Origin of the sequence: Aquabacterium sp., from assembly GCF_016234775.1 — a bacterium.
Taxonomy (GTDB): Bacteria; Pseudomonadota; Gammaproteobacteria; order Burkholderiales; family Burkholderiaceae_C; genus Aquabacterium.
The window spans coordinates 1-91,046 of the sequence record NZ_JACRAH010000039.1 but is presented as its reverse complement, the minus strand read 5'-3'; the positions used below and the strand labels follow the sequence as shown (position 1 = coordinate 91,046).

Below are 91,046 nucleotides of genomic sequence, written 5' to 3'. Positions count from 1 at the left end.
CGCGCTCAGATCCTAGGGGGCGATGGGTGATGGATCCCTGTACTGCAATCCGCAGTGCAGTGCTCTTTGCAACTTGATCAAGGAGATCCGTATGGCAACTGCAAAAAAAGTGGCACCCAAGAAGGCTGCCCCGGCTAAGAAGGCCGCTGTGAAGAAGGCTGCGCCCGCTAAGAAGGCCGCCGTGAAGAAGGCCGCTCCTGCCAAGAAGGCAGCCGTGAAGAAGGCCGCTCCCGCCAAGAAGGCTGCTGTCAAGAAGGCTCCGGCCAAGAAGGCCGCAGTGAAGAAGGCTGCGCCCGCCAAGAAAGCTGCAGTCAAGAAGGCTGCTCCCGCCAAGAAGGCCGCAGTGAAGAAGGCGGCACCTGCCAAGAAGGCTGCAGTCAAGAAGGCTGCTCCCGCCAAGAAGGCTGCTGCCAAGAAGGCCCCCGCGAAGAAGGCTGCTGCGAAGAAGCCTGCTCCCGCCAAGCCTGCCCCTGCCCCCAAGAAGGCCGCTGCCCCAGCCGCGAAGACCACGCTGAGCCCTCAAGCTGCGTGGCCCTTCCCGACTGGCAACAAGCCCTGATTCAAGCAACTGAATCGGCATCAGCCTGATCCCAGGACAGGCAGATGTTTCCCAACCCGGCTTCGGCCGGGTTTTTCATTTTCAGTGCCCATGCGGCATCATGGCACCCGACATGACCACGCCTGCCCCTCCCTCATCTTCATGGCCCTGCATGCGCCTGGACGGCAAAGGCAAGGATCAACGCGTTGTACTCGACATCAGCGTCTCACCCAACGCCAAGAAAACGGAACTGGTCGGGTGGCACGATGGCGCCCTGCGCATACGCCTGTCTGCGCCACCAGTTGACGGTGCAGCTAATGACGCGTTGCGCAAATGGCTGTCCAAGGAACTTGGCATCCCGCAAAACCAGCTCGAACTCCTGCGCGGCGCATCCGGCCGGCGCAAACAATGGGCCCTGTGTATCGAGCCGCAAAGAGTCGCAGCCTGGCTGAATACGCAAACCACATTGCAAAACAGCTGACCCCTCGTTTCAGCAGTCCTCTTTCATCACCCCTTAATCAAGCGCTACCCCGACATGCAAGGCAGGGCTACAGTCCTTTCATGCCGTCAGCGCCTTGCCCTGCGCCCGGCCAGGAAGTTCCAAAGGGGCCGGAGAGCAAGGACATGTCCCACCACAACACCCCCGATTCCAACCAAAACCAGCTATTGGAAGTTCAGGCGGCCCTGTTCAGCCTGCGCGATGGCTTGATGAATCTGAAAATGTCCCTGCAGGAGCTGGCTTTCATGACCGATGAAACCGCCCAGCGCGAGGCCATGACCGAGGCCGAAAACCTGATCATGCGTTTGCGCGGCTGAATCCCCGCGGATAAAGGCATCAAAAAAACGTAAAGGGCCGCGGCTTGCCTTAAGCTACGCGGTTTGATCCAAGTTACTCGCTTCAAGCGAGCGCGCCATGGCCCAGTACGTTTTTACAATGAACCGCGTCGGGAAGATCGTCCCCCCGAAGCGTCAGATCCTCAAAGACATCACCCTGAGTTTCTTCCCGGGCGCCAAGATTGGCGTGCTGGGTGTGAACGGCTCAGGCAAGTCCACCTTCCTGAAGATCATGGCAGGCGTGGACAAGGACATCGAGGGCGAAGCCGTCCCGATGCCTGGCCTGAAAATTGGATATCTGCCTCAAGAGCCGGTCATGAACCCGGACCAAACCGTTCGCGAAGCGGTTGAAGAAGGCATCGGCGGTGTGCTCGCGGCCAAGAAGCGACTCGACGAGGTGTACGCAGCCTACGCCGAAGAAGATGCAGACTTCGACGCCCTGGCCGCTGAACAAGGTGAACTGGAAGCCATCATCGCCGCTGGCGGCTCCGAAAACACCGACCTGCAACTGGAACTGGCCGCCGACGCCCTGCGCCTGCCCGCATGGGATGCCATCATCGGCAACCTGTCCGGCGGTGAAAAGCGCCGTGTGGCCTTGTGCCGCCTGCTGCTGTCCAAGCCAGACATGCTGCTGCTTGACGAACCCACCAACCACTTGGACGCCGAGTCCGTGGACTGGCTGGAACAGTTCCTCAGCCGCTTCTCCGGCACTGTGGTGGCCATCACCCACGATCGCTACTTCCTGGACAACGCCGCCGAGTGGATCCTGGAACTCGACCGTGGCGCGGGCCACCCCTACAAGGGCAATTACTCCGACTGGCTGGACGCCAAGGGCAAGCGCCTGGAACAGGAGCAGAAGACCGAAGACGCACGCGCCAAGGCCCTGAAGGTCGAACTGGAATGGGTGCGCAAGAACGCCAAGGGCCGCCAGGCCAAGAGCAAGGCCCGTCTGGCCCGCTTCGAAGAACTGAGCGATGTCGACTACCAAAAGCGCAACGAGACGAACGAAATCTTCATCCCTGTGGCCGAACGCCTGGGCAATGAAGTCATCGAGTTCAAAAACGTCACCAAGTCCTTTGGCGACCGCTGCCTGATCGACAACCTGAGCTTCAAGGTACCCGCTGGCGCCATCGTCGGCATCATCGGACCCAACGGCGCAGGTAAATCCACGCTGTTCCGCATGATCCAGGGCGTCGAGACGCCTGACAGCGGAGAGGTCAGCATCGGCAAGACCGCACAACTGGCATTCGTGGACCAAAGCCGCGAAGGTCTGGCTGCCGACAACACCGTGTGGCAGGACGTCTCTGGCGGCCTCGACAACATCATCGTGGGCAAGTTCGTGATGCCCTCGCGCGCCTACCTGGGTCGCTTCAACTTCAAGGGCAACGATCAGCAAAAGCTGGTGGGCAGCTTGTCCGGCGGTGAGCGCGGTCGCCTGCACCTGGCCAAGACACTGGCTCAAGGCGGCAACGTGCTGATGCTGGACGAACCTTCCAACGACCTGGACGTCGAAACCCTGCGCGCACTGGAAGACGCCCTGCTGGAATTTGCCGGCAGCGCGATGATCATCTCCCACGATCGCTGGTTCCTCGATCGCATCTGTACGCACATCCTCGCGTGCGAAGGCGACTCGCAATGGTTCTTCTTCGACGGCAACTATCAGGAATATGAAGCCGACAAGAAAAAGCGCCTCGGTGAAGAAGGCGCACGCCCCAAGCGCGTGCGTTTCAAGCCAATTCGCTGAACCATTTGCTGAACGACTTCATGCACCACATCAAAGCCCGTCGCCGACGGGCTTTTTTTTCGTCACTTTCACTTGCCATTCGGGGGCTATCCCTAGGGTTTACGTCAGAGGGGGCACCCCCTGCGGGGGCTAGAATTTCGAGGAATTTTTGGCATTGGCAGATGCGCCCAAAGTGCCCAGTGGAAACTGGTGACACAAACGATTCAGGGACCCGGGTGAAGGTTTGCCAAGTGACAAATGAACAGAACCTTGCCCCATACCGGCCCTGGCCCCGAAGCCGGTAAATACTGACGATTCTTGCTGGAGACTTCTTGATGACCCCTCGGATTACCCGCCTGCTCGCATCAACCGCCGTGGCCGTTTCGGCGCTGACCATGGGTGGTTGCGCCCTGATCGAGTCCAATGTGAGCAGCACGACACTCAGCATTCTGGAAGACGGCTTCACGCCTCCCACACTGCAAGGTCGCGACGTTGAGATGGCCTGCAGCTTTGCGATGGTCAACGGCCCCTTGGTCGGCGCTGCGCGCAACTTTTACGGCGACCCATCCCTGATGGAGTCGGTGCTGATGTCCTCGGCTGGCGTGTGTTCGGAGAACCAGGCCATTGCCGAAGAAATGCGCTACATGCGCGCTTCCCGCGAGAAGCGCGCCGACGAGGCTCAGGACGCCCGCATCGCCCAGAAGCGTCTGCTGGCTGTCGCCGCCGAGCGCCAGTACACGGCCTTCTATCGCATGCGCAACAAGCTGGAGCAGAAGTACTTCTTCAAGTACGGCACCACCTGCCCAGCCTTCAAGCGTGACTTTGACGAACTGGCCTACCTGTTGGGCTCCGTCTCTGGCCTGCAAGCCATGCAAAACGACATCGCTGCACAGCAGACTGTTGGCGTACCCACCGACACCGCTCCGCTGGTTGAAAAGGCCATGAACTGCCTGGACAACAACAAGTGGTGGGGCGCACCTCAGGCCGCCCGCGCAGCCGTGTGGAGCATCCTCCCTGGCGGTTCTGATGGCAAGGACGTGAAGGGCACCTTCGAATCCTCCATGCAGCTTGGCGAAGCCGCTGGTGTGCGCCTGTCTCACGTCATGGCTGCCGTGGCCTACCAATCGCTGGACGACAAGGCCGCTGTGCGCCAGATCATCAAGCGCTTCACGGCCAATAAGGACTTTAAACCCAACACCGACTACCGCCTGATCGACGCCATCGCTCAATCCCAGCTGACCAATGTGTCTGACCGCATGTGGACACAAGGCAATGGCACCCGCACCCCGATCGCCAGCCTGGGCAAGTTCTGGGACGAAAAGGCCGGCGGCGACATCGATGCCGACAGCTTCCTCAAGTGATTGATGTCGATTAACGATAGATCGCGCCAAGGGAATTCCCTTCCCCCGTGTGTGTGGGAAGGGGTTTACCTCAAGAAACCGTTCACCAGATATAGTTACAAAGCTGACGATACAGATCACGGCAAGTGATCGATTTTGTGTGCCGGAAAAGCGGCAGAGTACAGGGGACCCCCAGCGGCCCCCTGGCTTTTTTTTGGTTCCGAGGAGACATGATGAAGTTGGTCAAGAAAATGGGCAAAACCAGCCTGGCCGTGCTGGTGGCAATGGGTGCCACCACGTCTGCCCAGGCTGCTCAAAAGGTTTGTGTTTACGACTTGCTGGGCACTGCCGGCGACCTCTTCAACATGGCCAAGGACTACGCCGTCGCCATGCAGAAGTACGGCGCCAGCATCGAACTCAAGGGTTACACCGACGAGCGCGTTGCCTCGGAGGACTTCCGCACAGGGCAATGTGACGGCGTGATCGCCACAGCCTTCCGTACGCGCCAGTTCAACGCGGTCGCCGGTTCCATCGACACTCTCGGTGCCACCACGATCGTCAAGGACGGCAAGATCGACATCGCTGCCAGCTACGACGTGGTCCGCAAGATCATCCAGACCTATGCTTCGCCCGCTGCGTCGAAGTACATGATCGACGGCAACTATGAAATTGGTGGGATCACACCACTGGGCGCCGCCTACCCGATCATGAATGATCGCAAGATCAACACGGTCGAAGCCCTGGCAGGCAAGCGCATCGCTTCGTTTGACTACGACAAGGCCCAGGCCGTGATGATCCAGCGCATCGGTGCGCAGCCGGTCTCCGCCGACATCACCAACTTCTCCACCAAGTTCAACAACGGCTCGGTGGACATGATTGCTGCACCAACCATGGCCTATAAGCCACTGGAGCTCTACAAGGGCATCGGCAAGACCGGCGGCATCACCCGCTTCCCGATCATGATCCTGACCTATCAGGTCGTGCTCAACAAAACCAAGTTCCCTGACGGTTTCGGCGAAAAATCGCGCGAGTACTGGTCCAGCCAGTTCGACCGCGCCTTGCAACTGATCAAGCAGGCCGATGCCAGCATCCCGCCAGCCACCTGGATGGAGCTGAGTTCCGAGAACTCGTACAAGTACACCTTGATGCTGCGTGAGTCGCGCATCGATATCGCGCAAAAGGGCCTCTACGACAAGGTGGGCCTGCGGATCATCAAGAAGATCCGTTGCAACGTGAACCCGGCTGACCCCGAGTGCTCAACCAAGTCAGAAGTAGAGTGGAAGTAATCCCGGCAGCGGCAACCTGTCCGGTTGCCATGCAGTACTGCTGATACCGCCGAAGGGCCACGAGGCCCTTCCCCTTTGGACGGCTGACACCTTGAGGTCAGCACAGTCGCGTGATTGCCAATGAACACCCCTGACTCCCGAAAGATCCTGGGTCGAACCTTCCTCGAATGGTTCTCCAGCCTCCCCGTCTTTGCCCTTCTGTTGTTGACGCTGATCGTCGGTACGGGTGAGATGGTTCACGGCCAGTTGTTGAAACTGGGCGAATCCATGTTTGGTGACTCCCAGGCCCAAGTGCAGTACTTCATGCTGCGCGCGGAACCCACCAAGCCCGATTGCGACGCCAACGTCAATATCGAAGCCGAACTGGCCAAACAGATGGCTGCCCCTGTCACCAAGGGCGACGACATCGACGATATCTTCGGCGAACAAGCGCCGGTCGATCCCACCGTGCTGCGCAAGTCGATCGAACAAGCGCTGGCCATCTGCAAGGCCAAGCACGACATCTACGCCAAGGTTCTGGACCACCAGACGCCTCAGGTAAAGGCCTACCGCACACTGGAGACCAGCTTCTTCGGGCTGTTCCAGGTTGGTACGGACAACCGCCCTCTGATCCTGCTGCTGATGGTGGCCATTGCTGCCGTCACCACCACACTGGGCTTTCACCACATTGGCATCCGCCCCGGCCACTACACCAAGGACTACCTGCTGCAATCTGTCTCGCAGGTGATCTCTTCGGCGCTGCTGCTGTTTTCGGCCATCCGCTACTACCAGATCCTGCAAGGTTCGGGCGTGCCCATCGAGCACCCCCTGATCCATTACATCTGGATGGCGCTGTTCACGATTTTGCTGCTGATCAACCTCAAGCGCGTGATCATGCCGGTCAAATCGCCCCACGGCGAGGGTGACTGGTCGGGTGCATTCCTGGCGATCCCTCTGTATGCACAGATGGCCACGGTCGCGGGTCTGTACTTCCTGATCAAGGGCCACCATGCGGGCCTGGCCATCTACATCAACCAGTTGATGGAATTGCCCAGCATCTTCATGAACCTGGGCCTGTTCATCTGGGCCGGCATGCTGCTCAAGCAAAGCCGTATCGTGGATTTGTTCATGAACGTCCTGCGTCCATGGAACCTGTCCCCGCAACTGCTGACCTACATCATCCTGATTGGTGCCTCGTTCGCTACCGCCTACACCGGTGCATCCGGTATCTTCGTGATTGCTGCCGGCGGCATCATCTATCACGAAGTGCGCGCGTCGGGCGGGTCACGCCAGTTTGCGCTGGCAGCCACAGCGATGTCCGGCTCCCTGGGCGTAGTGCTGCGCCCCTGCATTCTGGTGGTGTTCATCGCCGCACTGAACAAGCAGGTGACCACAGCTGGCCTCTACCACTGGGGCTTCTATGTGTTCCTGCTGACGTCCACGCTGTTCTTCCTGGCTTCGCAGATGCTGCGCACCCAGCGTGCCAACATCGAGTCGCCCATGGTGGCCATCCCGGCAACCATCCGACAGTTGATCCCACTGCTGCCCTACGGCCTGCTCGTGATCGCCATCGTGGCCCTCTATGAGTTCGTGCTGGACACCAAGCTCAACGAAATCACCGCACCGACCATCATGCCGGTGCTGTTGATTCTGATCCTGGTCTACGACAAGATGACCAACAAGGGCAAGGCAGAGATCACACCAGACTACGCCAGCCATCGCCAGGACGGCGTGGAAACCTCGATCCGTTTTGCCACCAACGAGACCATCGGTCACATCGGGGCTTTGCTGAGCCTGATGACCCTGTCTCTGGCTGTTGGCGGCGTGATCGAGCGTTCTGAAGTCATGGGCTTCTTCCCCAAAGTCTTCGAGAACCACTGGACGGCCATGGCCTTCCTGGTCGTGACCAAGGTGATCCTGGGCATGATCATGGACCCATTCGGCGCCGTGGTGCTGGTCTCCGGTACGCTGGCTCCGATCGCTTATGCCAACAACATCGATCCGCTGCACTTCTGGATGATGGTGCTGGTGGCCTTCGAGCTGGGCTATCTGCTGCCTCCTGTGGCCATCAATCAGTTGCTGACTCGCCAGGTGATTGGCGAAGACGAAGTGACCGAGGCCGATGCCGAAGTCAAGCAACTGGGCTTCTACCGGCGGTATGAGCGCTGGATCCTGCCTCTGGCGGTGATGTCTGTCGGCTTGGTCGTCGTGTCCTTTGGACCACTGCTGATTCACGACTACCCTGCCTTGGCATTCGTGAAGGACTGGTTCCCCATTCCTGCCCAGTAATGCGCTAAGCGCATACCCAAATATGAACCCGGCTGCATGCATCGCATCAGCCGGGTTTTTTCTTGGTCTGAGGCAGGCTGAGGGCCACCGGGTCAGTGGTATGGTCCCAAACCATGATGCCCACGACACCATTGGCTCGCCTCCCCTTACCCGCTCCAAAATTGCAGAACGCTGCGATCTTGCCTTCTCGCTCCAGGATCATGTGCGCGGTGCTCATGGCACTGGCACTGAGTGCGTGCAGCACACTCAGCGACGCTGGCAAACCGGCTCCCCCTGCGCCAGCCAACGCCAGCGCACCAGGCCAGGCAAGCTCAACAACGAGTCCGGCCGCCAGTGGCGCAACACCTGCCAGCGCGACACCCGCCGCACAGCAGCCCGCTTTCGATCTGGTCATCAAAGGTGCCGAACGCCAGGACGGGCTCATTCCGATCTGGAAACGCCAGGAAAAAATCTGGCTTGAATTGCGGCCCGATGCCTTCGGCAAACCCTACTTCCTGTCGCCCAAACTGGCATCAGGCATTGGTGAGGCAGGTGTCTTCGGCGGGCTGATGCAAAGCCGTTGGGCACAAGTCGGCAAGCCTCAATGGGTGGAGTTCCGCAAGGTTCAACAGCAGGTTCAACTGCTGGCCATCAACAGTGCTTACACCGCTCTAAAGGGCTCACCGCAATCACGGGCCGTGCAGGCTGCCTTCTCGCCCAGTCTGCTGGGCAGCGTCCCGCTGGCCAGCGCACCACACGCCAAGTCGGGCGCCGTGCTGGTGGAAGCCAACGCCTTGCTGCTGAGTGATCTGCTGGGTGTGGCGCAGCATCTCCAACGCACCTATCGCCAGAGCTATGGGCTGGATGTGCGCAACTCCTCTGTACAGGAGGCGCGCGCGCAGAGCACCTCACTGGTTTTCGAGGTGTCTCAGCATTTCGCAACGGCTGGCATTGCTGCAGGCCCCGGCTTGCCAGGCGTGCCATCGTCCACCGTGCCGCTGTCTCTGCCTGATCCGCGCAGCATGTTCATCACGGTGCACTACAGCCTGACGGCCCTGCCGGACAAGCCCATGCGCACACGAGCCGCGGATCCCCGCGTTGGCTACTTCACCACCACCGTGGCTGACTTCACGAATGACCTGGCGCGCACACCCCGTCAACGCTACATCAACCGATGGAGCCTGGAAAAGAAGGACCCGTCGGCAGCGCTGTCAGAACCCGTACGCCCCATCGTGTACTGGCTGGATCCCAATATTCCAGAGGCCTATCGCGCGACCATCACCGAAGGCGTCCTCGAATGGAACAAGGCCTTCGAAGCCATTGGCTTCAAGCATGCCATCGAGGTCAAGTCACCGCCAACCGACAAGCCGTTTGACACGCTTGAAACCGGCCACACCTCCATTCGATGGATGACCAACAGTGCGCCCGCGTTCGGCGCCATTGGCCCCACACATGTGGACCCCCGGACCGGCGAGATCCTGGATGCGGACATTGCACTGGAAAGCCTGTCCTCTCGGGCCATTCGCACGGTGCGCAGCCAGTTTGTCACCAACAGCAGCCTTGGCCTCAACACCCCCGCTCACGTGACGGAGCTCTCCTCGCCGATGGGCCTGCCCCCTGATACATGCCAGCATGGTCAGCATGCTTCCGAGCAACTGGGCCTCGCACTGGATGTACTGGAAGCACAAGGCGTGCTGGAACCAGACAGTCCTCAGGTCAAGGAGTTCGTGCTGGCGTATATCAAAGACACCACCATGCACGAGGTCGGGCACACGCTCGGCTTGCGCCACAACTTCAGGGGATCGCGCTGGCACACCGCGCAGGAGCTGACGGATCCTGAACTGACCGGAACCAAAGGCAACAGCGCCTCGGTGATGGACTACGCGCCGATCAACTTGCCCATACCTGGCCAACGTGCCGGAGCACCCTTCCAGACCACGCTGGGGCCCTACGATTACTGGGCCATCGAATACGGCTACAAGGCCCTGCCTGAAGATGCCGCCGCCGCGCACAAGGCCTTGCTGGATATCGCACAACGCAGCGCCGATCCTAAGCAGGCAGACACCCTCGCATTTGGCACGGATGAAGACAATGCGCTGGGCCTGGATCCGCAATCCCTGACATTCGATCTGGGTCAGGACCCGGTGGCCTTTGCACGTACCCGCCTGGCCATCGTGCAGGACCTCTTCCAGCGCCAGAGCACCCGCACCCTGACGCCGCAAGATGATGTCACTGTGTTGCGCCGCAGCGTGAGCTATGGCTTGCGGGACATGGCCAGAACGAGTCAGATCCTGCTGCGCCAAATAGGCGGGGTGGTCACACGCCGCGATGCCCCAGGAAGTGGCCGAGACTTGCTGGACCCGCTGCCCTCGTCGCAACAACGTGCCGCACTGGACTTGCTCACCGGCAACTTCCTGTCACCGCAGGCACTGAGCCTGCCGCCCGATCTGCAACGAAGACTCGCACCGGATTACCTCGATCGACAAGAAGGTGGCGATGGACGAAATCCGGTCCCGACGGATTTCTCTGTGGCGGAACAACGACTGGCCCTGCAAAGAGACATTCTGGGCTACCTGATGAGTGAGGCACTGGCGGAGCGCTTGCTCGACAACATCGACAAGACCCGCGACAAGGACACGCAACCCTTGACCGTGCGCGAACTGCATCGCACCCTGCTGGACACCGTCTGGCAGGTCGGCAACGTGCAGCCAGGCATGGAAAGCAGCCAGCGCAACCTGCAGCGGGACTACGTCAACAGACTGGCCGCGGCCATCGTGCGCAGCGGTACTGCTCGTGCCGACGTGCGGGCGATCATGCGGCAGCAGGCCTTGAAGCTGCTCCAACAACTCAAGGCAGCGCCACGCGGCGATCCCAACAGCACCGCCAGCGCGCATCGCCAGGATTGCATCGACACCCTGAGCAGTGCCCTGCAGGCCAACGTCATCCGCACCGCGCCCTGACCAACTGACAAGCCCCTGAAAAGGCCCGCCCATCAGAGGGGCCAACATGCTGGCGTGCCGCCCTGACAATAGCGGGACGCCAGCTTGAAGATCGATATGGACCTGCCCACCTTGTTTTCCGAATCAGGCCCGCTTGCGCGTGCCTTTGACGGCTACCGTGTGCGGACCGAGCAGATTGAAATGGCCCAGGCCATTCAGGAAGCGATCCGCCAGGCCAGCACGGTGGTGCTGGAGGCCGGCACCGGCGTGGGCAAGACGGCGGCCTATCTCGTACCCGCGCTGCTGGAAGGCGGCAAGGTCATCGTGTCCACCGGCACCAAGGCCCTGCAAGATCAGCTCTACCACCGCGATCTGCCGGCCGTGCGCGATGCCCTGGCCGTCCCCATCAAGACAGCCCTGCTCAAGGGCCGCAGCAACTACCTGTGCTGGCACCACCTGGACCGCGCCAATCAGGACGCCACCTTGCTGGGCAGCAAGCAGGAGGTGCGAGACCTCAGCCTGATCAACCGCTTCATCCACCTCAGCCCGACGGGCGACAAGGCCGAGTGCACGCAAGTGCCCGAGCACGCCGCGATCTGGGCGCGTGTCACCTCCACGCGTGAGAACTGCCTGGGTAGCGAGTGCAAGCACTACACCGACTGCTTCGTCATCAAGGCCCGCCGTGAAGCGCAGGACGCCGATGTGGTCGTGGTCAACCATCACCTCTTCTTTGCGGACCTGATGCTGCGCGAAGAGGGCGTGCCCGAACTGCTGCCCAACGCACAGACCATCGTGTTCGACGAGGCACATCAGTTGCCCGACACGGCCACCTTGTTCTTCGGTGACTCGGTTTCAAGCGCGCAATTGCTGGATCTCCTGCGCGACACGCTGGCCACAGGTCAATCGCAAGCGCGTGATGGTGCCAACTGGAACGATGTGCTCTCGCCGCTGGAGCGTTGCACACGTGATCTCCGCTTGTGCTTCGGCCCCCAGATGCAACGCATGGCCTTTGCCCAGTTGGGAGACGATCATCCCTTGCATGCGGCCCTGCTCAATCTGCGTGAGACCCTGATGCATGTGCGCGAGGTGCTCGACAGCCAGGCCGAACGCAGCCCGGACCTCGCCCAGTTGCACCGGCGCAGTGATGCGCTCATGCAGCGCCTGTGCGCCTGGGGTGCCCCTGAGCGCACCAGCGAGCCCGAGTTGTGCTGGGTCGACGTGGGCACGCATGGCGTGCAACTGCACCGCACGCCCATCTCGGTGGCCGATGTGTTCCGCCGGCAGCGCCTGGGACTGGGCCAGGAGGGGGTCGAGATCGCACCCGATGAAGAGCCGGATGAGGATGACATCGAAGGTGCACTGGCCCGCAATGCGGAGCTGGAAGAGTTGCCCTGGGATGACGATGCCGGCGATGACGACGAAGATGACCTGCAAGCCTTGATGGCCGGTGCGGACGATGTCGGGATGTCAGGCAAAGGCGCCACCACCAGCACACCGCCAACACCCGTTGCTGGCAAACCGGATCAAGCGGGCAGCAGCACGCCGGGTGTACCGCGCCGCGCCTGGATCTTCACCTCGGCCACGCTGGCCGTGCGCAAGGACTTCGGCCATTTCACGCATGCGCTGGGCCTGGACGATGCGGCTTGCCACTCGTGGTCCAGCCCCTATGACTACGCCAACCAGGCCATGCTGTATGTGCCGCAAGCCATGCCGCAACCATCGGACCCTGGCCACACGGACGCCGTCATCGATGCCGCCCTGCCCCTGATCCGCGCCAACCGTGGCCGCGCCTTCGTTCTATGCACCAGCCTGCGCGCGGTGGCCAAGGCGGCCGAGCGCCTCAAGAAGGTTTTCAGCGAGTCGGGCGACCCCTTCCCCGTGCTGCAGCAAGGCGATGCGCCGCGCCCCACCTTGCTGGAAGACTTCCGCCGTGCCGGCAATGCCGTGCTGGTGGGAAGCCACAGCTTCTGGGAAGGCATCGACGTGAAGGGCGATGCCCTGACCCTGGTCGTGATCGACAAACTGCCCTTTGCACCACCTGATGACCCGGTGCTGGCCAAACGGCTGGAGCTCTTGTCACAACAAGGCGGCAACCCTTTCATGGAACACCAGGTGCCGCAGGCCATCATCGCCTTGAAACAAGGTGCCGGCCGCCTGATTCGCGGTGAGACCGACCGCGGCGTGCTCATGATCTGTGACACCCGCCTGATTGATAAACCTTACGGTCGTCGGATATGGCAGAGCCTGCCGCCGATGAAACGCACACGCGTGGAAAATGAGGTCGTGGCATTTCTGGAGACGCTATGACCCGCACCTGTCTGGCCTTGCAGCATGTGAGCTTTGAAGACCTGGGCTCGCTCGAGCCCGTGTTGCGCGCATCGGGCTTTTCGATTCAATACAGGCAAGCCGGCGTCGACGACTTGAGCAGCCCGCAGGCTCAAGCGGAATGGGCCCAGGCCGATCTGGTGGTGGTGCTGGGCGGCCCCATCGGCGTGTATGAGTCGGACCGTTATCCCTTCATCGTGGACGAACTCGCCCGGGTGAAAGCGCGCCTGCAATCAGGCAAGCCTCTGGTGGGCATCTGCCTGGGCGCGCAGATGATTGCTGCGGCCAGCGGTCAACGCGTCTACCCCGGCCCGGCCAAGGAGATCGGCTGGGATGCCTTGCAACTCACACCGGAGGGCCTGAGCTCCTGCATGGCAGCCTTGTCTGCCTGTGAGCATCAGGTGCTGCACTGGCACGGCGACACCTTCGATCTGCCGGAAGGCGCCACCTTGCTGGCCTCGACACGCCTGGTGCGCCATCAAGTGTTCAGCATCGGCAACACGGTGCTGGGCCTGCAATGCCATCTGGAAGCACAAGGCCATCAGATCGAGCGCTGGCTCATCGGGCACACCGCAGAATTGACGGCTGCGGGCATCGACCTGGCGCAGTTGCGCGCCGACAGCTGCCAGTGGGGCGACAAGCTGGAGCAAGCGGCTCAGGCCGTCTTTCTCAACTGGCTGATGGGTGCCGGGCTGGCCTGATCACAGGCTCGTTCCAGCGCGGTATTCAACGCAAGGTACCGACGTAGCGCTTGCGGGCCACAGCTGGGTCAAAGCCCGACTGAGCAAAGCCTGACGATGCAGCAAAGCCAGACGAATCAGCACCTGGCTCGGTGGCGCCAAATCCGCTTGGCTGCGCGGGCCTTCCTGCTGCTGTGGCCGCCGCGGTTGTCGCCATTGAGGGACGCGCAGCAACCGGCGGCACAGCCCCGACAGCCGCCTCCAGCTTGTCGGCCAGCTTGTGCAGATCCGCATGCGTTTCAGTGCGCGCCACGCGGATGACCTCACGCGCATATTCCGGGCTCTTGATCATCCACTCCACATCGGTCACGCGCCCGTTCGTACGGCGCAGCAACACATGCAAATGAGCGGCGATGGCAAATTTTTCGCTCTCCAGCATCACGACCTCCTGCTAAATCAAGCAACCCACACTCATTCGACGCGCTCACCGTGCAGGCTGAGGTCGAGACCGTCCACCTCCTGCTGTCGGCTCACGCGCAGCCCCACCATGCGGTCCACCAGCCACAGGATCACCGTGGTCACGATGCCGCTGTAAGCCAGGGTTGCCACCACACCCATGGCCTGATTCTGCAAAGAGCCATGGACACCGCCGATCGCAGGGGATGCCAGCACACCGGTCAGCAAGGCCCCGATGACGCCGCCCACGCCGTGCACGCCGAATACGTCCAGCGAGTCATCGGCACCCAGCAGGCGCTTGAGGCCCGTGGCGCCCCAATAGCAACCCATGCCGGCGACCACGCCGATCAACACGGCTGACTTGGCATCCACAAAGCCGGAGGCCGGCGTGATGGCCACAAGCCCGGCCACGGCACCACTGCACAGGCCCAGCAAGGTTGGCGTGCCGCGCACGGCCCACTCCGCCGCCATCCAGGCCAATGCCGCCGATGCCGCGCCGATTTGCGTGACCAGCATGGCCATGCCGGCACGGCCATCTGCAGCACAGGCTGAACCGCCGTTGAAGCCCATCCAGCCCACCCACAACAGGGAAGCACCGATCATGGTGTAGCCCAGGTTGGAGGGCATGAGTGGCTCTTGCCCGAAGCCGATACGGCGGCCCAGCATCCACGCACATGCCAGCCCCGCGATGCCCGCGTTGATGTGCACCACCGTACCGCCGGCGAAATCGAGCACGCCTGCCTTGGCCAGCCAGCCCGTGGGCTCCCACACCCAGTGGGCCACCGGCACGTACACCAGTAAGGACCACAAGGCCATGAACAAGAGCAGCGCAGAGAACTTCATGCGCTCCGCAAACGCGCCCGTGATGAGCGCTGGCGTGATGATCGCAAACGTCATCTGGAACATGACGAACACGGACTCGGGCACCGTGGGCGCGAGGTGATGCACCGACACGAGGGCCGCGCTACGGTCGTAGAACAGGCTGTCGAGAAACACCGCTGAGGTGCTGCCCAACCAGTCCGAGCCGGGCATGAAGGCCAGGCTGTAGCCACAGACGAACCACAGCACCGCCACCAGGGCACACACGGCAAAGGTCTGCGCCATGGTGGCCAGGATGTTCTTCTTGCGGACCATGCCCGCATAGAACAAGGCCAGCCCCGGCACCGACATCAGCAGCACCAGCGCTGAAGCGGCCATCATCCAGGCGGTATCACCGGCACTGATCTGCTGAAAGGCCACGCGTTGCGGGCTGGTCGGCGCGGCCGCCGGTGTGGATGCAGCGGCAGCAGATGAGGCTGGCGCATCTGCTGCGATGGCCGATGATGCGGCTGTCCATGCAGGCGCCGGCTCCACGGCAGAAGCTGCGACGGGCTCCGACGCCACCGCATCCGAAGCACCAGCACCGACGGCATCAGTAGATGAAGACTGGGCCCATGCACCAAGGCAGGTCAGCGACAGGGCCAGACAGGCCACCAGGCCTGCACGTTTGAGGGACAGATTCATGGGGTACAGCACATCACCGGGAAAACCCGGAACATGCCGCAAGAATCAGACCCGCGTGCTCAGGCTCAGAGCTCGAGGTTGTCGATCAGGCGTGTCTTGCCCAGGCGGGAGGCCGACAGGCTGACCAGAGGCTCACCTTGTGCCAGTTCGGCATCGGTGGCGGGCAGCAGGTCACGTTGACGGCGCACCATCACGTAGTCGGTCTTCCAGCCGCGGGCATCCAATGCGGCCATGGTCTGCTTCTCGATGTCGGCCAGGCTCGCCTGGTTCAAGCCACCCGCCGCGCGCGCACCGTTGACCTGCGTCTTCACGGCGCGCAAGGTGGTGATCATCTGCACTGCTTCAGCACGCTCTGACTCGCTCAGATAACCATTGCGCGAAGACAAGGCCAGGCCATCGTCTGCACGCAAGGTCTCGCCGCCCTGGATCTCGATGGGCAAGCCCATCTGCGCGACCATGTTGCGGATGATCATGAGCTGTTGGTAGTCCTTCTTGCCAAACACACCGATGCGCGGTTGCACCAGGTTGAACAGCTTGTGGACCACGGTGCACACGCCCGTGAAGAAGCCCGGGCGGAAGGCGCCTTCCAGGATGTCGGCCAGCTCGGTCGGCGGCACGACCTTGTAGCCTTGTGGCTGGGGATACAGCTCGGCCTCGGAAGGCGCGAACAGGATGTCGCAACCGGCGGCATCCAGCAACTGGGCATCGCGCTCCAGGGTGCGCGGGTAGGTATCGAAATCTTCGTTGGGCCCGAATTGCAGGCGGTTGACGAAGATGCTGGCCACGACCGGGCTGCCACTGCCCGCCACCAACTGACGTGCCTGGGCGATCAGAGCCAGATGGCCCTCATGCAGATTGCCCATGGTGGGCACGAATGCGGGTGCAGAAGGATGCGCGGCCAGTTCGGCGCGCAAAGCGGCCACGGTGTGGATGATCTTCATAGACAACTCGGCGAAGAAATCGATCAGTAAGCGTGCACGGCTTCGTCAGGGAAGGAGCCATCCTTCACGGCGGCCACGTAGCGGCGCACGGCGTCTTCCACCGAGCCGCCTTCGGCCATGAAGTTGCGCACGAAGCGCGGCAGCTTGCCACGGGTCACGTGCAGCATGTCGTGCAGCACCAGGACCTGGCCGGCCGTGCCCTGCCCGGCGCCAATGCCGATGGTCATCACGCCAGGGTTGTCGGCCTGCACATCACGCGCCACGGCTGAGGGCATCAGCTCCAGCACCATCATGGCGGCACCGGCATCGGCCAGTTCCTTCGCGTGCTTGCGCAGGGTTTGCGCGCCAGCTTCATCACGCCCCTGGATGCGGTAGCCACCCAAGGCGTGCACGCTTTGCGGGGTCAGGCCCAGGTGGGCACAAACAGGAATGCCACGCTCGGTCAGGAAGTGCACGGTCTCGGCCGTCCAGCCGCCACCTTCAAGCTTGACCATGTGCGCACCGGCCTGCATCAGGGCCACGCTGGAGCGCAGGGCCTGTTCACGGCTTTCCTGGTAGCTGCCAAACGGCAGATCACCCACCACCCAGGCCGTGCGGTTGCCACGGGCCACACAACGGGTGTGATAGACCATGTCCTCGATGCTGACAGGCACCGTGCTGCTGTGGCCTTGCACCAGCATGCCCAGGGAGTCACCCACCAGGATGGTGTCCACGCCGGCATCGTCCACCAGGCGCGCGAAGGTCGCGTCGTACGCGGTCAGCATGGTGATTTTCTCGCCCTTGGCATGCATGTCGCGCAGACGATGCAGGGTCATGGGCTTGCGATCAGGTACAGCGGGGGTGCTCATCTTGTATGGTCCTCAGCGAAGCGGGAGCCTGAAGTGGCGCGATTCTAGGCTGTCCCCAGCGGCCGTGGGCAAAAAAGTGCTGGCAAACCCTCAAGAGGCGGGGCCACCGTGGCAGGGTGCTTGACGTGCTCAGGCTGGCTGGTAAGCCAGGCGCACGTAAATCGGGGCAAAGGCCTCCGCCTGGGTGATCTCCAGCAGGCGTTCGCGGGCCAGCTCCAGCATGGCGATGAAGGTCACCACGATGACCTGTGAACCACGGCTGGGATCAAACAGGTTCTCGAATTCGACAAAACGCTTGCCCTGCAAGGTGCGCAGCACGTTGCTCATGAACTCGCGCACGGACAGCTCTTCGCGGGTGATCGTGTGGTGCTTGTTGAGCCGTGCGCGCTGCAGGATGTCCATCCAGGCCTCGCGCAGGTCGGCCAGGCTCACATCCGGATGGCGCACATGCACGGACGGGTCGTTGTGGATTTCAACCCGCAGGAAATCCCGGCCCAGCAGGGGCAGCTGATCCAGCCCGGCTGCGGCCAGCTTCATCTGCTCGTACTCGATCAGACGGCGCACCAGCTCGGCACGAGGGTCTTCGGGCTCCTCGCCCTCTTCGGTCTTCTTGGGCGGCAGCAGCATCCTCGACTTGATCTCGATGAGCATGGCCGCCATCAGCAGATAGTCGGACGCCAGTTCGAGGTTGGTCTTGCGGATCTGATCGACGTAGGTCAGATACTGCCGGGTCACATCCGCCAGCGGGATGTCCATGATGTTGAAGTTCTGCTTGCGGATCAGGTAGAGCAGCAGATCCAAGGGGCCTTGAAAGGTCTCCAGGAAGACTTCCAGGGCGTCTGGCGGGATATACAGGTCGGTGGGCATGGCGAACAAAGGTTCGCCGTACAGACGTGCCAGCGCCACGCGGTCGACGATGTCGGGCAAGCCCTGCTCGTCAAGCTCCTTGGGTGGCAAGCCGCCTTCTTCAGCGGCCAGGACGTCCTGCGTCACCGGTCAACCTCGGGACTCAGGCCTTGGTCGAGTAGACGTAGGGCTTCTGATCGACCTTGGCTTCACGGTAGCCCTTCTGGTCGTCGCGGTTGAGTTCCTTGTCCCACAGCAGCGCGCGGCCCTGGCGCTGGCGCTCTTCGAGCTGCGGATCACGCGACTTCAGGCTGTCGATGAACTGCGTCACGTCGGACTTGTAAGGTTTCCAGAAAAGCGGCATGGCTTGGAGCTCGGTGAAGGAAATGCGAAAGCTGGCATTTTATCGGTCTGGGCGGCCCGCAACCATCTTTCGGTGGCCCGACAATGTCGCCCATGCAGGAAATTGAACTGAAATTCCAGATTCCGCAAGGCACTTTGGCGGCCGTGAAGGCCGAACTGGCGACCTTGACTGGTGGCCAGGCACCCGCTCAAAAGCTCCAGGCCGCCTATTTCGACACTGCCGACCGCAAGCTGGCCAAGGCCCGCGCGGCCCTGCGTGTGCGCCAGGAAGACGATGACTGGGTCCAGACGCTCAAGGCCGCCGGCCCCAATGCCATGACCCGACTGGAAGACAACCAGGCCAGCCAGGCATTTGCACCAGGCGAGGCCATTCACCCCGATCTGTCGCTGCACCAGCCCGAGGCCGTTCGCCAGGCCCTGATGCGCGACCTGGGCTGGCAGCCTGAGCGCGACCCCAAAGGCGAACACCTGGGCCTGATCCAGCTGTACCGGACGGACATGCAGCGCCTGCGCGCCCAGGCCAGCCACACCAACGCAGCACCCCAACGTGCCGGCCGAGTCGAAATCGCGCTGGACCTGGGGTTGATCGCGGCAGGCGACAAAAGCGTGCCCGTCCATGAACTGGAGATCGAATTGATCGATGGCCATGCACACGCCGTGCTGGATGTCGCCCGTGGCCTGATCACGCGACACGGCCTGTGGCTGGACAGCCAGACCAAGGCCCACCGGGGAGACCAGCTGGCACGTGAGGCGTCAACCGGGCAACCCAGCCCCCGCCCCCCTGTTCGCCCCTGTACATGCCTGCCGCAAGGTGCTACGCCAGCCCATGCATGGGTGGCAGCGCTGGACGCCGCACTGACACACATCAGCGACAACCTCAGCGAGGTGGCGCTGGAAACCAGCGATGCACGCGCAGACCTGAGCCCCTGGATCAAGGCCTGGGCGAGTGGCTTGCGCCGACTGGCCTGGGTGTGGCGACACGCTCCTGTCGGCTTGCTGGGCCCGGCTCAAGCCGCCAGCATCGCCGATCAGATCGCGGCGCTGTATGTGAAGGTTCGCCCGGCAGCTGGCCGCTATATCGTGTCGGCGCAGGCCATCCCGCTGGCGAGATCTGCCGCCCCCACCTTGCTCGCCCTGGATGTGCTTGATGTGATCGTGGCCGCCGGCTGAATCAGGTGAAGACCGATGCCGTGACCTCACAAAGCGCACGGGCCCTCGTCAGCGCGGCTGGCAGGTCCGGCAGTAAGTTGCGTTCGCCAAACAACTTTTCCTGACCGCTGCGGCGGATCAGGCTCAAGGGCTGATCGTTGACTTCGCACAGCAAAAGCGCCACATCCCGCCGCTCCAGCGTGCGTCGCAACTGCACCAGCGCATCCAGGCCTGAGGTGTCGATCGAGATCAGACGCTGCATCTCCAGCACGACCACCCTTGTGTCAGGCGGCAGTTGATCGGGCAACTCCTCCACCTTGCCCACCGCGCCGAAAAACAGCGAGCCATACAGCCGCAGCACCTGCACGCCGGCCGGCGCTTCCACGGCGGGCGCGCCCTGGGGTTCCATGCGAAACAAGGTGCTCATACGGTAGATGAAGAACACGCAAGCCATCACCAGCCCCACCTCTACCGCCACAGTCAGGTCGACCACCACAGTGAGCACGAAGGTGCCCACCAGGATCGTGCGGTAGGTGTAGTTGTACTGGCGCAGCTTGAAGAACTCGTGCCACTCGCCCATGTTCCAGGCAATGAACAACAGGATGCCCGCCAGCACAGCCAGCGGCACATGAGAGGCCAGCGGCGCGGCTACCAGCACCACCAGCAACAGCGCCAGGGCGTGCACCATACCTGCCACCGGGCTGCTGGCCCCGGCCCGCACATTCGTGACCGTGCGCGCAATGGTGCCGGTGGCCGGGATGCCGCCAAAGAAAGGCGTCACCATGTTGGCAATGCCCTGGGCCATCAACTCCTGATTGGGATCATGCCGACGGAAGTCCGTCATGTTGTCGGCCACGCGGGCGCACAACAGCGACTCGATCGCGCCCAGCAAGGCGATCGTGAAGGTCGGCATGAAGAGATGCCGGATGCCTTCCCACGAAAACTCGGGCCAGACGAAACCTGGCAGGCTTTGCGGAATGCCACCGAACTTGCTGCCTATGGTGGCCACAGGCAATTCGAGCAGCGCCGTGATCGCACCCATGCTGATCAGCACCATCATCGGACCAGGCATGCGGGCCGCCACCCGAAAACCTCTCGTGCTGTGCAGCGCCAAGGGCACGATGCCTGTGGGCGAGAACAGGCGCGGCCAGAAGAACAAGCCGGCCACGGTCGTCAGACCCAGCCCCAGCGCATAAGGATTGAACTGCTCGCGGCACGTCCACAAGGTACGAAGTTGCCCGACAAAATCGGCCGGCATGCTGACCGGGTTCAGCCCCAGCAAATCCTTGACCTGCGACAGCGCGATCAGCACGGCGATGCCATTGGTGAAGCCGATCACGATGCTCACCGGGATGTAGCGCACCAGCACACCCAGTCGGAACAGCCCCATCGCGAACAGGATGCCGCCTGCCAGCACGGTGGAGATCAGCAGATTGGCCAGCCCGTAGCGTTCGACAATCCCGTAGACGATGACGATGAAGGCACCTGCCGGGCCACCGATCTGGACCTGGGAGCCGCCTAAAGCCGAGATCAGAAAGCCCGCGATGATGGCCGTGAACAAGCCAGCTTCAGGCTTGACGCCCGAGGCGATGGCAAAGGCCATGGCCAGAGGCAAGGCCACGATGCCCACGGTGAGGCCGGCCCCCATGTCGCGCCAGAAGCGTTCGCGGTCATAGTCATGCAGCGAATCAAGGATGCGCGGCCTGAACGGCGCCAGGTTGAGCTTGGCCAGCCAGCGAGGCTGGTGCCAGGTTCGGCCTTGCTGGGCGCTGGGTCGATCGTCGGCTTCGGGGGTGGGCAACATGATGGCCCATTGCACAGCAAGGCTTGGGCCAGGTCAATTGGAAAAAGCAGGGCATGCGTGGCGCAATCGCCGGTATCCGGCAGGCATGCGCCAACACACCGCACCTCAGGTCAGCGGATCCGCATCCCAGGTTGCGCACCCGCCACCGGCTCCAGCACGTAGATGCCAGGCGTGCCCTTCTCATCGGCATGAGAAGCCGCCAGCACCATGCCTTCGCTCACGCCGAACTTCATCTTGCGCGGCGCCAGATTGGCCACCATGACGGTGTGCTTGCCGATCAGGTCTTCAGGCTTGTAAGCCTCCTTGATGCCGCTGAACACATTGCGCGTGCGGCCCTCGCCCACGTCCAGCGTGAGGCGCAGCAGCTTGGTGCTGCCTTCCACATGCTCGGCATTCACGATTTTGGCGATGCGCAGGTCCACCTTGACGAAGTCGTCGATGGTGATGGTGGGGGCGATCGCCTCGCCGCCGGGCCGCCCCAAGGCGGAGGCGTCCCCCTCGGGGGGCATGGGGGCATCAGCCTTGTCTCCGCCTGGCTTGGGTGCTTCCACAACTGGTGCAGGAGGCGGCTCGAACAGCGCTTCCAGCATCTTCGGATCCACACGCTGCATCAGGTGCTTGTATTCGCCAATCACGTGGGCGCCCAGCAGCTTGCCCGCATCGCCAAAGGTCATCGGCTCGATCTTCAGGAAGGCTTCCACATTGGCCGCCAGGGCGGGCAACACAGGCTTGAGGTACAGGCTCAACAGGCGGAACGTCTCGATGCACACAGTGCAGACTTCCTGCAGACGGGCATCCTGCCCTTCCTGCTTGGCCAGCTCCCAAGGCTTGTTGGCATCCACGTATTCATTGACACGGTCGGCCAGCAGCATGATCTCGCGCAGCACCTTGCCCATGTCGCGCTGCTCATACAGCTCGACGATGGCGGGCTGGCCTGCCTGCAGGGCCTTGAGCAAGGTCTGGCCGTCGTCACCGATGGCGGCGGTCAGCTGGCCGGCAAAGCGCTTGGCGATGAAACCGGCCGCACGGCTGGCGATGTTGATGTACTTGCCGATCAGGTCGCTGTTGACCCGGGCCATGAAGTCGTCCTTGTTGAAGTCGACGTCTTCCACGCGGGCGTTGAGCTTGGCGGCGATGTAGTAGCGCAGCCACTCGGCGTTCATGCCCAGGCTCAGGTACTTGAGCGGGTCCAGGCCGGTGCCACGGCTCTTGCTCATCTTCTCGCCGTTGTTCACGGTCATGAAGCCGTGCACATTGATCTGGTTGGGCAGCTTGCGGCCGCTGAACTGCAGCATCGCGGGCCAGAACAGGGTGTGGAAGTAGGTGATGTCCTTGCCAATGAAGTGCACCTGCTCGACGGCCGGGTCGGCGATGAACTGCTCGAAGCTTCGGGTTTCGCCATAGCGGGCCTTAGGGCCACCGGCTTCGAAATAGCTCTTGAGCGAGGCCAGATAGCCCACGGGCGCGTCCAGCCACACATAGAAGTACTTGCCCGGCGCATCGGGGATCTCGATGCCGAAATAAGGCGCATCACGGCTGATGTCCCAGTCACCCAGGCCACCCTTGCCGTCTTCGTCCTTGGTGAACCATTCCTTGATCTTGTTGGCCACTTCGGATTGCAGCTTGCCGTCCTGCGTCCAGTTCTCCAGGAAGTTGAAGCAACGCGGATCGGACAGCTTGAAGAAGTAGTGGTCGCTGGTCTTGAGCACCGGCGTGGCACCGCTCAAGGCCGAGTAAGGGTTCTTGACTTCGGTGGGCGAGTAGACGGCGCCACACACCTCGCAAGAATCGCCGTATTGGTCCTTGGCGCCACACTTTGGGCATTCACCCTTGATGAAGCGGTCCGGCAGGAACATGCTCTTTTCAGGATCGAAGAACTGCTCGATGGGGCGCACTTCGATCAGGCCCTGATCGCGCAGGGCACGGTAGATGTCCTGTGCCAGCGCGTGGTTCTCCGGGCTGTCCGTGGAAGACCAATGATCAAAACTGATGTGGAAACCGTCCAGATAGGGCTTGCGACCAGCGGCGATGTCGGCCACGAACTGCTGGGGCGTCTTGCCGGCCTTTTCGGCGGCGATCATGATGGGTGCGCCGTGCGCGTCGTCTGCCCCCACGAAGTGCACCTGATGGCCCTGCATGCGCTGAAACCGCACCCAGATATCGGCCTGGATGTACTCCATGATGTGGCCAATGTGGAAATGGCCATTGGCATAGGGCAGCGCGGTGGTGACAAAAAGCTGGCGTGGCATGGTGATGTTCTGGTGGGACGGTCCGATCATGGGGCATCGGACGTTTCAGGGGAATCTCAGATTTTAGGCTGCCTGCCATGCCACACTGCAAGCCCCCGTGCACTAGACTGCCCGGTTTGACCGTTCTTTGACCACTCGTTGACCGTTTTCCGCTTCCTCTTCACCGTGTTCCGGTCCCTTTTCAAGCTCCCTGCCAATCCCCGCTCACAGCCAGGTTCACCTGCTCAGTTGTTGTCCAGCATGACCGCCGCCCTGTCCCCCATCGAGTCCGCCGCCCAAACCGCCCTGGCCACCGTGGCCGATCCCTTGACCGGCCAGGATTGGGTCTCCACGCGCCACCTCAAAGCGCTCAAGGTGCAGGATGGCCGCGCCGTGGTCGATATCGCACTGGGCTACCCGGCCACCTCGCAATGGCCGGCCTACACCGAACTGGTCAAGGCCGCGCTGAGCCAGATCGATGGCATTCGGGACGTGCAGGTCAACTGGTCCACCCAGATCCAGACACATGCAGCGTCGCGTGGCCAGGCGCTGCTGCCGGGTGTGAAGAACGTGGTCGCCGTGGCCTCCGGCAAGGGCGGCGTGGGCAAAAGCACCACCGCCGTCAACCTGGCGCTGGCCCTGGCCGCCGAAGGCGCTCGCGTCGGCATGCTGGACGCCGACATCTACGGCCCCAGCCAGCCCTTGATGATGGGCATCAGCGGCAAGCCGCCCAGCCCGGACGGCAAGACCATCACGCCGCCTGTCAACTTCGGCATGCAGATGATGTCAATGGGCTTGCTGGTCGAAAACCAGGCGGCCACCATCTGGCGCGGCCCCATGGCCAGCCAGGCCTTTGATCAACTGCTGCGTCTGTCCAACTGGGGCCAGTCTGCGGATGAAGGCGGCCAGCCCCTGGACTATCTCATCGTCGACATGCCCCCCGGCACCGGCGACATCCACCTGAGCATCAGCCAGCGCTCGCCGCTGACCGCCGCCGTGATCGTCACGACACCCCAGGACATCGCCCTGCTGGACGCCCGCAAGGGCCTGCAGATGTTCGAGAAGGTCAGCGTGCCGGTACTGGGCATCGTCGAGAACATGGCCGTGTTCTGCTGCCCGAACTGCGGCCACGAAGAACACATCTTCGGCCAGGACGGCGGCAAGCGCATGGCGGCCGACTTCAACGTACCCCTGCTAGGCTCCATGCCCCTGGATCTCAAGATCCGCCAGCAAGCCGACAGCGGCCAGCCCACCCTGGTGGCCGAGCCCGACAGCAAAGTGGCCGGCCTCTATAAAGAGATGGCGCGCAAACTGGCGGCCGGCCTGTCGAAGCTGCCCAAGGATTACTCTGCCAAAATGCCTGGCGTGAGCGTTGTGCAACCCAAGGCCTGACACCTGAACCAACATGGCAGCCCCATCGCCCTTGCATGTAGAGGACGCCTGGTTCGATCTGGTGCCGCTGGCGCTGATCGAGTTCAACGAACATGGCCGCGTGCTGCGGGCCAACTCGGCCTTGAGCGCCTTGCTGGGCTACGCCATCCCGCCGGGCAGCGCCTTGTCGGACACACCCCAGGCCTTGCAAAGGCTGTGCGGCTGGGATTCCCCGCTGACCCTGCTGGCCCTCGGGCCTGAAGACGGCCCCATTCAGAACCAGGTGACGCAACCGCGCCAGGCCTCCACGCCTGTACACCTGCGCAGCCAGATCTGGACACAGGCCCAACCGAATCAGGATGCGCCGCGTCGATTCCTGTGCGCCATCAAGGACTCCGCGCCCACCACGGCTGCCCCCGCAGCGCCCGTGGCGATCAGCTCCATCACCTCGGATGCCGATGCCGCGCCGTTGCCCGATCAGGCCCAGTTGCTGCACGAACTCAGCACGATTCTGGAAAGCACGCCGGCCGGCATCGCCTATTTCCGCGACAACGTGCTGCTGCGCTGCAACCGCCGTTTCGAGCGCATGCTGGGCCTCACACCCGGCTCGATGGCGGGTCAGGGCCTGGAAATCCTGCTTGGCGCCGACCCGCGCATCGACCGCGTCGTCACGGAAACCGCCACCGAGCTGATGAAGTCCGAACAGTTCGAAAGCGAACTGGAAATCGTCATTCCTGGCAACACGACGCGCTGGTACACCTTGTCGGTGCGCCGCATCGGTCTGTCGAACAACCCGCTGGAAGTGATCGCGGTGCTGTCCGACATCAGCCGCATCCGCTCGCAGCAGGCCCAACTCGAATCGCTGGGCCGCGACCGCGATCTGATGTTCACGCTATCCGGTGTGGGCATCGCCTTCGTCAAGGAAGGCCTGATCCAGAGTGCCAACCCGGCCCTCTCGCACCTCATCGGCGAAGACGCAGCCAACCTCACCGGCCGCCCCCTGATCAGCGTGTACGCGCTGGACGTGGACAACGCCACCGACCCGGACATCACCGGCATGTTGCGCAGCCTGGGCCACTGGCAAGGCGAGCGGCCCCTGCGCAGCAAGAAAGGCCGCGTGCTCTGGGCCGATGTGTCGCTGCGCCTGGTCGACCCGCAGCGCCCCGAGGAAGGCTTCATCGCCTCCTTCGTCAATGTGGACGACCGTCATCGTGCCGAGCAGCGCCTCACCCTCCAGGCCGACCGCACCCGCGCGATCCTCGACTCCGTGTTCGTGGGCATCGTCACGCTCGACGAGCATGGCATCGCCTGGATGAACCGCTCGGCACGCCGCATGTTCGCCGGCGATCTGGCCGACTTCGTGGGCCAGCCACTGGCCACGGTGGCCACACCCGACTTGGATCACCCCTTCCGCCTGACCGACTACCTCGACGACCTGCTGGACGGCCAATCGCACACCTTCGAGTGCCAGGTGGTGGGCCGAGACGGTCGCATGTTCTGGGTCGTGGGCAACGCGGTGGTCACGCTGGGTGAAGGCAACCGCCGCCACATCACCTACGCCCTGCTCGACATCGACCGCCGCCGCCAGGCCGAGGCCCAATCTGCCGAAGCCCAGGCCCGCCTGCAACGCATCATCGAGATGGCGCCCATGGCCATCCACCTGATCGACGCCAGACAGCTCACCCTGGTGCAGGCCAACCAGGCCGCGTCCAGCTACATGAACATCGAGCCCGCCAAGGCCGTGGGCAAACCGCCCGAAGCCTTGTACGACGCCGACCGCGCCCGCTTGCTGCGCGCCGACATGCAACAGGCGCTCGACAGCGGCCAGGGCGTTCATCGCGAATACAGCCGCCCGCACAAAGGTGGCCAGCAGTTCTGGGACGTCAACTACCTGCCCTTGGCACGCGATGGTGAAGTGGCTGATCAGTTGCTGGTGGTCGCCTCCGACATCACCGAGCAGCGCGCGGCCGAACAGGCTCGCCTGGATGCCGCCATTGCCCAGCGCGAAATGCTGGTCAAGGAAGTGCACCACCGCATCAAGAACAACCTGCAGGGCGTGGCGGGGCTGCTGCAGCAGATCGCCATGCGCAAGCCGGAAGTCGCACCCGCCATCTCGGAAGTGGTCGGCCAGGTTCAGGCCATTGCCCAGGTTTACGGACTTCAGGTTGGCGCAGGCGGCCCCCTGCGACTCAAGTCGGTGGTTGAAGCGATTGCTGCTTCGGTTCAACGCACATTTGGTCGCACCATCACCCTCAATATGGAGGGCACACATGCCGGCGACTGGCAGTTGCCGGAGGCCGAATCCATCCCGATTGCGCTTTGCCTCAACGAACTGTTGACAAATGCCCACAAACACGGGCCTGGCACCTCGACCCTGACTTGCACCCTGCAATCAAGCGATCAAGGCGTCTCCATTCGCATTCGCAGCCCGGGCCAGTTACCGCCGGGATTCAATGTTGATCGCGTTCCTGGCGGGGTTTCAGGCCTGGGGTTGGTGCGGGCCTTGCTGCCCAGGCGCAGTGCCAAACTGGCTTTGCAACAGGAAGGAACAGACGTGTTGACTCAGGTGGATCTGACACCGCCGGGTATCAATTTGATACCACCCCCCCATGTATTGGGTGAGCCTACTGGTCAGCAGATCGCTCTTTGGCCACAATAGCCGCTCGCACTAAAAATGAGCACTGGGTGAGAGGTGCAGGCCACAAGCAGGTCTTACACAAGCTGGGCAGGTACCCTAAAAGGACATGGGCGTGAATCAAAAAGGCAAGATTCTGGTAGTGGACGACGACAGGCTGGTATTGGCCACGTTGACCCATGGCCTGGCCCAGGCAGGCTACGAAGTCATTGACGCCGACAACGGCGACGATGCCATCTTGCTGGCCCGCCAGCACAAGCCCGAACTGGCATTGCTCGATATCCGAATGGAAGGCAAGTCCGGTTTTGACGTGGCGGCCTATCTGCGCGAGTACCTCCAGATCCCCTTCATGTTCCTGTCGGCCTTTGCCGACGAAGCCACCATCAAGCAGGTGAAGGAACTGGGTGCGCTGACCTATCTGGTCAAGCCCCTGGACATCCAGCAGATCGTGCCTGCTGTCGAGGCGGCTTTTGCCAATCGGGCCAAGGCTCGCTCGCTGGCGGAGCAACCGGAAACGGCTGCCACCACCGCAGAGCCCCTACCCGCCGCACCAAGCGCCACGGAAACACCGCCACCAACCTCTGGTCAGGTAGAACTCGCTCCTCGGCCAACCCCGGCGCCCGCAGACCCGCTGATCCAGACCATCGCGCTGGCTGTCGGCATCGTGATGCACCGCAACTCGCTGGACCGCAAGGGTGCGATCGAGAAGCTGTCCCAACAGGCTCAGCAGGAAGGCCGCAGCCTGGAAGCTCAATGCGAGCGCCTGCTCGGCGCACAGGAAGTACTGGCCAGCCTGGGCTCAGCTTGAACGTGCGGCGCGCTGTTGCGCCTCAACCGTGTCCATCAAGGTGAAATAGAAGCAGGCGCCCTCGCCTTGTTTGGCCTCGGCCCAGATCCGTCCACCATGGCGACGCACGATGTTCTGCACGCCAGCCAACCCGACACCCGTTCCCGGAAACTCCTTGGCGCTGTGCAAGCGCTGGAACATGCCAAAGAGCTTGTCAGCGTGTTGCATGTCAAAACCTGCGCCGTTGTCACGCACGAAGAACACGGCAGGATTGGTCGCAGGCATGACCCCGACCTCCACGCGCGGCGCGGCCACCTTGCCGCTGTACTTGAGCGCATTGCTGATCAGGTTTTCCATCACGCGGTGCACCAGTTCCGGATCAGCGTCGATCGACAGGCCCTCCGCCACCACCAACTGTATGGGCGGGCGACCATGGGCTGATGCCGCACATTGCTCGGCACCGATCTCATGCGCCATGGCCGACAAATCGATCGCCACCCGCTGCAGGGGCTCAGCAGCCAATTGCGCCTGCGCCAGGATGGCGTCGATCATGCCGTTCATGCGTGCAGCGGCGGTCAGCACCCGCTCCAGGTGGTCATTGCCCAGCTTGTCAATGGCCGCACCGTAGTCTTCCTTGACGATGCGTGTGAACCCCTCGACCACGCGCAAGGGTGCGCGCAAGTCATGCGACAAGGCATATCGCAGGACCTCCTGCTCAGCCTCCCTCATCTGGGCATGCTGAGCCACCACCTCGGCCTCGACCTTGGACAAGGCCCTGGATACCGCTGCAGCGTCCTGACCGGTCGCAACTGGCGGCACAAACTGCAAGACCCCACGGAAGCCACGAAACTGCCCACTGACATCCCAAAGCGGCTCGCCCGACACCACGCTGCGCCATCCCTCACCGTCCGCGTGCAACCCTCTGAGGCCACCAGGCATGGGCAAATTCAGCGAGTTTCCCCAGGCCACTTTCTGATCCAGGCAATAAGCCAGACGCCCCAAATCGTCTTGCTCGCCACCTTGCGCTGACCACAAGGCCAGCAAAGCTGGCGATTCACCTACATATTCGGACAAATCCGACCAGTTGATGGAAATGCCTTGAGGCAAGTTGCCGCCTTGATTGAACAACTGCAAATGCCCGCTTGCATCGGTCTCCCAATACCAGCCAGCGATCCAGTTTTGCCAGGCATGACTTTCATTTGAGGCTCGCGAATTGACGCATGCGTCATCAAATTGACGCAAAACTGCCACCGCGTCGCTTTGAAACCACACCGCCCCCGCAATGCTCCAAGCCACCACGGCCAAGGCAAAAGCCCAGATCGGTGCACCGATGAGTGCCAACAGGCACACGGCGCCCACGCCACCCAGCGCCCAACGCCAAAACCAGGCCTTCGAATGCCGAAAACCGGAATCAAGCGGGGAGGAAGAATCTACGTCGCTGCGCATCCAAACCATTGTAAGGAGGCCTGCAAGGGGTTTCTTCTGCTGGTTGAAGTTTCCACGTAGCCTGTAAAGTTCGTGAAATATCTGACGAAGGTCACAGTATGCCCGTGTATTTTCTAGCGGCAACTGAGTGACTTTCCCAAGGAATTTCCAGGCAATGCCTCAAAAGCCGTATTCAAAGCGTAATCCGTGGACCGTGACGATGCTCCTTCTGGCCACGGCAGCCATTGCTGCCGCGACCTGGAACTGGGGCCTCAGCGGCCTGGGGTTGACGTTGACCGTGCTGGCCTCCACCGGCATTGGCGTGCTGGCGCGCAGGCCATTGCGCCCGGCCGGTGATCAACCCAGCAGCACGCAAGCGCCACAAGCCACCCAATTGCCTCAGGATACGGAGGCGGTTGCCACGATCCCCGTTCCCGCAGCTGCCACGCACGATGCTTTGGCCGACGCCGAGCGTCAACTCCAACTCAGCCAGAAGATCGCCGAGGCCGCGCACGGTGCGCCCAATCTGGCCCAGGCCTTGCGCAGAGTGGGCGAAGCCCTGCACGAGCACCTGGGCAGCCAGTCGTGGATCTGCCTGCGTGTGGAAGGCTGGAACGGCGAATCGGCGCTGTTGCGTCCCTGGACAGATACCGGCGCAGACGGCAACGACATGATCGACGTGTCGACGATTGCCGCCACGCACCGGGACGAGCGCCCCCTGGGTGAGGCGCTGAGCAAGCTGTCCCCGCAGATGTCGGATCTGCCTCCCGGCCCGGCTACCCATTACCCCTGGCGGCACACCGGCACACGCCGCGTGGTGGCCCTGCCCGTGTCCATCGAAGGCTGGCCACTGGCCTTGTTGGAGTTTGATGACCCCAAGGCCAACCGCACCGATTGCCAGGCCGTGCTCGAAATCGCTGCCATTCAGTTGGGTTTTGTGGCCCAGCGCGACGCCAACCTGGCCCACATGGCCACCAACGCCGAGCACCTGAGCCGACTCACGCTCGTGGCATCACGCATCAGCAGTGGCGTGGCCATCACAAACCGCAATGGCACCATCGAGTGGATCAACAGCGCTTTTGTGGCGCTGACCGGCTGGCCGGAAGACCGTGTCATTGGCCGCCGCCTGACCGACTTGCTGGCTCAGGAGGTCAGCGATGGCAACACGGTCGTGGAACTGGAAGACCACCTGTCGCGCGGCGTCCCGTTCCGCCTGTCCTACGAGGCTGGACGCCAAGGCACACAAAGCATCACCCGCTACTGGGGCGAAATCGACGCCATCCAGATGCTGGATGAGACGGGTGGCCGCAGTCAGTACGTCTGCCTGTTCAACGACATCACCAAGCGCAAGTCGCAAGAGCACATCCGCGATCAGGAGCGCGAGTTCCTGGAAGCCCTGTTGGGCAACCTGCCCGTCAGCCTGTTCGTGCTGGACCCGGTCAACCTGAACGTGGTGGCCATCAACCGCTACACCGAGATCGAGTTCAACCTGCAGCGCGACCGCGTCGTAGGCCGATCGATCGAACACGCGCTGGGCAAGTCCGTGCTGGGCATGACCAACCCGTACATGCAGCAGGCCATCGAGACCGGCCAGACCGTCGAGCACGACTTCACCTGGCTGGGCGAAGACGGCACACGCGTGGTCAACGCCCGGCACTTCGCGCTGCGTCACAGCAATGGCCGCCCTCGCCTGCTGATCTCGCTGGTGCGAGACATCACATCCTCCAGGCAGGCTCAGGCCGATCTGGAGGAATCTGAGCGCCGCTTCCGCGAGCTGGTCGAGTCCATGGACGACTCGGTCTATGTGGCCACGCAAGCCCGCGAGCACTACCTCTACCTCAGCCCCCGCACCCAGGACTTGCTGGGCATGAACGCCGAGGACATGCGCGCCAACCCCAACCGGGTGCGCGACATGATCGTGCCGGAAGACCGCCATCTGTTTGCCGCGCAGGAAGAACACGAAAAAGCCAACGAGGCCAGCGATGCGCTGCTGCGCCTGGACGTGCCCGGCAAGGGCCTGCGCTGGATCCGCCACCGCACCCGTGCCCGCCTGCTGCCAGACGGCCAGTCCCGCATCTACGGTCTGGTCTCCGACGTGACGGACGACCACAACCAGGCCCTGGAGTTGCAACGCGCCCGCGACCTGGCCGAAGCCGCCAGCCAGGCCAAGAGCCAGTTCATGGCCAATATGAGCCATGAGATCCGCACGCCCATGAACGGCATTCTGGGCATGACGGAGCTGCTGCTGGGCACGCCGCTCAACGACAAGCAGCGCCGCTTTGCCCAGGCCGTGTACCGCTCGGGCGAGAGCCTGCTGGAAATCATCAACGACATCCTGGACTTCGCCAAGATCGAAGCCGGCAAGCTCGAACTGGCCACCTGCGATTTCGTGCTGCGCACCCTGGTGGAGGACACCCTGGAGCTGATGGCACCACGCGCCCACGAGAAGGGCCTGGAGCTGAGCTTCCGCGAGCAACCCGGGCTGCCTGCCGTCATCCACGGCGACCCGCTGCGCCTGCGTCAGATCCTGACCAACCTCGTGGCCAATGCGATCAAGTTCACCGAACACGGTGAGGTCGTGGTGGACATCCGCCGCGGCATTGGTGGGGTGATGAGCGGGGCATCTGGTGGCGTCGACCTGGCCGAAGGCGCCTCTGCCATCGAGCTGGAATTCATGGTGCGCGACACCGGCATCGGTATCCCTTCGGATGTCATCCCCCGCCTGTTCAGTGCCTTCGTGCAGGCCAACGGCGGCATGGCCCGTCGCTATGGCGGCACCGGCCTGGGTCTGGCCATCTCCAAGCAACTGGTCGAACTCATGGGCGGCCAGATCGAGGCACACAGTGCACCTGGCGTGGGCTCGGAGTTCGTTTTCCGCGTCCCGGTTCGGGTGGGCGACACCCAGGTCGACATGGCCATGCTGGAAGAGCCCGAGATGCCTTCATTCAACGTGCTGGTCGTGGACGACAACGACACCAACCGCACGGTGATCGAAAACATGCTGAGCGCCTGGGGCATGAAGGTGACGCAAGCCAACAATGGCCGCGAAGCCCTCGACATCCTCATGGCCCACCGCACCCAGGACGCTGAGTTCGAGCTCGCCCTGGTCGACATGAACATGCCTGAGCTGGACGGCCTGGGACTGGCCGAAGCCCTGCGCACCAGCGGCCGCTACCCCAACCTCAAGATGATCCTGCTGTCGTCGGTGTCCTCACCGGACGACGTGCGCCGCGCCCAAGAAGCCGGCTTCCAGCGCTTTGTGGCCAAGCCCCTGCGCAAGGCCGAATTGCGTCAGGCCATTCTGGGCATCTCGGCCGAACTGGGCAGCGATGTGCAGCATGAGGCCATCCGCATCAGCAAGAGCGTGCTGGTGGTGGAAGACAACTCCGTCAACCAGGAAGTCTGCAGCCAGATGCTGCGCAGACTGGGATGCGACGTGAAGGTCGCCAGTTCGGCCCTGGAGGGGTTGCGCAAACTGGGTGAATTCAACTTCGATCTGGTCCTCATGGACATCCAGATGCCGGGCATGGATGGCGTGGAAGCCCTCACCTGGTTCCGCCGTGGCTCCACCTCTCGCTTCAAGTTCCAGACGCCACCGAGCACACCCGTGATCGCCGTCACGGCCAACGCGCTGGAGGGCGACGAGGAACGCTTCCTGGATCTGGGCTTTGACGACTACCTGTCCAAACCCTTCCGCCAAAGCCAGTTGCAGAAGATCCTGATCGAGCACACCCACCCTGAAGGCCTGCATGGTGAAGACCTCACACACGAGCCCGGTGATGACGAACCCGCGACCGTGCCCATGGCCCTGCGTGAGTTGCCCGATGACGTGGGCGCGACCACCGTCCCGGCGGCGCTGACACCGGCGCCAGCGGCCCAGGCCACAAGCGACTCATCGTCCAGCACCGCAGATTCCCTTGCACCCGAACCACACAGTGTTGCATCCGCGCCCGCCCCGCTGCTGACCGATACGCCCTCGGCCAACGACGAGATTTTTGACGCTGAAGCCCTGCGTCGCCTGCGTGAGCTCGATCCACGCGGCGACAACCGCCTGCTCGAACGTGTGGCCAAGGCCTTTGAAACATCGGTAGGACGCCTGTTGCCTCAACTCGACGAAGCGTTCAAGATGAACGATAGCGCGGCCATCATGCATGTTGCGCATACACTGAAGTCGTCCTCGGCCAGCATCGGCGCACTCAAGTTGTCACAAATGTGTGCCGAAATTGAAACCATGATCCGGCGCCAGACAGGAGAAGACTTGAGCTCACGCATCCACGAGGTACCCATTGAGGCTGACCGCGTGCTCCATGGCCTGCGCCAGTTGCTGGAGGCCTGAGCCATGAGCCCTGACGCCCTCATGGCCGCCCAGAACGCGGAAGATCAGCCCAAAGTCCTGCTGGTTGACGACGATGAGGTCAATCTCTTGCTGACCTCGATCGCCTTGCGCGAGCGAGGCTTCGCCATCACGGAGGCGAGTTCCGGCGAACAGGCCCTGCAACTGATGGCCGATTTGCTGCCCGACGTGGTGGTGCTGGATGCCGTGATGCCGGGGCTGGACGGTTTTGCGACCTGCCAGGAGCTGCGCCACCTGCCCGGCTTTGAGTCGCTGCCCGTCCTGATGCTGACCGGCCTGGACGACGAAGCCTCGATCACCCGCGCCTATGAAGTCGGCGCCACCGACTTTTTCGTGAAATGCACGCAATGGAGCCTGCTGGCGGGTCGTTTGCGCTATCTGCTGCGCGCTTCGCGCACCCGCTATGAACTGGAGCGCAGCAAGGCCAAGCTGGCACGCGCCCAGGACCTGGCCCGCATGGGCAGTTTCGATTGGCGCAAAGGCATTGGCGACATTGCCTTCTCGCTCGAAGGCCTGCGCGTGTTCGGCATGGGTGCCAATGACAGGTTGGGCCTGCGCCAGATCGTGCGCATGATGCCCGCAGAGGAGCGTCAGGCCTTTCAACGCGTTCTGCGTGAAGTTCTGCACCACGGCACTGTCTTGTGCAATGACGTCCAGGTCGCCCTGGCAGATGGCCGTCAGCGCATCCTGCACGTGGAAGCCGAGCCCGAGTTCAACGAGCAGGCCAATCTGATCGGCTACACCGGTATCGTGCAGGACGTCACGGATCGCCGCGTGGCAGAAGACAAGATCAAGCACCTGGCCAACTTTGACACGCTCACCGGCCTGCCCAACCGCCGTCAGCTGTTCTGGCGAAGCGAACGCGCCATCGAACATGCCAAGCGCCTGAACCACTGCGTAGCCATGCTGCAGGTCGGCCTGGACCGCTTCAAGATCATCAACGAGAACCTTGGCCACCATGCGGGTGACGAACTGCTGGTCGAAGTCTCGCGCCGCCTGCGCACCTGCGTGCGCCATTCCGAGCAGGTGATGGAAGGCAGCATGGACATTCCCGGCCAGCGCACGCATCGCACGCTGGAAGCCGTGGGGCGCCTGGGTGCGGATGAATTCGTCGTGCTGCTGCCTGAGGTGGCCAATGACCAGGAAGCCATGGAGACCGCCCGCCGCATCCTGGATGCGCTGCGTGAACCCATGATCGCCGCTGGTCAGGAGTGCTTCATCACAGCCTCCGTGGGCGTCGCCGTGTACCCAGCTCACGGCCTGAACGTGGCTGACCTGCTGCGCAACGCCGATGTGGCCATGGACCTGGCCAAGAGCCAGGGCCGCAACACCGCACAACTGTATGACCCGCTGCTGGCCAGCAAGGGCCGTGTGCGCCTGGATCTGGACACCGCTTTGCACAAGGCCTTGGAGCGCAAGGAACTGGTGCTGTACTACCAGCCCAAGATCGATGTGCGCACCAGCCGCATGGTGGGCGCCGAAGCGTTGATGCGCTGGCAACGTGGCGGCCAGCTCGTGCCGCCGGGTGACTTCATTCCGCTGGCGGAAGCCACCGGTCTGATCAACGAGATGAGCCTGTGGGCCATTGAAGAGGCCGCCCGCCAATCCAAGGAATGGGAAAAGAAGTTTGGCTTTGACGCCTCCATTGCCGTCAACCTGCCCAGCCGCCTGTTCGAACAAGGCGATCTGGTCGAAAAGATCGAATCCATTCTGTCGCGCCTGGGTGTCGAGCCGCGCGCCATCGAGCTGGAAATCACGGAAACCGGCCTGATGAAGGATCTGCAGGGTGTCGTGCCTTCGCTGCATCGCCTCAACCAGCTGGGAACCGAAATCTCCATCGACGATTTCGGCACTGGCTACTCCTCGCTGTCCTATCTGACCACGCTGCCCATCAGCGAACTCAAGATCGACCGATCCTTCGTGCAGGATCTGGGTGACACGCCACAAAGCGGCGCCGTGGTCTCGGCCATCATCGCCCTGGCTCGTGCACTGGGCCTGCGTGTGATCGCCGAAGGCGTCGAGAACGTGACGCAGATGGAAGTGCTCTACAACCTGGGCTGCCACATCTGCCAGGGCTTCCTGTTTGCGCGCCCGATGCCAGCGGCACAAGTTGAACAATGGCTGATCGACACGCAATCAGGCCAGACACTGCCTCGCATCGCCAGCGCCGCACTGGTCAGCGACCCGACAGCCCCCCGGATCAGCGGCTCACGTTGAACCATGGCCACGTCCAAAAGCACCTCCACGCCTTCTGCTGCCAAGTCCACCACGCCAGCCGAGCCCACACCAGCTCAACTGGCCAAGGCCGCGCTGAAACGCCTGGCCGAGCAGCGACTGGAACCCACCCCTGACAACTACCGCAAGGCCTATGAAGCCGAAGGTGGGGTGGTATTGGCACAGGCACCGGAGAAGCCCGCCGATAAGCCTGCAGCAAGCGATGAGGCCAATCAGAACAACGACGATGGGGAGCGCTGGTCCACCTTGATCACGCGCATCTTGCGCGGTGCAGAGCGAGGTGGCCGCCAATGGACATCGGCGCGCAAGAAGGACAGCCTCAAACGCGTGCTGGATGGCAGCAAAAGTTCGGCCAACCGCCTGCACCAGAGACTGAGCCAACTGGTCAGCAGTTGGGACAGCGACACGCTGGACAGCAGCTCGCTGGAAGGCGAGGACGTGCAGGCCTCCACAGGCGAGTCTTCCGCCCCGACCGAAACAGGATCATCGATCGAACCTGCCAAGGCTGGCCAGACGGCCGCACAGGCCGACGGCGGCGCGGAAACAAGCCCGCCTACAGCGACGGCAGAGCGGGCGCAGGCATCAGCGTGGCCACAACTGGCCTTGCACGCCATCGACCAGCTCGCCGACACCATTGAAGCAGCCCTGCCGCCCCAGCAAGCGCAATCCACCGAAGCCAATCAGGCCATGCGCTCGGCCCTGGCACCAAGCCGGGACACCGCCGTGCCCGAAGCGCAATACGAGCTGATCAAGACCGAGATCAGCCAGGCTTGTGATCAGGCCCGCCGCATCGTTGAACACCGCCATCACCTGATCGACCAGTTGATGGACCTGTGTCTGTCACTCACCGACAGCCTGACCGACCTGTCTGAAGATGACAGCTGGGTGCAAGGCCAATGTCAGGCCATGCGCCATCAATTGGACGAGGGACTCAACAGCAGAGGCGTGCGTCACATCCAGCAATTGCTGGAGCAGACACGCCAGAAGCAGCAGGAGCTCAAGAAAGAGCGCGAAGCAGCCCGCCAGGCGCTGAAGCAACTGATTCACCAGATGCTGCAGGAAATCGCCGAACTGGGCATGACCACAGACCGCTTCCAGAACAATTTGGGCCGCTACGCCGATACCATCGGCCAGGCAGACAGCCTGGAGAGCCTCACCAGTGTGGTGCGCGAACTGGTGGAAGAAAGCCGCGCGGTACAAGGTGTGGTGTCGCAAACGCAGGCGCGTTTGAACGACGAACACGCACGAGCCAGCGAACTCAGCGAACGTGTTCGCCACCTCGAAGACGAGATCCGCAAGCTGTCTGACGAGGTGTCGACTGACCCGCTCACGCAGATCGCCAACCGCCGCGGCATGATGCGCGCCTTCGAGATCGAACAGGCCAAGATGGAACGCGACGGCACCACGCTGGCCGTGGGCCTGCTGGACGTGGACAACTTCAAGAAGCTCAACGACACCCTGGGCCACCAGACCGGTGACGAGGCCTTGAAGTTCCTCTCACGGCGGGTGGGCGAATGCCTGCGCCCCATTGACGTGGTGGCCCGCTACGGTGGTGAGGAGTTTGTGGTCATGCTGCCGGCAACCGGCCTGGAAGAAGCCCAGCAGGTATTGACACGGCTGCAACGCACGCTGAGTGCGGAGTTCTTCGAGCACGAAGACAAGAAGGTGTTCATCACCTTCTCGGCGGGCGTCACACTCTACCGATCGGGTGAGCCCATCGAAGCCACGCTGGACCGCTCGGACGTGGCCTTGTACGAGGCCAAACGCACCGGCAAGAATCGCACCTGCATGAACTGAGGCACAGGCCTTGCCTGAGCTGTTCAGTGCGAGGCAGCCAGACGCTGGAGCGCGGCCGGGATCAGGTCAGGCAGGTCATCGGCGATCAAACCCAGGCCGAAGTGCTGCGCGGCATCGCCATGCAACCAGGATGCAGCGCAGGCAGCCTGCCAGGCCGGCATGCCTTGCGCCAGCAGCCCGACGATCATGCCGGCCAGCACGTCGCCTGCCCCGGCGGTCGCCAAGGTGGATGGCGCATGGCGGTTGATGGCTGCGCGCCCATCCGGCGCCGCGATGACCGTATCGGCCCCCTTGAACAGCACCACCGCCCCGCTGAGCCTGGCCGCCGCGCGAGTCTTGTCCAGCTTGCTGCTCGCCACAGACACCTCCGGCGCCTTGAACAGGCGCACGAACTCGCCACCATGCGGCGTCAGCACCACCGGGCGGCTGTGCCCCTTGATGGCGGCAAACAGCAAGGACGGGTCTTCATGAAAGGCCGAGATGGCGTCGGCGTCCAGCACCACCGGGCGACCACTGGCCAGCATGGTCAACACCACGCCGCGGATACCCGCTGCATTGGTGCCACCCATGGCGCCCGGCCCCATCAGCATGGCTGACAGGCGATCGTCATCCAGCAGGCCTTCCAGCCCCATCTGCCAGCTGGCGGCGGCCTCACCATCCAGCGGGTGGACCATGATGCACTCCAGCGCCGCGGCGTAAACAGGCCAGGCACGCCGAGGGGTGCACACGGTTGTCAGCCCGGAACCAATGCGTGCGCACGATCTCGCCGCCAGGCGAGCCGCGCCGGTCATCTCGGGCCCGCCCCAGATCAAGGCGTGGCCACGGTGGTATTTGTGGCCCGCTGCATCCATGTGCGGCCACACGTCACGCCACACCGCTGGCTGGTTGTCATAGGTCTGCACTTTCAGGGCGGGCAACACCGTGGGCTCGATGCCGATGTCGGCCAGCACCACCTCGCCGCACAAAGCTCGGCCGGGCATCAAGGCGTGAGCCGGTTTGAGTCTGAAAAAAGTCACGGTGAGCTGGCAAGGCACGGCGCCTGAGGCTTCGCCTGTATCGCCCCACACGCCACTGGGCACGTCCACTGCCACGATGGGCAGCGCCTTGCCGCTGGCACGCATGAGCACATCGGCGGCAGCGCCATCCAGGGGGCGCGTCAAGCCGGCGCCAAACAGCGCATCGACGATCAGTTGCGCGCCATCCAGACAAGCGGGCTGCAGCGCGCCGATGTCGGCCGCCCCTTCGCTGCCTTGCAACCACGCCTGGGCCGCCAGCGCGGCATCGCCTTTGAGCGCATCTGCGCCCCCGAGGCAGGCCACACGCACGGGCCACCCAAGTTCGCGCAAGCGCGCCGCCACGATGAAGCCATCGCCACCATTGTTGCCAGGGCCGCACAGCACCACCGTGTCGCGTGCGGACCAGCGTTGCGTGATGGCGCGCACCACGGCATCACCCGCGGCCTGCATCAAGGTGAAGCCGGGGGTACCGGCCTGGATGGTGGCGGCATCGGCTTGCGCCATCTGGCCGACCGTCAAAAGTTCACAAACCATATTGAAAGCGCCTTCGTCTGGCGCGGTGCCATCGCATGGGTACACAGTGTGCCGCCAACTTTCTCACGCCCAAGGCTCGAAAAGCGCTTTGCCTTTGATCTGCGTGCAAATTCACGCCACAAAAAGGGCGAGAAGCGAGATACTGAATCCCGTCGACACGTTGAGGTAATCAACGCCAGACAGGGTAGCCGGGTAACGGCGCCATCAATGGGTGCTCGGCCTGACTTTGATCAGGCAGGCAAGGCGATCTTGCTGCACCACGCCACCGATCTGGTGGCTCCCCTTCGCAGGGGTAGATCCGGGGATCGCCCCACTGGATCAGGTCTTCCGGTAGGGATGACCGACCACACAGCCCGTCGCTCCTAGGCCGATGGGCTGTTTTCTTTGGGGTACGCTATTTCCAGCCAAGCCACGAGGACTTCATTTCGTTGCCGCGCTCCGTCACGGAACTCTTCTGACCAGAATCCTCGTCCCAGATCTTGTAAAGCGTCTTGGCCCCAACGACCTTGTTGTTCTCGATCAGGACGTTCTGGCTGTCAATGACGCTGATCGCCGCGTCAGGCCTGTCGCCCCAACCTTCAATGATGATCGTGTTGTTGCGAATCACGCTGTTGTCGCCCACATGCAGCCTGATCGGGGCGTCTGCAGGGCTGCAACGTGCGCCACTGACCACGATGGTGTTGCCCTCGATCACCTGATTGCCACCAATCAGGTAGATGTTGACGCCGCACCCGGTCACCTTCAACTGGTTCTGGCGCACCACATTGCCACTGCCCTTGATCGCCACGGCAACACGCTCGGCAGACACATCCAACTGCTCCAGGCGATGCCCGGTACGGGGAACATTACGCTTCATGCGCTGAAGGACGCCCAGCTCATCTTCGTACCAATCTTTCACGCAAGCCTTCACGTAATCTGAAGACCTGCCGTCGGCACAGAAACGCTCAACCTCACTCTTCAAGCTCAGAAAGACATCACCAAATAAATCGTCCAGTACAACGCCGCTGGCGGTCGCGCTGATCAACTTGCCATTGCGAATCACCAGCCCAACGGGATAGTCGTCAGACGTCAATCGCTTTGCGGCGTCGTGCAAGGCGCTCACGCCTACCCTCTTCGCCAAGATGGTGTGCCCCCGCAGGTCCAGTTCAACCTTAGAGGCACCAAGGTAACCCACGGCACCACCGGCTGATGTTTCGCCACCATTCATCCAGGCAAAGATTTCGCCTGGCCGAGTGATGTCGTGACCGAGGCAAACAGGTCCGGAGTGCGCCACCTCGAATTGGGTGCGCTCGACAGAAACAGGTCCGCAAGCCGCCATGACCGCGTGAGCACATATGAGCGGCAGGAGCGCCAAAGAAATCCGAAGCCAATTGCGCATTTCATTCGCAGGTCAAAACAGAGCTACCCGCCTGGGGTGCCCGAGCCAGAGATCACCCTTTGCCAATGCACGGGTAACTTCTGAATCGCTTCGTTCCTCTCTTCCTGCGTTTGAGGACGTGTGAATTTGGGCGCTTGGAATTTTTGTCCTTCATACGTCAATGGGCGCCCCACAAAGCTCTGATCCACCATGACCCGCCCGATCTCAAAAATATAGGCATGTGGTGTCAGGACCGGAGCATCCCAGGTTTTTCCACCATCCCTGGAAATACTTTGGTAGACAGCGCTAACCACGTATTTGGCCTTTGCATCCCCAATGGGTTGCTCGCTGACCAACACATCGCCGACCGGCGCAACAAAATTACCGCCACGCGCCGGCCATCCATCGTATTTACGAAGATAAGCACTCACCCAGCCAGGCATATCTTCGAAATGCAGTGGCAATCGGCGAGCCGAGAATGCCATGTCCTGCCACCCCCCCTCATCGGCTAAAAAAGCGCCATTGACCAAGGGCCGGCCACGCCACACGGCCACCTCCGAGCACAAGCGCACACCGATCGACTGGACCAACTTGCCCTGATCGATTGGAATGCCAAACATGGCGCCGCGCGGCGCCTTGCTTGACTTGCCATTACCCGCTTGGAAGTAAGCGGTGTACCCGCTTTGATTTCTTCTACTCGACACATCCCCAATGAGGCCCGCCAAGGCCCCCACAGGGGACCAATCATGCGTTGCTTTCAGTGTGGCCTCACTGCCATCTTCGAAACCACAAACCATCACGTCTGATCGTTCAATGGCGCATGCACAGGAGGCAAACGTCAACATGGCGGCGCTCACACCAAAACGCTGCGGAATCCTCGTGGACTTGAAAATCGAGCTCACCATTTTCAACATAGATACCCTCAGTTATTCTTTGCCGGATATCTGTCGTACTCTACCTTCTCTTTATCCAGCCTAGCTTTTTCCATCTTGAAAACATCCGTCAAAAGCAGACTACCCACTTTAACTCCCGCGGCCGCCTTGTACAACTTATCAATTTCGTTGATGGTAGCCTGAATGGCCAGCGCCTTGGCCAAACGATGGGAATTATAGATGTCTTGCTTGACATATATGCGATCACCCTTCTTCACGTCAGCAAATGCGTTCTTACGGACGCCCGTCGCAGCATCTTCCGCCCACCAGGAAACCCCATAATCTTCTGGCACCAAAGCCTGACCATCAACACTCATGCCAGGCTCGTATTCATGAACACCATAAAACTTCAAACCTTTGGCTGCATACTTCTTGATCTGATCATCAGTAAAAACTGATGGACCATCCGCATCCTTTGCCCAATAACCATGAGTGGTCTTATCCTCCGAGCAACTGATGTCATTGATACAACCCAAAGCCGCACTCGGCTCCAAACTCACCGTTCCACTGTATAGCACCTTCAAGGCGGAGTCCGACACATCCTCATTCCAAACCTCTGTCTTGCCAAGCCCATACGGCACATAACCCACTTCGTTCTTGCCGATAAGACGCTTGTTATCCACGCAGCCTCCGCGACTGGGATCATCAACCCAATTGGTGTGGGCGTAAAAGTCTGCCAGCGTGTGTGTGCTTCGACCAAAACTGGACATGATCTCTGAAATATCACCCACCCCCGATTTATAAGCAACAACAAGACCGTAACCCCCTCGATTAGCATTAAGTTGATCCACCGAATTCTTTATCCAGGACAGATTATTGTAATCAGGATTCAACTTGGTCATCTCCTTGTCCAGATACATCGGTCCGTCATTTGGATTATCGAAGTGATTCTTGGCCACAAACTGTCCACCGCCGCCACCAAAAATCGATGAAGCCGCATCCGTGTGATAGTTATTCAACACAATCTGATCAATAATCTCCTGGGAGAACCTTTGCTCATGATTCTGGGCCGCATACAATTGAAATGCGACTCTGACAATATCGCCATGCCCCTCATCAGTTAGCGGCGCCGAACTGATGCCAAAGAAATCCAATGTCGGAATTTCGAAGAGCCCCAGTGGGTCACTACCATCCAAAGGATGACCGCCAACATAATCGTATGCCCCCTCACCGTGGGTCCACCCCAATGGGTCAGGGGTGATATAGCGACCCGATGACGGATCGTAGTACCTGTTGACGTTGAAGTAGAGCCCGGTCTCCTCATCGAACACCTGGCCAGGCATCCTCAGCTTGACGGATCCGGAACCCTCTTCACGCAACACGTTGCCGTCTGGATCAAATTCTCCCCGCCACACCACCTGCTGACGCACATCACTCAAGGCAACTGGCATACCGCGTGCATCCGTATGCACGGCCAAGGGTTCGCCGTTCGACAGCATCGCATATGGCGCGTATCCATCATATAAATATTGATTGACATGCCCATCAGGCAAGACCTCTGCTGACAGTCTGTGCTTGCTGTCATAAACGAAGTAGGTTGTGCTGGACTTGCCATGAGCCCAAACTGACTTGGCGACGCGGTCCCCATGAGCGTCATATTGATAGGTGGCTACAACCGAGCCACCTTCTTTGACAGCAGACAATCGGCCAGCAGCGTCATAGTCAAACCCTTGCAAGACCGGCTTGCCAGCTTTCCTCGTTGTGCGCTCGACAACACGACCAAATCCATCGAATCGCTCCGGCGTACCGGCAGCGACGACATTGACAGACGCCCGCACTGAAGCCGACATGCCCGCACGTATCAGCGCGCCACGCTGCGGACCATATTGGAAAACCGAAGGCTGCGGCTTTGCCCCCTGATTCAGGCTCCAGTTTTGCGCCTCGACGGATCTCGTCAAACCGAGTTCATCGTACCTGTAAGACATGGAGACCAGTTCTTTGCTGGAAGCATCCGACGCCGTGATACGACCAACCCGACCTTCTCGCGTGTGCAAGTGTTCTATCACTGCGCCGCCGACCGTTTGCCATTTGACAGGCTGACTGTCCCAGAAGCGCGCGACGCGCATGTCCATGACCGTGGTCTGTGTCCATCCCCTGGGAAGCGCCTGGACCATGGCATCAGCCAGTGCATCGCTCACGTGCAGACGAATCGACTTCAACCACGGCGACTCCAAAAATACGCCTTTCAATTCCGAAGACTGCGGCAAGCGTTCGTAATAGAGTACATCGCCCCCCACCAACTGCCGCTTGTTCATCCAGCCAGAGGCGTCGTAGGCAAAGCGCTCCGTGAACACCTTTTCGCCAACGTGCTTGACTTGCTCGGTGATGCGCCCCCATGCGTCTCTCGAATACACGGTTCGGGCGCCACAGCCAAGCAGTTCTCGAACCAACTGCCCCTCGTAGACCAATCGCTCAACACAGTCACCCCTGATACGTTTGGTCAGCCGCCCTGCATGATCAAACTCAAGCCGCTCTCGCTGGCTCGACTGCCCCCCCAGATCTGTATGAATCTTTTCGCGCCAGGATCCGGTCTGGTTCATCCCGAAGTGATACCGAATATCACCCTCTACGGGGCTGGAATCGCGGACGACTCGTCCAAAGTCATCGAATGCCGCTTTGAAACTGCGCGGCTTGAAGCGAGCGGCTTCGGGCTGAGTGGAGGGTTCTTCTGCCTGATAAGCAATGTGCTGAAACTTCGGCCGAGACAGATTCTCCCCATACTCAAAGCCCGAAAGCACGGCTTCCGCCGCGTTCCCCTGTCGCGGCACCGTCGCATCGAGCAACTCACCTTGTTGACCGAAGAAATTCCAACGACCATCTCGTACTGATTTGTCGACATCACGAGCAATCCAAGCCATTAACTGGTCTTGCTCGTTATGGACGAACGCCAATTCCCTGCCACGCACGTCTTGAATCGAAGTCATGCGACCACGCTCATCTGCTTGAATCTGCCACGGGCCTGTCTGCGAGTCCTGAAAGCTGGCAAGGCCACCAAACACGTCGAAAGACTGAACAACTTCTTCTCTCAGTTCGGTGCCCTGGTCAAACATGGCTGATCGCACCGACTTGGCGATCTTGCCTGAAGGGAGATAGGTGTTGACGTACTGAATTCGGCGATTCGCGTCCATCAATGATTGAACCGTGGGCCGTCCTGCCTCATCTCGCTCCATCCGTACTCGCATGCCATTGGGATACTGCGTTTGCACCACGAAATTGGCGTGCTCTTCCCACTCGAATTGCGTGGTGTCCTTGTCACCTGGCAAAGGGCCATCGGATGCACGCAACACGCTCCGTCCATTGATACGGGCATACCGGTTCGTGGTCACACGCTGCAGCAGCGTTGAAGCTTGATCAGCTACCGCGGGAGACCAACCCGTATCTGTGATCCGGGTGGGCTGACCGAATTCGTTGTATTCGATATGTAGCTTGTGCTCCTGCCCAGGTACTACGCTGGGCACGGCGATCAATACAGGCTTGTCGCTGTAAACGTTGACTGGCTCGTCGCGTTGTTGTCTGTGATTGGCAGGCAAACCACCATACTCATAGCGAACACGCATGTGCTCGCCAACCGGCTTTCCGTTCTGGTACTCAACCTTCGTCACTCTCACAGGGCGGGCCACGACATCGTATTCAGTACGCGTGCCCTGCAACGCCAAACCTTGCGCATCCAGCTTGATGGCCTCAATCACCAGACCGCGATCGTCGTACCGATAGCGCATGTTGGCTTCAGGACAAGGTACGACAGTAGGACAAGCCACACCACGTGTTTCGGTGATGCGATAGGCCCCGGCAATCTGCCGGCTCCATATTTCCAGCTTCTGCCCTTGAGGAGACTGTGCCGACTTGCTGTGAACCAGAACTGCGTGACCAGCATTGCGCTCATCCGCTCTATCGATGTGAGCCAACTCAATGCCATAACCATGCACGGATCGAACGGCCCAGCCACGTTCATCGTAGCCGTAGGTAGCCAGTCGTTCGATACGGTCAGCTTTCGATTTCCCGTCCTTGCCTTGAACGCTGATCCCCGTCAGCAAGGTGGGAAAGCGCGCATCTTCATAGTGGTAGATACGTGCAAGGTCACTGCTGCTCGCTCCGCGACTTGTCAAACCGTGTGCAGGTGTATCTGCGTTGTACTGTGTCGGAATCTGAACCCGAACAAGGTTGGCCGCCAGTTGATGCACAGCAACCTTCGCCTCCTTGGGTATCGGGCTGCCGTACTCGTACACAAAGCGGCCAACGGGTGAGTCGACGCTTTGCACGCCCTTGAAGCGGCCAGCCTCTGCCACGCTCCGTTCGGGGTAGTTCAACTTCAAACGACGCCCCTGTGGGTCGATCACTTGAATCAACAGGCCCTTCGGATCATATTGAAGCGTGACGAACTCACCCGTCGGTGCAGCGATCTGCAGCAACTTGCCTTGTGCGTCAAAGGTCAGCTTTCTGCCACTGGGCCACACCCACGTGTACTCAGGTCCTTGGTTACCGGCGCGAATAACGATCTTGCCGTCGCTTGGACTGGCTCCACCGGCTTGCCCTGTCATCAACTCCTTTTGGAAGGCAATACGCCGACCGTCAGCCTGAATCACCTCCAGGTGAGCCCCCTGAACGGACAGTCGCGTCTCGTAGGACAGTTTCCACCCCCGCCCCATGATCCCGTTGGTGTTCTTGAGGCCACTGAAGTCGCTGTTGTAGTGGCGAACAATCTCGAGGCCCAGCACGCCTGGCAATGCAGGTAAGTCAACCTCTCGCTGATACTTGTTGCCCGTTATCGTGTTGATGGGATTGCTTGCTGACGCAGTCGGACTGGGGTCAGGTTTGCTCGCGGGCTGGTCCGCTACGCACGCACCAGGGCCGGTGGCCGGCGCACCACATGAGGACGAGGAGGCGGAACTTGATGACGGTGAAGAGCTTTGCGCATGCACCGATTGCAGAGCTGCCAAAACAAGCGATGCACTCGCCAGCAGGTTGAGGAATCGGCCCTTACCTTGAATTCGTTTTTCGTTCATTCTGTCTTCACCCTGATTCAATTTCTCGGGGACTCGCACCGTCAACCTTTGATCAACTCGATGACCACACGGCGGTTAGGCGCCAGGCAGTCCTTCAACGCGGCATCCGTCTTACCCTCGCAGGCCGACATGGACACCACAGGCGCTCTGGAGCCCTTCCCTTCGATCGTGTATTGCCCGGTTGGGAAGCCCTTGGACACGAGATAGTCCTTGACCGCCTTGGCGCGCGCCAGAGACAGCGGGTCATTGATCGCCGGGCTGCCGAGTTGATCGGTATGGCCAATCACGTTCACGCTGGCATAGGTCTCGCCCTTGTCCTTGGCTGCCTTGGCGTCGGCAATCAGTTTGTCCAGTTTCGCTTTGCCATCCGCCGTGAGATCCGACTTGCCGAACGCAAACAGCACGTCCGAGTCCAGAGACACCTCGGTTTTGGGAATAGGGCACGAACCGCCGTCCGAGGGGCCGCCACCATCAACGATAGGCTCCAAAGACTGCTCAGGATCAGAACAAAGAATGGTCTGGCACTTGGGTGGCTCGTTCTTGGGCTTGGGTGGTACACCAGGATCCTTGGGCTTGCCCGCATTGCCCATGCCAGGAATGGAGGTGTTATCAGACTCAATCGCATCCGTCTGCATTTGCACCGTCACGTGGGACACGATCGGGATGCGGCCGGATTCAATTTGCAGCGTTCGAAAATCTGCAGCAGGCTCCGTATTGAGCCAACGGAGGTAGGCCATGTAGATGGTCTTCATCACCGGCACCTTGGGCTCATAACCATGGGTGATGCGCAACTTCAGAATGTTCGCATCCTGCAGACTTTGGCCAGACTTGGACTTCACCCAGTTGTTCTCGATGTTCGAGACCGTGTGGTTGACACCAAGCGCCATCAACGCGCTCTTGTCAGACAGATTACGAGCGAGGTTACGGTTGGGGATGACTCGCTTGCCCTTGGTATCCAACAGCTTCTGCAAACGTGGGTCGTTCCAGTCCTCGAAGCTCTCCTTCGTTGGGCTGAGCACCTCTATCTTGATATGCCCAACTGTGTCTTCACCAATTTTCGTCAACAAAGGAGCAATGTCGCCTACGTTCTTGACACCACCATAAAGCGGGATCAAGCCACGGATATACGCTGTTCGAATGGTGTCGATATTGGCATTGCCAAAGGATCCAGCGCGAGCGGCCATGAAGGCAGAGTGATTGACCATGTTCTTGGCGTTGAACAACAAGCCATACTGCGCTGTGCCCAAACCAAAGAGCGTGATCAGTGGCCCTACCACTGCGAACTCGACCAAGGCCGCTCCGCGCTCTTTTGAATGCGCCAGCTTGGAAGGCTGGGAAGCCAATGTCACATCGCTTGGTGAAGATGTGCCATCGTTCAGCACATCGCCTGGCCGAATCGACAGCCCCGAGATCGTGCCAGCGGGCAACTCCACCGCGTGTACACGCGTACGGCGCCAAGGCAAGACAAACAAGCCCTGACCTCTGAACCTGTCCGTCGACCAGGGACGAATGGTTCCCGATGTCTGAAGCACAACGCCCGAGTCATCGACATAAAGCAGGTCAATCGGGTACAGCATGAACGCTGTGTGGATGCTGCTGCACTTTTTCAACAGCAGGCCAGCATCGTCCTTCAGCTCACGGGTCAGCATCAGACCTTTGAACCGAGACCAGAAGCTGTCAGCAATACGGATGTCGAGCGCGTGTGAACCGCTGACGGTCCGAATGGCGCCAGAGGCGCGACGCGATATTCCCATTTAACTCACCTGAAGATTGAACACGGCTTGAGCTCGCCGTTTATTCATCAAAAACCGGACGCCATGAACTTGATGACGATGGGGAAGAACAACACAATGAACGTGCAAGGAAAGATGAAGACAATCAGCGGAAACAGCATCTTGATTGGCGCTTCCATGGCGGCCTTCTCTGCACGCAAGAACCGTTCGCTTCGTCGTTGATCTGCCTGCGCCCGCAAGACCGGGCCCAGGCTCATGCCCATCGCTTCTGCCTGGATCACCGCTGTCACGAACGACGTCACGCCGGGTTCACGCAGTCGCGCCGTCATCCTTCGCAAAGAGTCAGCACGCTGCTTGCCCGCACGAATGTCTCTCAGCACACGCATGAACTCGTCGCGCAGCACGCCATGCGGGCCCTTGGCGACAGCCTGAGCCATGGCGCCTTGAATGTTCAGGCCGGCCTCCACGCACAAGGTGACCAGATCCAGCACGAAAGGCAAGGTCTTGAGCAATTCCTTCTTGCGGGCCGTGATGCGCTCGCTGAGCCAGATGGCCGGATAAATCCAACCAAACACGCCAGCAAACAGCGAGGTATAGACATACGTCGTTGGCCCGATGCTTGCGAACGGGAGGATGCTCAGAACCAGGCACATGAAGAGCGCCACGACCACAGCACCGACCCACCGTGAGGCGGTGAACTGGCCGGGCGTCAAGCAAAATTCCAGGCCGGCCCGTATCAACGAACTGGCCACCTTGTTCCAACGTGCCTCATTGATCAAGGGCGAAATGAAATGGCTCACCAATTGAATGGGCCACCACAACAGGCGGAAGCCAACAGGCGGAGGATCCTTGAACTCCCGATCTTCCAGTGGCACATCCGCAATCACCTTGCTGAGCAGCCAGACACAAGCGGCCACGCTCATACCCACTGCCAGGGCAATGCCAAAGAAGACGGTCGAGGGGTTATTGATGATCTGATCCATGAAGACAACCTCGATCAAACATCGATCGTGACGATCTTGCGGACCATGTAGACACCCATGCACTCCAGGAATGTCAGCACGGCCAGCACGCCCCAACCCAGGGGCGTATGCCAGAGGTTGGCCATGGCCTCAGGTTCCATTTTGTTAAGAATCAGCATCAAGCCGATTGGCAGGAATCCGACCACCCACAACTGCATCTTTCCTTGTGCTGTCAGCGCTTGAATCTTCCCTTCCATCTGCATGCGATTGCGGATCATCACGGAGGTGCGCTCTAATGTTTCAGCCAAACCACCACCTGTCTCGATGGCCACACGCATGGCGGACACAACCAGCACCACGGTCTGAACCGGCACACGTCGGGTCAGGTTGTTGAGGCTTTGCTCCAGCGTCACGCCCAGACGCTGTTCACGCAACATCAAGGAAAACTCTTGCGCCAGAGGGGCACGCGCTTCGGCCACCAACTGGTGCAGCGCGGCGGTCAGACCAAGACCTGCGCGCAAACCACCAGCCAGGATCATCAAGGAGTCAGGCAACTGCTCTTCGAAGCGCTGCAAGCGTCGTTTGCGCATGAGGGCGTACAACACGCGGGGCATCGCGCCCAACAGGCCCAGCACGATAAGCACAACTACCAGGCTCTCCGACATCATCCATGCCAAGGCGCTGCCCAGGGCCATGATGGCGATATTGGCCAGGAACAGTTGGCCCGGATCAATGAAGAGAAAGAACTCCCGAGCCTGGAACTTGACCCGCTCAGTGAACCTGGCTCGATAACGTGCCACACCAGCTGTACCGACATCCACGATGAACCAGGCCAGCAAGGCCACCGACAAAGCGATGACCAGCGACAACACAATAACTACTTGTGATCCATTCATCTTTGACCTGCCTCGGTTCAGTGGGACAGGTCCATGGCCAGACCATCTCTGCCACTCGAATTGCTTCGATCACCCATTCGATGTCCCGACAACTGTTCAAGACTTTCAGGATCGATGGCCTTGAAGATGTTGACGTCCAGTCCATGCGATGTCTGCGAGAGTTCCTCGTAGAAGCTCGGGACCATGTTGCAACCGGTGAAAAAGCCCGTTGTCTTGCCCGTGATGGGGTCATGTCCACGAGGGATGAATCGGAACAGCTCCTGCATCTGGAGCTTCCCGCTTTCGATACCGGTGATCTCGACGATGTAGGTGACACGACGGCTACCGCAGTGGAATCGGGTCTGCTGGACGATGATGTCCACGGCTGAGGCGATCTGTTCGCGAATGGCCGATAGTGGCAACTCCATGCCTGCCATCAGGATCATGGTTTCCAGACGCGCCAAGGCGTCTCGCGGCGTATTGGCGTGAAGCGTGGTGAGCGAGCCTTCGTGACCCGTGTTCATGGCCTGAAGCATGTCCAGCGCCTCGGCACCGCGGCACTCGCCCACCACGATGCGGTCGGGGCGCATACGCAAGGTGTTCTTGACCAATTCGCGAATGGACACGCCGCCTCGCCCTTCAACGTTGGATGGACGTGATTCCAGATTGATCAGGTGTTCGTGAGACAGCTGCAACTCGGCCGCATCTTCAACCGTGATGATCCGCTCCCCCCTGGGGATGAAGTTGGACAGGATGTTCAACAGGGTTGTCTTGCCGGAACCTGTACCGCCCGACACCACGATGTTCTTGCGGGACTCCACGCAGATCTTCAAGAACTCTGCCATCTGTTCGTCGATGGAACCGAACTTGACCAGGTCACCCGCATTCAGCTTTTTCTTGGAGAACTTCCGGATCGTGATCGTCGGCCCCTTCAGCGCCAAAGGCGGGATGATCGCGTTCACACGTGAACCATCCTTCAAACGAGCGTCCACCATGGGCGAGGATTCGTCGATCCGTCGGCCCAGCGGCGCCACAATGCGCTCGATCACACCCATGACGGCCTTGTCATTGGTGAAGGCAATCGGATACTTCTGCAGTTGCCCGCCACGTTCGATGAAGATTTCGTCGTGACGATTGACCATCACTTCCGACACGGAATCGTCACCAAGCAATTCCTCAAGCGGCCCCAGACCGACAGCCTCGTTCAACACGCGAAGACACAACTCTTCCCTGTTGATGCTCGGAGGAATCTCACCTGCCTTGTCTTGCAGGATGCCTTTGATCAGCCTTTCTGTTTCCTGCTTCAATTGCTCGTCCGTCATGCGAGAGACGTCCTGACGCCGCAGGTCCATCTTCTCCAGCAGGGCATCGTGAATCTTCTTGCGCCACTCGAATTCCAGCTCGATCTCTTCCTTGCTTGGCACCAGGATCACTGCAAAGTCAGCTGCCTTGGGGGGCTCTAGCGGCTCTGGTTGAGCACGAGGCGCCTCACGTTGATAGATCTCAGACTGGGCTCGCAGAGCGGCGTTGCGCGACTCCTGCAGGCTCTCGGAAGCCCTGCGGTTTCGCGTGCCGACCGTATCCGAACGAGACTGGGCATGCGCTGCAGAGACGGCTGGGCCAGCGGCCATCCCGCGATCATCCTGAGCAGACAGCACACGCAACTTATAGGGGCCAACGCCAATGACATCGGTGGACCTCAACGGACCATGTTGAATGTCGATGCGCTTGCCATTGACCGTGACGCCGCCGAATGCACCCATGTCTTCGACAAGGATGCCTGAAGGCGTCTTGAACAAACGAGCGTGTTCTTTGGACACGCGCCAGCTACTGAGCCTGATCTCGCTTTGTGCGCCCTTGCCCACAATCGAGTCATCTGGCGCTTCGAGCAGCTGCTTGCCACCATCCGAGTCTTCAACTTCAATGCGCATGGTCTGGCCTTATCGAGTCTGTGTGATCCACTGGGAATCGACCCAGCCGCTTGCATCTCCGGCCTGAACGGCGGTCCACCCACCGACTGAGCCTTGAGGCAAACCTTCCACAATGGCGCCTTCTTGTACTTGCATCACGATCAAGGCATTGACGTCGGGTGACACGCGCAGAGCCAGCTTGGGCAGGACCACGCGATACTTGGGCGAAGCCTTCTCAACCGGCGTGTCGGCAGTCGCAGGGACTTCCGCACTCAATGGCCGAGCGACAAGCTTGGTGGAAGCCTTCAACGGCTCGATGCGCTTACCTTGTTGCGCTGACTTGCCGATATTGCTGCTTGCTTTGCCTGGAACTGCTTGTGCAACATTGGCGACCGGGGCCAGCCATCGCGCTGCGGACCATCCGGTAACGGCGCCCACTGTCACTCGGCGCCACGCATCATCACCACTACCTGCCGTGCCTGACTCACTGACACGCACGATGGCACCTTGCCCCAGATGCATCAGGATGGGGGCGTTGATATCGGGGTTGGCGCGCAACGCCAGGCCCTCCAGGGTGACCTGCTGCTCGATGCTCTTGCCTTCGATCGCGGCCGGTTGAGCCGTAGAGGCAGGCTTCTTAGCCACAAGAGGATTATCGTTTGGCTTGACCAACGCACCATTGTCTGCAGGCAGAGGTTTGGCAGCCTCAACCTGCTTCACAGGCATTGGTGCCGGCAATGCTCGCGCAGTTGAACTGCGCGATCCGCCTTGACCAGATGTATCGGCAGACGGCGCATCAGTTGAAACACTTACTGGCGCATTGACTTCCTTGAGATCGCGCGCAGGTTGCAAGGGCTCGCTCAGATAAGGCTTCTCACCAAAGGCCTCTTTCAAGCGCTCATGGGTCTTGTTGACGCGATCAACCAGACCTGGTGCTGTGGTGTCCACCACCGTGGGCGTCACAAACACCACCAACTCGGTTTCATTGTTCATGTAGCGCTTCGACCGGAACAAAGCGCCCAGAATCGGGATATCTCCCAGGAACGGCACCTTGTCAAAATTGGTGCTCATGTCACGCGACAACAGGCCACTCAACACGATGGTCTGACCGCTCTTGACGTTGAACTCGGTCTCGGTTCTTCTAGTCCGAATTGCGGGGCCAGAAACCGTGCTAACGGAAGGATCAATGGAACTCACTTCACTCTTGATCTCGGCTCGGATGAAACCATCCTTGTCAACCAAGGGCTTGATCTGAAGCGAGATACCGTACTTTTTGAACTCGACGTGCGGTCCCTCTATCGATTGAACCGTATACGGATACTCACCGCCCGACAAGAACGTCGATTCTGTTCCGCTGCGTGTCGACAATTGAGGTTCGGCCAGCACGGCCGCTGAGCCCTCTTGCGCCAACGCCTGGAGCAAAGCGCTTAAACCAATATTGACCCCGGACAGCGCATTGATGCCGCCGTACAGCGATGTTGAGTCCTTTGCCGTACCAGTAGAGGTATCGATGTCCACCAGAGGGGGCTTGCCGCCACTGCCTCCAACAGGGATCTGAATCTGATAGGGGCCTTGGTTGCCATGACGGAATGGCATCCAGACGGCACCAACCGCAGCGCCGCCAACAGGAGACCACTTCAGCCCCAACTCGTTGAGCTTGGTCTTGGGAAACTCCACGACCTTCACATCCATCATCACCATCTGATCCCAGCCTCTTGGGTTGGTGAAATTCAGAAGCTGTGGGTAGATCTTTTCCAACGACTTGATCTTGCCGAGATCCTGATCGGAAAGTCGATCACCTTCGACGATGACCTTGTCGCCCACGATCGAAGCCTTGGCGCCCGGAATGGCCGCAACAAAGGCCGCGATCTCTCGGCCAACACGTGATGTGTCGCCGGGCACGATGTTGATCTTCAGACGTTGGTAGCGACCGTCTTCGTTCCAGATAAACAAGGAAGAAATACCGGCCTCGTTGGCGAAGACGAGCACTTCCTTTTTATCCAGCACAGCGGCCGTCAGGATGCGCCCGTTACCAACCGCAATACGGCCAACGCCTGGTGCAGGCAGCACCCGAGATTCACCCACGAACATCTCAATTTCCGGCACATTGCCTGGCTCTTCCAGTGCCTTGACCGGGCTGTAGCCACCGTTCTTGCGTACTGCACGGGCCTTTGTCTTCGCATCCAGATGCGGCGCAAAACCGTTCTTGGCGGTATCTGATGTGACCGTCTGCACATTGGCTTGTGCGGCGTCTGTGGAAGCCGCAGGCACGGTTTGCGCCATCACGACATGGCCATGACACGCCAGCATGGCTATGCAGGCCAATGCAATCGCGTTGAAATGGCCTTTGGAAAACGGGAGGACTCTTGGGGTAGTCATGTTGTGCGAACCTGATTTGTTACTGCTTCAAGCTTGAAGGACGTGTTATTTCTTTTCTGACCTTCGATTCGACAAGTTGTCCTTGTTGTCATGGCCACTCTGCGGTGATGACTTGTCAGTCGCACCGCTGGCCTTGGCATCTGATTCCTTTGCAGGCTCATCTTCTTTTTGCTTGTTGCCACGAGCGCGCGACAGCTCCAGCTGTTCAGGCGTGAACTTGTTCGATGAGCCCCCATACAGGATCGGTACGCCATCTCCATCAGCCAAGGCAGTGCCTCCTTGAGAAGCTCGCCCCTTCATGAGCAGATCGGCCAACTGCATGGCACCATCCTTCATGCGCTCGTTGTCTTGTGGATTGCGCAGCAAGGCGGTGATCTTTCCACCCTCTCTGGCGGCAATCACGCGCTTGGCCTGTTCAGGCGTGGTGTCGAGCGTGACTGTCGAATATTCGCGTCGGCCACTGGCACCTTCAGGGTCATCGGTGGAGCGCTGGCCAGTGGCCATCACCGTCACACCTTGCAGCAAGGGCAAGGTGTATTTCTGGCCGTCACGATCCACTGTCACGATCAGGTCGATGATGTCTCCGGGTTCCAACATGCCAGAGATGGAACTGATCTCATCAACAGGCACCGTCATCGCACGATGCCCGACCTCCACACGCGTTGAAAACGTAGGGGCCTTCTTGCTTTCAAGCATGCTCCAGATGAGGATCTGCCCCGCCTTGGCTGGGAAGGCAAGCCGCTCTCCCGAGGCCTTGTCGAAGTCCTGAGGCAAGATCCCGGACGCGTGCGCGAACTCTTCGGGAATGGGTCGAACGGCCACGCTGTCTTCATCGAGAACAGACCCCTTGTCGAGATCCACTTTGGCCACCACCATGTCGATCAGGCGCCCTTTGGCCTTGACCTCGATTTCCTGCATACGGTTGCTGAGATAGCTTCGTGCGGCGAATGCAGCAAGCAAGCCGACCGACAAGGCAACCAGCAAGATGACCGTGCTCTTCTTGAGCTTGACGCTCGGCAGTTTCGGGATTTTCATGGGACTACGGACTACTCGGGAATGGAGAGAGAAAAACTCATGCGCTCATAGGCGACTTGGAAGTTGTGAACAACAACCTCTACCGCGGTGCGCGGCTTGTCTGTACTGGCCTCATCCTTGATGGGCACAAACAAGGCAAAGACGAGAACGGCTGACACCACCAGGTACTCCAACATCGCCTGCCCTTGCGAGCGCGCGCGCGACGTTCTGTCAGTACGAAATGGGCGACCGTCTTCGGTGCGAATAGGCTTCATCGTCTCAACCTCGTTTTGTCTGGACGGTCACGTTGATGAGCACTTGCGTCTGGCCCCCGGCTTGCGGACGCACCATGACCACAGCTTCGCGAGCTTGACCACGAAACATCAAAGTCCTTGTGCCCTGCTCGCTGCCCACCTGCTTGCTAGAATCTGACAACTCACGCTCGAACTCAAAGCCGCGCTTGTCCATCAGACGATGAACTGCCTTGATGTTGCCCGCGGGGGATCGGTCATTGACCAGCAAGAGGGTTTGCGCATCAGTACCGAGCGTGACTGACTCGTTGAAGCTCAGCACCTTGCTTTCCACACCCAGATCGGCCAGCCAATCCTTGATGCGAGCCTCGGTGATCTTGCTGCGCTTCGCCCCTTGCTCGAGGTCCGCCACAGCTACTACACCTCTGGTTCCACCAGGCACCGCGCTCAATTTGATGGTCGAGAAATGGTGCTCAGCTGGCTTCCCAAAAATGATGTCGCCACCACGCGTGTCTTCGGTGTAGGGCTGCGTCAGCGTCTTTCGAAACCATGCCGCGGTCGACTCAAGCGTGTCTGGACTTGAAAACACCGTGATGCGCGTGGGCACGCCATTGATCACATTCTCGCCATCCATGGGCTGCAACCTCGCCCTGTCAGGCAAGGCAAACGTAGGCCCGGTCTTGAGCGATCCTGCGGAGGCAAAGCCAGCGAAAAGCGCCAGGCAAAGCGTCACGCATGCCAAGGCCCCAGCCCTGGCGCTGACCAATTTCTTCACGTCAACTCCCTGAACTTTCTTTTATTTCAACCGGTCCGCCGGTACAACATCGCGCCAATACTGCAACTCGCCAAGCTTGGGCCCTGTGATGTTGCCCAAGCCCAGTGCCTTGCCATCCAAAGCCTGAACAGCGATGTTCATGACCGTCTTCACTGGATCAAACAGGCCCGCGCTGGCAGGGTTGATCAAAGCGTTGCCCAAGCGATCCTGAACGTTGTGGGGATCGCGTCCCGTCCAAGGATCCAGCAGCAGACTGGTGCTGCGCGTCATGGACAGGTTGAGCTTGTTGAAAGGCTCCACGAATTTGAGGCCATCAGGCAAATTGGCGATCGTGACCGAAACGCTGGCCGTGTAGAGGCCCTTCGTGCTCAGTTTGAAGTTGCCTTTCAGATCGAAAGGCGCGCCATCGCTCATGCCCGAAAAGCCTTCGGCGTGCGTGGCACCATGGCTGAAACCATAGTGAACCGTCACATCGTCATCCAGACTCTTGACAAGGCGATTACCAAATGGATCCCGCCAGAACTGGTTCTGGTGTGCCTCGAAACTGCCAGCGGCATCACCCGTCTTGATGGGCGCGTCGGAGTTGCTGAAGAAGCGCCGGCGAACATCACGCGCTTGCTCTGCCTCCGGCTTGAACGAGTTGAGGATGTCATTTCTGGTCATGGCCTCGAACGCCACATACCTGCTGGCCAGCATGGTGCTGTGCGCCATATCCTGGTACTTGCCCAACATGGGCAAGAGCAGGAACAGCGGGATGATGGCCACGGCGGCGACCAGGAACTCCGGCAAGGCCTGCCCGCCTTGACGACCAGTTGCAAAGGAGCCAGTCATTACTTCAGCCCCTGTATAGCCATACCAGCAGCAATGGCCGCCTTGGATTGAACCAGGCGAACCTGCCAATAGGGGTTGTAAAGGCTGGCAATCTCCGTCTTGCCATCTTCGCGAGCCACCGGGCGATCAAAAAAGATCTCAGCCGTCGAGACAGCCGAGTACTCACCGGCGGCAGGCTTGCCATCAAACTTGTTCAAGCCATAAGGCCCCGTTGCTGACTTGACATCAGAGCGCCCTTCACTCGTACGCGTCTGATCCTCTTTGCGCGTCACCAGAATGGAGTAGCGGATCTTGAACTCACGGTGGTTGACGTCTGCATGGTTGGGCACGTAGCTAAGTGCATCGTCCGTCAACTCCCAGGATGCGGGCATGCCTTGATAGCCCGAATAGGTGCTGTTTGTAGGCGTTTTGCTGGCCAGGTTGTTGATGCTTCTCGCTCCGGCAAAATAAGCAGCAGAACCTTTATCTGCCTCCTTGAGTGCATAACTGGCCTTGAGCCCCGCAGCCGGATACCACTCCGCGTCTCCGCAATATGGGATCTTGATCTTGATGAAACCAATTTTCTTGGTCTTGAATTTCAGCATACGCTTGTGGATTTCGAAGGTATCCATGGCCTTCCACTCATCCAGACCAATCAAACTCGTGCCACCTGCACGTGTCGCGTAGTCGTACTCCACCTTTAATATTTTCAAGCAAGATGTTTCCGGCAGCAAAGCCTTTTCATTCCAACTTCGACTGGGAATGAAGGGATCTCGGTAGGCGGACTCCACTGCCACATTGGCAAATCTTTGCCTGTCCTTGCCAGCCCGGAGCTTCACACTGGTTTCAATTGGATGATCACCAGGTATAGGCATGGTCATGACACTGACATTGCCATCGCCTTTGAAATTCGCCTTAGCCACCTCAGTCAGGATGTCATCTCGCTTTAACGCGAGCTCCGCCATCATGAATATCTGAGCGCCTTGCAATATTTTTTTTGCAATCTCTGCAGCAGCAATCACTGCCTGCCCACCAGTATCAACCCAACCAGAGGCACTTGAAATATAGGCCCCACCATACGCCAACCCCATGCAAAGAGGCGTATAACGCAAAAAAGTCAGCCCACCCGGCACATTGATGTAATAGTTACAACCCTCCGATACCGCAGTATTCACGTGACTCTGTGTATATCGAACCCAGGATGCAACGCTAACCGTTTGCGCAACGGTTATCTCATTGGCAATGAGCGCGCGATTGATATACGCCGAATAATTCAGAGCCCGAGCATGCAACACACCGGCACTGTACGCGGTTGCATCTGCCGCCGTGATCAGGCGATCTTTTTCTTGAACGAGCTGACCGGCATTAAACAGGAAAAATGTCGACACCAACCCAACGGCCAGAATGAATATGCCATAGATCATGGCCTGACCGCGTTGATGCCGCCCCCCCTGGAACGACGGCCAACCCATTTTCGGGCTGGCGTTTTTCATTATGTTCTTTCAACCAAACAACAAATGATCACTGATTGTTGTCGTAGTTGGACAGGCTCTTCTTGCGGTTACCTTCAGTCAGCGCAGCGGCAGAGTTAGTCTTCGCTGCAGTGATGGTAGTAGCTGCATTGGTACCGGAAATTTCTTGCGCCAGACCCGCCGTTTGAGTACGGATGGTTTGACCGAAGAATTGGTACGTTGCGATAGCAGACACTGCAATCAGTGCCACGATCACGATGTATTCAGTCATCCCCTGACCACGTTGTTGCTTCTTCATCGACATGATAATTTTCCAGATATTGAAAACCGCTGACGGCTCAACAGTCGGCACTTTTAATTAATGGCACCCTTGGATACTTCTCCCTGAATGCGCGAACCGTATCTGGATTTTATCAATTCGATGCAGCCATGAAACCACCCATTACGGGGGAACCAGGCCAGACAAGTGCAACAACATGAAAACAAAGCCCATGCATCCCGCAAAAAGCTTACATGTCATTACATAACGAGACGGGATTAATTCGTCTTGATTGCTTGTATCAAAATATAACCTTGCGACGTCACGCCATGGATGACCAGGTCATGCGCCCCGTGCCCATACACGCCACCAGAAACCTGACTCAGTGCCTCGCCTTCAAACACGACACCCTTGCTGCTGTCAGCATATGAAACACTGCCTGTCTTCGTAGCCTGGATGCGCGCGCCCTTTGAGATGAGCTTCGCACTATTTATATCTGCCACGAATACAGCACCCGTATCCGCGTCAGCACACTCCACAACAGGCTGCATTGTGCGAATTTCACCTGAAACCAAATTCATCTGCAAAGTAATCGGACAACTGGCTGTTGAAAACCGTTGAGCTTTCACATCCTCCTGGTATGTATTGTCACCAGCCGCCACCACGATGCTTCCAGAGAAAACAAGGTCGGGATTCTCTGGCGCATCCATCCAGTCCGTACGAATACCAAAGAATGAAGCCCATGTATCCAGCTCGACACCCCCAGGAATAGATATATCCCCTATTGTCCGTGTCCAATACGCCTGCAGCACGCTCTCCTGAGCACCCGGATTCACGCCGGATATTTTCAACATGGTCTGTGTCGCGCCAGCATAAACAAGATCACCCACCCCAGACGGCGTGACCGGCATGGCGACCGCATGGTAGGTTTCCCCGCCTTGATGAATCAAACCTTGACCGGCATAAAAGGTCCTCGAACTCAAACCCTGGTATTGGTCACCAGCGCCGCCAGGTGGTTGGTTGACATTCATGCCCGTGATCGTCAGCTTGATGAAGTTGCCCGCCGGCTTTTGCAACTCGGCCCAAAGCCCATCCACACCAGCTGAGGACGATGTAGGCTCAATGCAGTACTCCACGCCAAAGTCGGCGCTTGTTTCACGCTTGGCGCACAAGTCACCGGCTGGATCAGCCAGTGACGCATAAACTGTGACAGGCGTGGAGCGCGGTGCGGCTTGCGTCTGGGTGTCTGGCGAACCACCGCCACCACAGGCCACTAGTGCAACTGCCAAAAAATGAGGCAAGGCAGAGCGGAGCCAGCGCCCCCTGGTGTCGAGCTGTTTCATGGATTCCCGTGCGGTTTATCGTGATCAAGACGCACCATCACGCACGTCCAGTGCCCATCACATGGGCGTCGTTCCCTGATTTGCGGGCTGGCGTGCAGGTCTGAAGCCTGACCGCACCAATCGCAGCCCTGTGTTATGCGCCGGATTGTAGGGGAGCGGTCGCCAACGAATGCGCGGAAACCCACCCTCGTCGCAATTGGAAACAATTTACGCCGAGTTGACGGGGTCGATGACGCACATCACCTCGATCGAGGTCAGGCACCAAAACATGCCAAGCCCATAGAGGCGGCGAACGACAGACGTGGCGCTTACTTCGCCGTCGGCATCACGAACTCAGGCCCCTTGGGGATGGACGAGGCCCAGCGCTGCATCACCGACTTCTGCCGCGTATAAAAGCGCACACCCTCTTCCCCATAGGCATGCATGTCGCCAAACAGGCTGCGCTTCCAGCCACCGAAGCCATGCCAGGCCATGGGCACCGGGATCGGCACATTGATGCCCACCATCCCCACCTCGATCTGGCGGCTGAACTCGCGCGCCACCTGCCCGTCGCTGGTGAAGCACGCCACGCCATTGCCAAACTCGTGCGCGTTGATCAGCGCCACAGCCTGCGCCAGATCCTTCACCCGCACGCATGACAACACCGGCCCGAAGATCTCTTCCTGGTAGATGCGCATGCTCGGCGTCACATGGTCGAACAAGGTGCCACCGGTGAAGAAACCGTTTTCACGGCCAGGTACCTTGAGCCCGCGCCCATCCACCAAGAGCGAAGCGCCTTCTTGCTCCCCCAATGCGATATAGCCCTCGATACGCTCCAGCGCCTGGCGCGTCACGATGGGGCCCATCTCGGCATCGGCTTCCATGCCATCCTTGATCTTGAGCGCCTTCGTGCGTTCGATCAGCCTGGGCATGATGCGATCGGCCACATCGCCCACCAACACGGCCACCGAGATCGCCATGCAGCGCTCGCCGGCCGAGCCATATGCCGAGCCGATCAAGGCATCCACAGCCAGATCCAGATCCGCGTCGGGCATCACCACCATGTGGTTCTTGGCGCCGCCCAGGGCCTGTACACGCTTGCCCAGTTGCGCACCACGCCGGTACAGGCCATGCGCAATCGGCGTCGACCCCACGAAGCTCAGCGCCTTCACATCATCGTGATCCAGCAAGGCTTCCACCGCCAGTCGATCCCCGTGCACCACGTTGAACACGCCCGCAGGCAAACCAGCCTCGGCCATCAACTCGGCCATGAAGATCGCCGCAGACGGATCTCGCTCGCTGGGCTTGAGCACAAAGGTATTGCCACAGGCAATGGCCACCGGGAACATCCAGCAGGGCACCATGCACGGAAAGTTGAACGGCGTGACGCCCGCCACCACACCCAAGGGCTGGCGCAGGGTCCAGTTGTCGATGCCGGTGGACACCTGGTCGGTGTAGTCGCCTTTGAGCAATTGCGGAATGCCGCAGGCGAACTCGACGATGTCGATGCCACGCATGACCTCACCTTGCGCATCGCTGAAGACCTTGCCGTGCTCGCGCGTGATGATGGCGGCCAGCTCGTCCTTGCGCTCGTTGAGCAAGGCCAGAAAGCGGTTCATGATGCGAGCGCGGTGGATCGGTGGGGTCTCGGCCCAGTCCGGGAAGGCTTGCTTCGCACTGGCCACGGCCTCGTTGACCTCATCGCTTGTCGCCAGCTGCACCTTGCGTGTCACCTCGCCTGTGGCAGGGTTGAAAACATCCTGCAAGACGTTGCCTGAACGGATCTGGGCCTGGCCGTTGAGCCAATGGGGAATGACAGTCGGAGCGTTCACGATGTAGGCCTTCTACGCTTGAAATCAACGCTGCCATTGTCAGCCATAGTGGACAACACTGACACGCAGACGAGCCCACAGGCCTCAACATGGCTCCCCGATATGCAGACATACGACTACATCGTCATTGGCGGCGGCACGGCTGGTTGCGTCATGGCCAACCGGCTGTCGGCCAACCCTGCGCACTCGGTGTTGCTGCTGGAAGCCGGCACGCCGGATGACTACATCTGGATCCACATCCCCGTGGGCTATCTGTACTGCATCGACAACCCGCGCACCGACTGGCGTTACCGCACCGAGGCCGAACCCGGCCTGAATGGCCGCAGCCTGCTCTACCCGCGCGGCAAGGTCATGGGTGGCTGTTCGTCGATCAACGGCATGATCTACATGCGCGGCCAACAGGCCGACTATGACAACTGGGCCGCCATGGGTTGCGAGGGATGGGACTGGGCCAGCGTGCTGCCCTGGTTCCTGGCATCCGAAGACCATCACGGTGGCGGCTCCGAATGGCATGGTGCGGGCCATGAACTGCGCGTGGAAAGGCAGCGCCTGTCGTGGACCATCCTGGATGCCTTTCAGGCCGCCGCTGCGCAAGCCGGCATCCCCACCGTCGATGATTTCAACCGCGGTGACAACTTCGGCTGCAGCTACTTCGAGGTCAACCAGAAACGTGGCGTGCGCTGGAACGCGAGCAAGGCCTTCATCAAACCTGTCCGGCACCGCCGCAATCTGCACATCGTGACCGGCGCCATGGTCGACAGACTGGACATCGATGCCCAACTCGTCTGCCAGGGCGTGCACGCCATCATCAAAGGTCAGCGCCAGCACTTCAAGGCCGCACGTGAAGTGATCTCGTGCGCCGGGGCCGTCAACTCACCAGCGATCCTCGAGCGATCGGGCATCGGCCGTGGCGAGGTCCTGCAAGCCGCCGGTGTGCCCTGCCTGCTGGATGCGCGCGGGGTGGGCGAGAACCTGCAGGATCACCTGCAACTGCGTCTGGCGTTCAAGGTGCAAGGTGTGCCCACGCTCAATGCGCAGGTGCATTCGCTGTGGGGCAAGGCGCGCATGGGGCTGCAATACCTGCTCGATCGCAGCGGTCCTTTGTCGATGTCACCCAGCCAGCTGGGGTGTTTTGCGCGCACGGCCAGCAGCCCGCATCGCACGAATGTCGAGTACCACGTGCAGCCCTTGTCGCTCGACAAGTTCGGTGAACCGCTGCATGCCTTTCCGGCTTTCACGGCCTCCGTATGTGACCTGCAGCCTTCATCACGCGGCCACATCCACATCCGCGATGCCCAGCCAGACAGCGCGCCACGTATCACGCCCCACTACCTGAGCACCGAGCGAGACAGGCAGGTGGCCGTCGAGGCCATCGAACTGACGCGCCGCATCGTTGCGCAACCCGCACTGGCCCCGTACCAGCCGCAGGAATTCATGCCCGGCCCCGAGGCCCAAAGCCCCGCGCAACTGGTGGAGGCCGCCGGCCGCATCGGCACCACCATCTTCCATCCTGTGAGCACCTGCCGCATGGGGCCGGATGGGGACGCGGGGGCCGTACTCGATCCGCAACTGCGCGTACGTGGCGTCCATCGCTTGCGGGTGGTGGATGCGTCAGCCATGCCCACCATCACCTCGGGCAACACCAATGCGCCCACGGTCATGATCGCGGAGAAGGCGGCCGACATGATCCTGCGCTCACAAACTGGCTGATGCAGACCGAGCACCTCAGTGGTAGTGGTTGTAGAGCATCGTGCCCACGATGAATAACATGAGGATCAGATCGATCCACCAGTCGCCCAGCAGGGCTTCCAGTACCCGGTCCAGCGCCCGGTTGACACGGTTGAAAAGGCAATGCGGTGGCTTCACGCTCATCATGGCGCGCTCCTGTCTGTTTGGATGAAGGTTCGGTCGAGAGAGAAGGAAACGAAGGCGTCATGCCCGGCCCGTCGCGCACAACATGCCGCGACAGCCTGGGCTCATGACGTCAAAGATCGGGAAGGAGGTACGGGCTCAAGGTCCCTGGCGGGCCCAGCTTCTGACCTCAATCTCCGCCCACTCTTCGGGCGGCACATGGCCCCGCTCGTCCTGCCACAGACGCTCCGCTGCACGGGCCGCCACAGCCGGCATCAGACCAGGCTGAAGCTCGGCCAGACGCTTGATGCAGCGGGCTATCCAGGCAGATTTGAGGGGCGCTTCCATACTGTGATTTTATACAGTACAAAGCGTTTTGTGTAGCCCTTCAGGGAATGCCCGATGCCAGAAAAAATGCTTGACAAGCGGCATGGCGGACAAGGCCTCCAACCTCGTCTGCGCAATCGGCATAGGGGGCCCCCATTCTGGGAGGCACCCCTGCCACACCACCCGGCATGAGGGTCCACACCGGGCGGTTCGAGAGCTTGAGGTCAGGAGAGCCTGGGCAGGACAACGAGACACGCCAAGCATCGCTGCTTCAGACCTTGGATCAGCACAAGGTGGTTTACTTTCTCGGCGAGGGGTGCCACCCGTCAGGCAACTGGCCTGCCGAGCCCAGTGTCTTGGCGCCCAACCTGCCGCTGGATGGCTGTAAGCGCCTAGGCATGCGTTTCCACCAAAACGCTGTGTTGTGGTGTGACGCGAAAGCGATACCCCACTTCTTGTGCTATTGACGTAATGTCCTACCAAGGCAGCTTTTTATTAAATTCATGACTTGAATTTCTTTTTAATCCTGCTTTCCTATGCTTTATATGCGCGACAGCGTGCCAACATCCATAAATCCTGCTAATGTGGATCTTATGAAGCGCGTTGTCCCCTCACCTCCCCCTGCCGATCCCTTGACCGTGGACCCCCAATCATTCGGTCAGGCGATTCGGGCTGCTCGCACAGCGGCAGGCATGACCATGATCGATGCTGCAGCGATGATGGGCGTATCCAAGCAGACACTCGGCGACCTGGAGAAGGCCACCGGCTCGGTAGGCCTGGCCATCGCCCTACGCGTGGCACGTGAGTTGGGCGTCGGGGTCTTTGCCGTGCAGCCCCCCCAACGGGAGGCCGCCCGACAAGCCTTGCTACTCCATGCGCCGTCACTTGAGGACGACGCATGAACGGCCCTGGCCACACGCTCACGGTCTGGATTGGGGATCAGGTGGCAGGCAACCTCCACCACCACCCCACCACCAACAGATTTGCATTTGCCTATGCAGACGCCTGGCGCGAGGCTCGCGATGCATTCGCCTTGGGTCCGCAACTGCCATTGAAGGCACCCGACGATCAGTCGCCAGACCAACACAGCGCCATCGTGCGCCAGTTTTTCGAGAACCTGCTTCCCGAAGGAAATGCGCTTGACCACGCGGCGCAAGCACACGGCGTCTCCAAGTCCAACCTGCTGGGTCTCATCCATGCGCTGGGGCGAGAGACGGCGGGCGCGATCCGTCTGACTGCTGGCGATGTGGTGACACCCACAGAAGAGCCTGAGCAGTTGCGCGAGATCACCCGCGAAGAGCTCTCGCAACGCATTCGCCAGCGCGCGCAACTGCCCTTCTCCGTCTGGGATCAACAGGTGCGTCTGTCGATCGCGGGCTACCAGGACAAGATTGCGGTCTACGAGCATGATGGCAGGTTGTTTTTAGTGAATGGCGGCCCCAAGGCCTCCACCGTGATCCTCAAGCCGGTGCCGACACGCCCTGCCCTCGCCTCGTTACCGGGCAACGAGCTCATGTGCATGCAACTGGCCCGCGCGGCGGGGCTGCCCGTGGCCGAAGCCTGGCTTGAGCACGTACCCGAGCCCGTGCTGTTCGTGAAGCGCTTCGACCGCAGGGAGACGCCCACAGGCGTCGAGCGCCAGCACCTGATCGATGGCTGTCAATTGCTGGGCCTGTCGGTCGGACTGAAGTACGAGCGTCCCTATGGGGACGGGCCAGACGTGCGCAACATCCGTGATGGTGCCAGCCTGCGCGCACTCTTTCAGGCGATCAATCAGCACAGTCTGCAGCCTGCCGTGGACCGCCTGGCCCTGCTGCGCTGGGCCATCTTCCAGGTGCTGATCGGCAACACCGACGCCCATGGCAAGAACTTGTCGTTCTTCGTTCAACCCTCGGGCGTCCGCCTTGCACCGGCTTACGACATGGTGTGCATACCGGCACTGAAGGACGCACAGTTATCTGGCACGCTGGCCATGGCCGTGGGCGACGCCTTCACCGAGGCCGAGATCACGCCGTTCGACTGGGCGCAACTGGGTCAACAAGCGGGGCTGCGGCCCTCTGCCATGGCACAACAAATGAAAGGCTTGATCGGCAAGGTCACGGAGGCACTCAAATTAACCGGTGAAATTGCCCAAAGGCATCGCGTGGGCCAAGACACGATCGATGCCATCTCACAGCACGTCATTGAAGCGTGCGACAGGCACCGTACCGCAGCCACGCAGGTAAAGGCCATCAAGCCCGACTGGCTCTGACCTCACTCATATGCTTTAAGAAGCGCCTTCACCTGGTCCCGCAGCTTGCTAGACCCGGGCAAGGTCACTTGCATCAGCTTCAACGAATCGCCGCCAGCTTTGGCCAGGTGCACGTGCTGTCCAAAGATCTTTGAAATATCAATGCGAGGCTCAGTTGCCCACGACAGTCCAACGCCTGTGAAGGCCATGGTCAGTACAAAAAGTGACTTTGCACGGCTCCAGGTGCGCGCAAGTGGCTGATACCGCAAGCTGCCGGACGTGCTTCAAGAGCAAGAGGCGCAGGCGGAGGCCTTGAAGATCGACGAGTCCGATTTGCGGGCCAAGCTTGAGACTGCCAAGAAGTCAGCTTTCAGGCTCATCCCGCGCTGCATCGTCTTGCTTCAGAACCAGTGCATGCACCTGGGAGGCGATAGCCTGAGCCAACTGTGGCGTGACCTCTGTGACCTTGTGCGGGTTCAGCTCAAGGCGCTTCTGGGCGAACTCGGACTCATTCTCTGCACGAAGTCGGTGAGCCAATGGATAGGCCAGCGCCTTGTCCAACTTGCCAAGCGAAATGCGGAAATCTGTGCGGCCCCCATAGTGGCCACGCAGGTCCTTGGGGATAACGATTCGGAGTTGGAAGGAGCCCCTGCGCTGGGTCAGTCCAAGGGGTTTTGCCATTTCGTCCTTCATCCTGTGAAGATACCAAAATGTCACACCCAAGTGTCACAGTCGCCGCTCCTAAGTGGTTGATTCGCCTAGTTTCCTAGGGAGATCAACGACTTGGGATGGCGGGTGCGGTGAGATTCGAACTCACGGAGGGGATAAACCCTCGCCGGTTTTCAAGACCGGTGCCTTAAACCGCTCGGCCACACACCCTTTGAAGCCGCCATTGTAGATGCCTTTCGGGCCATCAGCCTTTGCCAGGCTTCTGCGCCTGCGGGCAATCGATCTGAATGAGCTCGCGCGTGGCGCCATCGACACGCACCGCCGTAAGCTGCCCGCCCCAGACACACCCGGTGTCGAGCGACATCAAATCATCCCGGTTGATCAGGCCCAGGGTGGACCAATGCCCGAAAGCCACGGGCGTACCCGCCGTGCGCCGCCCGGGCACCTCGAACCAGGGCATGAAGCCCTCAGGCGCCCCGCCCGCCCCTTCCTTGGTGGTGAACTCCATCGTGCCGTCTGCCGAACAAAAGCGCAGCCGCGTCAGGCTGTTGACCACGCAACGCCAGCGGGGCACCCCCTGCAGGCTGTCATCCCACTTGTCAGGCTCGTTGCCGTACATGCGCGTGAGGAACTCGCCCACATCCGGCCCGGCCAGCATGGCCTCCACCTCGGCAGCCAGCGCCACCGTCTGCGATGCGTCCCACTGCGGTACGACGCCCGCGTGCACCATCAGCCAGCCATGTGCGTGCACGGCCAGGCGGCGCTGGCGGATCCAGTTGAGCCAGTCGTCACGATCAGGCGCATGCAGGATCTCGTCGAGCGTGTCGCTTCGATGCGGCTTGCGCACACCATGCGCCACGGCCAGCAGGTGCAGATCGTGATTGCCCAGAAGGCACGTGGCAGCGTTGTCCAGTGCGCGCAGCCGGCGCAGGACGCCCAGGGAGTCCGGCCCCCGGTTCACCAGGTCGCCCAGTACGTAGACATGGTCGCGCGAGGGAGAGAAATCAATGGTTTGCAGCAGCCGTTCGAACGGATTGCAACAACCTTGCAGGTCGCCAACAAGATAGATCATGGAATGGATTCTGCTACGCTTGCGCGGTGTTGAATGCAAGGCCCGAGTTCGCCGGCGCCTTTTATGGATCTAGCCCTTCTCATTTTTCTGGTTCTGTTGAACGGCGCCTTTGCCATGTCCGAGATGGCCCTGGCCGCCAGTCGCAAGGCGCGGCTGCAAGTGATGGCCGAAACCGGCGACGCTGGCGCGCAAGCAGCCATGGTGCTGCACGACAACCCTACCCAGTTCCTCTCAACGGTTCAAATCGGCATCACCTCCATCAGCATCCTCAACGGTATCGTGGGTGAAGCCGCTTTTTCGCCCCCGCTGGCCCAATGGCTGCAGGGCTACTTCCCCATGACGGAGCGGATCGCCAGCATCACGGCCACCGGTCTGGTCGTGCTGATCATCACCTTCATTTCCATCATCTTCGGTGAACTCGTGCCCAAACGGGTCGGCCAGATGTACCCGGAATCGGTCGCCCGTGTGGTGGCCCAGCCCATGACCTGGCTATCGCGCCTGACTCGCCCCTTCGTGCGCATGCTTGCCGCGGCCACGGAAGCCATCCTCAAGCTCATCGGCATCAAGGACAACGGCAACCGCAGCGTGACGGAAGAAGAGATCGCTGCTCAACTGGAAGAGGGCCTGGATGCCGGCGTGATCGAGGCCCACGAGCACCAGATGGTGCGCAATGTGTTCCGCCTGGACGACCGCCAGATCGGCTCGATGATGATCCCCCGCAGCGACATCGCCTGGTTGAACATTGAAGTGCCCATGACAGACAACCTGGCCACGATCGCGCAGCATGGCTATTCCCGCTATCCAGTGTGCCGTGGCGGCCTGGACGATGTCCTTGGGGTGATGACGGCGCAGCAGTTGCTCCATCAGTTGACCCAACAGCAAGACAATGACCTCAACGATGGCTTGCTGCCAGCGGTGTTCGTGCCCGAAACCTTGTCAGGGATGGAATTGCTGGAGCACTTCCGCCTGTCGGACACGCAGATGGTCTTCGTGGTCGATGAATATGGTGAAGTGCAAGGTGTGATCACCCTGCGTGACGTGCTTGAAGCCATCACCGGTGAATTCACACCGCTCGAAGCCGAAGACGCCTGGGCCATCCAGCGTGACGATGGCTCCTGGCTGATCGACGGCCTCATCCCCGTACCCGAACTGAAAGACCGCCTGGAGATCAAGGCGCTGCCCGACGAAGACCGTGGCCGCTACAACACGCTGGCCGGCATGGTGATGCTCTTGCTGGGACGCCTGCCTCAGACCACGGACTCCGTGGAGTGGGAGGGCTGGCGCTTCGAGGTCGTGGACATGGACGGCAAACGCATCGACAAGATCCTGGCCAGTCAGACGCGCGAACGTCGCGGCTGATGGGGCTGATGGGGCTGCCCCAGCCTCAGGGCTCACTCCCGCATTGACCTCCTGCGCCCCACTGAGACATGTGGCGACGCCATGGGCGACGGTTCATCCCAATAGCGATGGTGCGCCGGACGCCAGCACGTCCCCACGCGCGGTGTGCCCCCCCGCAAGGTGGCGCCGGCCACAGGCATGAGCTGCTCGTTACTGGACCAGATATAGGCTCCACAGGCGGGCGAGGCCACCCAGTTCAGTGACATGGCCTCGTAGCGCGCCAGCACCGATGGCGACGGATGGCCGTAGCGATTGCGCCGACCAACCTGGATCACCACCTGTTCTGGCTGCACCGCTTGCAGAAAGCGGGCAGTTGACGAGGTCTGACTGCCATGGTGAGCCGCGACGAGCACCGTGCTGCGCAAGCGGCCGGCCTCGCGCTGGACCAAGGCTGCCTCCTGATCCGCCTCGATGTCACCCGTCAGCAAGACGCTGCGCGCCCCTTGGTCAGACGCACTCACTTTGAGCACACACGACATGGCGTTGGGCGCGCGCCCCTCTCGGTGCGCATAGACACCCGCATCGGGATACAAGACCTCAAAGCGCACACCATCCCATTGCCATTGCATACCTGCCTGACATGCCTGATGAGATACCGGGCGGCCATGGACACCGACCGTGTGTCGCAGGCCATGCGCCTCGTCCAAGGAACTCACCAGCTGATCAACCGGCATCTGATGGAGGATGGCGTCTGCCCCGCCCACGTGGTCGGTATCCTGATGGCTGATCACCAGCGCATGGAGTTTGCTGACACCCAGGGCACGAAACAGGGGCAGCAAAGTACGATCGCCGGCATTGAGCTGCTCGCCGATGCGCGGCCCTGTGTCAAACAACAAGTTGTGGTGCGCGGTTCGAATCAGCACGGCCGTGCCCTGCCCCACATCGGCAGCCAGCAACTCAAATGCGCCAGGCCTGGGCGCTGGCAAGAGATGCCAACTTTGCGGCACATACAGCAAAGGCAGTCCGAATGGCAACAAACCCAGACGCCAGCGCCAGTGCATGGGCAAAGCCAGTGCCCCACCCGCCAGAACCCCGAACAGGACCACGGGCCAAGGCAGCACGGGTGATTCGGCCATGGCGGGCCATGTCAGCACCAGCTGGGCCAGCAAGCTCATCAACCCGCTGATCACCCAGGCCCCCAGGTCCCAACTCGGCGCCCAGATCGTACCCAGCAAAGACAAGGGGGTGATGCCGATCGTGAAAACCGGTATGGCGATCAGGTTCGCCAAAAGGCTGCTGAGGGATGCTTGCTGGAACACCACGAGACTCAAGGGCAACAGGGCCAGGGTGATCAAGCACTGGAGCTTCATCACGTTCACGCACACCATCGCCATCCGCCCTGCCAGGACAGAGACGCGTTGAGACACACGCGCGGCCCCGGCCTCGATTCGTGATGTGCGGGAGCCAGGCAAGCCGATCTCCTTCATGCCATACGACAACAAGACGCCAACGGCCACATAGGACAACCAGAAGCCCGCCTGCCGAATCGCCCAGGGATCAAGGGCGGTCAGAACCACAGCGCTGCTCAGCCAGACCAATGGCCAGGGCCAGCGTCTGCCGCCAGATCGTAGCCAGCACACCAGGGCCATCATGAACACGGTGCGTTGAGCCGGAATGCCCCAGCCTGACACCAGCGCATACAAACCGCTCGCGCCTACGGCCACCCACATGGCCACATCGGGCGCAGGCCACCGATGCATGCCCGTGGGCCACAGTGACCAAGCTCGCCGCACCATCACGGCGGCCATCCAACCAAACATCGCGATGTGTGCGCCGCTGATGCTCACCAGATGCGCCACGCCCGTCTGCCGAAAGAGATCCCAGTCCTCGCGATCAATGGCGGACTGATCGCCAACGGACAAGCCGGTCAGAATGCCCGCCGCCCGCTGATCGGCCACATGTGAGAAGACAGCCGTGCGAACGCGCTGGCGCCATCGATCGATCACGCCCTGCCAGGGGCGCTCTGGCGCAAGATCCTGCAGGCGGGCCGGCTGGCCTGCGCGCCGAACGCTGCCCACGGCGCGCACACCCCGCTCGAAGTACGACAAGGTGCCATCGTAAGCACCGGGGTTGGACAAGCCGTCTGGCGCATGCAACTGCACCGTGAACTGCCACTGCTGGCCCGCCATGGGCAAGACGCCCTCGGCCAGGGGCATGCGCAAGCTCAAATGGGTGGGCCAGTTGTTGGTCGCCCCGACATCAGGCCCCCACCTCAATACGCGCGCGTCCAGCAGCGCACCACCCGGCACGGGCAAAGGCAAGCCCTCCACTTGCACGGTCACCTGCACCGGGTGCCCCGCCCATGCATCCGGTACACCCTCCAGCATGCGCATGCTGGCTCGCCATCCGGTGGTCGACCAGGCCAGTGCCAGCATGGCCATGCTCCCCATACCCAGGCACGCCCAGCGCCACCAAGGTGATCCTGTGCCGACAGCGCCGACAGGCGTGCGCAGTTTCAACCAAGTCCACGCCAGTATCCCCAATGACACCGCGGCCGAGACGGCATCCACCCACATCGGATGCAGTGCCGTCTGTCCGGTTTGAGCGAACACCCCCAACAGCCAGGCCAAGGCCCACACCAAGCTCACACCCATTCCCTGCCACCTGTATTTTTATGTTGCCATCTGTATCAATGGCTGCGAGATTGTCTTGAGGTCGTTAAACGCATTCAAGACGCCCGGAGGGGTGACGAAAAACGAGGGATAGACGACAGCCTGCACAATCTGCTCATGAACACGAATACAGGAAGCTGCCTGTGCGGGGGCATTCAGTTCCGCATCCGGGGTGAACTCGCCCCCATCCAGGTCTGCTATTGCAGCCAGTGCCGCAAGGCCCAGGGCACGGCGTTCGCCAGCAACGCGCCGGTTCACGCGGCCAACTTCGAGCTCATCTCAGGGCAGCATCTGATGCAAGCCTATGAGGCCACGCCCGGCAAGCGCCGCTGGTTCTGCCAATGCTGTGGCTCGCCCATCTACAGTGAACGCGACAGCTTGCCTGGCGTGCTGCGTGTGCGAATCGGCACCGTGGATGAGCCCATTCAGGCAAGGCCAGCCTTTCACGCTTACGTCGAATCGGCGTGCAGTTGGTGGGATGTGCCTGACGATGGTCTGCCGCGCTACCCAGAAGGCACGAAGCCCTGAACGACGACGCGCGTCAGGCACTCGGTGTAGCATTCCCAGTTCAAGCCGCGGCCTGCGGCGCAGACCGACTTTGATTCAACGCCGACCATGTCCATCGAACAACGCCTCCAAGACCTTGGCATCACCCTGCCGCCCGTGGCCGTGCCCGCCGCCGCCTATGTGCCTTTCGTTCGCACGGGCAACCTGGTCTTTCTGTCCGGCCACATTGCCAAGAAAGACGGCAAGGTCTGGGCTGGCCAGTTGGGCAAGACGATGGACACCGCCGAGGGCAAGCAAGCCGCACGCAGCGTCGCCATCGACCTGATGGGCACCTTGAGCGTCGCCGCCGGTGGCCTGGACAAGGTCGTGCGCATCGTCAAGGTCATGAGCCTGGTCAACAGCTCGCCTGACTTCACCGAACACCACCTGGTCACCAACGGCTGCTCCGAGTTGCTGGGCGAAGTTTTTGGCGAGGCCGGCGTGCATGCGCGCAGCGCCTTCGGCGTGGCCCAGATCCCGCTTGGGGCCTGCGTCGAGATCGAGTTGATCGCTGAAGTTCGCTAAAGCGAGTCCCGGCATGGTCAAGCTGCCCCCCCGCCTTGCCTTGAGCCTGATGGGCCTGGCCTGCGGCGTCTCCGTCGCCCTGGCCTTGCTGGCCCAGCACAAGTTCGGCATGGAGCCCTGCCCCTGGTGCATCCTCCAGCGCATGATCTTCATTGCCCTGGCCGTGCTGTGCCCGCTCGCAGCCGCCCTGCCTGCCGCAGCCCTGCGCCGTGGCCTGTCTGCGCTGGCGGTACCCTTGGCGCTGGGCGGCATCGGCGCTGCCCTGTGGCAGCACTTCGTGGCCGCCAAGTCCTCATCGTGTGCGCTGACCTTTGCCGACAAGATCATCTCCTTCTTTGGTGCCGACACGCGTTGGCCCCATGTGTTCGAGGTGCGCGCTTCCTGTGCTGATGCTGCCGCGAGCATCCTGGGTGTGCCTTTCGAGTTCTGGAGCCTGGCCTTGTTCGCCGTGGTGGGCATCGCCTTGATCTACAGCGCCGTCACGCCAGATCGCCGTGCTTGATCAAGACCCGAACCTGCCCACCGCGCTGCTGGATTTTCCGGGGCACGAAGGGCACGATGCCCCCCGTCAACGCTGGCGTTTCGAGCACCCCGTGCGCTGGCTGGTGGCCCACGATCCCTCGCAAGTAGCAGGGCTGCTGGATGCCGCCCATGAACACGCGCGCCAGGGCCAATGGTGCGTCGGCTGGGTGGCCTATGAAGCCGCACCGGGCCTGGACGCCCACCTGCCCGTCAAGGCCTTGCCGCCCGGCCAGCCCTATGCCGTCTGGGCCGTGTTCGATGAGGCGCAGCCCTGGCTGGGCGATGACGTCGTTCCCGCCAATATCGACTGGTCAGCAGGCCCCTGGCAAGCCGACCTGGATGACGACCTGGCGCAAAAGCGTGTCGAACAGATCCACGAGTTGATCCGTGCCGGCGAGGTCTATCAGGTCAACCTGACCACGCAGTTGCACGCCCCCTATCAAGGTGAGCCCGCCTCGCTGTGGCCCTACTTCATGGCCCTGCGACGCAGCCAACCACAAGGCTATGGCCTGATGCTGGATGCGCGTGCCGCCTGCCGCGCACCGGGTGCCGTGCTGAGTGTGTCGCCCGAACTGTTCTTCGACTGGGATGGCCAGACGCTGACCACGCGCCCCATGAAAGGCACGGCGGCACGCGGTCTGGATGCAACCAGCGATGCCGCTGCCGCCAATCACCTGCGCACCAGCGTCAAGGAGCGCGCCGAGAACCTGATGATCGTGGACCTGCTGCGCAATGACCTGTCTCGCGTGGCGGAAGTCGGCAGCGTCAAGGTGCCCTCGCTGTTTGATGTGCAGGCCCTGCCTACCGTCTGGCAGATGACCTCCACGGTCACAGCCCGAAGCAAGGCCGGCGTGAAGCTCAGTGAGGTGTTCAGGGCCCTGTTTCCCTGCGGTTCGGTCACCGGTGCACCCAAACGCCAGGCCATGCACCACATTGCCCGACTGGAGCGCACTGCGCGCAGCGTGTATTGCGGCGCTGTAGGCCTGATGGCCCCAGGCGGCCGCGTCACCTTCAACGTGCCCATCCGCACGGTGTGTGTTCACACGCCACCTCCGCCCGCTCCCTGGTCGGCACACTGCGGCATCGGCAGCGGCGTCACGCTGGACGCCACGCCAGTCGGTGAAGTGGCCGAGTGGAAGGCCAAGCAGGCCTTCCTGACACGCGCTGACAGCCCCTTCCACCTGCTGGAGTCCCTGCGCATTGACCAGGGACGCATCGACCGCCTGGACTGGCACATCCAGCGTCTGGCTGGCAGTGCCCGCCATTTCGGCTGGGCCTGGAACGATGCGCTGGCCGAGCGCGTGAAGCAGGCACTGATCGACCTTTGCCACGCCCATCCGGCGGGGGTGCATCGCGTGCGCCTGCTGCTGTCCGTGGATGGCGAGGTGGACGCCCAGGCCAGCCCGCTCATCGGCCCTGGCTCGATCACCAAATCCGGTCCCGCGCCAGATGATCAAGCCATGCTGACCGTGCAACTGGCAGAACGCGCCATGCCGCCAGCGGATGATTTCATCCGCCACAAGACCACCCGGCGCGCCATCTATGCCGCCTTCAAACCGCCCGAGGGTGTGTTTGACACCCTGCTGTTCAACCAGGCGGGCGAGTTGACCGAGTTCACGATCGGCAACCTGGCGCTCAAGCTCGATGGCCAGTGGTACACGCCGCCCTTGTCCGTGGGCTTGCTGCCTGGCGTGATGCGCACCAGCTTGCTGGCCCAGGGCCAACTGGCCGAACGCCGCCTGACCTTGTCCGACCTGGATCAGGCACAAGGGCTTGCGCTGCTCAACAGCGTACGCGGTTGGTTGCCCGTCTCCCTTCAGCGCGCGACTAACTGAAAACGCCTGCTCCGGTACCACAAGGTGCCCGGTTCCCCGGATGAAAACAGGGCCAATGTGCACGGAATGCCCAAAAACTGCACAATGAATACCGATTAGTCGCATTTCATACCGATTAGTCTCATCCGAAACCGGCCGGTATTCACCCTCATCCAACGCTCTCAGGAGTTCAAGCCATGTTCAAGTTCACTCGCTTTCCCCGCCCTGCGCTGCGCCAGTTGGGCAAGGCCGCCGCCCTGGCGACCGCGCTCGTCGTGATGGCCCCTGCCCAGGCATCGCTGACCAATATCAACGCGTTCCTGTCTTGCCGCCATGCCCAGCTGACAGAGTTCCCCGGCACCATCGTTGACGCGGCCATTGCAACGCCCCAACTCAGCACGTTGGTCTCGCTGGTCGTTGCCGCCGACCTCACGGGCGCCCTGTCCGGCAAGGGCCCGCTGACGGTGTTCGCGCCCACCAACGATGCCTTCGCCAAGGTGCCTGCGCCCTTGCTGGACCTCATTGGCAGTGACCCCAAATTGCTGACCAAGGTGCTGACCTATCACGTGACCACCCGCAACGCGGACCCACGTCGCAGCCTGATCCCCAGCCAGGTGCCCAGCCTGCAAGGCCAGAACCTGTTCCTGGCGTTCGGGGCCGAGGGTGCCACCGTCAACCAGTCGGTCGCCAGTTGCAAAGGCGTCAAGACCACCAACGGCACAGTCTGGCTGATAGACAGCGTCTTGCTGCCACAATTCAAGTGATCCATCCCACTTGAGCAGCGACATGCCAGCAGCCCAAGCGGGGTTTCCTGCGGCGCTGTCTGGCATGCCCACACCAGCGCAGCACACTGTCGACATCTCCACTCAAGCGAACACACTCATGCGACTGCTGCACACCATGCTGCGCGTTGGCAACCTCCAGCGCTCGATCGACTTCTACACCCAGGTGCTGGGCATGACCCTGCTGCGCACCACGGATCGCCCGGAACAGCAGTACACCCTGGCCTTCCTGGGCTATGGTCGCAACCCTGAACACGCCGAGCTGGAACTGACCTACAACTACGGCGTCACCGAATACGAGCTGGGCACCGCCTATGGCCACATTGCATTGGGTGTGCCCAGTGTGCAGGCCACGTGTGATGCCGCACGCGCCAAGCTGGCCACGCTGGGTGGCGCGATCACGCGTGAGCCTGGCCCCATCAAGGGTGGCAGCACGGTGATCGCCTTCATCGCCGACCCAGACGGCTACAAGATCGAACTGATCGAACGCCCGGAAAAGGCCTGCGAACTGAACTGAGCCTCAAGCCCCGGCAGGCTGGGGCAGCCTGAACGCGGACACCGCGGTCATCAGCGACTGCGCCTGCAATTTGAGCGACTCCGACGCCGCGGCGGTCTCCTCGACCAAGGCGGCGTTTTCCTGCGTGACGCGATCCAGATCCTGCACCGACTGCCCGACCAGCTCCACGCCCGCGCTCTGCTCGCGCGCACCCACGGCGATCTCCGACAGCAGGCTGTTCATGCGCTGCGCATTCGCCAGGATGTCACCCATGGTGTGCCCGGCCGTCTCCACCACACGCGTACCGCTCTTGACGCGGGCCACACTGTCCGTGATGAGCGCCTTGATCTCGTGCGCCGCCGATGCACTGCGTTGCGCCAACGCCCGAACCTCGCCTGCCACCACGGCAAAACCGCGCCCTTGCTCACCTGCCCTCGCCGCCTCCACAGCCGCATTCAGCGCCAGGATGTTGGTCTGAAAGGCAATGCCATCGATCACGGAGATGATGTCGGCGATCTGGTTGGACGATTGATGGATGTCCTGCATCGTGTGCACGACCTGACCGATCACCTCGCCGCCCGTCTCGGCCACATCGGCATTGCCGCGTGCCAGCGCAGCTGCCTCCACGGCATGGTCGGCCGTTTGCCTCACCGTCACGGCGATCTCTTCCATGGAGGAGGCCGACTCCTCCAGATTGGAGGCGGTGCGCTCAGTGCGCGCGGACAGGTCGTTGGAACCCGCCGCGATTTCACTGCTGGAATGCACGATGATTTCCGAAGCCTCCCTGACCTCACTGACCACCCTGCGCAAGGCGCCCTGCATGTCGGCCAGGCTGCACATCAGGCTGGCGGCCTCGTCACAGCCCCATGGGCGTGGCCGGGTGGTCAGGTCGCCCGCGGTCATGGCCACCAGATGCTGACGCACCTCCTCCATCCCGCCACGGGTCACGCGGTAAAAGCACAGCAAGAGATAGAAGGCGAGCGCCACGCACACGCTGGTCAGGCCATTGACCCACGCCCGCGAGCCACGCAGGCCGCCTTCTCGATCGGCCAGCATGCCGTCGAGTTCATTCATGCCTTTGTGCGACAAGGCTTCCGCTTCGTCGATGGTCTGCGCACTGGCCTCCAACATGGCCTGCGTGTTGGCAGGCATCGGATGCCCTTGCACCAGATCGTCGGCCATACGAACCAGTCTGGTGGACGCTTGCCTGACGGCATCAAGCGACACGCGCGCCAACAAACCAGGCACATCCTTGGCCGCCTTGCCCAAGGACACCTCCAGTTGCGCCACCCTGCGTGAAACTGCTTCGCTTTCACGGTCAATGGCCACCAGATCCTGCGTACTGGCATGCCCGCTGCGTATCACACGCTCAAGCAGGCCGCGCAAACGACCCGCACACCAGATGAGGTCGGGTGAAGCGATCAGCGCCGCATCCATCACGTAGTAGCTGGCAAAGGCCGGGTCCAGCGCAAGGTTGGACTTGTCCACCACCACGTCCAGCAAAGCGGCCTGCGCCTTCAATGTCTCGTCCATGCCTTGTCTGGTTGGTGCGCCGGCATCCTGACCTGTCGGCACGCCCTGCATGGCCCGCGCCAAGGCCTCATACGCTGCACCCGCGCTCAAGGCTGCGCCACCTGCCTGATGGGTCTGACTCAACTGCTGCCAGACCTGATCACGCTGTTGCCGCGATGCCGCCAGGCGCTCGCCCACCTCCGCCGGCCTGCGGTCCGCCCAACCCATGGCCTCTTCGCGAAGCAAAGCCGCACCGAGGCTGATCAAGGGCTGCGCATACGCCACGCCTTGACGCTCCGATTGCACGAAATCCAGATCGGCCTGCTTGCTGATGTTGAAGGACCAACCCAGCACCAGCAAGGGCACCAGAAACGCCAGCGACACGATGCTGGCCTTGGTCTGAAAACTCAATCGCCTGAAGAGGCGAACGCCGGGCGCCCAGATACCGTGGTACCTGAAAAAAGCCATGAAGGCTTCAACGCCACCAGAAGATGCACGCCTTGATCCTGCTTCCAGCAAGACATGCCCCGACCCTGATCCGAATATGGAACGCATGGTGACCCCTTTTAAGCTTGGTCAGGGGCTCAGGGGTAGAACCTGGTTCGCACGAACCTACCCGACCAACAAACGTTGAACGTGCAGGCATTTCAACAGGAATCAGTGCGACCGAAATTCTGAACAATTGGCCAATTACGCCAGACTAGCTTGCACCCGAATCGGGCATGCACAGGCTTTGTGCCTTGCCTATGCTCATCAACCCAATGCGGTGCAATTTCAGGGGCGTTGTGCCGCAATTCGGGGCGTGTCAACCTCCACGTCACCGCACTGCGCGCGATGACGCAAGGCGTGATCGATCAGCACCAGGGCCAGCATGGCTTCGGCGATCGGCGTGGCGCGGATGCCCACGCAGGGATCATGTCGGCCGAAAGTTTCCACCGTGGCGGGCTGGCCGTTGAGGTCGATGGACTGGCGTGGTGAACGGATCGAGCTGGTCGGCTTGATGGCGATGGCCACGCGGATGTCCTGGCCGGTGGAGATGCCACCGAGCACGCCACCGGCATGGTTGGAGGCAAAGCCGTCCGGATAGAGCTCGTCACCATGCACGGTACCGCGCTGGCTCACGCTCTCGAAGCCTGCGCCGATCTCCACGCCCTTGACGGCGTTGATGCCCATCATGGCGTAGGCGATGTCGGCATCCAGCTTGTCAAACAGCGGTTCACCCAGGCCAACGGGCACGCCGGAGGCTTCCACGATCAGCTTGGCACCACAGGAATCGCCATCCTTGCGCAAGTCGTCCATATAACCTTCCAGCGCTTCGATCTGGCTGACATTGGGCGCGAAGAAGGGATTGTTGGGCACATGATCCCAACCTTCGAAGGCGATGGGCATGGTGCCCAGCTGGGTCATGCAGGCGCGGATCTCGGTACCGAACTGTTCGCGCAACCACTTCTTGGCCACGGCACCGGCTGCCACCATGGGCGCGGTCATGCGGGCAGAAGAGCGGCCACCACCGCGCGGATCGCGGATGCCGTACTTGTGCCAGTAGGTGTAGTCAGCGTGGCCCGGCCGGAACGTCTGCATGATGTTGCCGTAGTCCTTGCTGCGCTGGTCCGTGTTGCGGATCAACAGGGCAATGGGGGCGCCGGTGGTCTTGCCTTCGTAGACGCCACTGAGGATTTCGACGGCATCAGGCTCGTTGCGCTGGGTGACGTGGCGCGAGGTACCAGGGCGGCGGCGATCCAGGTCGGGCTGAATGTCGGCCTCGGACAGCGTCATGCCCGGAGGGCATCCGTCGATCACGCAACCGATGGCCGGGCCATGCGATTCGCCAAAGTTCGTCACGGTGAACAAGAGACCAAGGGTGCTGCCAGCCATAGCGCCAAAATTCTGTGTCATCCAAAGCGGAAGCCGCTATTGTCCCCTATCGGCCAGTCCTTGATGCCATCACCGGGCGCCAGAATGCGAAACGCCCGGCAAAAACCGGGCGTTGAACACAAGCGGGAACAAGCTGGCAGGCGGCTCAAAGCAGCGCCGGACGCTCGCGGGCGGCTTCTTCTTCCACCGGCCAATCGCGAATGTAGGCCTTGAGCATGCGGTTTTCGAAATCCTGACCATCGACCACGGCCTTGGCCACGTCATAGAAAGAGATCACCCCCATCAGGGTCTTTTGCGTCATGACGGGCATGTAGCGGGCATGGCGATTGAGCATCATGCGGCGCACTTCGTCGATTTCCGTCTCCGGCGTGCAGGTCAGTGGATGGTCGTCCATCACGGCACGCACGGTGAGCGAGCCAACCGAGCCGCCATTGCGGACCACGCCCTGGATCACTTCGCGGAAGGTGAGCATCCCCGCCAGATCGCCGTGCTCCATCACCACCAGCGAGCCGATGTCGTGATCCGCCATGGTGGTGGTGGCTTCAGCCAGAGCTTGTTCCGGCTGGACGGTGAACAAGGTGCTGCCTTTGACTCGCAGGATATCGCTGACTTTCATGGTCTGTCTCCTCGATCGGTTGCACAAAATATGTAGGGACGCGCCTTTTAAATATAGACCGATCAGCGGGGTCTCGCCAAGGGGTTCCCCCTGATGAGATTGGCCTTTCACGCCAATGCTTCTGACAAGCTCATGCTTTCCATGCCGGCTTTAGACCAGAATCCCTCGGTGAACGCGTCCGGGCGCAACAACGCCTCCCCCACCAGAGGGGCCACCAGCGTCTTGTCAGGGTCACACAACAACACGAAACGACCACCGTGCTCCGCCTGAGGCTCATCCAGCAGCCCCACCCAGTCCATGCCTTGCAGGAGTTCAAGCAAAGGCTCGATCTGCAGCGGATCCGTGCGCAGGCGATGCGCGAGTTGCTCGCCCGTGAGGCCGCGATGAGGCGCATGCTGCTCGGCCGCCAGTGCCCGCAACAGGGCCAGCGCCAGTGCAAACCGATGGCCGGGCGTGTCTGGCCATCGCTTGACCTGCGACAGCAGGCTGGGCGTATAGGCCGTGATCACGGCGCCCAGCAAGATGATCAGCCAGCTCACATAGATCCAGATGAGAAAGAGCGGCACGGCGGCAAACGCGCCATAGATCGTCGAGTAGACCGGTGCCTTGGACAGGTAGATGGCCAGGCCCTTCTGCCCCAACTCCAGGCCGACGGACGCGAAAATCCCGCCCCCCCAGGCATGCTCCCAACGTACGAAGGTGTTGGGCACAAATTTGTAGAGCGCGGCAAAGCTGGCTGTCTGCAGCATGAACACGATAAAAGCCAGCAGAAAACTGACACCGCCTGGCAACTCATCCACCAGGCCACCGGATGCCGACAGGAGATAGGACGTCAAGGACAGACTGGCCCCCACCAAAAACGGGCCCAGGGTCAGGGCCGCCCAGTACACCAGCACGCGCTGCGCAATCGGTCGCACTGTGCGCACCCGCCAGATCCCGTTGAGCGTGTGGTCGATGGTCAACATCAGCATCATGGCCGTCACGCCCAGTGCGATCAGACCCAGCCCCCCCATCTGACTGGCCTTGGTCGCAAACTTGGTCAAGGACAGCAAAACCGGCTTGGCAATGGCATCGGGAACCATGCCCGTCAGAACCTGCTGCTCCAGCACCTTGCGAAAGCGCGCAAAAACCGGGAAGGCGCTGAACAAGGCCAGCATCACCGTGAACAGCGGCACCAGGGCAATCGTGGTCGTGAAAGTCAGGCTGCCGGCAGTCACACCCAGGTGATCCTCCCGAAAGCGCGCCCGCAAGGTTTGATAGGTTTGAGCCCAGGGCCACTGCTGCAAGGTGCTCACCAGCAGTGCCCAGCGTTCACGGGCATTTGCCCAGAAAGTCCAATTCGACGTCATGCTGGCTATGATGCCAGCCATGCGCCACTGAGCCGTCCGGTTCAGCCCGCGTTGTGAAATTTTCCAGATGACCACGCCCTCCTCCACACCCTCCCCCTCCCCATCGGACGAACCGCTCGTCGATCCTGATGCCTTCGTTGGCCTGCACCCCACCGAGCGCCTGGCCCGCATCGATCGCATGCGTTTGCTCAATGTCGCCCTGCTGCTGTCGCTCATCGGCCTGGGCCTGGCCTGGGAGTTGTGGCTGGCGCCGCTCAAAGGCGGCACCGGTGCGCTGGCCATCAAGGTTCTGCCACTGACGCTGGCGATTGCCGGCATGCTCAAGCACAGGCTCTACACCTACCGCTGGGTTTCCCTGCTGGTGTGGCTGTACTTCACCGAAGGCGCCATGCGTGCCACCAGTGACACGGGTATCTCGCAAGCGCTGGCGGGCATTGAGGTTACGCTCAGTGCCGCGCTGTTCACGGCCTGCTCCGTCTACATCCGCTTGCGCCTGCGTGTGCTGCCCCCCAAGAAAAAGGGCACCGCGGCCAAAGACGCACCACTGCCATGACCACCTTGCTGAACGCGCTGCGCGACTTGCTGGGTCAGGCACAGGTGCTGATCCCGCAGCGCGCCACTGACGCCGAATTCAGCCGCTATCAGACAGACTGGCGTGGCCGCTACCAGGGCCATGCCCTGGCCATCGTCCGGCCCGCGAATGCCGATGAAGTGGCCGCCGTCGTCAGGCTGTGCGCGCAGCATGGTGTCAGCATCGTGCCGCAAGGCGGCAACACAGGCCTCGTTGGCGGTGGCGTGCCCGACGAGAGCGGCCGGCAGGTCGTGCTGAGCCTGCAGCGCCTGCGACAGATTCGCGAGGTCGACCCCGCCAATCTCTCCATGACGGCAGACGCAGGCTGCCTGCTCGCCGAGGTGCAGCAAGCCGCGGCCGAGGCTGGGCTGCTGTTCCCCTTGAGCCTCGCTTCCGAGGGAAGTTGCACCATCGGCGGCAACCTGGCGACCAATGCCGGCGGCACACAGGTGCTGCGCTACGGTACCGCGCGTGAACTCTGTCTGGGCCTGGAGGTTGTCACGGCCAACGGCGAGATCTGGCGCGGCCTCAAGGGCCTGCGCAAGGACAATTCCGGCTATGCCCTGCGTGATCTGATGATTGGCAGCGAAGGCACACTGGGCATCATCACGGCGGCCACCCTGAGGCTCTACCCCCAGCCCAAGGGCCAGACCACCGCCTTGCTGTCATGCACCAGTTTGTCGGATGCCATCAAGCTCCTGCAAGCAGCCCGTGCCGATCTGGATGCCGGACTGACAGCCTGTGAAGTCATGGGCCGCCTGCCGCTGCAATTGGTGCAAGGCCATCAACCGGATGCCGCCAAGGTATTGCTCGGCTTGCAGGCCACCACCAGCGACACCACGCCCGCGGCCTGGACGGTGCTGCTTGAAAACGCCAGCAACGAATCGGACGAGCATGCGCAACAACGCATGCAGACCGTGCTGCAAATGGCCATGGATTCAGGCTTGGTACAGATGGCCACGCTGGCCGTCAACCAGACGCAGCAACAAGCCATGTGGCAACTCAGAGAATCCATCCCTTTGGCAGAACGCACGGAGGGTTTGATGGTCAAGCACGACATCGGCGTGCCGACCTCGGCCATTCCGGACTTCGTGCGCGAGGCAGACCAGGCCATTCAGACACGCTGGCCACAAGCCCGCATCGTCTGTTTTGGTCATCTGGGCGATGGCAACTTGCACTACAACGTGCAGCCGCCGCCCAGTCAGGGTCAAGGTATCGGCCTGACCACGTTTGAATCCGAGGTCAACAGGCTGGTTTTTGACGAGGTCATGCGCCACGGCGGAACCCTGTCGGCCGAACACGGCGTGGGGCGTCTGCGTGTCGAGGAAATGGGCCGCCGCCAGTCGGTAACGGCCCTGGCCATGATGAAGGCCATCAAGCTCGCGCTCGACCCGGGCAATGTGCTCAACCCGGGTCGCGTGCTGCCCTGAGAATGACTCAGGCGCGCTTGTTGCGGCGGGAAACCACGCCAGCCAGGAGCAGGCCCACCAGCGCCAGACCATAGGACTCAGGCTCTGGCACCGCGGCGATTTCGATCAGACGGTCATTGCCACTGCTGGGGTGCTGTATGTTCACATACGCCACGTTGGGGTTGGTCTTGCTGAAGTACAGGCCCGTGAACTCGGAGCCCTGCGTGCCATTCGAAGCCCAGCGTGCCAGGCCTTCGCCCGCATCGTTGAGGTCGCCATCCTTGTTGAGGTCTTTGGCAAACCAGATGTCGTCGTCCACACCACCATTACGGTCTTCGATGATGTAGATGTTGCCGTCTGCATCAATGGCCAGGTTGTCGGCACTACGCAGGCCACTCCCCACGGCCAGGCCGGTCGCCAGATCAATGGTGGTCGAATCGGCAAACAGTTCCACCTCGCCGGTCAACACGTTGAAGTGGTAGACGCGGCTGGTGCCATCCGACGAAATGCCATTGGTGTCTGAGTCGGTGGTTGCAAAGTAGACCAGTTCGGTGCCATCGGCCAGCGTCTGGATCTCCAGATCTTCTGGGCGGTTGTAGCCTGTACCCAGGATGCTGCCGTGATCGGCTGTCGCACGGCCGTCGATCGTGCCGTCACCCAGTACGGTAGACACCCCTGCAATGGCCGCGCCATTGGCCTGGGTGATCGCCACCCAGCTCGCTGCGCCCGTGATGGCGGGGCCGTTGTTGCCTTCAAACTGCCCGCCGGCGCCGACGCGCAACACGGAGGTCTGACCAGCAGCAAAGTAGTCATTGCCAGTGGTGGCGTTCGGATTGGCCGAGACGTACTTGTAAATCGAGCCACCGTTGAGTTCGTCTACAAAGTACATGGCATTGGCCTTGTCAAAGGCCAGACCTTCATGCGAGACGCGGGGCAGGATGCTGCGCTGAACCAGCGTACCGGCATTGGCCGTTGCTGAGGTGGCATTCGTGACCTCGAACAAGCGCCCCTTCGTGCTACCTGCTCCCCAGGACTCTTCACCAGTCAGGTAACTGCCCCAGGGCGTCCAGCGAGAGGCATCGCCAGCGACGAACCCACTGGTGCCTGGCGCCACAATCGTGGTCGTGCGCGTCGCGTAGTTGTTGTCCCACAGGTCGACTCGCTGAACACCGCCTGCACTGGTTTCGAAGGGCATGAACAGATAGCGGCCTGCTTGTGGGCCCGTTTCATTGGCTGCGATCATGTCCCAGTTACCTGAGTTGGAGCCAGGAACAAGCGTGTTCTGTGTGGTGCGATCGGCCAGGGTCTTTTGCCCCCAGCTTGAATTGCCAAGGGTGATCGGGGTGGTCTCACCTGCACCGTTCACGGGAATGGGGCCGGCAGATGAACTCAGCGGCGTGAAATTGCTGAAATCAGTGGCCGCCATGGCCGAGGACGCCGACACCAACAAGGTGGCTGCGGCAATGATCGAATACTTCATGAAAGACTCCGTTGGTTATCGCCGCCCTGGACAAGGGGACGGTCACAACGAAGTTAGTACCTCAGGCTTTCAGCACCGTGAACAGGTACGCCGCTTCTGATGAGCCAAATGGCGTGACGCCAAGAACATTCACCCGTCCAGGACTACTGCAAGGGGCCCTTCATCGCCTCAGGCAATGGCATGGTCAGGATGTCGATGCCTTCCTCGGCCAGTTCTGCCCGCTCCTCAGGTGTGGCCTGGCCACGTATGGCACGCTCCGGCGCGTCACCGTGATGGATGCTGCGCACCTCTTCCACGAAACGTTCTCCGACGTCCTCCGTGTTGTCGACCACATGGCGCACCGCTTTCAGGTAGAGCGCCTGCAGGGCAGCCATGGCTTCCTGCGCCTCGGTTGGCAGGCTGTCGTGCGCAGGTCGAGATTCGACCGGAGCCAGGGCAGAAGCTGGTGTGGCACTCGGTGAAGCGGGTTGCGCGGTGCCTCGTGGGGCAACAGGCGCACGCTCTTTCAACCCGGACGTATTGAGATGCGGCGCAGATGGGCGTCGCGTCACATCATGATCGCCACAAACCGGACAGGTCAACAGCCCGCGATCCTTCTGGGATGCGAGCTCATCAGCGGAGGCAAACCAGCCCTCAAAGTGATGCCCTTGCGCGCAATGAAGATCAACCACCAGCATGAAACAACCGCCCTGACCTGAACCGCCGGCTCAGCCCGTGATCCACTCAAGAGGCCAAAGCCCGGCGCGATATTTGGACAGCCACATCATGCCCACGATGGTCTTCACATCCGTGAGTTGACCATCCCGCATCCAGTTCTCCAGCTCATCCAGGCTGGCCTGGAACACGTCCAGAAACTCGCCTTCATCCAGATGGCGTTCGCCCAGTGTCAACTCATCGGCAAACCAGATCTCGATGATCTCGGTGGCGTAACCGATGACAGGATGCATGATGCCGGCCTTGGCCCAGCGACGAGCCTTGTAACCAGTCTCTTCCCACAACTCGCGCTGAGCGCAGGCCAGACCGCCCTCACCCGCATCCAGTTTGCCGGCGGGGAACTCGATCATTGTCTGCCTGACCGGATAGCGGTACTGCCGCTCCATCACCAGTTGGCCATCAGGCAGCATGGCCACGATCATCACCGCACCAGGATGCACCACGTACTCGCGGGCCGCCTCACGGCCATCGGGCAGTTGCACGCGATCACGGCGCAGTTCAATGAAGTGCCCCTTGTAGACCGTGCTGGACTCGATGGTCTCTTCACGCAGGTGAGCGTCGGGCAGATCGGATTGGGACATTCAACGCTTGCGCAGGTAGCGCCACACGAAGCCGGGGAAGGACAGCGTCAGGAAGACGCACAGCCACACGGCCACGAACTCCCAGCGCATGGGGCTCACCTGGCCCAGATGCCCTTCGATGGCCCGCCCCAAGGCTGCCACGGCAAAGGCGTAGGCCAGCAACTCAAGCAGGCGCCAGCCCACCGGCTTCGCATCCCTGCGTGGCCCCATCACGAACAGCCGTTCGTTCACAAAGGGCAAATTGGCCGCGATCACCGCGGCCAGGAGCACCACACTGACAGCCCAGACGGGCACGAGGCCCGTCATGAGCTGGATCTCTCAGTCAAGGAAGACCGTTGTGCCATGTCAGATCAGCCAGCCAGTGACTGCGTGATGGCCTTGGCGCACAAGGTCATCAAGCCGCTGGGCAGAATGCCCAAGGCCAGCACCACCACCGCATTGACCGACAACAGCACGCGTGCGCCACCTTGGGCGACAGGCGCGTTGTCGGACGGCTCATCAAAGTACATGACCTTGACAATGCGCAGGTAATAGAAGGCACCGACCAGCGACAACATCACGGCTGCGATCGAGATCTGCAGCAGCAAAGGCGAGTTCGTGGTGATCAGCGCCTGCAGCACAGCCAGCTTGGCATAGAAGCCAACGGTAGGCGGAATGCCAGCCAGCGAGAACATGAACACGGCCATCACGCCAGCCAGCACGGGGCTGCGCTTGTTCAGGCCTGCCAGATCAGAGATCTGCTCGGACTCGAAGCCAGGGCGAGACAGCACCATGATGAGACCGAAGGTACCCATGGTGGTCAGCACATAGGTCAGCACATAGAACAGCGACGAGCCGTAGCCATTGCCAGCCGACACGGTGTTGCCCGCCACGATGCTGGGCACAAAGCCCAGCAGCATGAAGCCCAGTTGGGCGATACCGGAGTAGGCCAGCATGCGCTTGAGGTTGGTCTGAGCAATCGCGGCCAGGTTACCCACGGTCATGGACAGCACCGCCAGGATCATCAGCATCTGCTGCCAGTCGGTTGCCGTGTTGATCAGACCTTCCACCAGCAGGCGAACGGTGATGGCAAAGGCGGCCAGCTTGGGCGCACCCGCAACCATCAGGGTCACCGCGGTCGGAGCGCCTTGGTAGACGTCAGGCACCCACATGTGGAAAGGCACGACACCCAGCTTGAAAGCCAGACCGGCCACGATGAACACCAGACCGAATGCCAGCACCTGCTTGTTCATGTCGCCAGCCAACGTGGCCTTGTACACCTCAGCCAGATCCAGCGAACCGGTGGCACCGTACATCATGGACATGCCATACAGCAGGAAGCCCGAAGCCAGCGCGCCCAGCACGAAGTACTTCATGGCGGCTTCCGTTGCTTGCGCGTTGTCACGACGCAGGGCCACCAGGGCATACAGCGACAGCGACATCAATTCCAGGCCCAGGTAGATGCTCAGGAAGTTGTTGCCGATGATCATGATCGAGATACCCAGCAACGCGAACATGCTCAGTGTGAACAGTTCGCCCTTGAGCATCTCGCGGTCAGCCGCGTACGTCTGTGCATACACCAGCGAGCCCATGACGGCCAGCGTGGCGCACAGGGACAGCAGATGGCCCATGGCGTCGGTGACCACCATCTTCTGCATGGCGTACACAGAGGTGCCGTTGTCCAGCGCAGTCAGGTGCAGGCCTGCCACGACAGCCAGCGAAGCCAGCGTCAACAGATAGGTGGTTGTGCGTTTCGGGCAAGTGACAAACAGATCAACCAGGGAGACCAGGCAGGCCATTCCCAGCAGCACGATCTCGGGCGTCACTGCGCACCAATTCAAATCAGTCATGTCGATCGGCCCTTAGTTCAACTTGCTCACGGACACGTGCTTGATCAGCTCGGTCACGGACACATGCATCGCATCGGTGAAGGGCTTGGGCTGGATGCCCATCCACAGCACCGCTGCCGCCAGAATGGCCAGCATCAGGAATTCGCGGGCGTTGATGTCTGTCAACTCACGCACATGGTCGTTGGTCACCTCACCGAAGTACACGCGCTTGTACATCCACAGGGTGTAGGCGGCACCGAAGATCAGCGCCGAGGCAGCCAGCGCACCAATCACGAAGTTGTACTGAACCGCACCCAGGATCACCATCCACTCACCCACGAAGCCCGCGGTACCCGGCAGGCCGCAGTTGGCCATGGAGAACAGCAGCGCGAACGCGGCGAACTTGGGCATGGTGTTGACCACGCCGCCGTAGCTGGAGATTTCACGCGAGTGAACGCGGTCGTACAACACACCAATGCTCAGGAACATGGCGCCAGACACGAAACCGTGGGCAATCATCTGCACGATGCCACCGGCGATACCCAGTTCATTGAAGATGAAGAAACCCAGGGTCACGAAACCCATGTGGGCGATGGACGAATACGCCACCAGCTTCTTCATGTCCTGCTGAACCATGGCCACCAGGCCGATGTAGATCACACTGATCAGCGACAAGGTGATCACCACAGGCGCGAACTCGTGCGACGCATCGGGCACGATGGGCAGCATGAAACGCAGGAAGCCATAGCAACCCAGCTTCAGCATGATCGCGGCCAGCACGACGGAGCCACCGGTAGGCGCTTCCACGTGGGCATCAGGCAACCATGTATGCACCGGCCACATCGGAACCTTCACCGCAAACGCGGCGAAGAAGGCGCCAAACAGCAAGGCCTGCGGCGTGGCGGGCAATGGCAGCTTGTGCCATGTGGCGATGTCGAACGAGCCACCCGACTTGTAGTACAGGTAGACCAGGGCCACCAGCATCAGCAGCGAACCCAGCAGCGTGTACAGGAAGAACTTGAACGCGGCGTACACACGACGCGGACCGCCCCAGATACCGATGATGATGTACATCGGGATCAGGGTTGCTTCGAAGAACACGTAGAACAGCATGCCGTCCAGCGCGGAGAACACACCCACCATCAGACCCGACAGGATCAGGAAGGCACCGTAGTACTGGTGCGGGCGGTCTTCGAT

Annotated in this window: 72 protein-coding genes and 1 tRNA gene; 30 read left to right on the top strand and 43 right to left on the bottom strand. The window is 61.1% G+C overall.

Annotated elements, in window-relative coordinates:
- Positions 1 to 91: 91 nt before the first annotated feature.
- From HY836_RS12110 to HY836_RS12080, 7 genes are all read left to right on the top strand, one after another.
- Positions 92 to 559 (top strand): histone H1-like repetitive region-containing protein, encoded by a 468-nt coding sequence (locus HY836_RS12110; protein WP_290676408.1) that lies wholly within the window; start codon positions 92 to 94, stop codon positions 557 to 559.
- 112 nt (positions 560 to 671) lie between these two features.
- A complete protein-coding gene (locus HY836_RS12105; protein ID WP_290676407.1) occupies positions 672 to 1,019 on the top strand; it encodes a DUF167 domain-containing protein in 348 nt (115 codons plus the stop codon).
- A gap of 143 nt (positions 1,020 to 1,162) precedes the next feature.
- On the top strand, positions 1,163 to 1,354 hold the full coding sequence (locus HY836_RS12100; RefSeq protein ID WP_290676406.1) for a hypothetical protein: 192 nt from the start codon (positions 1,163 to 1,165) through the stop codon (positions 1,352 to 1,354).
- A gap of 97 nt (positions 1,355 to 1,451) precedes the next feature.
- A complete protein-coding gene (gene ettA / locus HY836_RS12095) occupies positions 1,452 to 3,116 on the top strand; it encodes an energy-dependent translational throttle protein EttA (protein ID WP_290676405.1) in 1,665 nt (554 codons plus the stop codon).
- A gap of 314 nt (positions 3,117 to 3,430) precedes the next feature.
- On the top strand, positions 3,431 to 4,456 hold the full coding sequence (locus HY836_RS12090) for a hypothetical protein (RefSeq protein WP_290676404.1): 1,026 nt from the start codon (positions 3,431 to 3,433) through the stop codon (positions 4,454 to 4,456).
- A 212-nt stretch (positions 4,457 to 4,668) separates the two neighbouring features.
- Positions 4,669 to 5,721 carry a putative solute-binding protein gene (locus HY836_RS12085; RefSeq protein ID WP_290676403.1) on the top strand — a complete coding sequence of 351 codons (1,053 nt, stop codon included), beginning with the start codon at positions 4,669 to 4,671 and terminating at the stop codon, positions 5,719 to 5,721.
- Positions 5,722 to 5,841: 120 nt separating this feature from the next.
- On the top strand, positions 5,842 to 7,989 hold the full coding sequence (locus HY836_RS12080) for a TRAP transporter large permease subunit (RefSeq protein ID WP_290676402.1): 2,148 nt from the start codon (positions 5,842 to 5,844) through the stop codon (positions 7,987 to 7,989).
- Positions 7,990 to 8,035: 46 nt separating this feature from the next.
- Here the strand turns inward: HY836_RS12080 and HY836_RS12075 are convergent, their stop codons facing one another.
- A complete protein-coding gene (locus HY836_RS12075; RefSeq protein ID WP_290676401.1) occupies positions 8,036 to 8,206 on the bottom strand; it encodes a hypothetical protein in 171 nt (56 codons plus the stop codon).
- On the opposite strand from HY836_RS12075, the gene HY836_RS12070 reads away from it, so the two are divergent.
- From HY836_RS12070 to HY836_RS12060, 3 genes are all read left to right on the top strand, one after another.
- Positions 8,205 to 10,928 carry a zinc-dependent metalloprotease gene (locus tag HY836_RS12070; protein ID WP_290676400.1) on the top strand — a complete coding sequence of 908 codons (2,724 nt, stop codon included), beginning with the start codon at positions 8,205 to 8,207 and terminating at the stop codon, positions 10,926 to 10,928. The genes HY836_RS12075 and HY836_RS12070 overlap by 2 nt on opposite strands.
- Before the next feature lie 84 nt (positions 10,929 to 11,012).
- Entirely contained in the window at positions 11,013 to 13,214 is a 2,202-nt protein-coding gene (locus HY836_RS12065) for an ATP-dependent DNA helicase (protein WP_290676399.1), read from the top strand.
- Positions 13,211 to 13,933 (top strand): glutamine amidotransferase, encoded by a 723-nt coding sequence (locus HY836_RS12060; RefSeq protein ID WP_290676398.1) that lies wholly within the window; start codon positions 13,211 to 13,213, stop codon positions 13,931 to 13,933. The genes HY836_RS12065 and HY836_RS12060 overlap by 4 nt, the downstream gene beginning before the upstream one ends.
- A gap of 25 nt (positions 13,934 to 13,958) precedes the next feature.
- Here HY836_RS12060 and HY836_RS12055 read toward each other — a convergent pair whose 3' ends face one another.
- The 6 genes from HY836_RS12055 to HY836_RS12030 all read right to left on the bottom strand — a co-directional run bounded on the left by HY836_RS12055 (position 13,959) and on the right by HY836_RS12030 (position 18,870).
- On the bottom strand, positions 13,959 to 14,351 hold the full coding sequence (locus HY836_RS12055; RefSeq protein WP_290676397.1) for a hypothetical protein: 393 nt from the start codon (positions 14,349 to 14,351) through the stop codon (positions 13,959 to 13,961).
- Between the two features lie 32 nt (positions 14,352 to 14,383).
- Positions 14,384 to 15,871 (bottom strand): ammonium transporter, encoded by a 1,488-nt coding sequence (locus HY836_RS12050; protein ID WP_290676396.1) that lies wholly within the window; start codon positions 15,869 to 15,871, stop codon positions 14,384 to 14,386.
- A gap of 65 nt (positions 15,872 to 15,936) precedes the next feature.
- A complete protein-coding gene (panC, locus tag HY836_RS12045) occupies positions 15,937 to 16,812 on the bottom strand; it encodes a pantoate--beta-alanine ligase (protein WP_290676395.1) in 876 nt (291 codons plus the stop codon).
- A gap of 23 nt (positions 16,813 to 16,835) precedes the next feature.
- On the bottom strand, positions 16,836 to 17,660 hold the full coding sequence (panB, locus tag HY836_RS12040; protein ID WP_290676394.1) for a 3-methyl-2-oxobutanoate hydroxymethyltransferase: 825 nt from the start codon (positions 17,658 to 17,660) through the stop codon (positions 16,836 to 16,838).
- A 129-nt stretch (positions 17,661 to 17,789) separates the two neighbouring features.
- On the bottom strand, positions 17,790 to 18,638 hold the full coding sequence (locus tag HY836_RS12035) for a ScpA family protein (RefSeq protein WP_290676413.1): 849 nt from the start codon (positions 18,636 to 18,638) through the stop codon (positions 17,790 to 17,792).
- 31 nt (positions 18,639 to 18,669) lie between these two features.
- The gene (locus HY836_RS12030) at positions 18,670 to 18,870 is read right to left on the bottom strand and encodes a DUF3460 family protein (RefSeq protein WP_290676393.1); all 201 of its coding nucleotides are present in this window, start codon (positions 18,868 to 18,870) and stop codon (positions 18,670 to 18,672) included.
- Between the two features lie 92 nt (positions 18,871 to 18,962).
- Here HY836_RS12030 and HY836_RS12025 point away from each other — a divergent pair, with 92 nt between their 5' ends.
- A complete protein-coding gene (locus tag HY836_RS12025) occupies positions 18,963 to 20,039 on the top strand; it encodes a CYTH domain-containing protein (RefSeq protein WP_290676392.1) in 1,077 nt (358 codons plus the stop codon).
- A gap of 1 nt (position 20,040) precedes the next feature.
- Here the strand turns inward: HY836_RS12025 and HY836_RS12020 are convergent, their stop codons facing one another.
- Entirely contained in the window at positions 20,041 to 21,822 is a 1,782-nt protein-coding gene (locus HY836_RS12020) for a SulP family inorganic anion transporter (RefSeq protein ID WP_290676391.1), read from the bottom strand.
- Positions 21,823 to 21,932: 110 nt separating this feature from the next.
- Positions 21,933 to 24,071, bottom strand: a complete 2,139-nt coding sequence (metG, locus tag HY836_RS12015; RefSeq protein WP_290676390.1) for a methionine--tRNA ligase — start codon at positions 24,069 to 24,071, stop codon at positions 21,933 to 21,935.
- A 240-nt stretch (positions 24,072 to 24,311) separates the two neighbouring features.
- On the opposite strand from metG, the gene apbC reads away from it, so the two are divergent.
- From apbC to HY836_RS12000, 3 genes are all read left to right on the top strand, one after another.
- Positions 24,312 to 25,442, top strand: a complete 1,131-nt coding sequence (gene apbC, locus HY836_RS12010) for an iron-sulfur cluster carrier protein ApbC (RefSeq protein ID WP_290676389.1) — start codon at positions 24,312 to 24,314, stop codon at positions 25,440 to 25,442.
- 13 nt (positions 25,443 to 25,455) lie between these two features.
- Positions 25,456 to 28,080 (top strand): PAS domain S-box protein, encoded by a 2,625-nt coding sequence (locus HY836_RS12005; protein WP_290676388.1) that lies wholly within the window; start codon positions 25,456 to 25,458, stop codon positions 28,078 to 28,080.
- An 85-nt stretch (positions 28,081 to 28,165) separates the two neighbouring features.
- Positions 28,166 to 28,864, top strand: coding sequence for a response regulator (locus tag HY836_RS12000; RefSeq protein WP_290676387.1), 699 nt, complete (start codon positions 28,166 to 28,168; stop codon positions 28,862 to 28,864).
- Here the strand turns inward: HY836_RS12000 and HY836_RS11995 are convergent.
- Positions 28,856 to 29,950: an ATP-binding protein gene (locus HY836_RS11995; protein WP_290676386.1), complete on the bottom strand. Its 1,095-nt coding sequence runs from the start codon at positions 29,948 to 29,950 to the stop codon at positions 28,856 to 28,858. The genes HY836_RS12000 and HY836_RS11995 overlap by 9 nt on opposite strands.
- Before the next feature lie 538 nt (positions 29,951 to 30,488).
- Between HY836_RS11995 and HY836_RS11990 the strand changes: the two genes are divergently transcribed.
- Genes HY836_RS11990 through HY836_RS11980 form a run of 3 tightly spaced genes read left to right on the top strand, consistent with a single transcriptional unit; the run spans position 30,489 to position 38,654 of the window.
- Complete coding sequence (locus HY836_RS11990) at positions 30,489 to 34,604, top strand: response regulator (RefSeq protein WP_290676412.1); 4,116 nt, start codon at positions 30,489 to 30,491, stop codon at positions 34,602 to 34,604.
- Positions 34,605 to 34,607: 3 nt separating this feature from the next.
- Entirely contained in the window at positions 34,608 to 36,839 is a 2,232-nt protein-coding gene (locus tag HY836_RS11985) for an EAL domain-containing protein (RefSeq protein WP_290676385.1), read from the top strand.
- 3 nt (positions 36,840 to 36,842) lie between these two features.
- Positions 36,843 to 38,654 carry a diguanylate cyclase gene (locus HY836_RS11980; protein WP_290676384.1) on the top strand — a complete coding sequence of 604 codons (1,812 nt, stop codon included), beginning with the start codon at positions 36,843 to 36,845 and terminating at the stop codon, positions 38,652 to 38,654.
- 23 nt (positions 38,655 to 38,677) lie between these two features.
- Here the strand turns inward: HY836_RS11980 and HY836_RS11975 are convergent, their stop codons facing one another.
- The 17 genes from HY836_RS11975 to HY836_RS11895 form a co-directional block, all read right to left on the bottom strand.
- Positions 38,678 to 40,204 carry an NAD(P)H-hydrate dehydratase gene (locus tag HY836_RS11975; protein WP_290676383.1) on the bottom strand — a complete coding sequence of 509 codons (1,527 nt, stop codon included), beginning with the start codon at positions 40,202 to 40,204 and terminating at the stop codon, positions 38,678 to 38,680.
- A gap of 394 nt (positions 40,205 to 40,598) precedes the next feature.
- Complete coding sequence (locus HY836_RS11970; RefSeq protein ID WP_290676382.1) at positions 40,599 to 41,306, bottom strand: right-handed parallel beta-helix repeat-containing protein; 708 nt, start codon at positions 41,304 to 41,306, stop codon at positions 40,599 to 40,601.
- Positions 41,307 to 41,605: 299 nt separating this feature from the next.
- Positions 41,606 to 42,475 carry a hypothetical protein gene (locus HY836_RS11965; RefSeq protein ID WP_290676381.1) on the bottom strand — a complete coding sequence of 290 codons (870 nt, stop codon included), beginning with the start codon at positions 42,473 to 42,475 and terminating at the stop codon, positions 41,606 to 41,608.
- 8 nt (positions 42,476 to 42,483) lie between these two features.
- The gene (locus tag HY836_RS11960; protein WP_290676380.1) at positions 42,484 to 47,496 is read right to left on the bottom strand and encodes a DUF6531 domain-containing protein; all 5,013 of its coding nucleotides are present in this window, start codon (positions 47,494 to 47,496) and stop codon (positions 42,484 to 42,486) included.
- Between the two features lie 41 nt (positions 47,497 to 47,537).
- Positions 47,538 to 49,250 (bottom strand): OmpA family protein, encoded by a 1,713-nt coding sequence (locus HY836_RS11955; RefSeq protein WP_290676379.1) that lies wholly within the window; start codon positions 49,248 to 49,250, stop codon positions 47,538 to 47,540.
- 47 nt (positions 49,251 to 49,297) lie between these two features.
- The gene (locus HY836_RS11950) at positions 49,298 to 50,212 is read right to left on the bottom strand and encodes a type II secretion system F family protein (protein ID WP_290676378.1); all 915 of its coding nucleotides are present in this window, start codon (positions 50,210 to 50,212) and stop codon (positions 49,298 to 49,300) included.
- Positions 50,213 to 50,226: 14 nt separating this feature from the next.
- On the bottom strand, positions 50,227 to 51,087 hold the full coding sequence (locus tag HY836_RS11945; protein WP_290676377.1) for a type II secretion system F family protein: 861 nt from the start codon (positions 51,085 to 51,087) through the stop codon (positions 50,227 to 50,229).
- A 17-nt stretch (positions 51,088 to 51,104) separates the two neighbouring features.
- Positions 51,105 to 52,997 carry an ATPase, T2SS/T4P/T4SS family gene (locus tag HY836_RS11940; protein WP_290676376.1) on the bottom strand — a complete coding sequence of 631 codons (1,893 nt, stop codon included), beginning with the start codon at positions 52,995 to 52,997 and terminating at the stop codon, positions 51,105 to 51,107.
- 9 nt (positions 52,998 to 53,006) lie between these two features.
- The gene (locus tag HY836_RS11935) at positions 53,007 to 55,355 is read right to left on the bottom strand and encodes a pilus assembly protein N-terminal domain-containing protein (RefSeq protein WP_290676375.1); all 2,349 of its coding nucleotides are present in this window, start codon (positions 55,353 to 55,355) and stop codon (positions 53,007 to 53,009) included.
- Positions 55,356 to 55,400: 45 nt separating this feature from the next.
- Entirely contained in the window at positions 55,401 to 56,390 is a 990-nt protein-coding gene (cpaB, locus tag HY836_RS11930) for a Flp pilus assembly protein CpaB (RefSeq protein ID WP_290676374.1), read from the bottom strand.
- Between the two features lie 11 nt (positions 56,391 to 56,401).
- Positions 56,402 to 56,644, bottom strand: a complete 243-nt coding sequence (locus HY836_RS11925) for a hypothetical protein (protein ID WP_290676373.1) — start codon at positions 56,642 to 56,644, stop codon at positions 56,402 to 56,404.
- Positions 56,645 to 56,648: 4 nt separating this feature from the next.
- A complete protein-coding gene (locus tag HY836_RS11920; protein WP_290676372.1) occupies positions 56,649 to 57,395 on the bottom strand; it encodes a hypothetical protein in 747 nt (248 codons plus the stop codon).
- Between the two features lie 21 nt (positions 57,396 to 57,416).
- A complete protein-coding gene (locus tag HY836_RS11915) occupies positions 57,417 to 58,226 on the bottom strand; it encodes a hypothetical protein (RefSeq protein WP_290676371.1) in 810 nt (269 codons plus the stop codon).
- A complete protein-coding gene (locus HY836_RS11910) occupies positions 58,226 to 59,698 on the bottom strand; it encodes a pilus assembly protein TadG-related protein (protein WP_290676370.1) in 1,473 nt (490 codons plus the stop codon). The genes HY836_RS11915 and HY836_RS11910 overlap by 1 nt, the downstream gene beginning before the upstream one ends.
- A 28-nt stretch (positions 59,699 to 59,726) precedes the next feature.
- A complete protein-coding gene (locus tag HY836_RS11905; RefSeq protein WP_290676369.1) occupies positions 59,727 to 59,981 on the bottom strand; it encodes a hypothetical protein in 255 nt (84 codons plus the stop codon).
- A gap of 233 nt (positions 59,982 to 60,214) precedes the next feature.
- On the bottom strand, positions 60,215 to 61,279 hold the full coding sequence (locus HY836_RS11900; protein ID WP_290676368.1) for a hypothetical protein: 1,065 nt from the start codon (positions 61,277 to 61,279) through the stop codon (positions 60,215 to 60,217).
- 308 nt (positions 61,280 to 61,587) lie between these two features.
- On the bottom strand, positions 61,588 to 63,072 hold the full coding sequence (locus HY836_RS11895) for a CoA-acylating methylmalonate-semialdehyde dehydrogenase (protein WP_290676411.1): 1,485 nt from the start codon (positions 63,070 to 63,072) through the stop codon (positions 61,588 to 61,590).
- A 120-nt stretch (positions 63,073 to 63,192) separates the two neighbouring features.
- Between HY836_RS11895 and HY836_RS11890 the strand changes: the two genes are divergently transcribed.
- The gene (locus tag HY836_RS11890) at positions 63,193 to 64,800 is read left to right on the top strand and encodes a GMC family oxidoreductase (RefSeq protein ID WP_290676367.1); all 1,608 of its coding nucleotides are present in this window, start codon (positions 63,193 to 63,195) and stop codon (positions 64,798 to 64,800) included.
- Between the two features lie 15 nt (positions 64,801 to 64,815).
- On the opposite strand, the gene HY836_RS11885 is transcribed toward HY836_RS11890, so the two are convergent.
- The gene (locus tag HY836_RS11885) at positions 64,816 to 64,962 is read right to left on the bottom strand and encodes a hypothetical protein (protein ID WP_290676366.1); all 147 of its coding nucleotides are present in this window, start codon (positions 64,960 to 64,962) and stop codon (positions 64,816 to 64,818) included.
- A 138-nt stretch (positions 64,963 to 65,100) separates the two neighbouring features.
- Entirely contained in the window at positions 65,101 to 65,289 is a 189-nt protein-coding gene (locus HY836_RS11880) for a hypothetical protein (protein WP_290676365.1), read from the bottom strand.
- A 167-nt stretch (positions 65,290 to 65,456) separates the two neighbouring features.
- Here HY836_RS11880 and HY836_RS19005 point away from each other — a divergent pair, with 167 nt between their 5' ends.
- The 3 genes from HY836_RS19005 (at position 65,457) to HY836_RS11870 (ending at position 67,519) form a co-directional block, all read left to right on the top strand.
- Entirely contained in the window at positions 65,457 to 65,735 is a 279-nt protein-coding gene (locus HY836_RS19005) for a DUF3293 domain-containing protein (protein WP_367114687.1), read from the top strand.
- Between the two features lie 126 nt (positions 65,736 to 65,861).
- A complete protein-coding gene (locus HY836_RS11875; protein ID WP_290676364.1) occupies positions 65,862 to 66,170 on the top strand; it encodes a helix-turn-helix transcriptional regulator in 309 nt (102 codons plus the stop codon).
- The gene (locus HY836_RS11870) at positions 66,167 to 67,519 is read left to right on the top strand and encodes a HipA domain-containing protein (RefSeq protein WP_290676363.1); all 1,353 of its coding nucleotides are present in this window, start codon (positions 66,167 to 66,169) and stop codon (positions 67,517 to 67,519) included. The genes HY836_RS11875 and HY836_RS11870 overlap by 4 nt, the downstream gene beginning before the upstream one ends.
- A 342-nt stretch (positions 67,520 to 67,861) precedes the next feature.
- Here HY836_RS11870 and HY836_RS11865 read toward each other — a convergent pair whose 3' ends face one another.
- From HY836_RS11865 to HY836_RS11855, 3 genes are all read right to left on the bottom strand, one after another.
- Positions 67,862 to 68,191, bottom strand: coding sequence for a DUF6538 domain-containing protein (locus HY836_RS11865; RefSeq protein ID WP_290676362.1), 330 nt, complete (start codon positions 68,189 to 68,191; stop codon positions 67,862 to 67,864).
- A gap of 96 nt (positions 68,192 to 68,287) precedes the next feature.
- Positions 68,288 to 68,377, bottom strand: a tRNA-Ser gene (locus tag HY836_RS11860).
- A 34-nt stretch (positions 68,378 to 68,411) separates the two neighbouring features.
- A complete protein-coding gene (locus HY836_RS11855) occupies positions 68,412 to 69,239 on the bottom strand; it encodes a symmetrical bis(5'-nucleosyl)-tetraphosphatase (RefSeq protein ID WP_290676361.1) in 828 nt (275 codons plus the stop codon).
- Positions 69,240 to 69,302: 63 nt separating this feature from the next.
- Here HY836_RS11855 and HY836_RS11850 point away from each other — a divergent pair, with 63 nt between their 5' ends.
- Positions 69,303 to 70,598 (top strand): hemolysin family protein, encoded by a 1,296-nt coding sequence (locus HY836_RS11850; RefSeq protein WP_290676360.1) that lies wholly within the window; start codon positions 69,303 to 69,305, stop codon positions 70,596 to 70,598.
- A gap of 32 nt (positions 70,599 to 70,630) precedes the next feature.
- Here the strand turns inward: HY836_RS11850 and HY836_RS11845 are convergent, their stop codons facing one another.
- Positions 70,631 to 73,231: a DNA internalization-related competence protein ComEC/Rec2 gene (locus HY836_RS11845; protein ID WP_290676359.1), complete on the bottom strand. Its 2,601-nt coding sequence runs from the start codon at positions 73,229 to 73,231 to the stop codon at positions 70,631 to 70,633.
- Between the two features lie 135 nt (positions 73,232 to 73,366).
- On the opposite strand from HY836_RS11845, the gene HY836_RS11840 reads away from it, so the two are divergent.
- The 6 genes from HY836_RS11840 to gloA all read left to right on the top strand — a co-directional run bounded on the left by HY836_RS11840 (position 73,367) and on the right by gloA (position 77,955).
- The gene (locus HY836_RS11840) at positions 73,367 to 73,777 is read left to right on the top strand and encodes a GFA family protein (RefSeq protein WP_290676358.1); all 411 of its coding nucleotides are present in this window, start codon (positions 73,367 to 73,369) and stop codon (positions 73,775 to 73,777) included.
- A gap of 87 nt (positions 73,778 to 73,864) precedes the next feature.
- On the top strand, positions 73,865 to 74,320 hold the full coding sequence (locus HY836_RS11835; RefSeq protein WP_290676357.1) for a RidA family protein: 456 nt from the start codon (positions 73,865 to 73,867) through the stop codon (positions 74,318 to 74,320).
- 13 nt (positions 74,321 to 74,333) lie between these two features.
- Complete coding sequence (locus HY836_RS11830) at positions 74,334 to 74,822, top strand: disulfide bond formation protein B (protein WP_290676356.1); 489 nt, start codon at positions 74,334 to 74,336, stop codon at positions 74,820 to 74,822.
- Entirely contained in the window at positions 74,815 to 76,677 is a 1,863-nt protein-coding gene (locus HY836_RS11825; protein WP_290676355.1) for a chorismate-binding protein, read from the top strand. Before HY836_RS11830 ends, HY836_RS11825 begins: the two co-directional genes overlap by 8 nt.
- Before the next feature lie 176 nt (positions 76,678 to 76,853).
- Positions 76,854 to 77,420, top strand: coding sequence for a fasciclin domain-containing protein (locus HY836_RS11820; protein ID WP_290676354.1), 567 nt, complete (start codon positions 76,854 to 76,856; stop codon positions 77,418 to 77,420).
- A 118-nt stretch (positions 77,421 to 77,538) separates the two neighbouring features.
- Positions 77,539 to 77,955 carry a lactoylglutathione lyase gene (gene gloA, locus HY836_RS11815; RefSeq protein WP_290676410.1) on the top strand — a complete coding sequence of 139 codons (417 nt, stop codon included), beginning with the start codon at positions 77,539 to 77,541 and terminating at the stop codon, positions 77,953 to 77,955.
- 3 nt (positions 77,956 to 77,958) lie between these two features.
- Here gloA and HY836_RS11810 read toward each other — a convergent pair whose 3' ends face one another.
- The 4 genes from HY836_RS11810 to HY836_RS11795 all read right to left on the bottom strand — a co-directional run bounded on the left by HY836_RS11810 (position 77,959) and on the right by HY836_RS11795 (position 83,286).
- Entirely contained in the window at positions 77,959 to 79,914 is a 1,956-nt protein-coding gene (locus tag HY836_RS11810; protein ID WP_290676353.1) for a methyl-accepting chemotaxis protein, read from the bottom strand.
- 306 nt (positions 79,915 to 80,220) lie between these two features.
- The gene (gene aroC, locus HY836_RS11805) at positions 80,221 to 81,321 is read right to left on the bottom strand and encodes a chorismate synthase (protein ID WP_290676352.1); all 1,101 of its coding nucleotides are present in this window, start codon (positions 81,319 to 81,321) and stop codon (positions 80,221 to 80,223) included.
- Between the two features lie 145 nt (positions 81,322 to 81,466).
- Positions 81,467 to 81,937, bottom strand: a complete 471-nt coding sequence (locus HY836_RS11800) for a CBS domain-containing protein (RefSeq protein WP_290676351.1) — start codon at positions 81,935 to 81,937, stop codon at positions 81,467 to 81,469.
- A gap of 107 nt (positions 81,938 to 82,044) precedes the next feature.
- The gene (locus tag HY836_RS11795; protein ID WP_290676350.1) at positions 82,045 to 83,286 is read right to left on the bottom strand and encodes a YihY family inner membrane protein; all 1,242 of its coding nucleotides are present in this window, start codon (positions 83,284 to 83,286) and stop codon (positions 82,045 to 82,047) included.
- Between the two features lie 178 nt (positions 83,287 to 83,464).
- Here HY836_RS11795 and HY836_RS11790 point away from each other — a divergent pair, with 178 nt between their 5' ends.
- Positions 83,465 to 83,839 (top strand): DUF2069 domain-containing protein, encoded by a 375-nt coding sequence (locus HY836_RS11790; protein ID WP_290676409.1) that lies wholly within the window; start codon positions 83,465 to 83,467, stop codon positions 83,837 to 83,839.
- On the top strand, positions 83,836 to 85,287 hold the full coding sequence (locus HY836_RS11785; RefSeq protein ID WP_290676349.1) for an FAD-binding oxidoreductase: 1,452 nt from the start codon (positions 83,836 to 83,838) through the stop codon (positions 85,285 to 85,287). The genes HY836_RS11790 and HY836_RS11785 overlap by 4 nt, the downstream gene beginning before the upstream one ends.
- A 7-nt stretch (positions 85,288 to 85,294) precedes the next feature.
- Here the strand turns inward: HY836_RS11785 and HY836_RS11780 are convergent, their stop codons facing one another.
- The 6 genes from HY836_RS11780 to HY836_RS11755 all read right to left on the bottom strand — a co-directional run.
- Positions 85,295 to 86,746 (bottom strand): alkaline phosphatase PhoX, encoded by a 1,452-nt coding sequence (locus HY836_RS11780; RefSeq protein ID WP_290676348.1) that lies wholly within the window; start codon positions 86,744 to 86,746, stop codon positions 85,295 to 85,297.
- A gap of 143 nt (positions 86,747 to 86,889) precedes the next feature.
- Complete coding sequence (locus HY836_RS11775; RefSeq protein WP_290676347.1) at positions 86,890 to 87,423, bottom strand: DUF1178 family protein; 534 nt, start codon at positions 87,421 to 87,423, stop codon at positions 86,890 to 86,892.
- A 30-nt stretch (positions 87,424 to 87,453) separates the two neighbouring features.
- Positions 87,454 to 88,041 carry an NUDIX hydrolase gene (locus HY836_RS11770; RefSeq protein ID WP_290676346.1) on the bottom strand — a complete coding sequence of 196 codons (588 nt, stop codon included), beginning with the start codon at positions 88,039 to 88,041 and terminating at the stop codon, positions 87,454 to 87,456.
- Complete coding sequence (locus tag HY836_RS11765; protein WP_290676345.1) at positions 88,042 to 88,347, bottom strand: DUF2818 family protein; 306 nt, start codon at positions 88,345 to 88,347, stop codon at positions 88,042 to 88,044.
- A 44-nt stretch (positions 88,348 to 88,391) separates the two neighbouring features.
- Complete coding sequence (nuoN, locus tag HY836_RS11760) at positions 88,392 to 89,870, bottom strand: NADH-quinone oxidoreductase subunit NuoN (protein WP_290676344.1); 1,479 nt, start codon at positions 89,868 to 89,870, stop codon at positions 88,392 to 88,394.
- A 12-nt stretch (positions 89,871 to 89,882) separates the two neighbouring features.
- Positions 89,883 to 91,046: NADH-quinone oxidoreductase subunit M (locus HY836_RS11755; RefSeq protein ID WP_290676343.1), on the bottom strand; the 1,164-nt coding region annotated here is incomplete at its 5' end.

Excerpts from the sequence above, each read along its gene's own strand:
- HY836_RS11955 (WP_290676379.1), bottom strand. The coding sequence starts at position 49,250 with ATGGGAATATCGCGTCGCGCCTCTGGCGCCATTCGGACCGTCAGCGGT.
- HY836_RS19005 (WP_367114687.1), top strand. The coding sequence starts at position 65,457 with ATGAGGGTCCACACCGGGCGGTTCGAGAGCTTGAGGTCAGGAGAGCCT.
- HY836_RS11780 (WP_290676348.1), bottom strand. The coding sequence starts at position 86,746 with ATGAAGTATTCGATCATTGCCGCAGCCACCTTGTTGGTGTCGGCGTCC.
- HY836_RS12085 (WP_290676403.1), top strand. The coding sequence starts at position 4,669 with ATGAAGTTGGTCAAGAAAATGGGCAAAACCAGCCTGGCCGTGCTGGTG.
- HY836_RS11975 (WP_290676383.1), bottom strand. The coding sequence starts at position 40,204 with ATGGTTTGTGAACTTTTGACGGTCGGCCAGATGGCGCAAGCCGATGCC.
- HY836_RS12105 (WP_290676407.1), top strand. The coding sequence starts at position 672 with ATGACCACGCCTGCCCCTCCCTCATCTTCATGGCCCTGCATGCGCCTG.
- HY836_RS11900 (WP_290676368.1), bottom strand. The coding sequence starts at position 61,279 with ATGAAACAGCTCGACACCAGGGGGCGCTGGCTCCGCTCTGCCTTGCCT.
- HY836_RS11935 (WP_290676375.1), bottom strand. The coding sequence starts at position 55,355 with ATGACTACCCCAAGAGTCCTCCCGTTTTCCAAAGGCCATTTCAACGCG.
- cpaB (WP_290676374.1), bottom strand. The coding sequence starts at position 56,390 with ATGAAAATCCCGAAACTGCCGAGCGTCAAGCTCAAGAAGAGCACGGTC.
- HY836_RS11890 (WP_290676367.1), top strand. The coding sequence starts at position 63,193 with ATGCAGACATACGACTACATCGTCATTGGCGGCGGCACGGCTGGTTGC.
- HY836_RS11945 (WP_290676377.1), bottom strand. The coding sequence starts at position 51,087 with ATGAATGGATCACAAGTAGTTATTGTGTTGTCGCTGGTCATCGCTTTG.
- HY836_RS11790 (WP_290676409.1), top strand. The coding sequence starts at position 83,465 with ATGCGTTTGCTCAATGTCGCCCTGCTGCTGTCGCTCATCGGCCTGGGC.
- HY836_RS11960 (WP_290676380.1), bottom strand. The coding sequence starts at position 47,496 with ATGAACGAAAAACGAATTCAAGGTAAGGGCCGATTCCTCAACCTGCTG.
- ettA (WP_290676405.1), top strand. The coding sequence starts at position 1,452 with ATGGCCCAGTACGTTTTTACAATGAACCGCGTCGGGAAGATCGTCCCC.
- HY836_RS11810 (WP_290676353.1), bottom strand. The coding sequence starts at position 79,914 with ATGGCTTTTTTCAGGTACCACGGTATCTGGGCGCCCGGCGTTCGCCTC.
- panC (WP_290676395.1), bottom strand. The coding sequence starts at position 16,812 with ATGAAGATCATCCACACCGTGGCCGCTTTGCGCGCCGAACTGGCCGCG.
- HY836_RS12080 (WP_290676402.1), top strand. The coding sequence starts at position 5,842 with ATGAACACCCCTGACTCCCGAAAGATCCTGGGTCGAACCTTCCTCGAA.
- HY836_RS11865 (WP_290676362.1), bottom strand. The coding sequence starts at position 68,191 with ATGAAGGACGAAATGGCAAAACCCCTTGGACTGACCCAGCGCAGGGGC.
- HY836_RS12100 (WP_290676406.1), top strand. The coding sequence starts at position 1,163 with ATGTCCCACCACAACACCCCCGATTCCAACCAAAACCAGCTATTGGAA.
- HY836_RS11785 (WP_290676349.1), top strand. The coding sequence starts at position 83,836 with ATGACCACCTTGCTGAACGCGCTGCGCGACTTGCTGGGTCAGGCACAG.
- HY836_RS12090 (WP_290676404.1), top strand. The coding sequence starts at position 3,431 with ATGACCCCTCGGATTACCCGCCTGCTCGCATCAACCGCCGTGGCCGTT.
- HY836_RS12110 (WP_290676408.1), top strand. The coding sequence starts at position 92 with ATGGCAACTGCAAAAAAAGTGGCACCCAAGAAGGCTGCCCCGGCTAAG.
- HY836_RS11840 (WP_290676358.1), top strand. The coding sequence starts at position 73,367 with ATGAACACGAATACAGGAAGCTGCCTGTGCGGGGGCATTCAGTTCCGC.
- HY836_RS12070 (WP_290676400.1), top strand. The coding sequence starts at position 8,205 with ATGGCACTGGCACTGAGTGCGTGCAGCACACTCAGCGACGCTGGCAAA.
- HY836_RS11925 (WP_290676373.1), bottom strand. The coding sequence starts at position 56,644 with ATGAAGCCTATTCGCACCGAAGACGGTCGCCCATTTCGTACTGACAGA.
- nuoN (WP_290676344.1), bottom strand. The coding sequence starts at position 89,870 with ATGACTGATTTGAATTGGTGCGCAGTGACGCCCGAGATCGTGCTGCTG.
- HY836_RS12025 (WP_290676392.1), top strand. The coding sequence starts at position 18,963 with ATGCAGGAAATTGAACTGAAATTCCAGATTCCGCAAGGCACTTTGGCG.
- HY836_RS11800 (WP_290676351.1), bottom strand. The coding sequence starts at position 81,937 with ATGAAAGTCAGCGATATCCTGCGAGTCAAAGGCAGCACCTTGTTCACC.
- HY836_RS12030 (WP_290676393.1), bottom strand. The coding sequence starts at position 18,870 with ATGCCGCTTTTCTGGAAACCTTACAAGTCCGACGTGACGCAGTTCATC.
- HY836_RS11845 (WP_290676359.1), bottom strand. The coding sequence starts at position 73,231 with ATGGGTGTGAGCTTGGTGTGGGCCTTGGCCTGGCTGTTGGGGGTGTTC.
- HY836_RS11770 (WP_290676346.1), bottom strand. The coding sequence starts at position 88,041 with ATGTCCCAATCCGATCTGCCCGACGCTCACCTGCGTGAAGAGACCATC.
- HY836_RS11910 (WP_290676370.1), bottom strand. The coding sequence starts at position 59,698 with ATGAAAAACGCCAGCCCGAAAATGGGTTGGCCGTCGTTCCAGGGGGGG.
- HY836_RS11980 (WP_290676384.1), top strand. The coding sequence starts at position 36,843 with ATGGCCACGTCCAAAAGCACCTCCACGCCTTCTGCTGCCAAGTCCACC.
- HY836_RS11855 (WP_290676361.1), bottom strand. The coding sequence starts at position 69,239 with ATGATCTATCTTGTTGGCGACCTGCAAGGTTGTTGCAATCCGTTCGAA.
- HY836_RS11795 (WP_290676350.1), bottom strand. The coding sequence starts at position 83,286 with ATGACGTCGAATTGGACTTTCTGGGCAAATGCCCGTGAACGCTGGGCA.
- HY836_RS11990 (WP_290676412.1), top strand. The coding sequence starts at position 30,489 with ATGCTCCTTCTGGCCACGGCAGCCATTGCTGCCGCGACCTGGAACTGG.
- HY836_RS11830 (WP_290676356.1), top strand. The coding sequence starts at position 74,334 with ATGGTCAAGCTGCCCCCCCGCCTTGCCTTGAGCCTGATGGGCCTGGCC.
- gloA (WP_290676410.1), top strand. The coding sequence starts at position 77,539 with ATGCGACTGCTGCACACCATGCTGCGCGTTGGCAACCTCCAGCGCTCG.
- HY836_RS11915 (WP_290676371.1), bottom strand. The coding sequence starts at position 58,226 with ATGACTGGCTCCTTTGCAACTGGTCGTCAAGGCGGGCAGGCCTTGCCG.
- aroC (WP_290676352.1), bottom strand. The coding sequence starts at position 81,321 with ATGGCTGGCAGCACCCTTGGTCTCTTGTTCACCGTGACGAACTTTGGC.
- panB (WP_290676394.1), bottom strand. The coding sequence starts at position 17,660 with ATGAGCACCCCCGCTGTACCTGATCGCAAGCCCATGACCCTGCATCGT.
- metG (WP_290676390.1), bottom strand. The coding sequence starts at position 24,071 with ATGCCACGCCAGCTTTTTGTCACCACCGCGCTGCCCTATGCCAATGGC.
- HY836_RS12075 (WP_290676401.1), bottom strand. The coding sequence starts at position 8,206 with ATGAGCACCGCGCACATGATCCTGGAGCGAGAAGGCAAGATCGCAGCG.
- HY836_RS12055 (WP_290676397.1), bottom strand. The coding sequence starts at position 14,351 with ATGCTGGAGAGCGAAAAATTTGCCATCGCCGCTCATTTGCATGTGTTG.
- HY836_RS11765 (WP_290676345.1), bottom strand. The coding sequence starts at position 88,347 with ATGACGGGCCTCGTGCCCGTCTGGGCTGTCAGTGTGGTGCTCCTGGCC.
- HY836_RS12020 (WP_290676391.1), bottom strand. The coding sequence starts at position 21,822 with ATGTTGCCCACCCCCGAAGCCGACGATCGACCCAGCGCCCAGCAAGGC.
- HY836_RS11880 (WP_290676365.1), bottom strand. The coding sequence starts at position 65,289 with ATGGAAGCGCCCCTCAAATCTGCCTGGATAGCCCGCTGCATCAAGCGT.
- HY836_RS12050 (WP_290676396.1), bottom strand. The coding sequence starts at position 15,871 with ATGAATCTGTCCCTCAAACGTGCAGGCCTGGTGGCCTGTCTGGCCCTG.
- apbC (WP_290676389.1), top strand. The coding sequence starts at position 24,312 with ATGACCGCCGCCCTGTCCCCCATCGAGTCCGCCGCCCAAACCGCCCTG.
- HY836_RS11775 (WP_290676347.1), bottom strand. The coding sequence starts at position 87,423 with ATGCTGGTGGTTGATCTTCATTGCGCGCAAGGGCATCACTTTGAGGGC.
- HY836_RS11905 (WP_290676369.1), bottom strand. The coding sequence starts at position 59,981 with ATGTCGATGAAGAAGCAACAACGTGGTCAGGGGATGACTGAATACATC.
- HY836_RS11940 (WP_290676376.1), bottom strand. The coding sequence starts at position 52,997 with ATGCGCATTGAAGTTGAAGACTCGGATGGTGGCAAGCAGCTGCTCGAA.
- HY836_RS11885 (WP_290676366.1), bottom strand. The coding sequence starts at position 64,962 with ATGAGCGTGAAGCCACCGCATTGCCTTTTCAACCGTGTCAACCGGGCG.
- HY836_RS12060 (WP_290676398.1), top strand. The coding sequence starts at position 13,211 with ATGACCCGCACCTGTCTGGCCTTGCAGCATGTGAGCTTTGAAGACCTG.
- HY836_RS11965 (WP_290676381.1), bottom strand. The coding sequence starts at position 42,475 with ATGTTGAAAATGGTGAGCTCGATTTTCAAGTCCACGAGGATTCCGCAG.
- HY836_RS11870 (WP_290676363.1), top strand. The coding sequence starts at position 66,167 with ATGAACGGCCCTGGCCACACGCTCACGGTCTGGATTGGGGATCAGGTG.
- HY836_RS11820 (WP_290676354.1), top strand. The coding sequence starts at position 76,854 with ATGTTCAAGTTCACTCGCTTTCCCCGCCCTGCGCTGCGCCAGTTGGGC.
- HY836_RS11985 (WP_290676385.1), top strand. The coding sequence starts at position 34,608 with ATGAGCCCTGACGCCCTCATGGCCGCCCAGAACGCGGAAGATCAGCCC.
- HY836_RS11875 (WP_290676364.1), top strand. The coding sequence starts at position 65,862 with ATGAAGCGCGTTGTCCCCTCACCTCCCCCTGCCGATCCCTTGACCGTG.
- HY836_RS11835 (WP_290676357.1), top strand. The coding sequence starts at position 73,865 with ATGTCCATCGAACAACGCCTCCAAGACCTTGGCATCACCCTGCCGCCC.
- HY836_RS11850 (WP_290676360.1), top strand. The coding sequence starts at position 69,303 with ATGGATCTAGCCCTTCTCATTTTTCTGGTTCTGTTGAACGGCGCCTTT.
- HY836_RS11950 (WP_290676378.1), bottom strand. The coding sequence starts at position 50,212 with ATGGATCAGATCATCAATAACCCCTCGACCGTCTTCTTTGGCATTGCC.
- HY836_RS12000 (WP_290676387.1), top strand. The coding sequence starts at position 28,166 with ATGGGCGTGAATCAAAAAGGCAAGATTCTGGTAGTGGACGACGACAGG.
- HY836_RS12005 (WP_290676388.1), top strand. The coding sequence starts at position 25,456 with ATGGCAGCCCCATCGCCCTTGCATGTAGAGGACGCCTGGTTCGATCTG.